Below are 115,343 nucleotides of genomic sequence, written 5' to 3' on the forward strand. Positions count from 1 at the left end.
CCCGTGGTGTAGTGGTTAACATGCCTGCCTGTCACGCAGGAGATCGCCGGTTCGACCCCGGTCGGGACCGCCATTTTTTTAATAAGGCTCGGTAGCTCAGTCGGTAGAGCAGAGGACTGAAAATCCTCGTGTCGGCGGTTCGATTCCGTCCCGAGCCACCATTTTTTTTATGCCGGCTTAGCTCAATTGGTAGAGCAACTGACTTGTAATCAGTAGGTTGGGGGTTCAAGTCCTCTAGCCGGCATCATTTAGGGGCATAGTTTAAAGGTAGAACTGAGGTCTCCAAAACCTCCAGTGTGGGTTCGATTCCTACTGCCCCTGTAAAGTATATGGGCCTATAGCTCAGCTGGTTAGAGCGCACGCCTGATAAGCGTGAGGTCGATGGTTCGAGTCCATTTAGGCCCACCATATATTTATTCCGCAGTAGCTCAGTGGTAGAGCTATCGGCTGTTAACCGATCGGTCGTAGGTTCGAGTCCTACCTGCGGAGCCATGGCCCGTTGGTCAAGTGGTTAAGACACCGCCCTTTCACGGCGGTAACACGGGTTCGAATCCCGTACGGGTCATAAAGAAAGAGTCAGCAATATGCTGGCTCTTTTTTATTGTGTATAATCCTCTTTTTTATCATCTTATTTTCCTCAAATAAATAAAGGGATTTAGGAAAAACTATGGTATGTATTAAAAGGAGGAGATAAAAAATGACGCAAGTTAGAGACTTTATGAGTACTCATATTGTACATTGTACACCGTTAGATAATGTATATGAGGCTGCTGTAAAAATGAAGGAAGAATCAGTTGGATTGATTCCTGTTCTTGAAAATGAACAAGTCGTTGGGCTTGTTACTGATCGAGATTTAGTTGTTCGAGGGATTGCTGAAAAACATCCTGGGTCTAATAAAATTACAAATGTAATGACGACAAACATTGTTTCGGTTTCTCCAGATGATTCTATTGAAAAAGCTACAGAATTAATGGCACAGTATCAAATTAGACGATTGCCAGTAGTTGAGGGCGGTCAACTTGTCGGGATGCTAGCATTAGGTGATTTAGCTATAAGAGAAGTGGCAGATGATCAGGCTGGGTTCGCTTTAAGTGAAATCTCGGAACGTACGGAATAAAGTTAAACTTTAATTAGTGAAAGTGTTATTGTCCGCAAATAGTGGGATAAATGATGGATAAAAATCAGATACATTATTCTAGTATATGTGGATTAAACTAATATATTAGCGTGATGTATCTGAGACATTATATAATAAGTACATAGTTAAGGTTTTCGACAGTTTATTTAAATTTTTCATTCCTAATTTTAAATAAGAGAAAAAGTGATATACTGATAGATATAAGTATTATGATAGGTTTTGAATATAACAATATTTATTTTTAGTGTTGTAATAATGAATTAATATTTCCTACGTAGATAAAGTGAAACTTTAATTATTGGGGGTTTTGTCCATCTGCCAATGATTATTCGTTGAACCAATCGGGCTTTTATCGGCAGTTTTATTTCCCACCTAACTTCCTCGCATTCACTGGATTTTGAGGTGGGCGTCTTACTGCCCGGCAAATAGCGGGATAAAAAGGGAAGGGGAATTATATGAGGGCTGTACAGGGCGATCCAAATTGGAATTTGGTTACAGATACATATATAGAACCAAATAATTTTGCTGAATTATTATCTTTACTTGTACCTTGTCACCCAAAAGGTGAAGGAAAAGAGCGAACTATATTAGCATGGAAAGAAAAAGAATTTTATAAAGAAGAAAATTTAGCAGCAGTTATCGTTTATGGTATGAATAGAGTAAAGAATTTACCACAGTTTCATAAAGATGAAATTCCAACCTTAGTACGTATTCTTCGTTTATGTCAAGAGATTGGTTGGTATGAAGAGGCAAATACTTTTATGGTAACACAAGGGCTAGCTGAATTTGTCCAAACTTCATTGGAATATGAAACATGGGATCTTTTGACACAAGCAGTTGCTTTAAACTATTTAGTTATTAAATATCGTGTCGGGGAATTAACAGATGGGGATGTAGAAATTTGGGATAGAGTTAAATTTAATGAGAAATGTATAACAAATTGTAAACATCTATTATCTCAAAAAGAAATATTAGAGTTTACATTCTTCTATATGTGTAAGAGGGCTAAAGCACAGTCAAAAGAGCAGCTGAATAGTGATATGATGAGTCTAGCGATGTATTGTAATACTTTTGTGTATGATTTATATACACATGACTTGTTGCGAAAGTATCGTAAGTGTACAGATTTTCTATCATATTATGGACCTAGTCAAGTAGTTTTAGCTTGTCAAAGAGCTGTACTTTCTCAAATTTCAGATCGATTAGATCCACTAAAGACAACTCATGTAGATGATTATTTATATGTGATGAAAGAAATGATGGAACATATGACAATAGGTATAATGGATCGATATAACCATTTTATCGGAAAGTTATTATCATACGTGCCATTTTTCGAAATGATTCAAGTTCCACAGCATGCATATTATTGTGAAGAATTACTGTATATTTGTAAGGGCATTGAATATAAAGAGGAAATACTACGCAATTATATATTTATACAATTACATGATTGTTTACCGTCATTCTTTAAACTATTTCTTAAAAATAAGCGTTATGCGACGATTCATGATATTCTTTTCTATTGGTGTGACGATGAACAAAGAATGGGTTTAGAGAAAAAATATAATCTTAGTTTTATTTATGAAAAATATGCTTGTGGCTAAACAGTATTTTACATATGAAAAATTAATATAAATTAAAAAGGATCTCAATGTTATGTGAGATCCTTTTTTGTTAGTAAAACAAGGAGAAAGTGATTAAGATGAGAAATAGCATTCCATATAGGAGAAGTTGTGCAGTATAACTTCCTTGTATACCAAAAAAAGTATTTAGTTTTCCGTATAAATTCAATATATATTTCATTGTGTTATCTTTGAAAGATTGGTACACAGTGTCTCCTCTTTCTAAGCTTCTTGTTCATGTTTTTTATTATTAGGGACATTAATGTATCTAGCTATGAATAATAAAACAGCCATAAAGAATACGGGAATTATAGTAGATAAATAAAAGCCATTACTAATAACATTTGTTATAAGGGCACTTAATAGAAAAATAGCATTATAAACATGGGCAACTTTTTGCCTTAGTCGCACTTGAAATGACTCCATCATAATTTCTAGAGCAACAAAAGCAATGATAATAGATAAAAATACAGTGTTTGTATTGTAAATTATTAAACAACAGATTAAACCTAAAAAGGCTAAGTATTCAATGAAGAGAGGTATATTGCGTGGCATACAATTTACCTAACTAAATACGGCAGTGGATTTACTGCATTTGTTTTTTCAAAATTCCATTCTCCATTATGTAATTCGAAATGGAGGTGTTGTCCGTATGAATGACCTGTGTTACCCATATGACCTAGTAATTGTCCAGTTTGTATTTGATCACCAGCTTGTACAGTGCGATCTTTCATATGAGCATAAACTGTTGTATATAATTTCCCGTTTATTTGATGGGCGATGAACACTACATTGCCATAACTAGCTGAATAATATGATTTAATAACTTTACCTGCAGCGGCAGCTTGAATGGAGACGTTACCTTGTGCTGCAATATCTATTCCATAATGCATTTGTTCCCAGCGTATATCAAAGGTTGAGCTGATTTTTCCTTGAGTAGGGAATTTGAAAACTGCTGGAATAGCTGAAGATTGAGCTGTTTGAGCTTGTGATTGCTGTTGATTTTGTACCACGTAGTGTTTGGCCACATACCCGTATCCTGTGCCAAAACGAATTTTATACCAAGTTCCTACTGTTTCTACTACTTGTACCTGTGTACCGTTTTGTAAAGAACCAAGTAGAGTGCCATTTGTGCTAGCATTGCTACGTACATTTAATTTAGGTGTTGCAACAGTATATTTCGTATCATTTTGAACTGTGATTCCTTTTACTAAGGGTTGCGAACCATTAGATACGAATGCTTTTTGTACATAACCTGTTTGACCGTTATGTGAAATTTTATACCATTCGCCTTGTTCTCCTTGAATAGTCACGAACTTACCATTTGGTAATACATCTAAAATGGAAGATTCTAAATTAGGTTCAGAGCGAACGTTCAATGCATTAGCATTGACGATGTATTGATTAGTAGATTGAAGTTTGTTTTTTTGCAGAATAGCATCTTTTTGTACATAGCCTACTTTATTATTAACAGATACTTTATACCAATCCTTCGTTGTTTTAAGTATGTTAACTTTCGTATTAAAGCGAATTGTATCAAGTGATGTGCTATTTGTATTATCTTCTTTATGTAAGGCTACTTGATCGACTTTGACATATCCAGTTTTGACATTAGATAATTGTTCAGCGTTTGCTTTTTGTACATTTGTTTCGCCCATAGAAGGAAGTAATGAGGCGATTGCGACAGTAGTTGCTGTTAGAGCTGTAGCTTTCATATTCATATAATAGAGACCTCCTCTAGTTGTATAGTTAGTTGTAATTTTATTATAGTATAAAGATATAATATAGTGGGTGTATTCACATAAATGTAATATGAAATCAATATAAAAATAAATTTTTTCAGGATAATGATTCCTTTTTATAGAATTAATTAGGATTTTATTTTACGAAATAGAATAATAAGTATTATATAACTCTGTAATTTTGTTGACAATTGAGAAAATTAAAACAGTTGATGATGTCTTATTAGGGTGTTATACTGACAGTGATAATTTTATAGTTTGCTAGGAGAGCTGGTGTTGCCAGCTGAGAGTAAGACCTTAAGTCTTTGATCCTTTTCATTACCTGATCTAGATTATGCTAGCGTAGGGAAGCAATTCGGACACTAATGATGAGTCCCCGTTTCTTTGCGTATAGAAACGGGGCTTTTTTATTTGAAAATTTTATATTGAAACCACTAGGGGTGCTTTTCGTGCTGAGAGAGGAATAATCCTTAACCCTTACAACACCTGATCTAGGTAATACTAGCGAAGGGAAGTGGAACAACGAATAAACTATAATTTTATTTGTTGTAACCACTTCTGATTATAGAAGTGGTTTTTTATTTAGATACATATATTGAAGGGGGAAATAGAAATGAAATTTTGCAATAGATTGTTAGAAACTGTACAACCAGTTTGGGAGATGAGTCATAATCATCCATTTGTAGTAGGGATGGGGGATGGCACGTTAGAAAAAGATAAGTTTCAGTATTACATTATTCAAGATTATTTATATTTGTTAGATTATGCAAAGCTATATGCCATCGGTGTTGTAAAGGCAACGAATCCACAAGTAATGGGAAAATTTGCTGAACAAATTGATGGAATATTAAATGGAGAAATGACGATCCATAAACAGTATGCAAAAAGACTTGGAATTTCTATAGAGGAGATAGAATCAGCAAAACCATCTGCTAAAAATTTAGCTTATACAAATTACATGATGTCTGTATCTCAAAATGGCACACTTGCGGAATTAATAGCAGCACTTCTTCCATGTATGTGGAGTTATTGGGAAATTGGAAAGCGTTTAAATGATATTCCTGGAGCGAGAGATCATGAGTTCTTTGGTGAGTGGATTCAAGGATATAGTTCTGAAGAATACGGTAACCTTTGTATTTGGTTAATAGATTTATTAGATGAAATGGCAATTGGAAAGTCAGAGCGAGAGCTAGAAAGATTAGAGGAGATTTTCTTATATTCCAGTCGATTTGAATATTTATTCTGGGATATGTCCTATCGTAAGGAGATGTGGGGATTTGAGGAGCAAGAACATACTACAGTTTCATAATGTTTCTTTTCATTATGATGAGAAGCCAATCATCGATGAATTAAATGCTTCTATACAAGAGAAAGAGTTTGTAAGCATTATTGGGCCAAGTGGCTGCGGGAAAAGTACTCTATTTCGTCTTATTACAGGCTTAGAAGAAGTCAGTACTGGACGGATAGAGCTGACAGAAACAAAAAGTCACCCTGTAGGGTATATGCCTCAAAAAGATATGCTCCTGCCGTGGAGAACAATTATTGAGAATGCTGCTTTGCCACTAGAATGTCAGGGTGTACAGAAGAAAGAAGCACAAGTAAAGGCAAAGGAACTGTTACATAAATTTGGTTTACAAGGATACGAGGGAAAATACCCGAAAAATTTATCTGGCGGTATGAGGCAGCGCGTATCTTTTATCCGAACATTATTAACAGGAGGAGAGATATTATTGCTAGATGAACCGTTTAGCGCATTGGACGCTTTAACGAAGGCATCTTTGCAAGAATGGTTGTTTGAACAATGGAAAGAGTGGGAAAAAACAATTTTATTTATCACTCATGATGTGGAAGAAGCGTTGTTTCTTTCGAATCGAATTTTAGTGGTGAAACAGCAGCCGATAACTACTTTGACTGAACGGATTGTGCCGCTTGATCATAACAGAACACGAAAAGATTTATATAAACCGGATGTGTTAGCGCTGAAAGATGAGCTTCTTAGTATGTTACAAAGGCAGGTACTCGTATGATGAACCGATTGAAAGAATTAGTTCCTGCCATTACACTTTCTAGCATTTTACTCGTTATGTGGGAAATAGGAGCAAGAATTGTAGATGAAATGTACATTTTACCGTCACCGTCAGCAATTGTAATGAAGATATGGAAACTAAAAGACATATTATTTACGGTTCATTTACCGGCAACGTTATACGTCGTTTTAATAGGTGTTGTTATTTCTATTGTATTAGGTGTAGGGCTAGCGATGTTAATGAATGCGAGTACATGGATGGAAAGGGCATTTTATCCATTATTAGTTGCCTCACAAACGATTCCCATTACAGCGCTTGCTCCGCTTTTCGTTTTATGGTTTGGATATACCATCTGGAGTAAGGTTGTTGTTACAGTTTTAATTACGTTTTTCCCTATTGCGGTCAATACGTATGACGGACTGCGTAGTACGAAAAAAGAATGGGAGGAGCTCTTAGTTACATATGGAGCAACGAAGAAAGATGTTTTTCTTAAGTTAAAGTTACCGTCTGCTCTTCCTTATTTTTTTTCAGCTTTAAAAATTGCAGTTCCGCTTAGTGTAATTGGGGCAGCAATCGGTGAATGGCTCGGTGCACAAGCTGGGCTTGGTTATTTCAGTAAGAGAATGATGACACAGTTAGATGGAGCTGGTGTATTTGCACCCATTGTATTGTTATCATTATTAGCTATTTTCTTCGTCATACTTATTTCCATATTAGAAAAGAAATTCATTAGTTGGAGGAAGCATTCATGAAATTTTTAAAACGCATCTTTGTGTTTACATTATTAGTTGCAATGATTGCAGGATGTTCGAGTAATTCAGCATCAGATAAAAGTAAAAAAGAGAAAGAAATAACGGTTATGCTCGATTGGTACCCAAATGCGGTACATAGCTTTATTTATGCAGCAATTGAAAAAGGCTACTTTAAAGAAGAAGGAATAAAGGTAAATATAAAATTCCCTTCTAATCCAACTGATCCATTAACTTTAGCTGCAGCAGGGAAAGTGACAGTTGGTTTGTATTATCAGCCAGATGTTGTTATGGCCAGAGCAAATGAACAAATTCCAGTGAAATCAATTGGAGCTGTCGTACGTTCACCGTTAAATCATGTCGTATCGCTGAAATCAGCAGGTATTCAATCACCGAAAGATTTAGAAGGAAAAACAGTAGGATATTCTGGAACTCCTTTAAGTGAAGCATATTTAAAAACGATGATAAAAGAAGCTGGTGGTAATCCTGATACGGTGAAAGTAGTTGATGTTGGCTTTGATTTAGTACCAGCGTTAATTACGAAGAAAGTGGATGCTGTAACAGGAGCATACATTAATCATGAAGTACCTGTTATGCGTCATGAAGGCCATGAACCAGCGTACTTTAATCCAGCAGAATATGGTGTGCCGAATTATCATGAACTTGTTTTCGTAACAGGTGATAAAACGTTGAAAAAAGATAAAGAAGCATTGCAAGCCTTTTTACGTGGGGCAAAAAAAGGGTATGATTTTATGAAGAAAAGCCCTGATGAAGCATTAAATATTTTATTAGATCATCAAGAAAAAGAAAACTTCCCGCTTGTACCAGAAGTTGAAAAAGAAAGCATGAAAATTTTATTAGAGAAGATGGAAACGAAAGATGAGCCATTTTTATCAGATTCAAAAGAGTCATGGGAGAAACAAAACAAATGGTTGAAAGACAAAGGAATGACGAAAGAAATTGTTCCTGCCGATGAATTATTCGAAAACATTTTAAAGTAGGCGAATGAATATGAAAAATGAGCTCCATGTAATCTCAAATGGCCATATGCCATTCGAAGAGTTAGTGAATGTAGCGATGCAAATTGAGAGTGAGATTGATTATTTGCATATTCGTGAGCGTGAGAAAAGTACGAAGGAATTATATGAAGGGGTGGAAAGTCTTTTGAAAAAAGGCTTTCCAGCATCTAAGCTTGTTATAAATGATCGAATTGATATCGCTATTTTATTAAACATTCCGCGTGTTCAACTAGGATACCGAAGCGCAGATGTAAGGTTAGTGAAAGAAAAGTTTTCTTATTTGCATGTCGGTTATTCAGTACACTCGTTAGAGGAAGCGATAGTAGCATTTAAAAATGGAGCGGATTCACTCGTTTATGGTCATGTATTTCCGACAGATTGTAAAAAAGGTGTGCCAGCGAGAGGACTTGAAGAAATTTCAGACATTGCAAGCTGTTTATCTATACCGATTACAGCGATTGGAGGAATTACCCCAGAAAACACAGTAGATGTTCTTACTAACGGTGTAAGCGGTATAGCAGTTATGTCCGGAATTGTAAGTAGTAGTAACCCATATAGCAAAGCGAAATCTTATAAGGAATCAATAAGAAAGTGGGCGGAAAAACATGTGTGAGAAGTATGATGTGGCGATTATTGGCGGTGGTGTAATTGGTAGCTCAGTTGCACATTTTCTAGCAGAAAGAGGACATAAAGTAGCAATTATAGAGAAGCAAAAAATTGCATCGGAAGCTTCTAAAGCAGCTGCTGGCCTGCTTGGTGTTCAAGCAGAATGGGATGCGTATGACCCGCTATTTGAACTTGCTAGAGAAAGCCGAGCTATATTTCCACAACTTGCAACAGTTTTACGTGAAAAGACGGGTATTGATATTGGATATGAGGAGAAAGGGATATATCGTATTGCACAAAACGAAGATGAGAAGGAAAGAATTCTTCACATTATGGATTGGCAACAGAAAACAGGTGAAGATTCATATTTTCTAACGGGAGACCATTTACGGGAAAAAGAGCCATTTCTATCCGAATCCATTATAGGAGCGGTATATTATCCGAAAGATGGTCACGTTATTGCACCAGAGCTTACGAAAGCATTCGCGCATTCTGCATCAATTTCCGGTGCGGATATATATGAACAGACAGAAGTGTTTGATATTCGTATTGAAAATAATAAAGTGACTGGTATTGTTACGAGCGAAGGTATAATCACATGCGAAAAAGTGGTGATTGCCGGTGGCTCATGGAGCACGAAGTTACTAGGTCACTTTCACCGCGAATGGGGTACATATCCAGTTAAAGGAGAAGTAGTAGCGGTAAGAAGTAGAAAACCACTTTTAAAGGCACCTATTTTCCAAGAAAGATTTTATATTGCTCCAAAGCGCGGCGGACGTTACGTAATTGGAGCAACGATGAAGCCGCATACGTTTAATAAAACTGTACAATCGGAAAGCATTACTTCTATATTAGAGCGTGCTTATACAATATTGCCAGCTTTAAAAGAAGCAGAGTGGGAAAGCGCATGGGCAGGATTAAGACCACAATCGAATCACGAAGCTCCTTATATGGGAGAACATGAAGAAATAAAAGGTTTATATGCTTGTACGGGCCATTATCGAAACGGCATTTTATTAAGCCCTGTTTCTGGTCAATATATGGCGGATTTAATAGAAGGAAAGCAGGAGAATCACTTGCTAGATTCGTTGCTTTCTAAAACGGTTTAGAAAGGGGATGGAAGTTTGAATTTAAAAATTAATGGTAACCAAATTGAAGTACCAGAGAGTGTAAAAACAGTAGCTGAGTTACTTACACATTTAGAGTTAGATAACAGAATTGTTGTAGTAGAGCGTAATAAAGATATTTTACAAAAAGATGATCATACAGATACATCTGTTTTTGATGGAGACCAAATTGAGATTGTAACTTTCGTAGGAGGCGGTTGATTATGTTAAACATTGGACCATTGTCATTTCAGTCTAGACTTTTATTAGGAACAGGGAAATTCCCTGATTTTGACGTACAGCAAAAAGCAATTGACGTTTCTGAAGCTGAAATTTTAACGTTTGCAGTACGTCGTATGGATATATTTGATGCAAAGCAACCTAATTTATTAGAGAAGCTTGATGTGAAAAAATATACGTTATTACCAAATACAGCTGGAGCAAAAAATGCTGAAGAAGCTGTTCGTATTGCAAAATTAGCAAAAGCTTCAGGGCTTTGTGACATGATCAAAGTTGAAGTTATTGGTGATGATAGAACGTTGTTACCTGATCCAGTAGAAACGTTAAAGGCATCTGAAATGTTACTAGAAGAAGGGTTTATCGTACTTCCGTACACATCTGATGATGTTGTATTAGCACGTAAATTACAAGAACTAGGTGTGCATGCAATTATGCCAGGAGCATCACCAATCGGTTCAGGGCTTGGTATTGTAAATCCGTTAAATTTAAGCTTCATTATTGAACTAGCGACAGTACCGGTTATCGTTGATGCAGGTATTGGTAGCCCAGCTGATGCAGCGTTTGCGATGGAATTAGGAGCAGATGGTGTGTTATTAAATACGGCTGTATCAGGAGCAAAAGATCCTATTAAGATGGCATACGCAATGAAGTTAGGTATTGAGGCAGGTCGCATAGGCTTTGAAGCGGGGCGTATTGCACGTAAACGTTGTGCAACTGCAAGCAGTCCTTTAGAAGGAATGAGTGTAGTTGAATAATCGATATTCTCGCCAAGAACTATTTTCTCCAATTGGGGAAGAAGGACAGCAAAAGATAAGAGAAAAGCATGTGCTTATTATCGGCGCAGGCGCACTTGGTAGTGCAAATGCAGAAATGTTTGTAAGAGCTGGTGTTGGGAAGATAACAATCGTTGACCGTGATTATGTCGATTGGAGTAATTTACAAAGACAACAATTGTATGCAGAGAGCGACGTGAAAAATAATCTTCCGAAGGCTATAGCGGCTAAAAAGCGTTTAGAAGAGATTAATAGTGATGTAACAATAGAGGCCCTCGTTCAAGATGTAACAGCTGAGGAGCTAGAAGAACTTGTTACAAACGTTGATGTAATGATTGATGCGACTGATAATTTTGAAACACGTTTTATTGTGAATGATATAGCACAAAAATATTCTATTCCATGGATTTATGGTGCATGTGTAGGCAGTTACGGTCTTTCTTACACAATTCTTCCTAGTAAAACACCATGTTTATCATGTTTATTACAATCGATTCCGCTTGGCGGGGCGACATGTGATACAGCGGGTATTATATCACCTGCTGTATCTCTTGTCGTTTCTCATCAAGTAACAGAAGCTCTTAAACTGTTAGTAGAAGATTATAAATCACTTCGAGATGGACTTGTATCGTTTGATATGTGGAAGAATGAGTATTCATGTATGAATGTGCAAAAACTTCGCAAACATAATTGTCCTTCGTGCGGAGAGAATGCATTATATCCGTATTTAAATAAAGAGAACACATCGAAAACAGCAGTTTTATGCGGGAGAAATACAGTTCAAATTAGACCACCTCATAAAGAAGAAATGGATTTTGAACAATATAAACAGCTACTAGAAGGCCGTGTGAATGATTTAAATGTAAATCCATATTTACTATCTTTCTCTGTTGAAGAAAAGAGGTTAGTTGCCTTCAAAGATGGCCGTGTACTTGTACATGGAACGAAAGATATAAGCGAAGCAAAGACGATTTATCATCGTTATTTTGGATAGAAAAGGATGAGTGAGATGGAAGTGAATAAAGCTTTAACAATTGCAGGATCTGATAGCGGCGGTGGTGCTGGTATTCAAGCGGATTTAAAAACATTCCAAGAGCTTGGTGTGTATGGGATGACGGCTATTACGGCAATTACTGCTCAAAATACGCTTGGCGTTCAAGGGGTATATCCTGTTCCATTAGAAGGTATTACGGAACAGCTGAATTCAATTGGTACGGATTTAACACCAGATGCAGTGAAACTAGGAATGTTATTTAGTAGTGAAATTATTCAAATTGTGGCAGAACAGATTAAGAAATTTGGTTGGAATAATATTGTGCTAGATCCTGTTATGATTGCAAAGGGAGGAGCATCATTATTACAGCAAGAAGCAGTTCAAGCATTAAAGGAATATTTATTACCAGTAGCAACAGTTATTACACCGAATGTTCCAGAAGCTGAAGTGTTAACTGGGATGGAGATTCATAATATAGAAGATAGTAAGAAAGCTGCGAAAGTATTGCACGAATTAGGTGCTAAATATGTGCTTATGAAGGGCGGACATGCGGAATATCAAGGTAATGAAGTAATTGATTTACTCTTTGATGGAGAAGAGTTTATTGAATTTAGAAGTGAACGAATTCCTTCGAAACAAACGCACGGAAGTGGCTGTACATTTGCTTCAGCAGTTACAGCTGGACTTGCGAAAGGATACTCAATGGAAGAGGCAGTTCAAGAGGCAAAACGATTTATTAGTATAGCAATTGAAGAGCCATTGAATATTGGTAGTGGTCATGGACCGACGAATCATTTTGCGTATAAATTGAATAAAGCATAAGCATGAAGAATGAAAAGGCCAGTTTTACAACTGGCTTTTTTTGTTTACTTTTTCCAAATACAAGAGTAATATATCAGCCAGAATACATTTTTTGTAATACGCTGAGTCCAAATATATGGAGCGGAGGAACCAATTTTGTGTATCGTCACTTGGGGTGAATCTTTCATTTTGAAAGTAGGGCTACTCTCAAAGCCCGAATCCGACAGCTAACTTCGTAAGCGTCTTGAGAGAGGACGGTGCCATGATGGATACATCACTTCATCGATCCGATTAGTATAGGGGAATATCAATCTACGTTTGAATTCTTTTATGCTAAGGAGGATGAGGTACATGGAACTAACACTTATTTGTGTTGGAGAAAAAAACAAAGTAAAGAGTTTAAGAGAGCTAGTAGCATTTCAGCATGAGTTAATTATTTTTACAGCCAATGAAGAGATAGCGGCTGAAGTTAGAGATTATGGGTTTGAATCAGCTTATAGCTGTAATAAGGAGAAGGATTTTACTAGTATTTGCACACGAATTAAGAAGGTGATTTTACTAGGGGATGAGCTTCCAATAGTTAGTTTCTTCACAGAACACATTCGTTTTTCTTTTCAAGCGCCTATTACTGTTGTTACAAGGAATAAACGATATCCAGCGCGGCTCTATGAAACAATTGGAGCTAAATTTGTCGTGTTTACGAACTGTGATAATATTTCGTTTTTATTTTTTGAATAGGGCGGGGGAAGAAATGATGAAGGTACTACTATTTGGAGATATAGCAAATCGTTGGGCGGTATCGATCGAGAGGGTTCAAAAATTGGCACAGATTGATCCTATTTTTCCAGGGCCATATATTTTATTACCATCAAAAGATGCTTTGTATTTAGAGGCGGATATTATCGAATATGAGCAGTTACATGCAGAATTATCACAAGTTTATATCCGTGGGAGAAATTTACTTGCTTTTTTACGTGGTAAATAAATTCTGAATGAAAACGAGAGCGAATGTTAAGTGTGCCTAAGTGGGGTGCTTATATACATTCGCTCTTTTTATATATATATAAGGTCATTTCTATGAAAAAGAAAGAAAAGACAAGAAAACAGATGAAAGAATATTAATAATACGTAATGTAAGCGTTTAAATAGCGTAATATTTTCTTATTTTAAGTAATTTACCTCTTTACAAGTGAAATATAGAGGAGTATATTTACTCTCATAAATCATTTATCAAATTTCCAAAAAAAACCTAAAATCGCTGAGTTCCAGAAATGGAGCGGGGGAACCAATTTTGTGCATCGTCACTTGGGGTGAATCTTTCAGTTTTGAAAGTAGGGCTACTCTTTAGGCCCGAATCCGACAGCTAACCTCGTAAGCGTTTAGAGAGGAGGTTTACTTTTTGTTGTTCATTTTTTGAACACTGAGTAGAGCTCAGTGTTCTTTTTTAATATTTTAATGGTAAATTTTAACATTTGAAGTGAGGGATTGTTATGTTAGATGTTGTGATGATCGGAATTTTTGTTGTATTAGTAGCATCGATGGCAAGTCTTGCAAGTTGGTCAGATAAAGTTGTGAAAGAAGGGAAGCAATCATGATGATTGCCTTATCGGTTATTGTTGCAGCGATTACGGTGTACTTAGTATACGCATTATTAAATCCAGAAAAGTTTTAATTAGGGGGAATCATTCATTATGATTTGGGTTGCAGTCATTATTACAATGCTCTTGTTTATTTTAGTAGCAAAGCCAACAGGGATTTATTTAGAGAAAGCCTTTCAAGGTAGCAAAATGCTAGATAAAGTATTCGGCCCTTTTGAGAAGCTTATTTTTAAAATTACAGGTGTAAAAGGATACAATCAAACGTGGAAACAGTATGCATTATCATTAGTTCTACTCAACGGATTTATGATTGTCGTTGTATATTTCATTTTTAGATTACAAGGTGTATTGCCATTAAATCCAGCGCATATTGAAGGGATGGAGCCTACGCTCGCTTTTAATACAGCGATTAGTTTTATGGCTGATACAAACTTACAACATTACAGCGGTGAAAATGGTTTATCTTATTTATCACAATTAATCGGGATTACATTTTTAATGTTTGCGGCACCAGCAACGACGTTAGCGATTGTTATGGCTTTTATAAGAGGACTTGCTGGAAAAGAACTTGGTAACTTTTTCGTTGATTTTACGAGGGCGTTAACGAGAGTGTTTCTTCCTATCGCATTTATTGCAGCGTTAGTCTTTGTCGCACTTGGTGTACCACAAACGTTAGATGGGGCGGTTACAGCACAAACGATTGATGGAGCAAAACAAAGTATTTTACGCGGGCCTGTTGCATCATTCGTTTCTATTAAGGAACTTGGGAATAACGGCGGTGGATTTTTCGGGGCAAACTCTACACACCCTTTTGAAAATCCAGGACAAATGAGTAATATTTTGCAAATGATGCTTATGATGTTATTACCAACAGCACTTCCATTTACGTACGGACGAATGGTAGGAAATAAAAAACAAGGGCGTATCCTTTTCGTTTCACTATTCATGGTGTTTTTACTAGGATTTATAACGATTACGACATCTGAACTAAACGGGAATCCGGCATTAAATGGAATGGGTATCGAACATGTACAAGGAAGTACAGAAGGGAAAGAAGTACGATTTGGAACAGTATTTTCTTCACTATACGCAACAGTAACGACAGCTGCTGAAACAGGGGCCGTTAATACGATGCATGATACGTTAACGCCAATTGGCGGTTTAGTTCCACTCGTAAATATGATGTTGAATACAGTATACGGCGGTGTTGGAGCGGGCTTTATTAATATTATTATGTATGCAATTATTGCAGTTTTTATATCTGGGTTAATGGTCGGAAGAACACCGGAATTTTTAGGTAAAAAGATTGAAGGTAAGGAAATGAAATTAATTGCAGTAACGATTTTATTTCATCCATTACTTATCTTAGGATTTTCTGCATTAGCTCTTTCAACAAGTTTAGGAACGGATGCGATTTCTCATTCCGGTTTTCACGGTTTAACGCAAGTTGTATATGAATACACATCGTCAGCTGCGAATAATGGATCTGGATTTGAAGGATTAGCAGATAATACACCGTTTTGGAATATTACGACTGGTTTAGTTATGTTTTTAGGACGCTATTTCAGTTTAATTACGATGCTAGCTGTAGCAGCTTCATTGAAAGAGAAGACGGTAGTACCAGAAACAGTCGGAACGTTCCGTACGGATAATGGTTTATTTGGAGGAATCTTTATTGGAACGATTGTAATTGTTGGTGCATTAACATTTTTCCCGATGTTAGTACTTGGCCCAATTGCAGAATTTCTTACATTGAAGTAATGGAGGGTAAATAATGAGACCGGTAGTAGTAAAAGAAAAACAATTGAACGATTCACAAATACATGCTGTAGAAGATGAAGTTAGACAAGCGAAAACGTTGGATCGTGATATCGTGACGCATGCGATGAAACAATCCTTTGCGAAATTGAATCCGAAAGTAATGATAAAGAATCCGATTATGTTCATTGTGGAAATTGGGTTTATCATTACGTTCATTTTATCTTTTCTCCCAAGCAGTTCTAGTAGTGTACCAGGATGGTTTAATATAACAGTTTCTCTCATTCTATTATTTACAGTTTTATTTGCTAACTTTGCAGAAGCGTTAGCTGAAGGCCGTGGTAAAGCGCAAGCCGATTCTTTAAAACAATCGAGGAAAGATGTATTTGCAAATGTCGTAAAAGAAAATGGAGACATTGTTCAAGTTTCAGCCACTGATCTGAGAAAAGGTGACGTTGTTATCGTAAAACAAGGGGAAATGATTCCAAATGATGGCGAAGTAATCAAAGGATTAGCATCTGTAGATGAATCTGCAATTACAGGAGAATCAGCCCCTGTTATAAAAGAAGCCGGTGGCGATTTTTGTTCCGTAACAGGCGGAACGATGGTCGTAAGTGATGAGATTACAATTGTTATTACAAGTAATCCTGGAGAATCATTTATTGATAAAATGATTTCATTAGTAGAAGGAGCTGCTCGTCAAAAAACGCCGAATGAGATTGCTTTAAATACAGTATTAACGAGTTTAACGCTTATTTTCTTAATCGTTGTTGTGACGTTGCCAATTTTCACGAATTATTTAGGGTTTCAAATTGATACAGCTGTACTTGTAGCATTGTTAGTTTGTTTAATTCCAACGACAATTGGTGGGTTATTATCGGCAATTGGTATAGCTGGGATGGACCGCGTGACAAAGTTTAACGTGTTAGCAATGTCAGGGAAAGCAGTGGAAGCTGCGGGCGATATTAATACAATTATTTTAGATAAAACAGGTACGATTACTTTCGGGAACCGAATGGCACATACACTGCTTCCAGTAGGAAATGAAACGATTGAGCAAGTTGGAAAGTGGGCTGCTATTAGTTCTGTTTTAGATGAAACACCAGAAGGTCGATCTGTTATAGAATATGTGCAAACGAAATCTATATCATATAATCGAGAACTTGCAGAACAAGGGGAGTTCGTTCCGTTTAAAGCAGAAACAAGAATGAGTGGTGTCGATTTACAGGACGGAACGAAAGTGAGAAAAGGTGCTGTAGGTAGCGTGATTGAATGGGTTCGATCACAAGGTGGAAAGATTCCAAAAGATGTGAATCAAAAAGCAGATTTCATTTCAAAAGAGGGTGGAACACCACTTGTAGTGGCAGTAGATGATCGTATTTACGGTTTAATTTATTTAAAGGATACGGTAAAACCCGGTATGCGTGAGCGTTTTGAACAATTACGTCAGATGGGGATTAAAACGGTTATGTGTACAGGGGATAACCCATTAACAGCAGCAACAATTGCAAAAGAAGCAGGTGTAGATGAATTCGTTGCCGAGTGTAAACCAGAAGATAAAATTGCAGTTATTAAAGCAGAGCAAGATAAAGGGAAGCTTGTAGCGATGACAGGTGATGGTACAAATGATGCGCCGGCGTTAGCGCAAGCCGACGTTGGATTAGCGATGAATAGCGGTACGACAGCTGCAAAAGAAGCAGCAAATATGATTGATTTAGACTCGAATCCCACGAAAATTATTGAGGTTGTAGGAATTGGTAAGCAATTGTTAATGACGCGCGGGGCGTTAACAACGTTTAGTATTGCGAATGATATAGCAAAATATTTTGCAATTATTCCAGCGATGTTCACACTTGCGATTCCGCAAATGGAAGCATTGAACATTATGAAATTAACGTCACCACTGTCAGCAATTTTATCAGCATTAATATTTAACGCTGTTATTATTCCATTACTTATTCCATTAGCGATGAAAGGAATCGCATATAAACCGATGAGCTCTAATGCATTGCTTAGCAGAAACTTACTCATTTACGGGCTTGGCGGGGTTATCGTTCCGTTCATTGGAATTAAGGTAATTGATATGATTGTCGGCTTGTTCATATAAGGAAGAGGGGAAAAAGATGGCGAAGAAACAAAGTATACTATCACCAATTATTCGTATTACTTTTACATTTTTAGTTTTGTGCGGCCTCGTATACCCGCTTATTGTAACTGGTATTGCACAAGCGGTAATGAAGGATAATGCGGATGGAAGTCTTATATATAATGATAAGGATGAAATAGTTGGTTCGAAATTAATCGGTCAAAATTTCACAGATCCACGTTATTTTCATGGACGTGTCTCTAGTATAGAATATAAAGCAGAAGCATCTGGTTCAAATAACTATGCACCGTCTAATCCAGATTTAGAGAAACGAGTAGAGAAAAGTATGGAAGACTGGAAGAAACAAAATCCAACCGTTCCAGTTACAGAAGTACCGATAGACTTAGTGACGAATTCAGGTTCAGGGCTTGATCCTGACATTAGTCCAAAGGCAGCGTCTGTGCAGGTAGATCGTATCTCTAAATTAACGAATATTCCGAAAGAAAAGTTAAATCAATTGATTAAGGAACAAACAGAAGGTGCTGCCCTCGGTTTATTTGGAGAAGATCGCGTAAACGTCTTAAAGTTAAACTTAGAATTACAGAAATTAATGAAATAGTAACAGTACTACCTCAATCTAACGGATTGAGGTAGTGTTGTTTCGCAAGAAGGGTTGTGAGTGTTTTGTATGCGGATGATTATAAACCGACGTTTCAAAGGCGAACGCCAGAGGAATATTTAGAATACATTCGTCAACAAAATCGTGGAAAATTAAAGCTATACGTAGGGGCTGCCCCAGGCGTAGGGAAAAGTTATAAAATGCTTTTTGATGCACGAGAGATGAAAAAAGACGGCATTGATATTGTAATTGGTTTAATTGAAACACATGGTAGAAAAGAGACGGAAGAAGCAATTGCTGATTTAGAAAAAGTTCCTTTAAAAGAAATAGAGTATAAAGGAAAAGTATTTTATGAACTTGATGTAGAAGGAATTATAAAGCGTGGCCCGCAAGTAGTTGTAGTGGATGAACTTGCACATAGTAACATTCCTGGGTCTAAAAATAAGAAGCGTTACATGGATGTGCAAGAATTGTTAGATGCCGGTATATCTGTATTATCTGCGTTTAATATTCAACATTTAGAAAGCGTTCATGACATTGTAGCTCAAATTACGAATGTAAAAGTACGGGAACGTATTCCAGACTTTATTTTACAAAAAGCAAATGAAATTCAGCTCGTTGATGCAACACCCGAGATATTAAGGAAGAGATTAATGGATGGAAAGATATATAAGGAAGAAAAAATTCAGCAAAGCTTACAAAATTTCTTTACGCTTAATAATCTAGGGGCACTCAGAGAGTTATCGCTTCGTGAAGTTGCCGATGATATGGACGAGAAAATTAGCCAAACATTAATAGAACCGATTGGCGTAAAAGAAAAAATTCTCGTTTGTGTACAATACAGTTCAACAGCAGAGAAATTAATAAGACGGGGATGGCGCATGGCTGATCGGTTAAACGCTGAATTGTATGTGTTAAACGTTGAGAGGGAAAATGTAGATTCTCTTTCAGCAAGGAAAAAGCAAACAATTGAAGAGTGGAAGTTGCTAACGAATCAATTTGATGCGAGTTTTGTATTAGAAGAAGCAAAAGGAAGAAAACCAGCTGATGTTATTATCGAAGTTGCCCAGAGACTACAAGTAACACAAGTTTTACTCGGACAATCAGCGAGAACAAGATGGGAAGAAATACGAAAAGGGTCTATTGTAAATGAAATTATGAGACAAACGAAGCATATTGATATTCATATTGTTGCGGATCAAAGAGCTTAAATAGAGCCCACCTTTCAGGGGCTCTATTTTGCCTTTTGTGCGGTAGAGAAACGTAACATTTTTATTGCGTATAAAACTATAAGTAGAAATGTAATTGCTCCTATAAAGAAAATCCAAAAGTAATTTTGATTAAATAAAAGAAACCCACCTACAATAGGTCCTGTACCCATGCCAAAATAGCGAATGAAGTTGTACATACCGATAGCTGTTGCGCGTTCTTGTACGAATTCTTCCGTTAATAAAGTAGTGTGAGTTGGCATAGAAAGTCCCATGCTAAAACCGTATAAAGAGGTAACGATAATGACGGTTGGGATATTGTTGCTATATGCGAAAGAGAATAAAGTGATACATATAATATTGAAGAAACTAGTGATGAATAAAGCTTGCTTTGTTGTGAACTGTTTTTGCAAAAATTTGTAGCAATAACTTCCTAACATAATAGAAAGGGACATTGGTACAAACATAAGACCAATTTCACTTGCGTGTAGATGATATATATTTGTTAATATGCTAGGCAAAAAAAACAGGAAACAGAAATACATACAAAATTGAATAAAGCCAATAAGTGTAATAGAAAATCCAGTTTTATTTTTTAAGATAAGCCAGTAATTCTTTTTTACTTTAGGTTGTTTAATTACATTTGGTTTTGTCTCTGGAAGTAGTGAAATGTTTATAATTAATAAGATGATGCCAATTGTAGATAAAAACAGAAATACAGATAAGTGGCCGTGTATACTGCCGAGATAACCACCTATAAGAGGGCCGATCGCAGGTGCGAGAGCAAGTAACATTTGATAAAGGCTCATCGCTTCTCCACGTTCTTTTCCTTCAAATAAATCACCGATAATCGTTGCTGCAACTACAGGTATAGCCGCTATTCCTATAGCTTGAACAGCTCTAAAAAATAGAAATAAGTAAATGTTTGGTGAGAAAGCACAACCAATTGAGCCGATTGTACTAATAATTAAACTAGGGATAAGGACAGATTTTCTTCCTTTTGTATCAATTAAAGGTCCGTATATGAGCTGCATAATCGCAAGAATGAATGTGAAAAGTGAAACGGTTAAACTTACAAGATAAAGAGAAGTATGAAACGAATTTTGAATCATCGGTAAGATCGGTGTGTAAATATTTTGAGCGAAGGAACTGAGTAAGGCACTCATACAGACAACATATAAAATGAAATTCAGTTTGGTTTTTTCCATAATGCTAACCTCCTTATTTTTAGTTTCTTAGGAAACTAAATTTATTTTAACATGATTTTCTCACTTGTAAAGATGGAGAAATGATTTTAAAATGGTATATAGTTAAATTGTTTCTTTGGAAACTTAGGAGGCGAATGGATTGGAACGTACAGCGAAACAAATGGAAATAATTTCGGATATTCGTACACTTTTTCATAAAAAAGAAGAGCATTTGAAAGAAAATAATGAGAAGTTTCTTCGTGAAACAGGTGTAAGTGGTATGTCTTTATCTGAGTTACATGTTATCGAGTGTATCGGACAAAATGGTCTCATGAATGTAACGGCTATTACGACAGAAATGGGAATGACGAAGGGCGCGATCTCTAAAATTTGTACAAAGTTATTTCAAAAGCAGTTCGTTGAGAAGATGCAAATGTTAGATAATCAAAAAGAAATTTTCTTCCGCTTAACGGAAAGAGGAAATGAAATATATAAAGCTCATGAAAAGTTGCATAAACAAGCGGAAGAAAAGTGGCTGTTACTTTTAGATGGATATACGAAAGAAGAGCAAGATTTTATTCAAAGGTTTATAAAGGATGTCTCTGATCATTTGGAAATATAATTGGAGGAAAAAATACTTTTTTCTCAAGCCTTTTGAATATAATTTCTGAAAGAACTCATATATAATAGAAAAAGATACTTAACATAGTGAATAATTAAAGAGTCAATATATATAGAGGAGAGAGTAACATGCTTGAAAATACGGGGTTAGTATTAGAAGGTGGCGGTATGCGTGGTGTATATACGGGCGGGATATTAGAATATTTTATGGAACAAGATTTATATTTTCCATATGTGATTGGTGTCTCGGCTGGTGCTTGTCATGCAGCGTCGTATCTTTCCAGACAAAGAAATAGAAATAAAACAGTCAATATTGATTATGCATCACATCCACAATATTTATCGTATAAAAACTTGTGGAAAAAACGTCAACTATTCGATATGGATTTCATTTTTCATGAAATTCCAGAAAAGCATGTGCCGTTTGATTTTGAAACATACTTCAATAGTCCAGAGCGTTTCCTTGTAGGGACAACAGATTGTGAAACAGGACAATCTATTTACTTTGAAAAAGAGGGAACGAATGATGATGCGCTAAATTTATTACAAGCATCTAGTTCATTACCTTTCATTGCACCAGTAGTAAATTACCGTGGTAAGCAATTGTTAGATGGCGGGATTTCTGATCCGATTCCAGTTCGTAAAGCGCAAGAAGACGGATTTAAAAAATCAGTCGTTATTTTAACGAGAAATCATGGTTACGCAAAGAAAAAATCAAAATTTGGTTGGGTTGCTGCGAAAGCTTATAAAAAATATCCGAACCTTGTTAACACGATGCTGAATCGTTATGAGGTGTATAACGAAACGCTGCACTACATTGAAAAAGAAGAGCAAGCGGGTAATTTATTTGTGATCCGCCCAGAAGCGCCGCTTCAAGTAGATCGTATGGAAAAAGATACAGCAAAACTACAAAATTTATATGAGCAAGGCTATGAGGATGCAAAGAGACAATTTGCAGATTTACAGGCGTTCTTGCAAAAATAATCAAAAGGCTGTGGAGAAGAATTTCTCCGCAGTCTTTTTTATTATTGATTTCAATACCGAATGTTGGTTATACACATTTTGGGGAATATGGAAAAACGTGTAGAGAGGTGATACATATGGAAAATGTATATAAAGGACTTAGACATACTGGATTTACTATGTTGCTTATTTTTGGTGGTGTATTTTTACTTCGTTTGGTTATTCATGATGAAATATTACTGGATCAGCTTATTGGTTTTAGTGTAGGGATAGTAATGATTATTTCATCAATTTTCATTCAAAAGTACAGTAAAGAATTACAGGTAAATGAAAAATATTAAAGGATTCTAACCTCTTTTAAGTAGTTTGGTCGTAGAGGAGGCTTTCATATGATTTTTTTATTTGCGGTATATTTTGTTTTTATTATGACATTGTTAATGACGTCTTTTCTTTCTAAAAGATCATATGAGAAGCCGTTTATTAAATATATACCAGCGTTCATATTGTTTATTTTGGCTTTCATTTCTTCTATTACGTTTGTATTTAATAACGGCATGGGAGAATTGATGATAGCGATGTTTTTAGGAGTTACAGCAATAGCAAACTTGCTCTTACTGCTTGTGCTAAAAGTAGTTCGTGTGATTGTTGCAAAAGGAAAGTAGCGCATCGGAATTCGATGCGCTACTTTTTTATCCCGCTATTTGCCGGGCAGTAAGACCCCACCTCAAAATTCGGCGAAAGCAAAGAAGTTAGGTGGGGGATCAACTGCCCGTAAATGCCCGATTGGTGAAGGCTAATAATCAGTGGGGGGAAGAAAACCCCCACTGATTAAAGTTTCACTTTATTTACGTTTCTTTTTAATAAATGAAAAGGCTAAAGCAGCAATTAAAATACTGCCTTTAATGATATCTTGTGCATAATAAGGAACATTCATCATTGTAAGGCCGTTTAATATGATCCCGATTAATACGGAACCAAGAAATGTTCCGATGACATTTGGTTTCTTAGCACCGAACATTGCATAACCGATATAGGCAGCTGCAACTGCATCCATTAATAATGGGGCGCCAGCTGAAACTTGTCCTGTGCCAACACGGCTACATAGAATAATACCGCCAATAGAGGCAAGTAAACCGCTAATCATATAAGCATATACACGGTAACGATCAGTAGGAATACCAGCTAGTCTAGCAGCTTCTCGATTCCCACCTGTCATATAAAAGAAACGACCGTACGTTGTTTTTTCTAAAAATACATATGCAATCAAAACGACAATAAGCATGATAATGACAGGGACTGGAATTCCTAAGACAGAACCTTGACCGATAAATAAAAAGGATGGAATAAAATGTCCTTTGGCACTAGACATTCCTTCATAAATAGAAGATCCTTTTGAAAATGTTAAGTGTAGTCCATTCACGATATACATAATACTTAATGTAGCTAGTAAATCTGGTAGTTTAATTCGGATAACGAGTAGTGCATTTAATAATCCAACTAATAGCCCACAAAGAATAGGAACAAGGAGTGTGACTAATAGTTCTTGTCGATATAAAACGAGACAGGAAGCAGCGGCAATGGTTGCTAAACTAGCGGTAGAGCCGACTGATAAATCAAACCCATCTACAATTAATGTAAAGGTAACACCAATTGCAAGTAACGTTACGATAGAAATGGAGCGTAAAATATCACTAATATTGTTGTATGTTAAAAAAGAATCGTTGACGATAGAGAAGAAAATTGTAACACCTATAATGATAGCAATCGTACTAAATTGATAAAAAAGATGAGTAGGTAAATATAGTTTCTTAGTTTTTGTTTTATGAACGAGATTCAATGGAATAACTCCCTTCAGATAAATGTAAAAGCTGTTCAGGAGATAGTTCGTTTGGTAAGTATTCACCTACAAATTCTCCGTTTGCCAGTATAAGAATGCGATCAGCGATATGTAGTGCTTCATCTTGTTCTCCTGTGAAGTAAATTACGGAACTTCCGTTTTCAGTAATGTTACGAATGAATTGAAAAATGTCTTGTTTTGCAGCTATGTCTACACCTTTAGTTGGCTCGTCTAAAAGAAATAGATTCGGTTTGAATCCATGCCACTTTGCAATCGAGACTTTTTGTTGATTTCCACCGCTAAGTGAATGAATAAAGGCTTTTGGGTCATTCGGTGAAATGCTGAAAGAAGAAATTGCCGTAGTAGCATTATTTAATTCGGTTTGTTTTCGTCTCCAACCTGATTGGTGTAAATTCGTGTGGCTTATAATATCTTCAGAAAGAAATACGCCTTGTTTTCTTCTTTCTTCTGGTACAAGTGCGATTTTCGCTTTAATCGCATCTCGCGGTGTTTTAATCGTTATATTTTGACCGTTTATTTCTGCGTGATAAGTATGATAAGCACCAAATAACGTTTCAGCAAGTGTTGTTTTGCCACTGCCAATTAATCCGTATATCACAACAGTTTCACCTTTTCGTACGGTGAGAGAAAGGGGAGAATGATTTTTGTGTAATGGAAGTTCTTGTACTTTAAATAATTCTTCGTTCCCTCGTTTTGGTGCTGCATTAATAGGAAGTGTAAGTTGTTTTCCAGTCATCGATTCCACAATTTGTTGATCCGTAACCTTTGTAATTGCTTCAGAAAGTGCGACTTTACCGTTATGTAATACAGTTACATCATCCGCGAAATTTCGAATCTCTGATAAACGATGAGAAATTAAGATGATGCCAATTCCTTTTGATGTTAAATCTTTTAATAGTTGTCCGAAGGTTTCAACTTCTTTCGGTCCAAGAGAAGAAGTAGGCTCATCTAATAAAAGATAATTTGTATTGTTGGATAAAGCTCTTGCGATAAGAAGTAATTGTTTTTCATGTAATGAGCAGTTTGAAACATCTTCCGAAACATTTAAATCTACCTGTACAGTTTGCAAATGTTGTTTAGCGAGTGCGACTAATTTTGACTTTGAAAATAGTACTTTATTTTGCATTGCTAAATGATCGATAAGTACATTTTCTAATACAGATAATCCCGGAATAAGTCCGTGATCTACTTCTTGTGTTACGAAAGAAATACCGTGCTTTTTTGCATCGCGTGGCGAAGTAAAGGAAACAGACTGATTATCAATTTTTATATCGCCAGCAACTGGCTGAATTTCACCAGTTGCTATTTTCAGTAGAGTACTTTTCCCAGCACCGTTCATTCCTAGTAGGGCATGAACTTTTCCTTTTTGAATATGGATAGAAACATCTTCTAGAACAGGTGTAGCGGCATGATAAGAATGTGTAATGTTTTGAAGAGAGAATGTCATCATTTTTTCTCCTTCTCTAATTTTTTCATCCAAGGAGAATACGCATCTTTCGAGTCTCCCCAACCGTTTATATGTTTTGATAATTGATCCATTGTTATATTTTCTTTTGGTAAACTATTTTTCTTTACTAAATAAGGTTCTAGTGAATAAATATCTGGCGTTTGTTCACCGGCAATTTTTTTGTATAAGAATCGTACTTGAACTTTCCCTACTTCAGCTGGATCCGTTGCAGCCGTAGCAGACCAAGGTGAGTTTTCTTTTTGCATAAGTTGTAAATCTTCATTACTTAAGTCAATGCTGTATACTTTTATATCTGTACGACCAGCTTGTTCAAGTGCTTTAACAGCTCCTTTAGCAAACTCATCCCACGAAGCGAAAATGGCTTGTAAATCTCCTTCTTTCGGATATTTTTTTAGTAAAGCTTCTACTTGTGTTTGTGTATCAAGTGGTGTGTTATTACTAGCAGTACCGAATCGCGCAACTTCTTTTATATTTGGATACCGTTTATAAAAAGCATCAATGATAACGTTACGACGTTCCATTGGAGCAAATCCGCCAACCCATACGACTGCGATATTTCCTTGTCCATTCAAATCTTCTGCTAACGTTTTTAATGATTTCCATGCAAGACTATAGTCATCTTGATCAATAATCGTTACACCTGGTAAGCGTAGATCGTTATCAAACGCGACTACGGGAATGTTCGCCTGTAACGCTTTTTCTACCCCAGGTTTTAATGCTTCAGATCGGCCATGATCAATTAGAATACCATCCACTTTTGAATTAATAGCAGTATCTAAATTTGCAGCCATTTTTGCTAAATCGTTATCAGAATTGTAGACTTGTACACTACCGCCAAATAGCTCGACTTGTTTTTTGACGCCCTCAATATATTGAGAGGAAAAAGTTCCGATAGACATTTGCATAATTAATGCGATTTTTAATGGCTTTTTTATTTGCTTTGGAATTTCTGTTTGTAAATGATTTTCAACTGTTGTAGTTACTTTTTTCACCGTTTGTTGCTTTTGTGAAGAGATAGCATCTTGCTCATTTGTACAAGCCGTTAATGTAAGTAATAGAAAAATAAGTACGATGGAACACAATTTTTTCATAAAAAAATCCCTCCTAAACTAAGAAGAGAGGGGAGGGAGTGAAAATAAAAAACGCCTTTTCATATAGAAAAGACGTCTTATCATATTACTCTTATCTTTCAACACAACGTGTTGTAAGAATTAGCACCGTGCCCATAAATGGGTCGGTTGCCGGGCTTCGTAGGGCTCATCCCTCCACCTGCTCTTGATAAGACATCGAATATTTAACTATTTTGAATTATTCCATGATTATGTACAGTTGTCAAATGTTTTTTGAAAATAAAAAACCCCTCAGAAAGAGGGATTTTAATGTGGTAAGAATATCAATTGATAAGCGAACAAGATTCCGAATACATACACAAGTGGGTGAACAGAACGGAATTTACCTTTTGCCACTTTCATAAGTGGGTATGAAATAAATCCAAGTGCGATACCTGTTGCGATACTTGATGTAAGTGGCATGCTTAAGATTACTAAGAATGCTGGGAATGCTTCATCAAATGAATCCCAATCGATGTGGCGAACTGAACCCATCATAAGACTACCAACGATAATTAGTGATGGTGCAGTAATAGCTGATACACCAGATACAGCGCTCACTAATGGTCCAAAGAAAGCTGCTAATGCGAATAGAACAGCTACTGTAAATGTTGTTAAACCAGTACGGCCACCAGCTGCAACACCAGCAGAAGATTCAATGTATGCTGTTGATGGTGTTGTTCCGAACATAGAACCGATTGTTGCTGAAAATGAGTCAGATAGAAGAGCTCGTCCTGCTTTTGGAAGCTTTCCGTCTTTCATAAATCCACCTTGTTGCGCAACGCCAAGTAGTGTGCCTGTTGTATCGAATAGTGTAACAAGGAAGAATGAGAATACAACGCCGTATAATCCGTAGTTAATTACATCAGATACAGCAGTAATTGGATTTGATACGATAATTCCTTCTGGTAATCCAGGCATTGATGTAACACCGTTTGAGAACGTTAATTGTCCTGTGAAGAAAGCGATAAGACCAGTTAATAGCATGCCGATAAATAGCGCACCATTTACATTTAAAGACATAAGGACAATTGTAATTCCAAGTCCAGCTAATGCTAGTAGAACTGGAGCAGAGTGAAGATCACCAAGTCCAACTAAGTTTGCATCGTTTTTTGTAACGATACCTGTTAAACGTAAACCGATAAAGGCGATAAATAGTCCGATACCAGCAGTAATTGCGTGTTTTAAGTTTTCAGGAATGGCTTCCATTAATTTTGTACGGAAAGATGTGAATGATAACAAAATTAAAATCATACCTGCTACGAATACAGCAGAGAATGCAATTGCGAAAGTCATGCCTTCATGAGCTTTTACAACAGAGTAAGAGAAGTAAGCATTTAATCCCATACCTGGTGCAATTGCGATTGGTAAGTTTGTAAAGATCGCCATAAATAATGTTCCGACAACAGCAGCGATAATTGTTGCTGTAAATGCTTGTTCAAATGGAACACCTGCATCCCCAAGGATGACAGGGTTTACGACAATGATATATGCCATTGTTAAGAAGGTAATAATACCTGCCATAATTTCAGTTTTAATAGAAGTTTTATGTTTTGAAAGGTTAAACATATAAACATCCTTTCTGTTTACGAATAATTTTCACAACAGTTATATATAATATTCGTTTTTTAACTATTTTGCAATAGTTTTGTATAAAAAGTTTACAACAATTCATATTTTGTGTCTTAAATTCGAATATTAATCGTAAAACTATGTGTGAATTGTAGTTTTTTATTGTGCACATGATAAGGAAAAGGAGCTGAAGGAAGTTATGCCACAGCAAAAAAGCTTTTTAACAATGCCAGCCCAACATCAAAATAAACAGCCTGGTATTGAATCATTAATGAATCCACTTCCGCAGTTTGAAGATCCCAATTATAAGGGAAGTGAAAAGTTAAAGGGGAAGAATGTGTTAATTACAGGGGGAGATAGCGGGATTGGACGAGCTGTTTCCATCGCTTTTGCAAAAGAGGGTGCAAATATTGCAATTGCTTATTTAGATGAGGATGAGGATGCAAATGAGACGAAGCAACATGTTGAAAAAGAAGGCGTGAATTGTGTATTACTACCGGGAGATTTAAGTAATGAACAACATTGTAAAGATATTGTGGAAGAGACTGTTTCACAGTTAGGCGGTTTAAATATTGTTGTGAATAACGTCGCACAGCAATATCCGCAGCAAGGACTAGAATATATTACAGCAGAACAGCTAGAAAAAACATTCCGTATTAATATTTTTTCTTATTTTCACGTTACGAAAGCAGCACTTTCTCACTTCAAACAAGGGGATGTTATTATAAATACGGCGTCTATCGTTGCATATGAAGGAAATGAAACTTTAATTGATTATTCTGCGACGAAAGGAGCTATCGTTGCTTTTACAAGATCTCTCTCTCAATCGTTAGTGCAAAAAGGAATTCGTGTAAATGGTGTTGCGCCAGGCCCGATTTGGACACCTCTTATTCCATCGAGCTTTGATGAGAAGAAAGTGTCACAGTTTGGAAGCAATGTTCCGATGCAAAGACCTGGTCAGCCATATGAATTAGCGCCAGCATACGTATACTTAGCATCTGACGATTCATCTTATGTTACGGGACAAATGATACATGTAAACGGAGGCGTTATCGTAAATGGATAGTTTTCATTTATAAGAGCAAAGTAAAGCTAATTGCATTTATTATGATGTTAGTGCTAGGGAGGATTTAGATGAAAAAAGTATTGTTTATCGTAATCCTATTTTTCTGCCTACCAGCTAGCGTTTTTGCTAATACAGATCATTTAATATTAGTTAATCTTACGACGAATCAGCTGTCTTTCTTTGAAGAAGGAAACTATACGAGAACGTTTCCGATAACGACTGGAAGAGATCGTACACCTACGCCAGAAGGTAATTTTTGTATTATAACTAAATATAAAAATAAAGAATACCATCGAAAAAAGATACGTGGTGGTGCACCAAACAACCCTCTCGGTACGAGGTGGCTTGGACTAGATAAAAAGGAATATGCGATTCACGGGACAAATCGGGAATGGACGATTGGAAGTAGGGAATCAAATGGTTGTATTCGCATGCATGACAAGGATATACAATGGTTATATGACCGAGTACAATTACAAACAAAAGTAATCATTTCTCGTTTTCATACGAGTCCGGAATATGAGGCAAATACACTTGGTTATCGTGTTGTGAGCTGGAATGGTCGTAAAGTAGAAGAAGAGCAAATTGGAATACTTACGTTAGTAGACCGCGCGGATATATATTGGCAAGAACCGAATGGGCAGTTAACAAAAGTGAAAACGGTATTGCCGAATGAAAGATATACGGTGTACTCAAAACGAAAAAATGGAATATATTATATAGGAAACAATTTGTATATTGTAGATGAAACAGGAGAAAAAATTCGTTACGAGCAAATTCCTACTTCGACTTTAAGTAATATATATAAACGGAAATACAATGTTCCGTAATAGCTACCGTTTTATAGGCGGTAGCTTATTTCTACTTGGAGTTTAACTGCAACTATTGTATTTTGCTGAATATAATACAATACAGATAGGGGGCGGTTACATTATGAAAAGTGAATTTGCATTTAAAGTTTTCTTAGTAACGACCTGTTTATTCATTGTGTATTTGTATGCGTTTCTCGTCTTTTCTTTTTATGTTCCATATGTTGATTTAATATTGTTCTTCGGATTTATTTGGGCTTTTGTAAAAGCAAGGGAAGGAGAAAAGAGTATATATAGGCGCATTACCCTATGCGGGACGGTCGTCCTCGTTATTTTGTACTTTTTTATCATGCATGATTTTTGGAGGGGAATGTAAAAAAGCATACGATTCATCGTATGCTTTTTATGTTTAATATTTTGGTTTAAATGTATGGCAACAAGTTTCTACACTCGTTGCTACAGAGCTTTCTAGTGTCTCGTTTGTGAAAGTTGCGCTGGTATACGAATTATTTTCAGATTGACCAGCTTCTTGTGCATCCGGTTGAACAACGATTGAACTTGCTTGACAAAAGTTACCTTGTCCCCAAAATGAGCAATTGGAAACAGAGCATTTTACTTCTGGCATAAAACCCCCTCCTTATACATTAGTGTGAGGTTTTATGCCCATTTCATGTATAGAAGGAGTTTCCTTTTCTCGTTATTTCTTCGTTTGCTCAAGCCATTCTTTTAATTTGTCTTTCGATTGTTCGCCGCTAATACGGCTCACTTCTTTACCATCTTTAAAATGAATGATTGTTGGAGTGCCTTGAATTTTATATTCATCCCAAGGAGCATCTAATTTTTCAATATCCATAACTTTCATATCAATATTCAAGTCTTTAGCCATCGGTACTACGACAGGAGATAATTTTTGGCAATGAACACAAGATGTTTGATAAAAGTATACTGTTTCTTCTTTTTTCTCTTTTAAATTCTTTTGGAGATCTGAAAGAGAGATTTTATTTGTGTAGTAGTCAGAACCATCTGTTTGACTACCAGTAGCATTATCAATTTTTTGGCTAGTTGAAGCATTTTTTTCTTCCATTTGTGTGACAGCGAAAATTGCTGCAAACAAGGCGATAATAATACCGCCAAATATAAGCATTTTTTTCATTCTTTCATCTCCTTATTTGTTTTTGATTACGATAAAGCTACAAACAGCGATTGTGATAAAGCCGATAAGTGCTAAAAACGGGATTGTCACAAAGCCGAACCAGTTTATGTATTCTCCCGTACAAGGTACGCGGCCGCAAGCTGCCCCAGCCGCTGAAAATGCTGCGATTTTTTGAATTGCATAGTGATATAAAGAAATACAAGCACCAATACTTGCGATTGGTAAAGAATAACTTGCAATGCGATAGTCTTTCTTTACTACAGCGATACCAAGCCATAAAACGAATGGATACATAAAAATACGCTGATACCAACAAAGGACACAAGGCTCAAATTTCATGATTTCGGAAAAGTATAGACTTCCTAATGTAGCAATAAATGAAGCTCCCCATGCAGTAAGTAAAGCATATTCTTGCTTTTTTTCTCGTCCCATATTTTATACCTCACTTATAATAGTTACATACTAAATTATAGTATGAAGTAGTAGGGAAAAGAAAGAAAAAATATGTTTATCAATAAAAGTTTTATAAGGAGAAACATTTATTGATATCAACATTTTAAAAAGCGCCATTCTCATAAAGAGAATAGCGCTATATTTTACATTTGAATTTGCTCTACTTCTTCTACATGTGACTTTTGAGATGCGTGGTCAATATATTGAAATAGGAGCTGCAATTGTTTATCAACTTCTGGTAGTTCTTTACTGTATTGATAAGCATGTAAAAAATGCTCAATACGCTTAGAAAATAATTGATCGTTCGTCTGAACCATGAGAACGAGTAATTTATCCCAATTACAGCAATACGTGTAATAGAGAGCTTTATCATAGTCGTTATATGTTTGCACTGTGTACCCTCCTTACCGAGAGTTATATATAGTGTGTGATAAGTAAGGAGAAATACACTTGAAAGAATTTGTTAAGAAAAAAAGTGAATGAAAAAAACGAGGTATTTCCTCGTTTTTTAAGCTTTTGGCATTGGCGTAGGTGTTGGTTTGCCGTAGCCTTCTTTGTATTTATTGTCAATATAGTTACGAATTTCAAGCGTTGATTTTCCTTTTTGTTTCATCGCAGCCGATTCAACTGCGATTTCTAGGCAATTGACGCAAGTCGTTGCATGGGAATCCCAAACAACTTCACCATTCTTCTTAATTTCACGAATAAAGCAATTTTTATTGTTTTTATGTCCTACACTTTCACCGCAACCGCAGTAACATGGGATCCAATCTAATAGCTCTGCATTTTGTCCAGCGACAGTGTAAATGTCTTTCATTTGTGGATCAAGCTTGTCTAGGAAGGCCGGAAGCGTGTCGACGCCCTTTGTTTTTTCTTGAATGTCAGCTTGCTGCGTGTGCGATGCATGGTCATGCTCTTCTTTTGATTCAGATGACTTTTTTTCATTTGTACTAGTAGCTCCGCATCCAGCAAGAATTAAGCTCAGTACTGCAAGTAAAGAAAATACATATTTCTTCATACGCTTGTCCCCTTTACACATGTATTAATCAAATTGTATCAAATATCATGGTGTGTCGGGTGAAGATTCTTTCGACTTATTTTTGAAGCGCCACCGCAATGAATGGAATAGAAATAAGATTGGGATATAAGCGTATACAATATATAAACCAGCTTGAGACAGTACTGTATTCAATGTATTGATACTTTCGCGGTTTGTGAAATACAAGGATGAAATAAATATAGTTGCGATAAAAAATGGCAGTGTAATGTTAAATGGTATGCGAAAAGATTTCTTAGTAATGCAACAAGAAGACCAAATCGTTAAACAAAGATTAGGTAAAATAATAAGATACCATAAGAAAATAATAATGTACTCAAACCTTTGGATAAAAGGAACCTTAATGATTTTTAGCATCGTTAATGTTGGCCAAATTGTATGATGTAGTTGTCCTTGGCTATAGTACATAAGGGACACAATCGCTAATATTACGTATAGAATGGTTGTAAAAGCAATACCGCTATGTGCCCATTTATTTAACGATTTTCCTTTTTTTATAAATGGATAAAAGATAAGGATTGCTTCAAATCCAAGAAATTCTAATGCAGATGCTTTCGCTGAAGTTAAAATGTCTAAAGGTGAATGAGCGAGAATTGGGAAAATGTTACGGACATGTGCGTATTTCATTGGGAAAACTAAGAAAAGTAGTACGAAAATCGGTATTATGACACCCCAAAAACATATTCCTGTTACAGAACGAAAGCCGCCTCTAATTATGTAATAAGCTACAAGTAAAAATAGTAAAGTTAATTTCCACGGTTTAATTGTAGGAAAGACCCAAACTTGAATGACTTCAATATATGTACGAAGAACAGTAAGACAAAATAATAGAAGGTATGCGGCAAAACATACGGAAAAAAATGTTCCAATCCACTTTCCGAAACATGTCGTATGAATATTCATTAAATCATTATCTTTTTCTAACATTTTAAGCATACAAAATAAAACGATATGAGTTGCAATACCCGCGATAATAAGGGAAATCCAAGAATCATAACCGGCATATTGCGCAATAATTCTTTGGTATCCTAACACACCTACTCCGATTTGAAGGGAGTGTAATAGAAGGAATGTGAAATAAGGGGAAACAGTATGTGTTTTATCTTGTTCAGCCATTATAGCACCTCACTATTCTCCGATACCAGATTGCACGACATTGATTTGCACATGAACAGCAACGTCTACATTAGGGTACATTTCTTGAATTTGTTTTATAGTCCATTTTCTTGAATGACTACGAATTTCTTCTCGTATACCTATTGGATCAACTTCTTTTTCTTGGAATTGTTTTATTAATTCGTTTAAATGTTTCTCAAGCGTTTTTTCTACATGTTTTTTTACGTAAGTTACATTTTCGTTCTTAGATAAATCAAGCCAGTCGGGAGCATTTTTTATGAGTCCATTTAATTTTAAGTGAATGTTAACTTTCGGAATATTACCGTTTTGTGAAAGGGAACAAACACTTTTTCCAGATAAGTTTTGAGTAGCGATCAATCCTTTATGCTTACCTTGACGTATTGGAACTTCGTAGCGACCATTTTTCGTTGGATTAATAAGTAATTTTAATAAAAAAGATCCTTTTTTATCGGTGTACATAACCACTTTATCTTTTTTTAAAAAAGCGAGTCCTTTAATGGAAGCGGACTTGTCTTCATCAACTTTAATATAAGGAAGAAATGGATCACATCCTGATGAATAAAAGTTATATAAAAAAATATTTAAAGCTGTCCGCGGGATTGTCTCGTTTTTTATATTTTGCTCCAGTAAATCAGATAGATAAAGTGATCCATTTGTTTTGACATGTTTCAGTAATTCTTCTGCTGAACCATCTACAAGTGCTAGCTGCACATCACGGCCAATGTTAGGATCACGTTGTAAGTTGTTAATAACATCTCCAAGTCCATGTTCACCAAATGCTTTTCCAAATAGGACAACACGCATTTGACCTACAGCGATCGTATGTGGAGATTTGGCGTTTAGAAGGGAAGAAATTGTTTCAATTGTACCTGCATGAGTTGATTGAGTTTCTGGTTTAGATTGTACGCCCTTTGTGTAATCGGGATATAAAATGGTTCCGCGAAATTTTTTATCTTTCATTATATCGAATCCACCTACGTGAATCATTCGCTGTGTATCAACTATATGTGCTTCTGTACAACCAGATTGAACAATTAAAATGATAATGGAAAAGCATAATAAAATATTTTTCATTTCTCTTCACCGTCACGTTTTTCTTTCGCTTTGTTTGGGTCATAGCGCCATTTCTTTTTTGGTCTCAGAAAAGAGGCACGTCCAGCAGTTTGACTAAACGGCAAACGAAGGAGTCCTTCTGCTGTCCCTAAACCGCGAAATGGATATAGAGGTAATAAATAAGGTGATCCAAGTGATTTTAAGCGAATTAAATGAGCTAATATGAGTACGAATCCTACAATGAGACCTAAGCCCCCAAATGCACCAGCTAAAAGGATAAGTGGAAATCGTAGTATCCGGATAGTAGAAGACATTTTTACAGTTGGTGTTGTAAAAGAAGCGAGTGCTGATAAAGCAACTGCAATTAATAAAATGTTACTCGTTAAAGCAGCTTGAACAGATGCTTGGCCAATTACAATCCCGCCAACGATGCCGATTGTTTGTCCAACTTTTGTAGGTAAGCGTGCTCCAGCTTCACGGAGCAATTCGATTGTGATTTCTAAAAAAAGTGCTTCTAAAATGGGCGGAAAGGGTACATTAGCTCTTGAAAAAATAATCGGACCTAGTAAATCCGCAGGAATCATTTGATAGTGATACGTTAATACAGCTGTATAAATAGCTGATGAAAATAGCGAGAATGCTGCTCCGAAAAAGCGAACCATTCGAAGAAATGAGCCTGCTATCCATGGTAAATAATAATCTTCTGGCGAGACGAAGAAATCAAGTAACGTCGCTGGTCCAGCTAATGCGTAAGGTGAACCGTCTGTTAAAATAACAACGCCTCCATTCAGTAATGCGTACACAGAGCGGTCTAGCCGCTCTGTAGGTAGTAAAACAGGGAAGGGGGAGTTACTATTATCGCTAATAAACTGTTCAATCATAGTTGCATCAAAAGGAACATCAAAGTCAACATCTTGTAAGCGCTGCATTGCAGTATTGATGTGTTGTTCATTTGTAATGCCTTCGATGTAAGCAACTATAACCTTTGTTTTTGATATAGAGCCAACTATAACTTCTTTGAAAACCAATTGCTCCGTTACTATATTTCGGCGAAGTAAGTGTGTATTTGTATCAATATTTTCAACAAATCCGACTTTTGGACCGATTACACTATATTCATTTTCGGTATCGTTATATAATCGTGTACCTAAAACTGAACTTTCAGCACGAATAAGTGCATATTCTGCTGCTTCAGCATCGTTTTTTATCTGTATGAGTACATACCCAACTAATAATTTTTCACGAATATCATCAATAGAAGGATTGGTAATGATCCCTTCGAGTGTGACGATATTTGCTATGTCACTTATATTTTCAATGCGATCTAATTCTCTTTTTATAGGTGTTAAAATGAATCGATTAATGAGGAGTGATTCAGCTGTAGATTTATAATAAAACAAACATAGTGTCGCATCTTCTACGATGTTATAAGAAACGAAATCACTAGATTCTTTCATAGTGAGGATAAACTCTGGAATGGAACAGATTGTTTTTTTCTTCTTTTTAGACGATAAACGAAACATTTTCTCACCCCTTACTACATCATTTGCTTATGTTAGTTTTTGGGAAAGACGGGAATTTATACTTCAAAGTTGAAAGTTCGTAAAGAAAAGGAAGAGCAGTGAATACCTCTTCCTTTTTTGCGTATTAATTTGTTTGCTTCTCTTTAATAGACTTCACTAATTTAATCATCTCTGCTCGTATATCTTCTCTTTTAACATTTAATTTTTCCGCGATTTGTTTAATATCCATCCCATCTTTTTTCATTTTTAGTACATCATCAAGAGGGGTATTACTTTTTTGAGAGATGATTGTTAATACCGTGAGCTGACGTAAGCCGATATTATATTCTTTCATTTTTTGTTTTAGTCCATCTGGTGTGGATTTTTGTATCGTTGCTAATTGTTGCAGTAATGCTTTTTTTGTTTCCTTATTCATATGATGCTTTTTAAGCTTACTTGGATCTACACCGAAATGTTGTGCGGTTTTCTCCCAAGATTTATTTTGCTTATAGTAAGCTAAAACGTCCTTAGTTTCTTTTTTGCTGATTCTTGCAATGTGGGCAGCTTTCCAAATTTCATGTTTGTTATAGCCGAGTTTTTCGAGCGACTGCATTTCTTCTTCTGAAATCGGTTTATGATGATGCATTGCAACTTCTTTTGGCGTGGCAGCAGAAGCAGGGAAGGTAGATACCCCGCATAATAATGCGGCCATAGTCATACTTACTGCGATTTTTTTGTACATGTAAACTCCTCCTAGATGGATAATGTAGAAAACTTTACACATATCATTTCCATAAAATGTGAAAAACTTGTGAACAAGCTAAGTTTTTTTATTCACAGTAGAAAAAGAAGTTTTTTATATGTTTTCCAACATAAAACATTGATTAATAGTGAAAAACTAGGTTATAATCGAAATTGAAAATCAATATCAATAACAAACTTATACATATAGATGAAAAATAAGGGAGAGAAAAATATGACTACATATACTTCCATCGCAAATGTTATTAAAGAAAGACGATCTGTTCGTACATTTACAGATAAAGCAGTAGACAAAGAATTATTAATTGAACTATTAAACGATGCAACGTGGGCACCAAATCATAAACACCGTGAGCCATGGAATTGTAAATTATACATTGGGGACGGCCGTAAGAAACTAGTAGATGCGGTATTAAACTCTTTCACAGAAGAAGAAAGAGCGAAACGCGGTAAAATTTTATCTGATCGTTTCTTAAGCACACCTGCACAAATCGTTGTATATATGAATGAAGATCCACGTCAAATTCAGCGTGACGAAGATTACGCTGCAACATGCGCATTTATGCAAAACTTCCAATTGCTTGCTTGGGAACGCGGCTTAGGCTGTGTTTGGAAATCAGGCGGATTAAACTACAATCCATTATTTATAGAAGGAATCGGTTTAACAAGAGGCCAACGTATCGTTGGAATTCTTCATATTGGTTATTTCGATAAAGCACTAGAAGGAAAAGCTCGTACACCGATTACGGAGAAGATGGAGATTATTGAAGGTTAATAGATGAGACATTCTCGTTTTTACGGGGGTGTCTTTTTATTATGCAATCAATCCTCATGAAAGCTTGTTCCCCATCATACACTTTCTTAAGGGAAAGTGTAAGGAGGGAAAATAATGAGAGCAAGTGACGATAAAGCACTGCAATATGCGATTGCGGAAATTACGGAAATTGCGACTGGATTTGGGCTTGATTTTTATCCGATGCGTTATGAAATATGTCCAGCGGAAATTATTTATACATTTGGTGCATATGGGATGCCGACAAGGTTTTCACATTGGAGTTTTGGAAAACAATTTTTCAGAATGAAATTACAATACGATTTAGGACTTAGTAAAATATACGAACTCGTTATTAACTCTGATCCATGTTACGCATTTTTATTGGATACGAACTCTTTAATCCAAAACAAATTAATCGTAGCGCATGTTTTAGCACACTGTGACTTCTTCAAAAATAATATTCGTTTTTCAAATACGAAGCGGGATATGGTAGAAAGTATGGCCGCAACAGCGGACCGTGTGAAAGCGTATGAGCATAAGTACGGAAAGGCAGAGGTAGAAACATTTTTAGATGCCGTACTTGCCATTCAAGAGCATATTGATCCGTCGCTTATGCGTCCGAAACTTGCATGGAGTATTGATGATTTAGAAGAGGAGGAAGTGGAAAAGAAAAAAGCATCACAATACGATGATTTATGGAATTTAGATGATCGAAATAAAAAGAGGGAACGATCGAATATACGCAAAAAGAAGAAGATTCCACCGCAACCAGAGAAAGATTTACTACTCTTTATTGAAGAATATAGCCGTGAGCTTGAAGATTGGCAGCGAGACATATTAACGATGATGCGTGAGGAAATGTTATATTTCTGGCCACAGCTTGAAACAAAGATCATGAACGAGGGCTGGGCTTCCTACTGGCATCAACGCATACTGCGTGAAATGGACTTAACATCTGATGAAGCAATCGAATTCGCAAAATTAAATGCAGGTGTCGTTCAGCCATCAAAAACAAGCATTAACCCATACTACCTCGGTATTAAAATGTTTGAAGATATTGAAGAACGCTACAACAACCCGACAGAAGAAATGAAAAGGCGTGGTGTGAAGCCTGGTTCTGGTCGAGAGAAAATGTTTGAAGTACGCGAAATTGAATGGGACGTATCATTCCTAAGAAACTACTTAAATAAAGAACTCGTAATGAGAGAAGATATGTACTTATTCCAGCGCCAAGGAAAAGAATATAAAGTAATTGATAAAGAATGGGAACATGTACGTGATCAGCTCGTAAATATGCGGACAAATGGTGGATTCCCGTACTTAGTAGTAGAAGATGGAGACTACTTAAAGAACGGAGAATTATACATTAAACATAGTTACGAAGGAATTGAGCTCGATTTAAAATACTTAGAAAAAGTATTACCTTATCTTCATCAGCTATGGGGAAGAACGGTGCATATGGAGTCCATTGTGGAGAGTAAGGGCGTTGTGTTTTCTTATGATGGGAAGATGGTGCATCGGAAGTATGTGTGATGGAAAGAACGGACATAGAATGCTATGTTCGTTCTTTTTTATTTGAAACAAGTTTAAATATGCTATTCTTGAAAAAAAGGGAGTTACATAGAGAAATGGAGCGATTCAAATGAGCAAAGTAGGGGTATGTAAGGTGGATATTACGCCACCTGTAGGTATTGATTTTGTCGGATATCATAGAGAGACAGGAATAAATAATATTGAAGAGCGTATTTATGGGACAGTTTTTGTATTTGAAAAAGATGAAATGAAAACTGTGTTTATAAGTATTGATAATATTGGAATGTTAGTAGAAGATACGAATTTTATTCGTGAGCAAGTAGCAAGTAGGCTTCATGTGCCATTTGAGCGAATAACGGTTGTTTATACTCATACGCATTCCGGTCCAGAAACGGTCGGTGATGATCCGCTAGTACAGTCGTATAAAACGCTTTTAGTAAATAATGTAGTACACGGTGCTGTTACTGCGAATAACAATTTGAAGCTATGTGAAGTTGGATGGAGTGTTACGACAGGTAATATTGGAGTAAACCGAAGAGAGAGAACACCTGATGGAAGAGCAAAGATGGGCACAAATATAGATGGTGTTGTAGATAAACGAATTGGCATGTTAGCAATAAAAGATGCTGAAACGAAGGAGTTATCTGGGATTTTAGTATTTTGTACTGCGCATCCGAATGTTTTAAAAGGAAATAGTGATGAATTATCCGCGGATTATCCTGGAATAACGAGGGAGATTCTTGAGAAGATTGTAAACTGTCCTGTTATTATTGTGCAAGGAGCTGCTGGTAATGTAAATGCGAAGTATCGCGGTTCAAGGGAAGCGTTAAAGCAAATGGCTTACACACTTAGTGGACATGTATTAACGATGTTGCCAACAGTTACATATAGCTCAATTGTAAATGTAAGGACAGTTTCAAGTACGATGCAAATGAAGTTGAAGGATATTCCTGAAATTGATGAGATACAAAAAATGGCCCAACTAGCTGAGAAGCAGTGGGGTGTGAATGCGGATGAATGGCTTGCTATCGTTTTAGAGAAATATGAGCAAGGTATGCGGCGGTTAAGTATTGATTTAGAAGTGCAACTGTTTCAAGTTAATGATGGGATTTTCTCTGGCATACCGATGGAACCTTTTTCAGAAACTGCCCTAGAAATGAAAGAGATCCTTCAAAATGAATTAGCTTTCTTTGGGGGATATAAGAATGGATATATTGGTTACTTACCAACGAAGGAAGAATTCGCATATGGTGGGTATGAAGTGGAATTAAGCCCTGTTGTGTATGGACCGGTTACGAATTTATTGATGCCACCGGAGGAGAATACTGAGGAGTTGGTTGTGAAGAGAGTTATGAAATTATATAACGCGTAAAAAATATATTCAGTAGAATAAAATTTAAAAAAATTCATGATTTTTAATACAGCTATAGAAAAACGAATCCATTTTGAAGAAGATGAATCAAAATGGATTCGTTTTTTGTTTACCAGACAGGTCGTATATTTGATGATAATTTCTCTGCATTTTCTTTAGTAACGAATGTTGTTAAATCTTCTTTAAGCATTTGCATTCGTTCCGCACCTATATTTTCAATCCATCGCTGTTCTATTTCAGCTACTATTTCTTCTTTTGCTTTCATTACTGACAAACCACGTTCGGTTAAAACGATGATTTTACCTCTTTTATCAGTAGGGTGCGTTTGGCGCGTGACATAACCACTGTTTTCAAGAGAATCCACCATTTTACTTACAGCTTGTTTGGAAACCCCTAAATATTCAGCTAGTTCTATACCTGTTGCTCCACTAGGAAGGATGCGTTTGAACATAAAACCGTGTGCTGGCCTAATATCTTCAAATCCTAATTCACTTAATTTGTCATGTAGCTCAGTAATTAATGTGCTAAATGATAATGATAAAAGCGATGTAAGATCTAACTCGTTAAATGTTTGATCCATATATAACCTCCGCATTTGTAGTCAATTAAGTTGACTATATGTAATACCTATTGTACTATACATAATATAGTCAATCAAATTGACTATATTATGTTGGTAGAACAAATAATGATTTATATAATATAGAATCGATGGAGGTTTCACATGGTTAATATCGTTAAAATTAGAGGGAGTGTATTTGCACCGTATGCTTCGCTGAAACCTATTCAGGATCCTGCAACGGGAAGAGTTTTTGAATATGCTGGAGATGCACGTGAGTTTACACCATACGCCGTGAATACAAAGCGTTCAAGATTAGAACAAGAAGTGAATATTGATTTTTATAAAAGAGAAATTTTCACATATGCAGATGCTTGTATCGTTACTGTGAAAATTACAAATCCAGATGGCGCAATTGAGTATCAAAAAGGAGAAACAAGTACAGAAAACATTGTATGTACAAATATTGTATGGAGTGAAGATGAGGTTTCATTTGAAATGAGAGCAAGTGCAAGTAATCCGTTAAATGCGGCAGCACCTGCAGCTGATTATTTTTTGACTATACGAGTTAATGAACGTGGCACTGTGCACGTTGAAGGTTTACATGATGGTTTCCCTTGCTATGAATTTTATAAGCAAATAGATTTTGGTTCATTTGAATTCATATATACACATGACTTCAGAGAAACGGATGATACCCCAGCAGCACTAGCTGGAGAAATGGAATATAGTTTTAAAACGACAATCTAAATATAAATATAGCGCTATTTTTCAGAAGGAAGTAGTAAACGTAAAAGAGAAAGCTATTTATTATGGGAGCGATATTGTGGTCTGTTTTACTCAATATTATGCAATATCTAAAATAAAATTATAGAGGTGTATCTTATGACTAATATCGTAAAAATTAGAGCGAGTGTATTTATTCCAATGCCTTGGACGGAAGCTAAGAAGGATATGGAAACAGGAAAAGTAATCCAATTTGAAGGTGATTCACGTGAATTTACACCACATGCGGTAAATACTATGCGCTTTAGAGTGGAGCAAGAGGTTGTAGTGGATTTTTATAAAGAAGAAGTGTTTTCATATGCAAATACGGGTATTACGACAGAGAAGGTTACTAATCCAGACGGTTCTGTGAATAAAAGAACAGGAAAAGCGAGTACTGAAAATATTGTGTGTACTCATATTGTATGGAGTTCTAACGGTGTGCAATTCAAAATGAGTGCAAGCGCTAGTAATCCGTTAAATGTGTATGCCCCTCCTGTGGACTATGTATTAACTGTATGTGTGAAAAGGGATGGTAGTATCGATATTCAAGGAGAACATGATGGATTCCCTTGTTATGAATTTTATAAACAAGTAGATTTCGGTTCATTTGAGAAAATTTATACACATGATTTTAGAGAAACTGGTGATACAGCTGCAGCGTTAGGTGGAGATATGGATTATAATTTTGCAAAGAGATTATAAGAATTATAACAATGGAAGGATAGGTTATTTCATTCGTAAATGAAATTCAGCCGCCAAAAATAAGTCAGAACTCATACTATGCTGCCTTTAGGCATTGATTTAATCATATAGAAAGGAACTTGGAGATATCTAGGTTCTTTTTTATTTGTTTCGAATTTGTGAAAGAAAGATATATGTATTGAAATTAAATTTTTTATATTTTATTATATACCCATACAGGTATAGGTTTTATGTGTGATGGATGAGGAAATTGAATAATAAATAATATGGAGGTTTGAAATATGTCTAGAAAAATTGTAGTAGTAGGCGGAGTTGCGGGCGGGGCATCAGTAGCTGCAAGGCTTCGTCGTTTAAGTGAAGAAGATGAAATTATTATGGTGGAGCGCGGTGAATATATTTCATTTGCAAATTGTGGATTACCGTACTATATTGGCGGTGTCATTACAGAAAGACAAAAATTATTAGTACAAACTGTTGAAAAGATGTCAAAGCGTTTTAATTTAGATATACGTGTATTGAGTGAAGTGGTAAAGATTAATAAAGAAGAGAAAACAATTACTATAAAGAATGTAACTACAAATGAAACATATAACGAGGAATATGATGTGTTAATCCTTTCACCAGGGGCGAAACCAATTGTTCCACCTATTCCGGGTATTGAAGAAGCAAAGGCGCTGTTTACGTTACGAAATGTACCTGATACAGATCGTATAAAAGCGTATATGGATGAGAAGAAACCACGTCATGCGACGGTGATTGGTGGCGGATTTATTGGCGTTGAAATGGTTGAAAACTTAAGAGAACGAGGGATTGATGTTACTCTTGTAGAGATGGCAAATCAAGTGATGCCACCGATCGATTATGAAATGGCAGCATATGTACATGAGCATATGAAAAATCACAATGTTGAGCTTGTTTTTGAAAATGGTGTAGATGCTTTAGAAGAGGGCGGGACTGTTGTACGTTTAAAAAGTGGTTCAATCATAAAGACAGATATGATTATTTTAGCAATTGGTGTGCAACCAGAGAGTAGTTTAGCAAAGGATGCAGAATTAGAACTAGGAGTTAGAGGAACGATAAAGGTAAATGAGAAATTCCAAACATCGGACCGCCATATATATGCAATTGGTGATGCAATTGAAGTGAAAGATTTTGTTACAGAAACAGAAACGATGATTCCTTTAGCGTGGCCAGCTAATCGTCAAGGTCGCATGTTAGCAGATATTATTCATGGTCATACGGATTCTTTATATAAAGGTACGATGGGAACTTCTGTAGCTAAAGTTTTTGATTTAACAGTTGCTTCGACTGGAGTAAATGAGAAAATATTAAAACGATTAAATATACCCTATGAGGTAGTACATGTACAGGCAAATTCTCATGCAGGGTACTATCCGAATGCTACGCCAGTGCTAATAAAATTAATCTTTAATGAAGAAAGCGGAAAAATTTATGGGGCACAGGCTTTAGGGCGTGATGGAGTAGATAAGCGTATAGATGTTATTGCAACGGCAATGAAGGCAAATTTAACTGTAATCGATTTACCAGATTTAGAATTATCATATGCTCCGCCCTATTCTTCTGCAAAAGACCCAGTAAACATGGTGGGGTATGCGGCAAGTAATATAGTAGATGGTTTTGTAGAAACGATTCAATGGTATGAAATAGATCGTATTGTTGAAAATGGTGGATATCTTATTGATGTTCGAGAGCCAAATGAACTAAAACAGGGAATGATTAAAGGCTCTATTAATATTTCATTAGATGAATTACGAGATCGTTTGGACGAAGTTCCGGTAGATAAAGATATATATATTACTTGTCAACTTGGTATGAGAGGGTATGTTGCAGCGCGCATGTTAATGGAAAAAGGATATAAGGTAAAGAATGTAGATGGTGGCTTTAAATTATACGGGACAGTATTACCAGACCGTATTGTATATTGAAATTTATCTTAATAGTTACAGGCAGTGAGTCTCCCATTTTAAAAATTGGTGGGAGATTGCTGCTCGTGAAATTCAGTTTTGTATAGGCTACAAAAAATAAGGATAGAAGTCTCACTTTATGTCTTTTTTCACATGTAGGTTAAAAATTTTAAATTAAGGGGTTTACAAGATACCCTGTAGGGTATAGTATATTGTTATAAGATATAAGTAGTGACATAATGGTAATGAGGTGATTATAGAATGGAATACAATCAAGATATGAAAAATAGATTAAAACGTATTGAAGGCCAAGTGCGCGGTGTGCTTCGTATGATGGAAGAAGGAAAAGATTGCCGAGAGGTTATTACACAGTTAACGGCATCTCGTTCTGCATTAGATCGTACAATTGGATTAGTTGTTGGAACAAATTTAGAGCAATGTTTACGTGAACAGTTTGAAAGTGGCAATGGTTCAAATGAAGAGTTAATTAAAGAAGCCGTTCAATTACTTGTAAAAAGCCGATAATCTGTCAAACATAAGTGTTGACAGATTATCAAAAACGTTTTAATATACCCCTACAGGTATATGTATATAAAATATGGAGGAATCGATAATGAGTATAAAAGTGGATATGAGTTTAGATTGTAAAGGTTTGGCTTGTCCGATGCCTATTGTAAAGACGAAGAAGGCGATGGAAGGATTGGCATCAGGGCAAGTGATTGAAATTGAGGCAACAGATAAAGGATCTACAGTAGATATACAAAGTTGGGCGAATAAAATAGGGCATCAATATATCGGGACGAAACACGAGGGTGCTATATTGATGCATTATGTGAGGAAAGCGCATGAACATGAAGTGAATGAAGTTGTGAAATATCCTCATACAATTACGAATGCGAAATTACAGGATATATTATCTCACGGAGAAGAGTGCATTGTATTAGATGTTCGTGAAGCAGCAGAATTTGCTTTTGGTCATATTCCATCTGCTATTTCGGTGCCACTAGGTGAACTAGACAGTACATCGTTAGATCAGACGAAGCAAATTTATGTTGTTTGCCGAACTGGTAACCGCAGTGATGTAGCTTGCCAAATGTTGAAAGAGAAAGGTTTTTCAAATGTGAAAAATGTCATTCCTGGTATGTTAGGGTGGCAAGGAAATGTGGAGAAATAAAATTTTTTAAACGAAAATATACCTATGGGGGTAATTAAATGGACATTAAGATGTTACAAGCAAAAGATGTTGCAGAGAAAGTTTTATTCGGAGAGTTGTTTATTTTAGATGTTCGTAATGAGACGGATTATGAAGATTGGAAAATTGAAGGGAAACAAGTTTCTTCTATTAATAAACCTTATTTTGACTTGTTAGATGGTGTAGACCATATTGTAGATGAATTACCGAGAGAGAAAGAGATTTTAGTCGTATGTGCGAAAGAAGGTTCTTCGCAGTTTGTCGCGGAGCAATTGTTGGATGCTGGCTTCAACGATGTTTCCTATTTAGCTGGTGGTATGAAAGCTTGGAGTGAATATGTAAAGCCGCTCAAAGTAGGAGATGTACAGGGCGGAGGGAGTATATATCAATTTAATCGTCTTGGAAAAGGCTGTTTATCTTATATGGTCGTTTCTAACGGTGAAGCAGCAGTTATTGATGCAGTAAGAACGATTGAATCATATGAGGAGTTTGCGAAAGAGCATGGAGTTACTATTACGAATGTAATGGATACACATTTACATGCAGACCATATTTCTGGCGGTCGTAAGTTAGCTGAAAAAGTAGGTGGTACGTATTGGTTACCTCCAAAAGATGCGGAGGAAGTCGTTTTCTCATACGAACCACTTGTAGAAGGATCTATTATTACGGTGGGGGGTACCAAAATTGAAATTGATGCGCTATACTCACCGGGGCATACGATTGGGAGTACATCATTTATTGTAGATAATTCCTATTTATTATCGGGCGATATTTTATTTGTAGATTCAATCGGGCGTCCAGATCTTGCTGGTAAGGCTGAAGATTGGGTGAGCGATTTACGAAATACATTATATAAGCGCTATAAGGAATTATCTCAAGAGTTAATTGTTTTACCAGCTCATTATTCAAAAATAAGTGAAATGGATGAAAATGGGGTTGTGAGTGCTAATTTAAAACAATTGTTTGAAGTGAATGCAGGATTAAATATGAAAGATGAGAATGAATTTCGCAAAATTGTAACGGAGAATCTACCACCTCAGCCGAATGCTTATCAAGAAATTCGTCAAACGAATATGGGGAAAATTCATCCGAGTGTGGAAGAAGAACGTGAAATGGAGATTGGTCCAAACCGCTGTGCAGTTCATAATTAATAACAAATTGGAGGAATAGATGATGAATATAAAACAAGTTTTAGATGCGAAAGATTTAGCATGTCCAATGCCAATTGTAAGAACGAAAAGAGCGATGGATACTTTACAATCGGGCGAAGTGTTAGAAGTACATGTAACGGATAAAGGGTCAATTAAGGATATTCCAGCGTGGGCAAACAAAACTGGTCATGACATCGTAAAGCATGCAGAAGAAAGCGATGTACTAAAGTTTTGGATTAAGAAGGCGTAGTAAAGAAATAATTTTATAAATGTAGAGGGGGAGTTATATGAACACAATAGTAAGTACGCTTTTCGTTGTATTGGCTGCATGGTTTGTTATTTCACGGTTCTTACCGGTGAAAGGTGTTCAAAATATAAATGGAAAAGAATTAAAAAGTATAGTGGGAAAACAGGGGAAGTACTTTATCGATGTTCGTACAGTAGGCGAATATAGAGGGAACCATATGAAGGGCTTTCAGAATATCCCGCTAAATGAGTTAGTTAGTAAGGCAAATCAATTAAATAAGAATAAGGAAGTAATCGTTATTTGTCAGAGCGGGATGAGAAGTAAGCAAGCAGCAAAAGTATTAAAGAAATTAGGATTTCAGCGCATTATAAATGTTTCAGGTGGTATGAACGCTTTGTAAGGAAAGGAATATTAAGATGAAAGAAATTACAGCGAGAGAAGTAGAGGAAAGATTGTTACGAAATGAAGAGATACATGTAATTGATGTTCGTGAAGTGGAAGAAGTGAGGGAAGGGAAAATTCCAGGCGTGCTTCATATTAGGTTAGGCTTACTAGGGTTTCGAATGCATGAGCTTGATAAGAATAATGAATACATTATCGTTTGTCGCTCGGGAGGAAGAAGTGCAAGAGCAGTTCAATTTTTAGAAGGTTACGGTTTTCAAGCGATCAATATGGTAGGTGGTATGTTAGCTTGGGAAGGTAAAGTCATATAGCATAGAGATAAAAGATTTGACCCTTTTTATAAACAGTTAAATACCCCTATAGGTAATTTAGAGGAGGAACAACATGGAACAACAGAAGAAAACGACAATCGTGTTATTTAGCGGAGATTATGATAAAGCGATGGCTGCCTATATTATTGCAAATGGTGCAGCGGCTTATGATCAAGAAGTGACTATATTTCATACTTTTTGGGGGTTGAATGCTCTTAGAAAAGATGAGCATGTGAAAGTAAAGAAGACTTTTATAGAGAAAGTATTTGGGAAGATGATGCCGCGCGGTGCCGATAAGATGGGATTATCCAAAATGAATTTTGCTGGCATGGGGCCGAAGATGATTAAAGGCATTATGAAAAAACATAACGCAATGCCTTTGCCGGATTTAATTGATTTGGCGAAAGAACAAGGAATTAAACTTGTAGCTTGTCAAATGACAGTAGATTTATTAGGGTTAAAAGAGGAAGAGATTATGGAAGGGATAGAGTTTGCTGGGGTAGGAGCATATTTAGCAGATGCTTCGGATGGGAATGTAAACTTATTCATTTAAATCACCTTCTTTTAAGAAGGCGGGGGATGTAAGGTGAGCTTAGTCGTATTACTTTTTATAATTGGGTTTATAGGATCGTTTATATCAGGAATGGTTGGGATTGGCGGCGCGATTATTAATTATCCGATGATCTTTTACATTCCAGTATTGCTAGGGTTTACTGGTTATACTGCACATGAGGTGAGCGGTATTACAGCGGTACAAGTATTCTTTGCAACTTTTGCAGGTGCGTGGGCATACCGAAAAAGTAATGACATGAATAAAACGTTAGTTATGTATATGGGAGCTAGTATATTAATAGGAAGCTTCATAGGGAGTTTCGGTGCTAACATATTAGAGGAACATACAGTGAATGTTGTTTATGCAGCATTAGCTACAATTGCAGCTATTATGATGTTTGTACCGAAACAAAATAATAGTGGAGACGTGAAGTATAATAAATGGTTAGCGAGCTTGTTAGCGTTCGTTGTAGGGGGAGCTTCAGGCATTATAGGAGCTGGAGGTTCGTTCCTTTTAGTTCCCATTATGCTAGTTATTTTAAAATTACCACTGCGCATGACGATCGCAACATCTATCGCTATTACGTTTATTTCCTCAATAGGGATTACTACAGGAAAAGTGATTACTGGGCAAGTAGTTATCATTCCAGCTCTAATTATTGCGGTTGCAAGTATATTTGCTGCGCCACTTGGAGCACGAGTCGGGAAGAGGCTAAATCAAAAAGTACTGCAATATGTATTGTCCACTTTAATTGTAGGAACTGCTGTTAAAATGTGGGTTGATATGATATCGAAGTAAAAGGATGGTGCTGCTTGCAGCCCATCCTTTTGTTTTGTGGGTAGTAAAACGTCACTGATTATAGTTTTACTTTATGCCCAAATAACTTTCATTAAGTTTTTATATTCGTCGTTCGCTAATTTATACAGCATTCTCGTATGCTCAAAAACAAGTGCTGGATTAAAGTTTGGTTCTGAGAATGCAAGAGATGTTGAAATATCAATTGCATTTTGCTTATTTAGTGTGAATTTTGCAAATCGGTAAGATGTGTTTAATTCATTGATGACATGTAAAATGTCATTTGTTGATGTTTCGTCAGGTACGTGAGCAACATTGAAGCAGTATATATCCACAGTCGGATTTTCATTCTCGAAAGCAGCGATAAGTTGAATTTTTGCGCCAGCTTCTGTTTCTAATCCTACTGAAAAATGCACCGAACCATCATTTTCATCTATATTTTCTTCCATGTATATATCGTTGGATTTTAAGTAGTCTTTAAAATCTGAAATGTTATGTTTTACTGCAGCTTTCATATGTATGAGCCCCCTGGTAATTGGAATAGATTACTATTATTTATTATAATTTAAAAATATTAAAAAAGATAGTTGGAAAGTTCTGATTTTTCATGTTTGAAAAAAGAAGCCGCACTCTACCTCCATAGAGTACGGTTTCTTTTTATTCATTGTTATTAGATGATGTTTTTATATCTTCATTGTTATTATCATTATGGTTGTTGTTACTTGACTCACGTTTGTTTGTATTTTCAGAGTCAGTGTCTTTTATTCTCTCAGAGTCAGTGTCTTTTGTTTTCTCAGAGTCAGTGTCTTTTGTTCTCTCAGAGTTAGTGTCTTTTGTTCTCTCAGAGTTAGTGTCTTTCGTTTTCTCTGAATCTGTTTTTTTCGAATCAAAGTCAGTTTTTGTATAGGCAGGTAGTCCAAGGTGAGTACGAAGTTCGTTCGTAACATTTGCTAGTGCTTTTTTATCTGGATTGTAGTAATATGTTCGACCGCCACCAGCAGATTTGCTACATGTGTCATCACCTTTTTCCATATAGCAGTCATCACCTTGAATTTGTAATTTTTCAACTGAAGAATCTGCGCCATATTTATAGAATGAAAGCATATCATCGAATGTTAAGTTTGTAACGAATTGTCCGTTAATATCATCAATGATGTTGCCAACTTTTGTTACAGATCCAACGTTTGTTATTTTCTTTAAAATAGCTTCAATAACGAGTTGTTGACGTTGCCCACGCATTGCATCACTATCGATGTGTCGCGTTCTAGCAAGAGCAAGAGCCTCTTCGCCATTTAACTTTTGGACACCTTTTTTCAGGTGAATTGCATCGGCATTATCATTACTATCTTGTTCTGAAAATTCAACAGGTACATCGACTTCAATGCCGCCTAAATCATCGACAATTTTTATAAATGATTTAAAGTTAAATTTTACAAAGTAATCGACAGGAACATTCATTAATTTTTCAACTGCATCGATACTTGCTTGTGGTCCACCCTTTTTACCGTTTTTAGCAGAACCGAATGCATGAGCGTGTGTAATTTTATCTTTTTTCTTTTCTACTGGAATATAAGTATATGTGTCACGTGGAATACTTAATAGTTTAACAGTTTTGCTGTCTTTATTAAAAGTTGCAAGCAACAGCGCATCTGTTCTTATAGCTTCACCATATTCTTTTCCTCGGACATCGCTTTCATCAACACCCATTATTAAGACAGAGACATTGTTCGTAATAGGTTTTACAGCTTTATCACGTAAATCAGATTTATCACCGCGTGCTAAATCGTGTGCGGCATTTCGAACAGCAGAAGATGCTTTATTTACTAAAAACCACGTATAACCGCCTCCTACTATTAAAAAGAATAGAATGACGCTTATAATAATTTTTGTTTTTTTCTTACTTTTTTTCGGTTTATTGCGTGTATTTTCTTGCAAAGATGGGTTTTGCTCCATTTCTTGTACTCCTTCATTTGGATTGAAATACGACACTCACATCCACTTATTATAATGAAATTTGACGAAAAAAAACATTACAAATCATTTACATTTCGTAAAAATTCAATTTATTTATAAAAAGTCAGATTTTCTATATGTTATTTTTCAGATGTAGAATAAGTATATGTTTTTTTAGTAGAAATGAAAATATATATTGTGAGAAAGTGAGAGAGAAGTAAGATTTGTTGAAATATAGCCAATAAGAAATTGGTAGTACTACTTATTTCTTCTATATAATAAAGAAGAATTTTACGGATGAAGGAGAGAGCATAATGGATCATACATCATTCCGAGCAATCGTCGTGAAAGAAAAAGAAAATAATCAATTTGAAAGAAAGCTTGTTGAGAGAGAAATCAATCGTTTACCTGAAGGAGATGTGCTAATACGAGTTCATTACTCTTCATTAAATTATAAAGATGCGCTTTCAGCTACTGGTAATAAAGGTGTAACGAGAACATATCCTCATACGCCAGGAATCGATGCTACAGGAGAAGTTGTGAGTAGTGAAGATGGTTCCTTTAAGGTAGGGGATCAAGTTATTGTAACGGGGTATGATTTAGGTATGAATACTTCTGGTGGATTCGGAGAATATATTCGCGTGCCATCATCTTGGATTGTTTCTTTACCAGAAGGAATGTCTTTGAAGGAAAGTATGATGTATGGGACAGCTGGTTTTACAGCTGCACTATCGGTATATAAGCTCATTGGAGCAGGAATTATGCCTAATATGGGAGATGTTTTAGTAACGGGTGCTACGGGCGGTGTAGGTAGTGTAGCGGTTAGTATTTTAAGTAAGTTAGGATATAACGTAGTCGGAGCAACAGGGAAATTGGAAGAAGAAGAGATGTTACTACGTTTAGGAGCAAAGAAGGTAATTCAGCGTGAAGAGTTGAGTGATGAATCAGGAAGGCCAATGCTTAAAGGAATATACGCCGGGGTTATCGATACTGTGGGCGGAAAGATGTTAGAAACAGCATTGAAATTGGTACGATATGCCGGTTGTGTAACGACATGTGGTAATGTGGCAGGGCATGAATTACACACAACAGTATATCCGTTTATTTTGCGAGGTATTAGCCTTGTAGGAATAGATTCCGTACAATGTCCAGTAGATATGAGAAGAGAAGTGTGGGCATTGTTAGCGACAGAGTGGAAAAACTTAGAACTATTATCTTATACAGAAGAATGTACATTAGAAAAATTAGATGAGAAGTTTTCGCTCATATTGCAAGGAAAGTTAAAAGGAAGAACAGTTGTAAATATGAAATAAAAAAGAGACGCTAACTTGAGCGTCTCTTTCCTATTATAATGATTGTTTTAAATTGATTTTTCCTTGTTCACCTAAAACACCGTCAGCGATATTTACAGCGTGATCACCGATACGCTCTAAGTTACTTACCATGTCAACGAAGATGATACTTGCATCGCCTGAACAGCTGCGTTCGTTTAGACGTATTACGTGACGTTTGCGAAGAACACGTTCCATTTGGTCGATTTTACGTTCTTTTGCAATAACAGTTTGAGCTAGTTCAGTGTCAAAGTTTGTTAAAGCATTGATTGCATCTTGTAATGTTGAAATTGTTAATTCAAGCATTTCATTTAATTCAGTTAGTGCGTCGTCTGATAGTGAAACGCGGTTTGAAATTTGGAAATCTACAAGTTCTACAAGGTTTTCTACATGATCACCGACACGTTCAATATCTCCAACAACACCAGCTAAAACAGAATGCTTCTCAGAATCTGCTGATGAAAGTGGTTTTTCTGATAGTAAAACTAAATACTCGGTAATTTTTTTATCTAAATTGTTAATAGCTCCTTCTAATTGAGTAGCCATATTAGCGTGTTTTTTGTCTTGTGTATTTAAAAATTGGTTTGCTTCTTTTAATCCATCTAATGAAAACTCCGCCATACGGATAATCTCTTTTTGAGCTTCTGTTAAAGCAATAGCTGGAGATTGTTCAATAAAGATTGGATTTAAATGTTGTGGTTTGAAGTTAATAGCTGCATCTTCACCACGAATAATTTTTGTTACAATCCAGGCTAATACTGCAATGAATGGGAACTGAATGATTGTATTCGTTACGTTAAATGTTCCGTGTGCAAATGCAATTGTCATTTCTGGATTCAAGTTTAATGACGTTTGGAAATATTGAATTAAATTTGTAAATGGTATCAATATAATCGTAAAGATAATGGTACCGATAATATTAAAGATAACGTGAACTAATGCTGCACGTCTTGCTGCAATTGAAGTACCGATTGCTGCTAATACTGCTGTAATTGTCGTACCGATGTTATCACCGAATAATACAGGAAGGGCAGCTTGTAAATCGATTGCACCTTGACCGAATAATTCTTGTAAAATACCGATTGTTGCGCTTGAGCTTTGGACAATTAAAGTGAAGACTGTACCGACAATAATTCCTAAAATTGGATTATCACTCATGCTAATCATTAAATCTTGGAATGCCTCTAATGAACGAAGAGGTTTCATACCTGCGCTCATTAATTCTAAACCGAAGAATAACATACCAAAACCGAATACAACTTGACCTACAGAATGTACTTTTTTATTTTTAAAGAAGAATAGTAAAATCGCTCCAACTGCCATAACTGGGAGAGCGTATTCTCCGATTTTAATCCCGATAATAAATGCAGTAACTGTCGTACCGATGTTCGCACCCATAATAACACCAATTGCTTGTCTTAATGTCATAAATCCGGCACTTACAAGTCCAACTGTTAAAGCGGTTGTTCCTGAACTTGATTGAATTAATACAGTAACTAACATACCTGCTAGTACACCCATAAGTGGGTTCGTTGTAAAACGATCTAAAATATCGCGAAGACGATCTCCAGCTGCTTGTTGCAGTCCATCGCCCATGTATTTAATCCCGAATAAGAAAATACCTAATCCACCAATGAATTGGAAGATCATTTCTTGAACATTATATTCCACGCATTCCACTCCTTAAATTTCATGTACGATGTAATTATTAACTAAACCTTGAGGCACTGTAAACGGTTTACTAGTAAAATTTACACTAAATTTACAAAGAGGTGAAAAGTTTACAATTCTTTAAAGAAACAGCTGTATTTTAATGGTTTTCGTCTTTTGTAAATAGTGTTTTTGTAAAGAAATCACACTTTTTAGAATAGTATTATTCAATTGTATATCAAAGAAATCTTCTACAAGTTCATTGTATATTTTTTGATGATAGTTAAAAAAATATGTAGGGAAATGCATGTAGTTTTATAAAGCCAACATGGGGTTTAATATTTATTAAGTAGTCTTTTTTTGCAAGAAAAAAAAGCCGCTAAATTATCCAGCAGCTTTTTCTGTATTTTTATCTCCGTGCTTTTGTTTTCTTATACTTGTAATGTAAATGAACAGAAAAGCAATAAGTAATAGGGAAGAATAACGATATACAGTCGCATAGTTTGTAAAATGTGCAATGAATCCGAAAATAATCGCTCCCGCACCAATTCCAAGGTCAAATGCTGAGAAGAATGTAGCTGTTGCGACTCCTCGTCGGTGCGGTGCTACTCGGTCGATCATCCATGCTTGTAGCGCAGGCTGAATCGCTCCGAAGCCACTTCCGTAACAGGCTGCCGCAATAACTAAGCTCGGAATTGTCGTTGTATACGACAATAAAATAATACCTGCGAACGTTATAATAACCCCTGGAATGATGACGAATGTATGGCCTTTCGCATCATATAACTTTCCGGAAAATGGACGAGTTACAGCGATTGCTAGCGCGTTACATAAAAAGAAGAGACTAATATCAGCAATGCCAACTTCGGTAGCAAATAGTGTGATAAAGCTGCCGATTCCTCCGTACATTAATGTAATACATAATATTAATAATGAAGGAAGTAAAGCTTTGCGCTCAATAAATCCATCGAGAAAAGTATCAGATGATTGTTTTGGTGGTTGTTTCGTTTTTTGGATTTGAAGTAGTTTCGTTAAAATTAATGAAACGATTGTGCATGAAAGTGCACATAAAAAAAGAACGTTGAAATTATATGCTTGCATAAGCCATAGTCCGATTAGTGGGCCGAGAGCCATTGCAATGGTTCCAGAAAGTCCGAAATATCCCATGCCTTCCCCGCGGCGAGCTGCTGGAATTAAATCAGAAACGACAGTTCCATATGTAGTCGTTGTAATACCGAAGCCAGCTCCGTGTAAAATACGAACGGCAAGCAAGAGAAAAATGGTAGAGGCGAAAAGGTAACTGCCCATAGCGAGTAAACAAATAGCAGTACCGATCATTAAAATGATTTTTTTATTAAATTTCTGTAAGGCGTTTCCAGTTAGCGGTCTAACAAAAAGTGCCGCAACGGTAAACATACCGACGACCAATCCGATATTTGAACTTGTGCCACCGATTTCTTTCACATAAACAGGTAAAGTTGGAATTAACATTTGAAACCCTAAAAACATACATAAGTTTGCAAAAATTAAAGCAACAAACTCTTTTGTCCATAACGGTTCTCGTTTTACGAGTATTGCCTCTCCCATATATTCATCCCCTATATACATTTTTTCCGCTATTTGCGGACAGTAAAATTCCCACCTCAAAATCTGGCTGGAGCAAAGACGTTAGGTGGAAGCCCTGCTGCCCGCAAACGCCCGATTGGTGAAGGCTAATAATCGGTGGGGGATGAACAAAACCCCCACTGATTAAAGTTTCACTTTATCTCTTTTCTTTTGAGTATATGTATTGGTCAATGTAGCAGTCAAGGAAGGTGTCTTGAAAGCGGATAACAATTTTTAAAATGAAAAACTGACAAATTTGTGTAAACGCTACACAACTATGAAAAAAAGATGTAAAGTATAGATGTATAGACTTGTAGTTGTTATGAATGATAGAAATTGTTTTTTCTTTAAAGAAAGCGGATTCAAAAGGTAGTGAATGAGAAGGGGATATATACTTTTTTACTACATATATTTGAAAAGGTTTACAAAACAATGAAGAAAGAGGCGTGTACATATGAGACGATTAGGTATTTCTATTTATCCAGAACATTCAACGGTAGAGAAAGATAAGGAATATGTAACATTAGCAAGTAAATACGGATTTACACGTGTGTTCACATGTTTACTATCTGTGGATGGAGAAAAAGAGAAAATTATTGAAGAATTTAAAGAAACGATCTCTCATGCGAATGCATTAGGGTTCCAAGTATTAGTTGATATTAGTCCATCTGTTTTTGAACAGCTTGGTATCTCATATAACGATTTATCGTTCTTCCATGAACTAGGTGCGTACGGTATTCGTTTAGATGTCGGGTTCTCAGGATTAGAAGAATCGATTATGACGTACAATCCGTACGGCTTAAAAATTGAAATCAATATGAGTAACGGCACAAAGTATGTAGATAACATTATGAGTCATAGACCAAATCGTGAAAATTTAATTGGCTGTCATAATTTTTATCCGCACCGCTATTCTGGGTTATCATACGATCATTTCATTACATGCTCGAAACAATTTAAAGATTACGGCATGAGAACAGCTGCATTTATTTCATCATTTGATGCAACATACGGACCTTGGCCAGTAACAGAAGGTTTATGTACGTTAGAAGAGCATCGTGAATTACCGATGACAACGCAAGCGAAGCATTTATTTGCGACAGAATTAATTGATGATGTTATCATTGCGAACGCTTATGCTTCAGAAGAAGAATTACAAGCACTAGGTGCGTTAAATAAAGAGAAACAAACATTTGATATAGAACTATACGATACAACGACAAATTTAGAAAGAATTATCATATTAGAAGAACCTCATTTTTATCGCGGGGATGTATCTGAATATATGATTCGTTCTACACAAAGTCGTGTGAAATATAAAAAAGAAGAGTTTAAACCTCATAATACGCGTGAAATTAAGCGTGGCGATCTTTTAATTGATAATGAGCAATATGGCCAGTATAAAGGTGAATTACAAATTGCATTAAAAGATATGGTAAATACAGGAAAAACAAATGTAGTTGGTCGAATTATAGAAGAAGAGATTTTCTTACTAGATTATTTACAAGCTTGGGATAAATTCGGATTTACATTAAAGAAATAGAGAGAATATAAAGGGGAAAAACTACTGATTTCAGCAGCTTTTCCCCCTTTATATATAAAGAGCGAGAGGAAGAGCTATGACAAAGGTGCATCAGCGATTAATTTCTATTTTAGAGGAGTTTTTAGAAGAGAAATCGATGTTAAATCGAGCTTTTTTAGCGAACCGATTACATGTATCAACGAAGACGATTCAAAAGGATATAAAATTATTAAATGATATATTGGAAGAAAACGGAGCGAAAATCGAATCGCAAAGAGGGACTGGATATGAACTAGAAATTATACAGACGAAGATATTTGAAGAGTTTTGTGTGAGTCTATTTCAAAAACAGACGGAAAAGATCCCAACTTCTTATGAAGAAAGAGTTGCGTATATTTTACAACGTGTTTTAACGACAGAAGGATATGTGAAGCTTTCGCAGTTAGCAGAAGAGATTTACGTGAGTAAATCAACTGTAAATTTAATTATGAAAGATGTTACAGATATATGCGGTCGCTATACATTGCAAATTGAAAAGAGACCGTATTATGGTATACGTATTGTGGGAGAGGAATTTAATATTCGTTCTTGTTTATCACAATATGGTTTACCACGTTATGAACATACTCCGTTTCATGAGCAATTTGAGCAGACGGATACATATGTATCGTTACCTCATATATCACTCATTCGTTCAATTATATTAAAGTATATTGAGGGTGGAACAATATATTTATCTGATATAGAAATTGATAATCTAGTTATTCATATTGCAATCGCATTAAAGCGTTGTCAAAGTCAACATTATATGACAGGACTGCATGTAGAGCAATCAGAACTTATAATAAAGAAAGAATATACAATTGCGAAGCAGATTTTAGGAGATTTAGAGAAAGAGTTAAAACTTTTATTTCCAGAAGAAGAAGTATTATATGTGACGGTGCATTTGTTAAGTACTGCTGTTACAGCGAGAGATCGCTATGAAAATGTAGAAGAGCTATTAGGAAAAGATATATATGCATTTATGCAACATATTCTTTTTAAAGTAGCGGAAGAACGGAATCTTATTTTTTATTATGATGAAGAATTATTATTTGGATTTGGTGTTCATTTAAAAACGTTATTAAATCGTTTGAAGTATAAGTTAAATACGAGAAATCCTCTTTTGGCAGAAGTGAAAAAGAATTATCCGTATGCTTTTGAAATTGCGGTTCTTGTTGGAGATATAATTGGTGAATATACGGGTGAAACGATTCCGGAAAGTGAAATTGGTTATATTGCTATTCATTTCGGCGGAGCGATGAGCCGTTTGCAGGAGCAGAATCAAAAGAAAAGATGTTTACTAGTTTGTGCGACTGGTCAAGGGAGTGCACAACTATTAAAATATAAAATTTTATCACAGTTTCGAGATAAATTAGAGATTGTAGGTATTACAGGTTATTATCAATTGAAAGTAGAAGACCTTTATAAAGATAAAATAGATTGTATTATTAGTACGATTCATATACCGAGTGGTTTGCCTGTACCAGTTATAAAGGTGAACTCAATATTTGATGATAAAGAGATTAAATCGATTGGTCAGCAATTGTTTACGCATGTGAATAATAGTGTGCAACAATATATAAAAGAAGATTTAATCTTTTTAAATCGTAGTGCTTCTACGAAAGAAGAAGTTATTCAATTTTTATGTGAGAAAGCCGCTGAGAAAAATTATGTGCCAGAAAATTTTTATGCTTCTGTTATGGAAAGAGAAAATACATCTCCGACAGCGGTTGGAAATTTAGTGGCGATTCCGCATCCGATGCAGTTATTAAGTGAGGAAACATTTTTGATATTTTGTACACTTGATAAGGCTGTTGAGTGGGGAGATAAAAAAGTACAATTGATTATTTTATTTAGTGTGAAGCGCAATAATAATGAAGATTTGCAACGGCTTTATGATTTTTTATATGATATTATGTCTAATCAGAATACGATAGAGAAATTAACTCAGGCTGAATTAATTGAAGGTTTTCAAGAGATTTTATTATCGTATTGAAAAAGTATATAAAAACTTCCGTTACATAACGGAAGTTTTTTATGTTTAATTGTATGCGTTTTCATAATAAGATGAACATATAGAAAAACAAAGCTTGGGGGAAGTTAAAATGAATGATATGCAAACTCCATTTGCGTTAATTTTACATGGTGGCAACGCGAGAAGCGCGGCGCTTGAAGCAATCGCTTTTGCAAGACAAGGAGATTTTGAGAATGCGAGTGAAAAGATGGAACTTGCTAGTGAAGAAATTTCAGCAGCTCATCGTATTCAGACGGATTTAATTCAAGAGGAAGCAAGAGGAAATCATGCAGAAATAAGTTTACTGTTAGTACATGCACAAGATCATTTAATGAATGCAATTACAGTGAAAGAACTTGCTGAAGAATTTATCGCTCTTCATAAACGTGTGGAAGAGAAAGTGACAGTATAATATGTATATTTTATTATGTTGTGCTGCAGGTATGTCAACGAGTATGGTTGTAAGAAAAATGCAAGAAGAGGCGAAGAAACAAGGGAAGGATTATAAAATTAAGGCAGTTGATTCAGAACTTGTGAAGCTTGAAATTAAGGAAGCAGATGTCGTTTTAATTGGTCCGCAAGTGAAATATTTATTTCCGGCCGTAGCGTTTCTTGCAAAGTCATACGATATACCAGTTGCTATTATAAACCAACGAGATTATGGCATGTGTGACGGTTTGAAAGTACTTAAGCAGGCAGAAAAATTAGTTTTAGCGTAATTATATTTTTTTAAACATAAACATTATAATGTTATAACTTTTGGTTATATTGAACAAAGGAGGGCTATTGATGAATGGGTTTATGAGTTTTATGGAACAGAAGATTATGCCAACAACGCAAAAGATTGCAGGACAGCGACATTTATTAGCAATTCGAAACGGGGTTATTTCTACATTACCATTAACGATCGTCGGATCATTTTTCGTTATCTTTTTAAACTTACCAATTGATGCATATATGGAGTGGATTGCACCGTTTCGTCATATTTTAGATATTCCATTCCGATTTACAGTAGGCTTAATGGCACTATACGCAGCTTTTGGGGTAGGGGCTTCGCTCGCTAATTTTTATCAGCTCAATCAATTAAGTGCAGGATTACTCTCTGTACTCGCCTTTTTATTAGCATCAGTTGAACCAATTCAAATTACGAAAGCTGTACCAGGTGTTATTGATGCGGGTAGATACATTTCAGTAGGAACATTAAGTGCCACGTCTTTATTCGGCGCAATTGTTACAGCATTAATTGCAGTAGAAATTTATCATTTTATGATTAAGCATAATATTTCGATTAAATTACCAGAAAGTGTACCACCAGCAGTTGCAAACTCGTTTGCAGCATTAATTCCAACTCTAGTAGTTATTCTTTTATTCTGGGGTATTCGTTACGGTTTAAAATTTGATGTAAATACAACGATCACATATTTAATTGCACCATTAAAGTCAGTATTAGTAGGAAACAATTTATTCGGCGGTTTATTAACAGTATTTTTAATCGTGTTCTTCTGGTCATTCGGTATTCATGGCCCAGCGATTTTAGGACCAATCATTCGTCCGATGTGGGATTCAGCAATTCTTGAAAATATGGAAGTGTTCACAGCTACAGGAAATGCACATCAGTTACCAAACTTATTTACAGAGCAATTTATTCAATGGTTCGTATGGATTGGTGGGTCGGGTTCAACGTTAGCTTTAGTCATTATGTTTATGTTCTCTAAATCTAAGTTCTTAAAAGAGTTAGGTAGATTATCATTCGTGCCAGGTTTATTCAATATTAACGAGCCAATTATTTTCGGGGCACCGATTGTAATGAACCCAATCTTAATTATTCCGTTCGTTATTACACCGTTAGTTACAACAACGGTATCATATTTCGCAGTTGTTTCAGGTATGATTCCACTTATGATGGCGAAGTTGCCATTTACGATGTTAGCGCCAATTGCAGCAGTGATTAGTACGGACTGGACAATTATGGCTGGCGTACTTGTAATTATTAACTTTGTAATCTCATTTATTATTTACTATCCATTCTTCAAAATGTATGAGAAACAACAAATAGCAGGAGAGGAGAAAACAGAATGCTCGGAGCAATTATCATCTTAATTACATTTGTGATCGGACAATGCATTGCTCATTATTCGAAATGGGTACAAAGTAAATCTTTATTAGTTTTACTACTCGTATCAGTTTTGTTTATCGGTTGTTCAATGGGTGCATATGTAATGCTAAGCTTACAATCACCTTACGTAATTATTATACCGACCATTTTATGTGCAACATGTTTATCTGCAAAATATAGATTTACGAGCATGGCATTAATACAACGTGTGAAGGAGATGCAAAAGCATGGAGCGTAAATTAGGAATTTCACTTTATCCAGAGCATTCAACGAAAGAAAAAGATATGGCATATATTTCGGCAGCGGCACGCCACGGTTTTTCAAGAATATTCACATGTCTATTATCTGTGAATCGTCCGAAAGAAGAAATTGTAGCTGAATTTAAAGAGATTATTAATCATGCAAAAGATAACAATATGGAAGTTATTTTAGATGTAGCTCCAGCTGTGTTTGATCAGCTCGGTATTAGTTATAGTGATCTATCATTCTTTGCGGAGTTAGGCGCAGATGGCATTCGTTTAGATGTAGGCTTTGACGGTTTAACAGAAGCGAAAATGACGAATAATCCATATGGTTTGAAAATTGAGCTGAATGTAAGTAACGATATTGCGTACTTAGAAAATATTCTTTCGCATCAGGCGAATAAATCAGCTTTAATCGGTTGTCATAATTTTTATCCGCAAAAATTTACTGGCCTTCCGTACGACTATTTCATTCGCTGTAGTGAACGTTTTAAAAAGAACGGAATTCGCAGTGCAGCCTTTATTACATCACATGCCGCAAACATCGGTCCATGGGATATTAACGACGGTTTATGTACGTTAGAAGAGCATCGTAATTTACCAATTGAAGTACAAGCGAAACATTTATGGGCGACAGAGCTTATTGATGATGTGATTATCGGAAATGCTTATGCGAGTGAAGAAGAGTTAGAGAAATTAGGAAACTTAAATCGTTACATTTTACAGCTAAAGGTACACTTTGTAGACGAAGCAACGGAAGTAGAGAAGAAAGCGACGCTGCAAGAATTACACGTAAGACGCGGCGACATAACAGAATATATGGTACGTTCTACAGAAGTGCGTAAAAAGTACAAAGACTATGACTTCCCGGTGCGCGAAAGTGTATTACAGGAAAGAGGGCAAGTTGTAATTGGTAACAACTCATTCGGAAAGTACAAAGGTGAACTGCAAATCATCTTGAAAGAGATGCCGATAGATGAACGAAAAAATATTGTCGGTACAATTGCTGAAGAGGAGTTATTCTTACTAGATTATGTAGGGGCTTGGACACAGTTTACTTGTGTAGAATAGGGAAGATAGGGGGCGTTCTAAATTTTGGAACGCCTTTTTAATAGTAAAGTGCTTTTAATGTGAAAATTTGTCGATAAATCGATATTTCTTGTCGAATCGTTGATATATTATAAGTTACGATAGATATATTCGAAAAATCGTTGATATATTGTAGGTTACGATAGATATATTCGAAAAATCGTTGATATAATTTCATTTACTGTGACATTTTTCAGTAGTTTAATAGAGTAAAAAAAGAGTCAGCCTCAACAATGAGACTGACTCTTTTTTTTATAGTAATTAGTTTAAAATTTTCACTGTAACTGTTTTACGTCCCCAGTTACTTGAAGTGCCTTTATCTGGCATTAAAACGTCGATTTTATTTCCTTTAATAGCTCCACCAGTATCACCAGCGATTGCTACTCCGTAACCTTCAACCCATACTTTTGAACCTAATGGAATGACACTTGGATCAACTGCAATTAGTTTCATGTTTGGATTTGCTGTTAAGTTGTGACCTAAAGCTGATTTTACTTGGTCGCCTGCTTTATAACCATTTTCAAGTGGATCTGCTGTGTAAGCTGTTGCTACAACTCTTAACTCACGAGAAGATGATGGTGTGCTTGTTTCAGTTTCTTTTGCAACAGGTTGTTGTGTAGCTGGTTTTTGAGCTTTAGCCGCTTCACGAGCTTTAGCTGCCTCTTGAGCTTTAGCCGCTTCACGAGCTTCAGCATCTGCCTGAGCTTTAGCTTCTTCACGAGCCTTAGCCGCTGCTTGAGCTTTAGCTTCTGCTTGAGCTTCAGCTGCTGCCTGAGCTTTAGCTTCTTCACGAGCTTTAGCTGCTTCCTCTGCTTTAGCTTCTGCTTGAGCTTTAGCATCTGCCTGAGCTTTAGCTTCTGCTTGAGCCTTAGCTTCTTCACGAGCTTTAGCTGCTTCCTGAGCTTTAACTTCTGCTTGAGCTTCAGCTTCTTCACGAGCTTTAGTTGCTGCCTCTGCTTTAGCTTTTGCTTGAGTTTCAGCTACTTCACCAGCTTTAACTGCTTCACGAACTTTAGCTGTGTCTTGAACTTTAGTTGTTTTTTCAACTTTAATAGCTGGTTGAACTTTAACTGGTGCTTTACCTGTTAAGTAGGGAACATGAACATAAGCTGTTTTTCCGTTATATTCAAATTGAATCCAGTCATTTTGTACTTGATGTGTTGTTTCGATTACATCATCTTGTTTTAACTTACCAATAATCTCTGAATCTGTATTTGCTCCAGCACGTACGTTTAATACGTTTGCTGTTACGTAGTAAGTATCTTTCGTATAGTCAGCGCTTATGAAAGCTTCTTTACCGCTATTCAATTTAACTTTTGACCATCCGTTTTCTGTATGTAAAACATTTACTTTATATCCATCTAATAATTTTCCTACAACTTTTGATTCAGTAGTTGGGTTTTCTCGTACGTTTAGTACGTCAGTCGTTACGATTGTTTCTGCTTTAGCAGATGTTGTGAAAATCCCAAGACCAAAAACCGCTGCTGTTGCTATACCCATAAATTTTTTCATAATAGCCTCCATTGCATTTGTTTTCGTTGACCTCATTATAGCAACCATTATTTTCTTATTTGCGAAAAACATAAAATTACAAAGCTTTCGTAACGGGGCATTAATATTCTGTAATAATTCCATAAATAACCTGATAGCGCTTCCTTATTGTTTTTTGGAGGATTAGAGCGTGTGAAACATAAAATGAGTGGTATTTCAATTTCTATAACGTTAATAGTGTTACAGTAATATTTCTAATTGTTTTCTGTAGTATTACAAAAATGGTGTGTTTTACTGTTGAAACGAAAATTTAGTTATAAAATAATAATATTTTTGGCTGTGGAAATATATAAATGAGGTGAAATTTAATGAAATATCGATAGAATTGTTACAAAATAAGTCGATGTATGGAAAAAATTACGCCTTGTATTTTGTCTATTACATATTATTTTTGCAATAATAGGATTCGATAATAGTCCGAGTATCTATAAAGAATGAAGAGTATTAGAAAGATAGTTGTAACGTGAAACATATATAATAGAAGAAACACAATTTGATAGGTAAATAAAAAACGTAGGAGTGTACACTCCTACGTTTTTTATTTACTCATATCGTAAACATTCAATTGGATCAAGTTTTGCAGCTTTGTTAGCTGGTAGTAGTCCGAATGCAATACCGATTAGCATTGAAATACCTACTGAAAGAAGTCCAAGTTCTTTTGAGATAACAAGTGGCCATCCGGCAAAGATTGAGACGATCCAAGCGAAGAAGATACCGAGCATGAATCCGATAAAACCACCTAGTCCTGTTAAAATACAAGATTCGATTAAGAATTGCGTTAATACTTTACCGCGTGTTGCACCAAGTGCTTTACGAATACCGATCTCACGTGTACGTTCTGTTACAGATACAAGCATGATGTTCATTACACCAATACCACCAACAAGTAATGAAATAGCAGCAATACCACCGAATACCATTTTCATCATACCGATTGATTCATCTAGTTGCTTCGTAAATTCACCCATATCTTGAGCTTCAAATTTATGCTCAAATTTAGGAGCTTTCATATCGTTTAAAACAGAAGCGGCTTGTTTTTCTACACTCTTACGTTCTGCTGGTGAAGTTAATATTAATCTTACAGAGTCATACTCAGTTACTCCTGAGATTACAGGAGCGTTTTCAAGTGATGTGTAACCTTCTGACATAGCCATTCCGAAATCGTTTTTCGTTTCATACACACCGACTACTTTATATGGCTTTCCTTTTATATCAGTGTATAAATTTGATTCCCAGCCGTTAAATAATTTATTGAAAGCTTCTTCATTTAAAATAACAGCAGGAATCGCTTGCTTTAATTCACTATCATTTAATTCACGACCGTGAACTAATTTTATTTTCGCATCTGTCATGAAGGCGCCTGTTCCACCTCTTAAATCAAGAGAGACATCTTTTGAACCAGAAGATGCTTTTACTTTCATACTTACATCTGGATAAACATCTTTAACGCCTGGCACAGTTTGAAGACGTTTTAACATATCAGCTGTAATTTTGGCACTATCAGTTCCGTAATCAGGGTTGTTGTAGTAAATCGTTACTTCTGTATCTTTTCCTTGGCCTAACTCTTTTTTAAACTTTGCATTTGTACCATCACCCATTGAAATGATAGTAATAATGGCGCTAATACCAATAATAATACCTAGCATTGTTAATATAGAACGCATTTTATGAGCAAAGATAGAGGAAAGGGCCATGCGTATATTTTCACTCGTGTTCAAAATTAACCTCTCCAATCTTGGACGATATTTCCGTCACGAATTACAATTTGACGTGCTGCAGCTTCCCCGATTTCACGATCATGGGTAATCATAATGATTGTTGAGCCTTGTTTGTTTAATTCGTAAAAGAGGTCCATAATTTGTGTACTCGTTTTCGTATCAAGTGCACCCGTTGGTTCATCAGCTAAAATGAATTTTGGGTTATTTACAATTGCACGGGCAACGGCAACACGCTGCTTTTGACCACCGGATAATTCGTTCGGTAAGTGAGTAGCTCGATCCGCTAAACCAACTTTTGTTAAAGCGGCTAATGAGCGTTCACGTCTTTCTTTTTTATCGACTCCAGCGTAAATAAGAGGTAGTTCTACATTTTGAAGTGCTGTAAGTCTCGGTAATAACATGAAGTTTTGAAATACAAACCCGATCTCTTTATTACGAACGCGTGCAAGTTCGGTTTCAGACATGTTTGAAATATTTTGTCCCGCTAATTCATACGCACCTGTCGTTGGTTTATCTAAGCAACCGATAATGTTCATTAAAGTTGATTTACCAGAACCAGAAGGTCCCATTATAGAAGTGAATTCTCCTTGGTTTAGTGTTACGTCAATTCCGTGTAATATTTGAACGGACTCTGCACCATTTTGGAAGGATTTCGTGATGCCTTTTAAGTTAATCACTGGGCGACAACCTCCATACCATCTTTTAAATCTTTTTCAGGTTTAGAGATAATTTGCTCTCCTTTTTTCACTCCAGAAACTTTTGCTTCGCTATCTGTCTCGAATTCAACAGTAATCGCTTGTTCTTTCGCTTTACCATCTTTTACAACGAAGACAACATTTTTGTCACCTTTTTTCACGATGCTGCTTTTCGGAACAATTGTACCAGTTGCTTCGCCAGATTTACTTGTTACGTAAACGTGGAAGCCGTTTTGTAATTCTTCACTATTATCTAATGTGACAGTGAATTGATAGTTAGAAACAGTTTTATTTTCGTCCATGCTCTTTAATGGTGTAGAACCGATTTCCGTTACTTTTCCTGTCCAAGTTTTACCAGCAACTGTTTTTGATGAAACAGTTACTTCTTGCCCAACTTTCATACTAGCAAGCTCATATTCAGAAAGTTGACCTTTTACTTTAAATTGACCAGCATGACGAAGAGTAATGCCACTCATACCTGTTTTTTCATCAGCAGTTTTCACGATATCATCAATTACACCATCAACAGGACTTGTTACAGAAAGATTGTTTACTTTCTCTTTTGCTGCTTTAATCATTTCATCAGATTTTTCAACTTCAAACTTTTTCATTTCAAGTTGCGATTCTAATTGTTGCACTTCGACTTCCGATGCTTTTAATGCTTCCTGAGGAAGACCTGCATTTTTATCTTTTTGTAATTTTTGTTTCGCTGCATCGATTTGTTTTTGGAACAATGTTACTTCTTTTTGTGCGATTTTCTTTTGCATTTCTGCTTCCGTTACACCTTGTTTAGCAGTAGGGTCATTATATTTAAACAGAAGCTGCCCTTTTTTCACTTCATCGCCTTTTTTAACCGCTAATTCATACGTGCCTTTTGTTGGATCAAATGAAATAGTTTCAATTCCGTTTGGAATAACTTCACCGCCAAATTTTTGCGCGTTTTCGATTTGTTTTTCTGTTACTTTATAACTGCTATATGCCATTGCAACATCTGAACCACCACCACCAGCAAATGCAAAGTATGATCCAGCTGCAATTCCGATTGCTACTACACTAGTAATTAACACTTTATTTTTCTTCTTCATCTATTTATCACCTTTTCGTTCGTTTTAGTATCTACATTAAGTATAGAAGAGGTGAAGAATCTGACAAATCGTTTTAGCTTACAATAACCTTACAGTTTTGTAAGGTATGAATATGTAAATGTAAGGTAGAGGTTGTCCTAGCCTAAGCAAATGAATTGACTCCTCCTTTCCTACCTACAATAATATTGTAGGTAGGAAAGGAGGAAGGAAGATGGAAGCATATTTTAGTGCGCATCCATTAAAACCATTTATTCCATACTCAAGGCAACATGCCATTATATTATTTATTATGTTGGTGGGGATCTTTTTTCTATATCAATACCAAGATGTATTACGTCAAATTAAGTGGAATATAACGGTTCGATATGCGATTGCATTTCTATTTATAGGAAGTGAAATTGGGCTTCATATGTGGGAATGGAAAGCCGGAATTTTTGACCTAGGCACTTCATTACCATTTGAGTTATGTACGATTAGTTTATTGTTAGCGTCAATTATGATTGTAACGAAAAGTTATCGCATATATGAGATTGTGTTTTTCACAGGAATTATCGGTGCATCACAAGCCATTTTAACGCCAAACTTGCAGTATGCTTTTCCGCATTTTCGTTTCATTGAATATTTCATTGCGCATGTATTGCTCATTTGGGCACCGCTCTTTATGACTTGGGTAGAAGGATATCGTCCGACAGTACAATCTATTAAACGCACAATGATATTTTTAAACATATTGATTCCAATTGTTTCGTTTGTGAATTACAAAACGGGTGGAAATTATATGTTTTTAGCTCATAAGCCAGAAACTGCCTCATTACTCGATATGTTCGGGCCACATCCTTACTATATTATTTCATTAGAACTCGCAGCGCTTATTGGATGTTTTATTGTGTATATACCGTTTGCGAAAAGAGAAAAACATGTACATAAAGAATCACTAGGATCATAACCTAGTGATTTTTTGTGTTTGAATATTTACAATTCAGAAAATTAAGAATAAAATTAAAGGGTAAATCATAGAGAGAGAAGGGGAAAAATGGTCAAAAAAGTATTTTTGAATGGGATGGAAATGACGATTCAATTTATTATTTCGATTTTGGGGATTATTTGTTTAGGAGCACTGCCGAAATTATTTTATGGATTTGAGCTGCATGTATCAGAGTACATAAAGAGTTTAAAAGAAGTATTTTTGAACTTAATGGATCTCTCCAATTTGCAATATGTGAGAGATAAATTTTTATTCCCACAGTTGTTTGTCCATTATAAAGAGACGATTGTTATTTTTTTGGCCGCTTTTTTCATTTCATTATTTGTAGCATTTTGTATCGTTTATATGATTATGAGTAGTTCACCGCGTATACAACATCGAATTAAATCATTTCTTATCTTCCTAGAATCCATTCCAGACATTCTTCTTATTTTAGTATCACAAATTTTAGTTATATGGTTTTTTAAACAAACAGGTTTTTTACCTTTTCAAATTGCGTCAATTGGAGGCGAGTCGATTAGAGGATTGCCAATATTATGTTTGAGTATACCGACAACGATTATGTTTGTAAAAATGTTAGTGCTTCGTTTTGAAAATGAGCTAGAAAAAGATTATGTACTATTTGCTAAAGCGAAAGGTCTGAATCGCTTTCATATTTTAAATCGTCATATTTTACGAAATGTGTTGCTTAGTACACTTTTCTTTGCGAAAACGAATGTTTTTTTTATGCTATCTAATTTATATATTATAGAATGGATTTTTAATACGAGTGGTATTTTTATGTTTTTGAAATCGTATATGGGTATTAGGGTTGAGGTTTTCATCGTTAGTGTGCTGCTTATTTATATTCCGATTTTTATTATATTTAAATTGTTTCATTATCTCATTCCAGCTGCGATGAAGGAGAGATTATAATATGTGGACGTATATAAAACGCGATAAAAGATTTTGGATAAGCATTGGTTTTCTTCTCCTATTAGTTCTTTTGAGCATCGGAAATACGATATGGAATGATGGACAGATTAAAAAAGTTACACTGCAATATGATGCGGATGGAAATCCAGAAGTGCCACCGTTTTCACCTTCATTACAATTTTTACTTGGGACAGACTTGAAAGGATATGACCTTTTACATTTAGTAATTGAAGGTGCGAAGTGGACGATTGGTATATCTATTTTAATTGCGGCACTTAGAATGGTAATAGGTGTGTTTTTCGGTGTTATACTCGGAACATATATAAAAAGAGGCTTTTCGAAGATTGAGGCTTTTTTTGATAGTTTCACAGTTATTCCGACAGTTATGATTGCGTATTTCTTTCTTCAAGCTGTGAATAGATTTGGAAGTGGAGAGGAAACAACAACTTTTTTTGAAAGGGCTTCGTTCCAAGTTGTATTACTTGTACTGCTTGTGATGCCAGTTATTGCACTTTATGTGGCGAAGGAAGTTCGTAAATTACAAACGGAAGAATTTATTGATGCTGCGCGCATATTAGGTGGATCAAGAAGACATATTGTTATAAAGCACCTTTTTCCGCATCTCAATATGACGTTTATACTCGTATTTCTTCAGCAGTTTACTCAAACCTTGACTATTTTACTTCATTTAGGGTTACTTGAGGTGTTTTTTGGAGGGACAGTCCAGTTTGGTGGACCGATAGGGATAAAAGAAATAGACTCTTACACACATGAATGGTCAGGGTTAATAGGAGTCTATTTTAGGTCATTAACAGTGCATCCATGGATTCCTCTCGTCCCAATTACATTTTTCGGGCTTACTATTTTTTCAGGAAATATGATTGTAAAAAGTATAGAAGAGGCGATGTTAAAAGTAAGGTTAGGCGGAGAGATAAAGAAGCCAGTTGTAGAAGAAGAACAATCTGTTGTGCAGTCAAAAGAAGAGTTATTTACTTTTAAACATACGATGTGAAAGTAAAGAAGAAGCAAGCATAATCAATGCTTGCTTCTTTTTTTATTTCGTAGAAACTTCACCTTCAGCTTCTGTTTGCGGAATAAAGTATCCGATTATACCACCGATAATTGCCGGAACAATCCAGCCGATTCCTAAGTTATAAAAAGGAATTGTGTGTACGATATTAGCGATAAAGTTTGGAATCATTTCCACATTATCAAGTGCATGAATACAGCTAATAAGGAATGCAGCGATCATTGCTCCGATATAGACAGAAGGTTTACGTTTCGTATATTTATCAATAAATGATACGAAAATTAAAATGATTGTAATTGGATATAAAATAATTAATACAGGTAATGTAATTTTAATTAATAAGCTTAAGCCTAGGTTTGAAATGATGAAGCTAAATATACAAACGTATAGTACCAGTTTCTTGTATGAAACATTCGTTAACACTGTTGCGAAATAGTTTGCGAATGCACTTACAACACCGATTGCAGTCGTTAAACAAGCGAAAATAATTGCGATACTTAATAAAACGTTACCGCTTGTCCCAAAGAATTGATACATAATCGTAGCTAATAGCTGACCACCGTTTTCGAATTGTCCTAAGTTTCCGTTTGAAGCTCCGATATAACCGAGTAAGAAATAAACAATTGTTAAGAAAAGGGCAGCAATGCTTCCGCAAATAATTGTATATTTTGCAATGGATTTTTTATCTTGTATACCGTTTTGGCGAATTGCATTTACAACAATCGTTGATAATACGAGTGCCCCAATTGCATCTAAAGTTAAAAATCCTTCAAGAAATCCTTTGAAAAATGGGATGTCTTTATAGTCACCGATAGGTTCTGTGAATGATCCTGGTGAAAGAATTGCTTTTGTTGCCATAATTGCAATAATTACAAGTAAAATTGGCGTTAATATTTTACCGATATGATCTACTAATTTGGATGGATTTAATGATAGGAAGTAAACGACTGTAAAGAAAATAGCGCTAAAAACTAACATAGAATACCATTGATCTGGGAAAAGTGGTGCGATCCCAATTTCGTAAGATACAGATCCAGTTCGTGGAATAACAAATAGTGGGCCGATTGAAAGATAAATAATGATAGCGAATACTGCTGCGAATTTTGGATGAACACGGCTTGCTAAAGTGTTAAAACTACCACCGGCAAGGGCAACAGCGACGATAGCTAGTAAAGATAAACCGACGTCTGTAATAATAAACCCTGTAATGGAAACCCACATGTTCTCTCCGGAAGAAAGACCGAGAAGGGGCGGGAAAATCATATTACCAGCACCGAAGAAAACTGCGAATAGTAGTAAACTAATCGAAAGTATTTGCGCTGGTTTTAAAGTTGTACGCATATAAAGAAAATCCTCCTAATGAGTGTTTTTGTCGAAAATTCAAATAATTTGTCGAGTAACTGTTATTATTTTAAAGGTCTGATGACTAGAAAGCAAGAGGGAATTTTATAAAAATTAAAAAATAATGCATTAAATTGAATAAATATACTATTTATATGTTAATTAGGAAGGATTTAACTTTACATATAAAAAAACACACATATCGTTACGATATGTGTGTTAAAAGAAAATCTTTTTATCACGTTCTTCTTTTAAAATTTCAACTGCTTCTCGGAAGCGTTGTGAATGCACAATTTCTCGTTCACGTAAAAAGCGTAAGCTGTCATTTATATCTGGATCATCGGATAAGTTAATGAGCCATTGATATGTTGCGCGCGCTTTTTCTTCAGCGGCAATATCTTCATATAAATCTGCGATAGGGTCTCCTTTTGCCTGAATATAAGTAGCAGTAAAGGGAACACCACCTGCATTATGATAAAATAACGCACTATCATGATTAGCGTATTGCGCATCTAATCCGGAAGCTTTCATTTGTTCTGGTGTCGCATCTTTTGTTAATTTATAAATCATTGTAGCGATCATTTCTAGGTGTGCGAATTCTTCGGTGCCGATATCGGTTAGCAAGCCAACGACTTTGTCAGGAATAGTATAACGCTGATTTAAGTAGCGAAGGGCAGCAGCCAATTCACCATCTGCACCACCGTACTGTTCAACTAATAATTTTGCGAGTGCTGGATTACAAGTACTTACTTTAACAGGGTATTGTAATTTCTTCTCATAAATCCACATAGTTTCTCTCCTTCATATTTGCCATGGCCAAGGACCTTTGCTCCATTCCCATGGAGCGTTAGAATAACTATTTCCAAACTGCTGAAGTGGTCCGTATTTTTCTTCCATCTTTTGTTTTAATACCCTTCGTTTATAGGAGAAGTCATTAAATTGATTAATCGCAGCAGTGTCATCTGGATGTGTATCTAAATAAAGAGTTAGTTCAACTAGTACAAAGTCTAGTTCTTGAAGCTCCAGTAAAAGTTGATAATATTCTTCTGGTAGCGATTGAGTCACGTCAGTAGTCACCGCCCTTTTTTATAAGGATTTTCATAATAGTCATAAAAAACAGGCCATAAAGTCCCTTTTTGTAATGCCTCTTTTGGTGTGAATTGCGGTAAATTTGGCGGTTGAAAACCTAAAAATAAATTAGGAGGAGTAGAATAATATTTTTTTCCGATAGGAGGACAAGGATCTTGAGGGCTATGGTATGGCACGAATGATCTCATATATTTATTCATGAATAAACCTCCTTAAATCTTCATCACTACGTATTGTATTCAGACATAATAGGCATTTATGACACATATAAAAAAGTAATAAGTACAGGGGGAATGAATGTGGAGAATGTAAAGAATTTCATTGTGCTAGAAGTAAATAACTTAAAGGAAACGCTGTATTTTTACGAAGGGATTTTAGGAATAATCCCCAGTTCAGAGAGACCTCAATTAGATATAACAGGGGTTTGGTATGATGCTAATTCAATGAGAATTAGTTTTGTTATGAATCGAAGTTTAGGTGGACGTGAGAAGAGTATTACAGCTTTGTGTGATGTACTAAAATTCTCAATTTCTAACATAGAGAAGTTAAAGAAGAAATTAGAGTTTTATGAAATTGTATATACAGAAAATGAGTGTACGAAGAGTATTGTAGTACAAGACCCAGATGGATATAAAGTTCAAGTGATAGAAAGAAATGAACATAGCGAGGCGATTTGATGGAGAGAAATTACGAAGAAAGTGCGTTGTTTGAGCATAAGTTTTGGCTAAAGGTACTTAGTGATCATGCGCAATTTTTACTTGATGCGTTAGCTCCAAAGGAGAAGGAAGATATAAAGAAAGCTACTTATTTTGTTGAGACGTTTACAGGCTTTTTAAATAAAATTCATACTGTCAATCTTATTGCATTCTCAAAAGAGGCAGAGCGAGCTGCTAAGGAAATACGAACGTTTAAATTAAATATTATACAGAAACAGTTGGAGGGGAAAATTACTATTCATTTTACGCCAACTTTTATTAATCATATGGTAAATGAAGTAGAAGAGTATATAACGGTGTTAGAGTTTTTAAAGAAAGGAGAAGTTCCGCCTGTTTTTCATGAACTGCATTACCATCTCGTTTGGTTAACGGATGCGGCCGGTCATGCGGGCTCTATTTCTGGTGGGTTAGATCTTGTTGAAAAAAAATTAAAAGAGAAAAGTGAAGAATTCACGAAGCACTTTGAACAATTTTATTTAAAAGCGGTTGAAATGACCGGATATTTACGGACAGAGCTTCATCATTTTCCGGCGTTAAAGAAGTTTACAAAAGATGTTTCACTTGAACTCAAACTATTTTCGCATTTTCTACATGAAGTAGAAGAGTTAGAATTATCGAATGAAATATTAAGTGCATTATCAGCGAGAATGGCAGATCATATGGCAAGAGAGGAATGTTATTATTTATTAAAGTTAGCACAATCATCTGGACTTGAGATGCCAAAATGTAATCCACTTTAAAGAACAAGAGGTCGATTTCAGTTGGCCTCTTCTTCTTTTTTATTATCTCTTTTTATTTTTGCTTGCTCAATACTTGCCTGTAATGTCTCCATAATATTGATGATGTTTGGAGCTGGGGAGATTGTTTCAGTTTTTTCTTGTTGTTCAATTTTGTTTTCGATTAATTCGGTAAGAGCTTCTTTATACTCGTCTGTAAATAGCTCTTGTTCGAAAGGATTTGTAAGATGATGAATTAAATTGATTGCCGCGGTGAGTTCTTGTTTTTGAATAGGATGATCTTCGTTACTTGGTAAATTAGGTGTAGTTGTTATATTGCGAATTTCATTAGGGTAATGAATGGTTTGTAACATAAGCCCATCTTCAAAGCTACGGATAATAGCTAAGTGTTGTTTTTTTCTGATAGAAATATGAATAAGACCAAGTTTATTCGTACGTTCAAGAGCTTCTTTTAATAATAAATATGACTTTTCGTGTCCCGGCGTAGGGCCTATAAAATAAGAACGGTCATAGAGAACAGAATCAATTTCGCTATTTTGGACAAAAGATATAATACGAATGGACCGTGGCTCATGAACTTTTTGCAGCTCAGCTAATTCTTTTTCATCAATAATGATGTATTTATGAGGTGCATATTCATAGGCTTTTACAATATCTTTATCATCGATTTCTTCATCCGTACAATCAGGAGCAAACTTTTTATATTTAATAGGTGTTAGGCATTCTTTATGGAGACTTAAAAATTTTATATCGTTTTCTTCTACGGCACTATATAGTTTGATTCCTATATTTAATAGCCCAAGTGAAAGTGCACCTTTCCATACGGTATGCATATGAAATTTCTCCTTTCATTTAAAAAAATAAGTATGTTTATTATGAGATAGTAAGAAATTTCATATACGTTTTTTATTTTTAGTCAAGGGTAAGCTAGATAGTTCGAGTCATAAAATGTATTGACAAGCCCTCTAAAATATTTTAATGTGATTGTATAAAATTGTGTATATAAAGGGGAGTAACTTATTACAGTAAAGTCGTCATTACAGGGAGAAACCCTCGGCTTTATTGGCAACGTTTCGTTGTTAGTGAGACCTTTACCAGCAATGGTACAGGCCCCTTATTGTCTTTTTTAGGACCCTTACCATATTTGGTAGGGGCCTTTTTGTATACAAAGAGAGGAGATAAAAAATGAAAAAACTTATTAGTAGATTAAGAGTTGTATTTCATGTCCGCAAGTTTGTTCCATTCCTATTTGACTTTTTCACTTCAAAAGAGGTTTCAATAAAGAAGAAAATTTTATCTGTTGCTTTTTTAGTTGGTTATGTGGCGATGCCGCTTGATTTAATTCCAGACTTCCTGCCGTTTATCGGTATTTTAGATGATATTGGAATTGTTTTATTCATTTTGAATCGAATTGTAAAAATGGCGCCAGTGCAATTACAAGAAAAGCATAATGTAAATATTGGATAGGAGTTAAAAGAATGGAGCAAATTATTTTAGATATAATCGAGTTTTTAAAGCAGTTTTCTTATTTTGGAGTTGTGTTAGCATTAACGTTTGAATTTATTCCAGCAGAAGTAGTTTTGCCTATGGTTGGATATTGGGTGTACGAGGGAGATATGAATTTTTGGCTAGCTGTATTAGCCGGAACGCTTGGTGGAACGACAGGACCATTAACGTTATATGCACTCGGTTATTACGGTGGTCGTCCTCTATTAATAAAATACGGAAAATACTTCTTCATTAAAGAAGAACAAATTCAAAAGGCAGATGATTTCTTTGAGAAATATGGACCGGTTGTAGCATTTGTTGGACGCTTCGTTCCAGGAGTTCGAACACTTATTTCCGTTCCATGTGGTATGGCGAAAATGAACATATGGAAATTTAGCATATATACATTTGTAGCGATGTTCCCGTTAACGGCTTTGTATATATATGTAGGAATGAAATTAGGTCCGCATTGGGAAAAAGCAGCGGATGTTGTTGGACAATATATGCTACCGATATTAGGAGGCGTTCTTCTTATCGTGGCTAGTATCTTTATCTATAAATTTATGAAAAAACGAAACAAAACGGAATCTATCTAGTTATTAGCATTGAGTTTTGATTAATTTTTGAAAATGGATGAATAGTACAGGCAAAAGACTCTAAAGGACATACACATATAGGGAATATAAAAGAGAGAGGGGAAACAACTATGTCTTGTGAGTGCTCAGGGTCAGCGTTAACTTGCTGTCCAGATAAAAATTATGTGCAAGATAAAGTGTGTAGTCCGTGGTCTGCTACTGTAGTTGCAACAGCAATTGATAATGTTCTCTATACAAATAATATTAATCAAAATGTAATTGGTACTGGCTTTGTGAAATATGATGTTGGACCAGGCCCAATCACTGTAGAAGCACTTGATTCTGCTGGGGCTACAATTGATACACAAACATTAAACCCAGGAACGAGTATTGCTTTTACGTATCGCCGCTTTGATAGTATACAAGTTGTGTTACCGGCAACACCTGCTGGAACGTATCAGGGAGAGTTTTGTATTACAACACGTTATCCACTTTCATAACAGAATAGGAGAGGATCAAAATGGGAATGAGAAGTTCCAGTTTGTCTTGTTGTTCTAATAAAACGCTTGTACAAGATCAAGTATGTACAGACTGGTCTATTACAGGTGCTGGTACTCAAATTGTATATACGAATAATATTACGCAAGAAGTGTATGGTTCGGGTTATGTGAAATATGATGTAGGCGCAAATCCAATTACTGTTGATTTTTTAGTAGGTGCTACAGTAGTTGATACGATTACTGTTCAACCGCAAAGTAGCGGTACTTTCACTATACGATATTTTACTACAATTCGAATTACTACGACAGGAACAACTGTTAATCAAGGAGAGTTTTGTATTACAGTACGTTATCCGATTTCATAAAAAAGCATACCGTAAAGGGTATGTTTTTTTTATTGAGGAAGTAATGAAATTGGTATTCTATAAGCAACATGTAAATTGGCAACAATACTTGCCTTCTAAATATAGTGAAGGATTACTTTGTATATTAATAATACTAACGGATATTAAACCTTTACCTGTGTAAGATATTGTATTGCCAGGAAACACAGTGAAAATATTAGTTACTGCTCCAGCGATTTGTATTGTAATTGCTTCAGTGCTGCTAGTACTATTGTAAACCGAGACAGTACCTGATATAAGGAGTATCCCATCACTTTGCCATAGTATCATTGATTGTAATGCATCTTTGGCAGAGGGAATGGTGTTATTAGTTATGAGGAAATTCCCTGCAAATTCATTTGTTACTAGCTCGCAACTTGGATTTGGAGGAGGGGGCGGTGGACAAGGGTCTGGACAAATGATAGATAAAGGAGCGAAACAGCCAATATTTTTTTTATTCTTCAATACAACCCCTCCTTTTTAAGTTGTCTTTTACTACTATTAAATGTAGAAGCATGGCCGATGTGTTAAGAAAAGAAGAAAATGTTAAAAATTAAGATTGTCTAATAGGCTTACATCTTAACTTATCATTCATGTTATAGAAAAGAGTATATGTGAATAGACATGGGAAAAGAATGATCAGACTCTTTTAGACAAAAGGTGGTTGTATACAATAGTACGAGGAATGTGGGACTTAATTTATAATTAACTGTATATTTACAAAAATCTAATAAAATCCATTTGTTATTTAAACGACATTAATATGCTTTAGATAAAATAGCCCTTGTAATGAATCAATTATTATGAGGAGGATTCACGTGGACAGAACTGCTTTAAGAAAAGTAAAAGGCCTTATTGGATTATTAATGATTTTTGTATTGGCGTTTGTATCATTTCCGTGTAGTACATCAGTCAAAGCGGAAGAGAAGAAACAAGAAAAGGTGCAGAGTGAGAAGAAGTTAGTTTTTCCAGTTGTAAGTGATGTACATATTAAAAACAGTGGAACGGATGATACGTTTCGTTGGAAAAGAGCGATTGAACAGTTTAATACACTTGCTCCAAAACAAGATGCATTTGTAATTGTAGGAGATTTTACTGATTCAGGATCGGTACAACAATATGATCGCTTCATGCAAGTGTATAATGAAAATGCAAATAAAAATGCGGTACGAATGAATTCTCTCGGTAATCATGATTATTGGAACGGCTTATCTGTAGAGGGAGCGCAGAAGCGTTTCTTAGAAAAAACAGGAATGGAATCGATTTATTATCATAAAGTGGTGAAAGGGTATCACTTCCTTGTTATGTCTCCGGAAGATGGGACAACTCATGGATATTATTCAGACAAGCAAATTAACTGGTTAAAAGAAGAAATGGCAAAAGCGCAAAAGGATGATCCAGAAAAGCCGATTTTCGTATTTTTACATCAACATATTAAAGATACAGTATACGGTAGCCAAGAGTGGGGAACGAAAGATAGTACGAAAATAAATGCAGTATTAAAAGAATACCCACAAGTCATTACGTTTTCAGGTCATTCTCATTATCCGTTAGATGATCCAAGATCAATTCATCAAAAAGACTTTACGTCTGTTGGTACATCTTCTGTAAGTTATATGGAAGTTGAAGGCGGTAAAGTACAAGGAAATATCCCGCCAGGAGCTAGTACGTTAAGCCAAGGTTTATTAGTAGAAGTAGATGATGAAGAAGTAACGATTAACCGTCGTGATTTCCATACGAATGCTTGGACAGGTGAGCCTTGGAAAATTAAATTGCCAGCAAAGAAAGAAACATTTACACATGTAGAAAATCGTGATAAAGAAAAGCCATACTTCGCTAAGGATGCAAAGTTTGCTGTATCAAATGTAACAGAAAACGCAGTAACAGTAACATTCCCGCAAGCATTGGACAACCTTCTTGTTCATTCTTATCGTGTACAAGCGAAGGATAAACAAACAGGTGAGATTAAAAATAAGTTATTAGCATTCTCAGAGTTTTACCGTGACCCAGTGCCGAAAGACCTTACATTTACGCTTGCAGGGTTAGATGGTGGGAAAACATACCTACTTGAAGTCGTTGCAATTGATTCATTTGGCAATGAAAGTGTGCAGCCGTTAACGGCAGAAATTACTACGAAAAAAGATAATATCGATCCGAATGTAAAAGTGCCAAAGGCTGATGTTTTCGATGTGAACTTTGCAGATGGTACATTTAAAGACAATTCACCATTTGTTACAAAAGGTGATGTGAAGGGCAATGTGACTATTGAATATGATAAAGCTTTGAAAAAGAATGTTATGAAGTTAAACGGGAAAGCAAATACATTTGGGTATCTGCCGTTTTCAGCAGCCCAAAAAGAAAAAGTAGCAAATGCATTTACGTTAGAAACTGTATTTTCAATGAATGAAATTCGTGGACAAGGTATTTTGCAAAATACAGAGAGTGGTGGAATTGGTTTTGAGTCTACAGGAAGTGGAAATGTTGAATTGTGGGCTCATATTGGTGGTAGTTATAAACGTGTTGGCGTGCAGTTAGAAGCGAACAAAACATATCATTTAACAGGAACGTATAACGGAAGTGAAATAGCAATTTATGTAGATGGTAAAAAAATAAATAGCCAACCAGCTCAAGGGAAAGTGTATCACCCGAACGTACCGTTTGCATTTGGAGCTGATCCAGATAGCAATGGAAATGGTGGCATTCCGTTAAATGGTCAAATTGCGCTAGCAAAATTATATAGTAAAGCATTAAGTTCTTCAGAAGTATTAGCAGCGTACAATGAGTTTTTTAATCGTACGAAGTTAGAGCAAGTAAACGCGTTATATGAAGAGCTAGGAAAAGTAAAAGCAGTGTTAGCCGGTACGTATGAATTTGGTGATAAGCCAGGTCAGTACTCAAAGGAAGCATTTCAAGAACTAGAGAAAGGCTATAACACTGCAAAGCAAGCGTTTGAAAATATCGGAAGTACTGGGGAACAAATTATTCAAACGTATAACGAATTAAAAACAGCTAATGTAACCTTTGTACAATCTAAAGTAGCAGAAGAGCAACCAAAAACACCGAAAGAAAAATTACAAATCAATATTGAATCTGCAAAAGTTGTAGTACAGAAAGCGCAAGCTGCGAATGTAACGGACGGTTCAGTGAAATCATTACAACAAAAAATTACAGTTGCAGAAGCTGTATTAAAAGATGCGAAAGTGAAAGACGAACAGGTAGAAACGATGAATCGTACGATAGAGCATGCGATTTCACTCGTTGAAAAAAGCATGAACAAATAAGAGAGAAGAAAAAGAAGCTTATCATGATAGGCTTCTTTTTTGTTATACTAAAAGTAGTATAGAAAGAGGGAGCGAATAATTTGGAACAGAAAAAGCTAAAAAGAATTCTTGAATATGTATGGATCGCGGTTGTGCTCCTTGTAGGATATTATTTATTAAAAGATAAAAGTATATGGATTCTATTTTTAATGACTTTCTTATTAGCGGGTTTAGGCACGTTATTTATTAATTTCTTCTTTGATAGTGTAAATGCGTGGAAGAAAAAGAAGGAGACGAAGTAAAGGGGGAATCTATGCAAAAGTGGAAGCTTATATATCAGGTGATTATTTTCTTATTGCTTGTAAGTATTGGAGTTTTTAAATACGCTACACCAATAGGGAATTGGGCATCGCTTACAGCTTGCATCGGCATATTCATCATTTTACAATCGTTAACGAGAAAACATAATAAAACAGGAAAATAGCTCGCCGTTTCATCGGCGAGCTATTTTATTATGCTTCTTTCGTCTCATCATTTGTTTTTTCAGTAGCTAAATGACTATGCTTTCTAGAGTAGAAGAAATAGAAGCATAAGCCGACTATAAGCCAAACTGCAAAGCTAATCCATGTCGTTTTAGACAAATTGATCATTAAATATAAACAGCAAAGAATTGCGACAACTGGTAGTACAGGTACGAAAGGAGTACGGAATCCGCGTTTTAAGTCAGGGTGTGTTTTTCGTAAAATAAGTACAGCACAGCAAACGAATGTGAAGGCTGTTAACGTACCGATGTTTACTAAATTCGCGAGTAAATGTAGGTCTAAAAGTCCTGCTAATAAAGCGGCAACAACGCCAGTAATCCACGTATTTAATAAAGGGATTTTCACTTTTTTATTTACACGTGCTAACGCTTTTGGAAGTAAACCGTCGCGGCTCATCGCATATGAAACACGAACTTGTCCATACATAACGACTAAGAGAACGGTTGTCATTCCAGTCATCGCACCAACAGCGAGTAACCCTGCAATTGTATCTTCACCAACGAAATGCAATGCAAATGCAACTGGATCAGAAACGTCTAATTGTGTATAAGGAACCATGCCTGTTAAAACGAAAGATACGATCATGTATAAAACAGTACAAATAAGAAGGGAACCGATAATGCCTATTGGTAAATCACGCTGTGGTTTTTTCGTTTCTTCTGCAGCGGTTGCGATTGCATCAAACCCTAAAAAGGCGAAAAATACAGTGGCAGCTCCAGTAATAATACCGTCGTATCCGAATGGAATGAACGGTGTCCAATTTTCAGGCTTTACATATTTTGCGCCTGCAACGATAAAGGCAATGATAACAGCTAGTTTAATAAGAACCATAATATTATTAATACGTGCACTTTCACGTATACCGAAACTTAAAAGGCCAGTAATAAGAAGTAAAATACAGACAGCTGGTAAATCAATGATACCACCTTTTCCAACACCGGGGGCCGAGGCGATTATGGCGGGAAGGTGTATGTTAAATCCTTGTAGTAAAGATTGTAAATAACCAGACCACCCAACAGCTACAGCTGCAACGGCAAGTAAATATTCGAGCATTAAACACCATCCGACGATGAAGGCGACGACTTCTCCGACTGTCATATATGCGTAAGTATACACACTTCCTGAGACAGGTATAGAAGAAGCAAATTCAGCATAACAAAAGGCTACACAAGCACAAGTAAATGCAGCGATAAGAAATGATAGCATAATACCAGGACCAGAATGTTTTGCTGCAACAATCCCCGTTAATACAAAGATTCCTGTCCCAATTACGGCGCCGATTCCTAAAAACGTTAAATCGAGTGCAGTTAATGTTCTATCTAGTTGCTTTGGTGATTCAGTACTGAGCGCTTTTTTTCGTAATAATGACTTCATTTTGGACTCTCCCCCCGTTTTTCATTTCCATAACTGCGAATATAGTATGAGCCCATTAGAAAAGAGTACGTAAGTAAATGGAGGTACAGTTATGGTATGTAGTTTTTTTAAGTTTCTGGATTAACTTTATTATAATTCAGAATATTTTGTCAAATAAAACTTTAACAAATAAAATGCGGATGAATAGGGGAAACTATGTGCGAAAATGGATGCGGGTTAACAAATAGATTTATTTTATATAGTAGGAGAAGATGCTATGTTATTTTATTTTGAACTTGTCGTCATTTTACTTTGTACGAAATTAGCTGGTGATATTAGCGTTAGACTCGGTCAGCCTTCTGTACTTGGTAAATTACTTGTTGGTATTATTATCGGTCCTGCGGTGCTAGGTATTATTAATAGTTCAGAACTTATTGATGAGCTTAGTGAAATTGGTGTTTTGCTACTTATGTTTATGGCGGGACTTGAAACAGATTTAGAAGAGTTAAATCGGAATTTGAAATCGTCGTTTGCAGTAGCGGCTGGTGGAATTATTTTTCCTTTCATCGGTGGATATGTGACAGGACTGTTGTTTGGATTAATGCAATCTCATGCCATTTTTTTAGGATTATTACTTTGTGCAACATCGGTTAGTATTACAGTGCAAACGCTAAGAGATTTAGGGAAGATGAATACGAGAGAAAGTACAACGATTTTAGGTGCTGCTGTATTTGATGATGTAATTGTCGTTATTTTATTAGCGTTTGTTATGAGCTTTTTAGGAACGAAAGATGTGAATATAACACTTGTCATTGTAAAGAAAATCGTTTTCTTTGTAAGTATTGTTTTTATCGCATGGAAAGTCGTTCCTTGGATTATGAAAATGCTTGTGCCGCTTCGCGTAACAGAAGCTTTAATTAGCGCAGCTCTTATTATTTGTTTCTCTTTTTCGTATTACAGTGAAATGATGGGAATTGCAGGTATTATTGGAGCATTTGCAGCAGGAATTGCCATTTCTCAAACGGAGTATAAGCATGAAGTGGAACATAAAATTGAACCGATTGCTTATGCGATATTTGTACCAGTGTTCTTCGTAAGTATCGGAATGGAAATTACATTTCAAGGAATCGGGAGTCAGCTTTGGTTCATTATCATTATGACGCTCGTTGCGATTTTCACAAAGTTAATCGGATCAGGTTTAGGAGCAAGACTGACAGGATTCAACCTCCAATCTTCTATTAGTGTTGGTGCAGGGATGGTGTCACGCGGAGAAGTAGCGCTGATTATCGCAGCAAATGGACTTACGGCGAATTTATTAGCGAAAGAAAATTTCACAGCGATTGTTATTGTTGTTATATTGACGACGATTATTACACCGCCACTTTTAAAGAAGTATTTTGTATAGAGGGAAAGAGCTTATCTAACGTAGGTAAGCTTTTTTTATTTCAAAAAGCAATGGGCATGTAGCATGAGTGGTTTGTAATTATGGTAAAATCTATGTATATGATGTGGACGAGGAGAGGGATGTTTGAAGATTACGAAGGGGAAGGTTATAGGCGTAATCATACTTATTGCACTATGTATACCATTTACCGCATGGAGAGAATCAAAAGTGAAATATTTTCCAGTTTCTATTTTTTCTTCCTATGTAGAAGATGAAAAACCGAAAGACTATAAGTACACTGCTTTTGTACCTGACTTTGCAGTTTGGATACATGGATGGGAAAAACAGAGATCTGAAGGTGAAATAACGTCATATAAAAAAGGGGATCGAACTGTAATTGTTCATCATCCACATGGTAATGATGGTTTTTATCTATATGATACAAATGATATTAGAGAATATACGCAACCGTAAGAAGTGGAGGTTAAATAGTGAAAGCTTCAACATTACTATTTAAAATTGAAAATAATATGGATCAATTTTCACCAGCTGAAAAGAAGGTTGCCATGTACATAATGGAGAACGCAGAGATTGTTCCAAATTTAACGACAAAAGAAGTGTCTACAAATGCGGGATCGAGTGAGGCGAGTGTTGTACGTTTTTGTAAAACAATCGGTATTGGAAGCTTTAAAGCATTTAAGATAGCGCTTGTTCGTGAATTAACGATTGCTGATTATAATATTAACGATTTTTCAGTGATGAATACAGAAGATGGACCGTACGATTTGTTTAATAAAGTTACGTATGTGAATAAAGCTGCAATTGAGGCAAGTGTTACGGTGATAGATAAGAAGGAACTTGAGAAAGCTGCAGATCGTATTGTAAATGCGGATAAGATTTTATTTTACGGCGTAGGTGGGTCAGCGACACCGGCGATGGATGGGGCGTATAAATTTACACGGCTCGGATTTACAGCGATGATGCTATCTGATTTTCATATGATGTTGCCGCTTGTGACGAATTTAAAAGAAGGCGATATATTTGTGGCGATTTCAACATCTGGGCGAACGAAAGATGTGCTTGAAATGGCGCAATATGCAAAGAGACAAGGTGCAACTGTTATCGGAATTACGAAACTTGACCAATCATCACCTTTATATAAAGAAGCGGACATTCGCCTTTGTATGCCGGATGTAGAGCAAGATCATCGTATTGCGAGTATTGCTTCGAGAATGACGCAACTGAATATGATTGATGCTTTATATGTGATTACTTTTAATCGAATTGGCAATAAAGTGCTGGATCAATTTATGGAGACGCGAGAAGAGGCTTTGCGGTTACGGAAGTTAAAGTAGAAGAAAAGATGAGGGGACTCATCTTTTTTTATTAACTTTGACACAAATATGTCATGTTGTGAAATTTTATTTCATAAAATAAGAAAGAGTTATTGATTTTTAGTTTCTTAAAGTTATAATAAAAGTGTGAAATATAATTTCGAAGAGGGTGGCAATATGTTAGAAAATTTATCGACAGAACACCGTAATGAGAAAACGACGAATCTAGATGAGATGAGTATAAAAGAAGTGTTACAAAGTATGAATGAAGAAGATAGAACTGTTGCGTTAGCAGTTGAAAAAGAAATAGAACACATTGAAAAGGTCGTACAGACTGTTATTAAATCTTTTGAAGAAGAGGGCCGATTAATTTATATTGGGGCTGGTACGAGTGGTCGTTTAGGTATTCTAGATGCGGTTGAATGCCCACCAACATTTGGAACAGATGATAAAATGGTGCAAGGATTTATAGCAGGTGGATTGAAAGCGTTTACTAAGGCGGTGGAAGGTGCCGAAGATCGCGAAGAGTTAGCAGAAGAAGATTTGAAAAGTATTGGATTAAACGAGAAAGATACAGTGATTGGTATTGCCGCAAGTGGAAGAACCCCTTACGTAATTGGCGGATTGAAATACGCACATAGTGTGGGAGCAAGTACGGCGAGTATTTCTTGTAATAAAAATGCTGAAATAAGTAAGTATGCAAAACTCAATGTAGAAGTGGAGACAGGTGCAGAAATATTAACAGGCTCAACACGTTTGAAGGCTGGTACAGCGCAAAAATTAGTGCTTAATATGATTTCAACAGCGTCAATGATTGGTGTAGGAAAAGTATATAAAAACTTAATGGTAGATGTTCAATCTACGAATGAAAAGTTAGTAGAACGATCAAAACGAATTATTGTGGAAGCAACAGGAGTTAGTTATGAAGTAGCGGCAAAGTATTACGAAAAAGCAAATCGTAACGTGAAAGTTGCTATCGTTATGGTATTACTACAGTGTGAGTATGGGGAAGCACTAGAAAAACTAAAAGAAGCGAAAGGCTTTGTGAAGAAAGCATTATAAAGTGAAACGATAAGAATAGGGAGGGGGATTCTATTATGAAGAAAGAAGAGAGAATGGCCAAAGAAATTTCAGAGCAACTTGGGGGAATAAAAAATATTCGTGGCATTGCTCATTGTATGACGAGACTGAGGTTAACGCTTCATGATGAAAGTAAAGTGAATATGGATCTTTTGAAAAAGGTTGAAGGCGTTATGGGCGTCATTGAAGATGAAACACTTCAAGTTGTTGTTGGTCCAGGAACTGTAAATAAAGTAGCAGCTGCAATGGAAGTTTTAACAGGATTACGAATTGGTGAGGTTGCAGATCATCATCTTGAAGATATTGGTCAAGAGATTAAATCAGAGATGAAGAAGAAAAATAATACACCAGTGAAGAACTTTTTACGAAAAATAGGTAACATTTTTATTCCGTTAATACCTGGTCTTGTTGCATCAGGAATTATAAACGGAGTTGCTAACTTTGCGAAAAACGCCGGTGCTGATCCGAATGCTACATGGCTACAAATGTTACTACTTATTGGCGGCGGTATCTTTACATTTTTAGGGATTTTAGTCGGTTGGAATACAGCGAAAGAATTTGGCGGGACACCAGTTCTTGGGGCGATTGCGGGTATTTTAATTTTCAATCCGGCGATGGCAAATGTGAAATTATTTGGTGAGGCAATGGTACCTGGGCGGGGCGGATTGTTTGCAGTTATTTTTGCAGCGTGGCTTATGGTAGTAGTTGAGAGAAGAGTACGAAAAGCAGTGCCGAATGCAGTAGATATTATTGTAACACCGCTTATTACTGTATTAGCTGTAAGTATAGTAACGATGTTAGTGATTCAGCCAGCAGCGGGATTTTTATCTGATGGTATTACGAGCGGTATTAACGCAATTTTAAATGTTGGTGGGGCATTTGCTGGAGCAGTGCTAGCCGGAACGTTTTTACCACTCGTTATGGTCGGATTACACCACGGTTTAACACCGATTCATATGGAATTTATTAATCAAACGCACGTAACACCTTTATTACCAGTACTCGCAATGGCTGGTGCCGGTCAAGTGGGCGCAGCGATTGCAATTTATGTAAAAACAAAAAATAAACGACTTCGTAACGTAATTAAAGGTGGATTGCCAGTTGGGTTTTTAGGGATTGGTGAGCCGTTATTATACGGGGTTACATTACCACTTGGAAAACCTTTTATCACTGCTTGTTTAGGAGCGGCTGTCGGTGGTGCATTCCAAGCAGTTATGAAAACGGCTTCACTCGGAATTGGCGTATCAGGATTATCTTTAATCCCGTTAATTGCTGATAATAAATATTTACTATATTTCTTAGGTTTAGTCATTGCATATACTTTCGGGTTTATCTTTACGTACTTCTTCGGATTTAAAGAAGAAATGGCAGAAAACATATAGAGAAAGGGATTCCTTTCTCTTTTTCTATTCATAGAAAGGGAGATTCATATGATAGGAGTTTCAATTTATCTTTCAAAAGGGCAAGCAGACAAACAAAAAGAGTGGCTAAAAATAGCGAAGGAAAACGGATTTTCATCTATTTTTACATCACTTCATATTCCGGAAGATGATCCAGATACGTATAAAGAGTTAATTCAAACATTAGGTAAACAGGCTCTCGAAAATGAAATGGAATTAATGGTGGATATATCTCCAAAATCGTTAAATCATTTAGGAATAACGTATGAAAATGTGGAAGTGTTATTGGGCTTTGGTATTACTGGTTTACGAATGGATTATGGCATTGCGCCGAAGGAAATTGCGCGTGTATCTCATAAGATGAAAGTAGCTTTAAATGCGAGTACGATTACAGAATCTTTCTGGGAAGAGTTACTTGCGGAAAATATACGGGTAGAGAATGTAGAAGCGTGGCATAATTTTTATCCGCGTCCAGAAACAGGACTAGCAAGGTCCTTCTTACAAAAGCAAAATCAATATTTACATGCGTGTGGAATAACAACGATGGCATTTATTCCGGGAGATGAGGATAAACGTGGCCCGTTATATGAAGGGTTACCAACGTTAGAAAAGCACCGCAATATGCGCCCGCTTGAAGCGTTTTTAGAACTTGTTCAAGATTGTGATGTCGATAAAGTGTTGATTGGAGATATAAGTGCTAGTTTAGAAAGTGTACAAGAAATTGCGAGCGCGAGTAGAGGGATTATTCCGCTGCGATATGAGTCATTTATAAATGAAAATGAAGTATTAAAAGTAGTAGAGCAAGTGCATACAAATAGATTAGACCCAGCACGTGATGTCATTCGCTCCGTAGAATCAAGGGAAGGAAATAAAGTGATTTTACAGCCGATGCATGCAATCGCAAGAAAGAAAGGCAGTATCACAATCGATAATGAATTGTACGGTAGATATGCCGGGGAGATGCAAGTTGTTATAAATGATTTGCCTACAGATGAGAAGGTGAATGTTGTCGGAATGGTTGTGGAAGAGGACGTGCTGTTATTGCCTTATATTGGTGCTGGAAAAAAGTTTCAACTTTTTCTGTGCGATTGAGTAAAAGCTTGAATTAGCGCTATTTTATAAAAGACATTATTCGTAAAACGGATAATGTTTTTTGTTTTCTTTAAAAAAAGCATTTGACGAATGAAACGAAATACCGTATTGTTTTGTCTTGTGAATATATGTTCACCATAACAAAACAAAAAAGGAGAGTTCAAAATGAATCAATATATTGGGAATTTAATTATTCGTATCGTGTTAGGAGTTACGTTCTTTGCACACGGTTTAGCAAAGTTTCAATCAGGTATAGATAACGTAGCAGGATGGTTTACAAGTATCGGTTTACCAGGTGGTCTTGCGTATGGCGTAGCGACAGTTGAATTAGTTGGTGGTATATTATTAATTATCGGTTTAGGTGTTCGATATGTAGGATTGTTATTCGCTCTTATTTTAGCTGGAGCTATCATAAAGGTAAATGGAGCAGCAGGATTATTAGGAGATGGTAAGAATCCAGGATATGAATTAGATCTTGCATTATTATCAATGGGTGCGTATTTATTCGTTGTAAAAGCAGAAGGATATGTAGATCGTTTCTTAAAAGAGAAAGTAATGAAAACGAAGTAAATTTTATTTATAAATTGTTGACTTAAAGATTTATTGTAACTATAATGGTTACAATAACTAAGTTAAGAATGAAGTTAATTAGAATATTTTTTTACACAAGTTGTAACTAAAGTAGTTACGACTTGTGTAAAGAATAAATAAACGTGGGAGGAATTACTATGCTTAAATCAAATTTAGAAATTATTCAAAGCACGTATGAAGGATCAGCTTCTTCGAATGCAAGACATTTAGCAGAAGCCCTCTCTGAAAAAATAGAATGGACAGAGGCAAAAGGTTTCCCGTACGGCGGAACGTATATAGGTACAGAGGCTATAATGGAAAATGTATTTAGTCGTTTAGGATCAGAATGGGATGATTATACAGCGAGTGTAAATATGTACCATGAAGTAAACGGAAAAGATGTAATTATTGCTGAAGGTGTTTATTCAGGAGTTTATAAAGAAACGGGAAAATTGTTTGAAGCAGAATTTGTTCATATATGGCAGCTTGAAAATGGGAAAATTATAAAATTTAAGCAATATGTGGATAGTTTTATTGTGCGAGAAGCGATGAAGGTTTAAAATAGAATAAGGAAACAAATGGAATCGGGAATACATAATATGAAAAAATGGATTATAGGGACAATTACAATGATTGTAATTGCGATAGGAGCTGTATTCGGTGTTACGAAACTTCTTAATTATATAGAAGAAGAGGAGAAGAGTCTGAAAGCACAAAATGTAACGGGGCAACAAGGGAAGAAAGAAAAGGAAGAGAAGCAACAAGCTAGTGAAGATGAAATTATTTCTACCATGCATAGGATGGTACATCAAAAAGTGAAATCCTCTGAAAAATGGGGATTTATTGAAATGACAAATAAGGAAATTCGTAGTGCGAAGGAAGCGGTAGAAAGCAGTACAAATTTTAAAAATAAATCAAAGTTACTTGCTACTTTGGAGCGCTGGGAGAAAGGGGATTTTTCACAAACGGTTGAGGAGCATAACTTTTTGTGGGAAATTCAAGGTGGTGATACTGGAAAGGCAACAGAACGTTTATCGCCAGAAGAAGAAAAGAAGTATGTGAAAGAAATGAAAGGTAAATAAAAACATCGCCACTTTGGTGGCGATGTTTTTTTGATTAAGAATGTTTGCGCAGTAAAGCTCTAGTTGGCTGAACAGCAACTGTTTTGAAATGAGAAAATAAATAACATCCTGTCACGACGACAATTGTACCTAAAATTTGTATCCATGATAATTCTTCTCCTAGGAAAAGGAATGCTAAAATAGCTGTGAAAATCGGATTGAAGTTTAGAAAAATTCCTGATGTTGTAGCTCCTAATTTTTGTACACCAATGTTCCAAAATACCATACAAAGTACTGTTGAAATGATTCCTGTATATAAAAGCGATGTAATGAATGATGTATTTATATTTGAAACAGTGAAGTTACCGATGTTAAATGGCAGTAATAAAATAATGCCGAAAATACCAGAATATAACGTCGCCATTAGCGGTGTAGTTGTTTTTGTTGCCCATTTGCTGCACACAGAATATATCCCCCAAATACAAACTGCCGCAATCATCCATAAATCTCCGCTATTAAAATGTAGTGAAAATAAAAGTGAGAAATCACCTTTTAATAGAACGAGGATAACCCCGAAGAATGAAAGGGTCATGGATAAAATTTGAAGTGTATTTACTTTTTCTTTTAGAAATAATACCGAAAATAGTGCAATTGAAATTGCATTTAATGTAGAGATGAGACCTACATTCGTTGCGGATGTTTTTTCTAATGCTAAAAATTGAAAGATGTTAAAGAGAGCAACTCCTGAAATCCCCATCAGTATTAAAGGTAGTATCGCAGCACGTGGTGGCAGGATTTTCTTTTCTTTAAACCATACCATAGGTAATAAACAAACGATCGCAATGATCCATCTTAAACTTGTCAGTGTCATCGGTGAGGCATGATCGACGAGAGATTTCCCAACGACAAAATTCCCTCCCCATAATAAGCTCGTTAATAATAGTAAAAAGACATAAAAATAAGGCATATTAAAATCCCCTTTGTTATAATCAATACGAATTGTAAATAATTTTAGCATTTTTCTTTATTGTGTAATATATTCTTTTGTATAATAGTTAAAAATCAATAAAACATTTCGTTTGGTTTGTATCTTAAAGAATAATATTTAGTTTTGTTTGAATTAAGGGATGTTTTTTCGAATAATCATCGGTAAGAAAAAAGGGGGAATTATAATGGAGTCATCTGTTATTAAAGTGTTAGATGATTTGGATGTACAAATTTTAGATATATTGCAGAAAGAATCACAAGTAAGTAATGCAGAGCTTGCACGCCGTGTTAATTTATCTCCAGCTGCGATGCATGCAAGAATAAAAAGGTTAGATGGAGAAGGTTTTATTGATAAGCAAGTAGCAATTTTAAATCAAGAAAAGCTCGGTTTTGATTTACTATGCTTCATTTTTATGAGCACGAATATTCATCAGTATGAAAAGCTTGAAGTGCTAGAACGAGAATTAAAATCGATGCCTGAAGTGTTAGAATGTCATTGTTTAACAGGGGAATATGATTATTTATTAAAAGTTGCAAATCGTGATCGTAAAGAACTGGAGCAGTTTATTAGAAAGTTGAACAAGCTTGGTATTACACGGATACAGACAAGTTTAGCACTGCGTGAAATTAAATATTCGACGGTATTGCCGATACGAAATGAGGAACCGAGCATCGATTAGATTGCTTGGTTTTTTGTTTGTATAAAGTGATTGACGAGGAGAAAAGAGAGATGTATTTTTATATAAAATTATGTATTAAAATTCATTTAAAGTTATAAATATTAATATTGGGGCAAGGGGATATAATATGAAAATCTGTAATGCGGTTACGAGTGATGTGAAAGAAATTTATAGTCTCATTGAAGTTTATGCAAAAGAGGGGGTTGTTTTACCGCGTTCTCTTTTGTCTCTCTATCAATATTTGCAATGTTTATATGTTATGAAAGAAGGGGAGGAAGTCGTTGGAGTTGCTGGCTTACATGTGTTAGGAGAGGATCTTGCAGAAGTACGATCTTTAGTAGTATCGCATACATATGCAGGGAAAGGGATAGGGCGTATGTTAGTGAACCATGTAATAAATGAGGCAGCGAAAATAAAAGTGAGTAGAGTCATTTCTTTAACATATGAAACGGAATTTTTTCAAAAGTGCGGGTTTGATTTTGTGAATAAGGAAGTGTTGCCAGAGAAAGTGTGGATTGATTGCAGGCATTGTCCAAAAGTTGATTATTGTGATGAAGTGGCGATGATTAGGTATGTTGGGTGAAATGTTTAGAGAGAAAAAAGCCCACTATTATTTAAGAAATAGTGGGTATCTATATTTTAGGCAGAAATGAGATGTTGTTAAGAATTTGAATTTGTTTTTCTTACTGCAAAATTAAAAATGGGATTTTTAAGCTCATAGTTATAAGTAGAACCATCGACAAGCCCTATAACTTTATCGCTATCATAAAGGTCGAGCATAAATTGTGCCATTTGTTTTGCAGTGTGGAATTTTGGTACAACATTATCGTATTGGAATTCATCAATATCAAATGATCGTTTCGCAAATTCTGTTTCAGTTGCAGCAGGAGCTAAAACTTTCGCTTGCAGTTTTGCGCCTTGCTCTTTCAATTCGTGAGACAGCCCTTCTGTAAATGCACTTACATAGAATTTCGTAGCGCAATACGTAACAGCATTAGCGACAATCGTATATCCACCGCCTGATGAAACGTTAATAAGCTGTGTTCCATCAATCATTGAATAATCTCGAACGAAAAGGGAAGAGAGTATTGTTAGTGCTTCTATATTTACATGCAACATCGTTTCTATTTTATTTAAATTTTGTTCAGCAATTGAGGCAAAATTACCAAAACCTGCGTTGTTAATCCACGTTTCAATCTGGAAACTTTGGAGACTTTCATAAAGTTTATAAACATTTTCCGTGACGGATAAATCAGTTCTTCGAATGACAACATCTAACTCCGGATACATTTCGTTAATTTTCAATTTTAATCCATCTAATTCTTCTTTTCTTCGAGCTACAAGTATTATATTTTTTCCACGAGATGCAAAGGCTAAAGCCGATTCATAGCCAATTCCAGAACTAGCACCAGTAATAACAGTATATTTCATATAAAATCCCCCTAAGTTCAAATTCATTTATGGTTAGATTGTATTTGTTAGAGTATACTCTAAGTCAAATGTTTTTTATAAATTTGATAAGAACGCAAAATATATGAGGGCAAATGGCATGCGGAGGGAGTATGAGTATGTACACAATTAGTGAGGTAGCTACATTATTAGGAGTGAGCACACATACATTACGTTATTATGAAAAAGAGAACATACTAATTGCAAATCGCGATACAAATGGAAATCGACTGTATGAAGAATCACATATAAAGTGGTTGCAGTTTGTAATGAAGTTAAAACAAACGCAAATGCCAATAGCGAAAATAAGAGAATACGCTAGATTATATTTAGAAGGGGAGCATACAACTGAAGCTCGTTTACAGCTCCTAGAAGATCACAGGAAATCTATTCAAATACAAAGAGAAAATTTAGCAATTACAGAGAAGCTGCTTGAAAATAAGATTATTGCATATAAAGATTTGCTGAAAAATAAATGTTGAATGGATATTCTAATTATAATGTGAAGGTGAATTAAAAAAGCAGTTAGCAAAAGCTAACTGCTTAGTGTAAGCAATCTCCAAGGGGGACTGGAGAAAGTATCGTATTATCAATATTATTGACAGAACATTTAATTTATTAAACTAGATTAAAAATTTGAAAGACTATTTTGTTAACTAAAATTATAACAGTATTAAAAAATTCATGTATACGTTCAAAGTTTTGACTACTATGAAATCCATACTTTTCATCTTTTTGATATTTGGTACGAATGAATTACTTGAAAAAATGGATGATTAATTATAACGATTATGTAATTATAATTACATTAAAAACTCATATATTTCTAATTTATAAAAAATATTACAATTACATTACAAAAACCGTTGACTATATTTAACTAACGTAATACAATTCTGTTTGTGGAAATAAAAACTAAAAATATTCATTAATTGGGGGATTTGGAAAATGAAGAAAGTTATTTTGCCGATTTTAATGTCTTCAATGTTTATCATACCAGCAGTGTCTCATGCAGAAGAAAATGTAGTTTCTCAAAAGAAAGCGGATACAATTGAGCAAGTTCAAGAAAAACGTGGTTGGTTTCAAGGGACGGGATACTGGTTGTACTATAATGAAGATGGTTCTTTGGCTATAGGTTGGAAAAATATTAATGGAAAATGGTATCACTTTGATGAAACAGGCATGATGGCTACATATATGAAAAATATTCAAGGAAAAACATATTATTTTAATGAAGATGGTTCAATGCAAATAGGATGGAAGAAAGTTCGAGTTTGGCATTATTTTAACGAAGATGGCTCTATGGCTAAAGATTGGAAAAAAATCAATGGTTCATGGTATCACTTTGACAAAGATGGTTACATGTCTGATGGCCGTAGGACTATAGGAGGAAAAACATACACTTTTAATGCAGATGGAACTATGGTTACAGGTTGGCAAGAGATTAAAAGTGGGCCTTATACAGGGAAATGGTTTTACTATAATGCAGATGGCGCTATGGCAACAGGTTGGGCACAAGTGAAAGGGAAATGGTATTATTTTGATGCATCTGGTGTCATGCAAACAGGCTGGTTAAAAAATAATAACGTATGGTATTACTTAAATACAGATGGATCAATGAAAAGCACAGAAAATAACTGGAACGAGGGCTGGTTAGAAGAAAACGGAAAGCGTTATGTTTTTGATGACACTGGTGCTATGCGAAAAGGGAAACTAGCTGAAGGCGGTACGGTTTGGTACTTTAATGAAGATGGTTCAATGCTAACAGGATGGAAACAGCTAGAAGAAGGATGGTATTACTTTAATGATCAATCTGGTGCAAGTGAACAAGGTTGGTTTAGCAATAAAGGGAAATGGTATTACTTTGAAGATGGCCCAATGAAAACAGGTTGGTTACAAGAAAATAAAAATTGGTATTATTTACAGTCTAGCGGTGACATGGCAGTTGGAAAACATTTAATTAATGGAAAATGGTATACGTTCAAACATAACGGTATTATGATGTAACAAAAGGTTTTTAAATAGAAATGTATTTTAAGAGATTTCCATAATGAAAAGGACACCTGTGAGGGTGTCTTTTTTACGCTAGCCCCCTATTAATAAAGAAAGAATAACATTTTTAACAATAATGAGTACCGATTTTTATTAAGTTGATTGATGGAGGAAGAGACATTGTTGCCATCAAGTTAAGCAATTTACGGTTTCTAAAAATGTAAAGTATTACAAGTAGTTAAATTGTTTATGGGATGTTGGTATTGACATTTTATAAATTATTCGTGTAAAATAATTTATGAATGACATTCAGTCATTTGTTATGAAAGGGTGTAGATAAGTAATTTTTAATAACTGAACAAATATAAGGATAAATGAGGCTGATATTGTTTTTTAAAATAGTAGTTTGCGTGAGATTATATTTTTTAAATTAAAAATGACTGACAGTCAGTCATATAATAATAGAAGGTGAGAGATATGAAAAATAAAGCTTGGTTATATGTGATATTAACATGTATCTTTGAAATATTTTGGGTGTTCGGTTTTAATACAGCCCATACTTGGTGGCATTGGGTTGTTATTGTAGGAGTTATTGCTGTTGATTTTCATTTTCTTTCTAAAGCGTGCGAACATCTTGCAACAGGGACTGTATATGCTGTGTTTGCCGGAGCTGGTACGGTAGGTACTTTCCTAATGGATGTATTCCTTTTCGGCGGCAGTTTCAGTGTAGGGAAACTATTCTTTATCGTGATGGTCGTAGCGGGTGTTATCGGTTTAAAACTGGCTGATAATAAAGAAGAAACCGCGGAAGAAATTGTGAAAGGAGCTGCTTAAAAATGGGTTGGATTTTCGTATTTTGTGCCGCAATTAGTGAAATAGTCGGTGTGATAGGTCTTAAAATGTATAGTAAAGATAAGACGTTAGCAAATGGAGCGATTTATATAGGTGGATTTGCAACTTCCTTCGCATTCTTATACACTTCTTTCTTGTTTTTACAAGTAAGTGTGGCTTATGCGGTTTGGATTGGTATTGGAACAGCAGGCGCAGTTTTATTAAATATGTTTCTGTTTGGTGAATCGAAAAGTAAGGCACGTTTGATTAGCGTAGCTCTTATCGTATGTGGAGTTACAGGATTAAAGGCCCTTTCATAAGAAAAGGATAGTAAAGCTAAATCTCCTAACGATCTGTTGGGAGATTTTTATTATGAAAGTACATGATGATTGACAGTACAGCTAGTTATTTTATAAAATGAGTGACAGTCATTCAATATGCGTTTGAAAGGGTTTAGATGATGAATAAAAAAGAAAAAATTGTCTATGCAGCTATTGAAGTGTTTCAGGAAAAGGGTGTTGAAAAAACGAAGATTTCTGATATCGTGAAATTGGCTGGCATTGCACAAGGAACTTTCTATTTATATTTTCCTTCTAAGCTATCTGTTATGCCTGCAATAGCAGAAGTGATGGTTGAGAAGATGATACTTGCAGTGAAAGAAAAAGTACAGAACGATGCATCTTTTTCAAGTAAAGTTGAGCAAGTAATAGATGCAGTGTTTAACTTTATAGCTGAATATCGTGAAATACAAGCATTAATGTATGCGGGTCTTGCATCTACTGAACATATAAAAGAATGGGAAGCTGTATATGAGCCTCTTTATATGTGGCTAAGCGAATTTTTAAGCGAGGCAAAAGAAGCTGGTGAAATTCGTGATTCGGTTCACGCAGAGCGAACAGCCAAGTTATTTATCGCTCTTGTTGAATCAGCAGCGGAACAAGTTTATTTATACGATCATAAAGATGATGAGCAAGTGGAGCTTCAAAAGGCAGAAGTACTAGATTTTTTAATACATGCACTACATATAAAGAAATAAAGGGAAACTTTAATTGGTAGGGTATTCCCTGCTGATTATTAGCCCGCATTAATGGGGACAAAACAGTTAGGTGAACCTATCTTAAGAAGGTAGGTTCATTTCTACGAAAAACTGAATGATAGTCATTCACCCTGTATTTATGTATGTGTGGAAGGATAAAGTGAAACTTTAATGAGTGGGGGTATCTCCACTCATTATTAGCCCACAAATAGCAGGATAAAGAAAAAGTTTCTTGGGCATTATTTTTGAGAGGAACTTATGGGAAGAGGTGTTAAAAAGTGAAGAAACCGATAAAAGAACAAAAGATGGTATTGGTCATTCTTTTAAGCAATATATTTATCGCTTTTTTAGGGATTGGGTTAATCATTCCGGTTATGCCGTCCTTTATGAATGATATGAATTTAACAGGTAAAACGATGGGCTATCTCGTTGCAGTGTTTGCAATGGCTCAGCTCATAACTTCACCAATTACAGGTCGTTGGGTCGATCTTTACGGTAGGAAGAAAATGATAATCATTGGATTATTTATTTTTGGTGTTTCAGAGCTGCTTTTTGGATTAGGAAAAGATGTGTGGATGCTTTATGTAGCGAGGGTGTTAGGCGGAATTAGTGCTGCGTTTATTATGCCGGGAGTTACAGCATATGTTGCGGATATTACATCAATTCAGGAACGACCAAAGGCGATGGGTTATCTTTCAGCAGCTATTAGCACTGGATTTATTATAGGGCCTGGAATCGGCGGGTTTATTGCAGAATACGGAATACGTGTGCCGTTCTTTGTGGCAGCAGTGATTGCCTTTATAGCATGTGTGATTTCGATCTTTATTTTAAAAGAACCGTTAACGAAAGAAGAGCTTGCAGAAATTTCTTCTAATACGAAAGAATCAAGCTTTATTGGAGATTTAAAGAAATCATTAAACCCAATGTATGCAATCGCATTTATTATCGTATTTGTACTTGCATTCGGTTTATCGGCATATGAAACTGTGTTTAGTCTGTTTTCTGATCATAAATTTGGTTTCACGCCGAAAGATATTGCTGCAATTATTACAATTAGTTCAATCTTTGGGGTAGTTGTGCAAGTATTTATGTTTGGAAAATTAGTTGACATGTTTGGTGAAAAAGTGTTAATTCAAATATGTTTAATTGTAGGCGCAGTGTTAGCGTTTGTATCCACTGTAGTCTTTAATTATTGGATTGTACTTCTCGTTACTTGCTTCATTTTCTTAGCATTTGATTTACTTCGTCCGGCTTTAACGACGTTTTTATCAAAAGCAGCTGGAAAAGAGCAAGGATTTGTTGCTGGTATGAACTCAACGTATACGAGTTTAGGAAATATCGCAGGACCTGCTATGGGCGGAATATTATTTGATATGAATATTCATTATCCATATGCATTTTCAGGAGTTGTTTTAATCGTTGGTCTCGGCATTACATTTATGTGGAGAGAGAAACAGCTAGCTGAAAGTTTTGCGAAGTAATGTAGTGAATAACGAAAAGCCTCTTACTATTTTTATGGTAAGGGGCTTTTTGTTTATAAACTTAATCCAAACCGCTTTAATTCAATGAAAATTCCCTCTAATTGCTTTCCTTTATCCGTTAACGTGTACTCTACGCGGGGCGGAACTTCTGGATATACTTTTCGCGTTATAATCTCTTGTGCTTCCAATTCTTTTAGGCGAAGCGATAATGTTTTTGGGCTAATGCCGTCCATTGATTTTTGTAAATCACTAAAACGTAAAGTTCCTTCGATAAGAAGGTCACGAATGATTAAGAACGTCCATTTTGTACGAATTACGTCAAGCGTTTTAGCGATAGGACAAGGTATGCCAGGTAAACCTTTCGTTAATTCAACTGAATCTATATTGTTCATGGAACTAGCCTCCATAAAATTTTTTTGGATGAATTTGCTTTATAGTATCACAAAACTATACTTTTGGTAACTATATGAAAAAAATATCACTACTTTCATAAAGGAAGTTAATGCATATACAATAGCAATATGAAATAAAAAGGGTTTAGATGAAGAGGAGGTGATTTCCATGAGTATGAAAAAATTGTTTATGTTCCTTAGTTTGTTTGTTGTTTGTATTGTACTTGTAGCATGCGGCGTGGAAGAAAAAACTGAAATTCAGTTATTAAAAGAAATGCCAAAGCCAAAAGCAATGACAATTGATCCTTCATTAAGTAAAAAGGAAGCGACAGAAATCGTGCATGCAGCGCAGCGTTTTTACGCATTTTGGGATACAGGTAAAGAGGAGCTTATTCCGCAGACTGTTACGGAAAATTTCTTTGATAATACATTACCGAAAGGTCGTCCGCAAGGCACTGAAGGATTAAAGGTTGCGGCGCAAAATTTTCGTAAAGTCGTTCCAAATATACATTGTGAGATTGAAGACTTATTAGTTGTTGGGGATAAAGTAACAGCTCGTCTTTCTTTTACAGGAACGCATAATGATAAGAAAATCAATTTTTTTGCAATTGATATTTTGCATGTGAAAGACGGAAAGATAACGGAAGATTGGCATTTAGAAGATAATCTTACGCTGAAGCAGCAACTAGGCTTAATAGCTGAAGAGTAGATCATATAGGGGAGAGAAAAGCGATGAAGAATATTTTTATTATAAATGGACATGAAAAATACGGTACAAAAGAAGGGCGATTAAATAGAACGTTAGTTGATTATATGGTAACGGTATTAAGCGAGAATCATCATGTGAAAACAACAACGATTCAAGATGGCTATAGTATTAAAGAAGAGCAAGAGAAGTTTTTATGGGCGGATGTTGTGATTTATCAAACACCAATTTATTGGTTTAGTGTACCGGGACTATTTAAAACATATATGGATGAAGTGTATGAATACGGTTTGTTCTTTAAAGGTGCTGATGAATATGGAACAGGTGGTTTACTAAAAGAGAAGCAATATATGTTTTCTACAACTTGGAATGCACCTGAAAAAGCATTTGGAGATAAGACGAAGTTTTTTGAAGGAGAAAGTTTAGAATCTACGCTTAGTCATTTACACCGTGTGCAGAAATTTCTCGGTATGAGTCCGTTAAAGAGTTTTGCTTGTTATGATGTGGTGAAGAATCCGGATATTGAGCAGTTTTTATTAAACTTGAAAGATCACTTAGATGAAGTAATTAAATAATAGTTTATATTTGTATGTGAAGAAGGTACTACTAAGGATGTAGTACCTTCTCTTTTATGAAATACGTTGAAAATCTTTACTTATACAGGACTGCTTTAGTTTTTTTGATTTGATTAAATGTTTCATATCAGAGATGTTATCGTATGAAAGCTGAGTATGATAATAGTTAATGTACTCAAGTAATGCAAAAATATAAATAAATAGGGTGAATGATAGCCCACCTAAAGGTAAGTGGGGATACCAAATTACAAAATCAATAGTAAACGTAATAAATCCCGTGATAATGAATGCTATATTTATCTTTTTAAGTATTTTTAAATATTGAATCATCCTAATGGGCGTAACAGATGTCTTCTCTTTTTGTAGTCGTTTCCACTTTACGTACCAGTAAATTACTCCTTGTAGTAAGATAAACTCTAAAAGAAGAAATGAGACCCAAAAAGAATATAGGGAATATAAATGTAATGTAGGATAAGCATAATTAAGTAAGTAACTTGTGAAGATAAAAGTAATGACTGAAAATAACTCACCTGTGTATAGATAGGAAAGTCTTTTTTCTAGGTTGCGTTTCATAGTTCCTCTCCTTTTATAATGACTCACATTTTAAGACATGGATGGCTGTATCCATAAATTTGCAAAATTTGCCCAACCAAATGAATCAATCGTTACATTTTTTAAAGAAGAAGGGTATGTTTTTCTTTTTAAAACGTGATAGTTAAATAAAATGATGTGTTCTGTTTGTAAAAATTCTTCGATTTCATACATGAGCTCGTAGCGCTTCTCCTTATTTCCTTCTAATAAAAATGTATCTAGCAAACAGTTAATTTGTTTTTCATAGTGCGGGTCCATGAACCGGTTTACGAAGCAACTTTTATTTTTAAATACATTTAAGAATGCAAGTTCATGATCGGCAGCAAATACTTCTCCCATAAAAATAATATCAGCATGTTGATCAATAGAACGATTCATATAATCTGAAACGAGAAATGGGTGAAGCTCTACTTGTATACCTAAACTTTCACATCGTGCTTTTAGGAAATGTGCATCATTTGCACTATCTTTAAATGCGAAGAAATAAATGTGTATCGTTTCTCCATTATAGGTGCTCTTTTTTAAATACTCTTTCGCTTTTTCTAAAGAGTAGGATCTTTTAGAAGCTTGACGGCTTCTTTCAGGGAAAAAACTTGATGCAGCAATTGTTCGTCTACCTTCTATGCTACGAATTATCGTTTCAACATCATATAGTTCTCTCCAAGCCTTTCGAAAGTACATGTCATGATGAGGACCAGGTTTTGTAAAGTTGAAGCCAGCATAAATACAACCTATTTCTTCTATTTGTATATCATGCGTTTCATTTTCTTCTTCATTTGGTAGTTCATAATCAGCATCGATTTGTACATGATCAGGAATACCCCAAAATTCAATACGGTCTAATAACGCGCGCTCTTTAAAATAATGAGTGAACGCTTCGAGCACGATATTATCTTCAGAGTAATAAGCAAGTTTGAAAGGTCCAGTACCTATGTAATGATGATTTTGGATACTCACATCACGCGGTAAAATTGCTAGTTGTATGGAACTTACATAGTGTAAGAAAAATAAATTTGGTTTTGCTAAATGAAATCGAATTTGCAGTGGTGATGGCGTTTCAATTTGAACAATTTCTTCTGTTAACCATTCGAAAGGAGAGTAAATTTCTTTTAGTCTTTCAAATGAAAATCGTACATCTTTAGAAGTTAAAACTGTTTCGTTATGAAAATATACATCCTTTCGTAAATAAAAAGTCCACGTAAGCCCGTCTTCACTTAATTCCCACGTATGCGCAATGTGTGGTTCCATTTTTTCAGTAACATCGTTATAAACGACTAACGTATCAAAAATTTGACTCGTAAGATGGCTCTCTGTAGTTACAGCCACAAAAGCCGGATCTAATGGAAATATCTTTCTCGATATAGGAATCTTTAATATGTCGTACATATCATTTGAAGGTTTGTATCCAAAATGATGATGTAGTTTATTTTCTATCTTTTTTTGAAGTGCAAGGGGTAGGGGTTCTTTTAAAAGAAGAAAGATATCTTTTAATTTTTCTTGCGCTAACAGTTCATCTGTATAGGACTCAATCGCTTCTACGAAATTATGTATAAATAGAATTTCCGTTTTATTCCCGCGGCCTCGCCCTGGAGTCCAGTTAATTAATTGCTCCTCGCTCATTTTCTTTAATAAAATCTTTACGTTTTTCGTACTGCAATATAAAACATCCGCTAATTCTTGTAAGCTATTTCGCATATGTTGTTGATCTTGTGCATGTAGTCTTAGTCTAATGTAATAGTCCATAATTTTCATATATACACTTCCTTCTATCATAAAAGGGGAAACTCTTTAGAATATTCTAACCTTTTTCTTCCTTTTTTTCAAAGTAAAATAAGTAAGCATAAGGAGGGGGAAACAATGGGGTTTTGGAGTATGCATCGAAATATAAAAATTAGAATTATAACTTCGTTTTTAACACGTACTGTATCCACGATGATTTTTCCATTTATGGCGATTTATTTTTCAATAAAATTAGGTAGTGCAATTGCTGGTGCGTTACTACTTATTAATGTAATAGCTTCATTAGTAATTGGTTTATACGGTGGATATGTTGGGGATCGACTTGGTCGTAAAAAAGTAATGATTATCGGTCAAAGTATACAAGTCATTTCAATCGCTTGTATGGGGATTGCAAACTCAGATTATGTAGATTCACCGTGGCTAACATTTATCTTTATGTTAGTGAATAGTTTAGGGTCTGGTCTTATGAATCCTGCGACAGAGGCGATGTTAATTGATGTGAGTACACCGGAAAATCGAAAAGTGATGTACAGCATTAACTACTGGGCGATTAATTTATCCATTGCAATTGGAGCGATATTTGGAGGACTACTATTTGAAAACTATAGATTACAATTGTTTATCGTATTAACGCTTGTTGCCATTATTACTTTATATGTGATGGCTGTATATATGGAAGAGGTGTATGTAGCGAGAAAAACAGTAGAGAAGAAAAATGTCTTAAAAGATATGGCAGATAGTTATAAAGTTGTAATGAAAGATAAAGCGTTTTTAATTTTTTGTGCAGCAAGTATATGTACATTATCTTTAGAGTTTCAGGTTAATAATTATTTAGGAGTACGTTTGCAGCAGGAATTTGAAACGGTGCACTTTTTCTTTAGGAATGGTGTGACGTTTGATTTAACAGGTATTCGAATGATGAGCTGGATTTCAGCAGAGAATACAATTTTAGTTGTGTTATGTTCGGCACTCCTTATTAAAATGCTGAAAAGCTTCAACGATTTGAAAATCTTATATGTAGGTTTATTCATTTATACAATTGGATTTACAATACTCGGAACGAGCAATAGTTTATGGATTTTATTAATTGCAGGGCTTTTCCAAACGGTAGGCGAGATGATGTATGTGCCAGTGCGTCAATCTATTATGGCAGATATGGTGCCGGATGAGGCAAGAGGTTCTTATATGGCGATTAACGGGATGGTCTTTCAAATGGCTAAAATGAACGGGGCATTAGGTGTTATGTTAGGTTCATTTATTGCATCTTGGGGCATGAGTGCTCTGTACTTTATTGTTGGTATGAGCAGTATTTTATTATTTATGAAGGCGATAGGGAAAGAGAAATATCAAGATGAAGGGAAGGTTTCTCAGATCGGATAAAGTGAAACGATATAAAAAGCGAACCAGTTATAATGAGGAGCGCTTTTTATACCATTTTTAAAACGGATCAACTTCAGCTAAATTTGGAGTAGTACTAGGCTGTAGTAAAAGATTTTTTAACGTTCCTACTTCAGAAAGTGCTACTAATATGTAGCCACTAATCAGTACAACAAGCCCAATGACGCGTAACGTTTGTAAGCTCACTTCATTATTATTCGTTTCCGTTGGATTTGGGGGCGTTGAAGGTGGATTATTGTTCATAGTTAGGCTCCCATCTTTTGTATTTATATATGTGTAAAATCATGATTTAACTTATGGATAGGAATTATATAGTCATTTTCACTATATGAGAACTGCCTATGAATAGTGATTGGGAATTTTAGAGTGAGATAAGAGGTGTATTTGTGGGAGTCGGGTTGCCCATAAACACGCGATTAGTGTGAACTAATAATCAGTGGGGGATGAAAAAAATCCCCCACTGATTACATTTTGTTTTTCATACAAATAAAAGAGGTTAACCAAAGTAGCTATCCTAATATACGCAACGATTCTTCAATAAAAGCGGGGATATCTTCCGGTTGTCTACTTGTGACTAGCTGATTTTGGCATACGACTACTTCTTTATCATGAAAGTTTCCGCCAGCATTTTTCAAATCGACCTCAATGGATTTATATCCAGTCACATCGCGTCCTTCAAGTGTTTGTGCAGTGATGAGTAGCTGAGGTCCGTGACAAATAGCGAAAACGGGTTTTTCCGCATCCATAAATGTTTTGCTAAAGCGAACAAAACGTTCATCTGCACGAAGTATATCTGGGGAAAATCCGCCCGGTATGAAGAGGGCATCAAAGTTCTCTGGAGAAACATCATCAATACTTTTATCAATTACGACTTCACTTTTTCCTTGCTTACCATGTACCGTTTTACCTTTTTCCATTTCAATAGTTGTTAATTCATATCCCTTTTGCTTAAAAGCTTCTACTGGCTCTGTGTATTCTGTATCCTCGAAATAATCCGTTATTAAAATAGCAATTTTTTTACTCATTGCAAACAGCTCCTTATATTATCGGTTCCAGAATCTTCTTTGAACAATGCGTCGTAGTGTCTGTTTACTTTTAAATTTCTAATCCCCCCAGTTCGTTTACCTTGTTAATTTAATACATACCCTGTTTATTAGGACGTAAACATGTATTATCGTTTTTGTATGTAAAATCATAAAGTATCGGTTGTGTCGGTGATTCTTGTTTGAGGAAGAAAAATAAAAAAGCCGAGGAGATAATTTATTTTGTCCTTGGCTTTTAAGATAATTCTTTTCGTTAAAATGCGGAAATTCGTTGCTTCGTTTTTGGTACAATAATAAATTTAATCCAAAGTAACCCAATAATCATAATGAGAAGGCTATGTAAAAATTGACCTGTAGCAATGAGTATAACACTCGAAAATACAATGAGTTGAATGCTTAGCAATATAAAGATTAAGCGAAGAAATTGATTCATTCGTTTTTCAGTATCAATCGGATACAATGCTACAATAATATTTCCCGAAAAATATTTCCAAAGGGAACGAAGCTGCATAGAAATCATATATAGGACGATATATGCGATAGCGCCTTTTACGTATGTGTTTGGTATAAAATATAAGGCGAAGGCACCAATCAGCCCTAAGCGAATATATATACCGAAATAATCATTCCCGCGTAAAAATGCTAGTGTATGTAAATAGAAGAAAGTTTCTCGTTTTTTATGTAATAAAGGTTCAATCCAATTTGTAAGCCATTTTCTTTTATTTACTTGCTTATTAAGTTGCGGAACATCAGTAAAGATGCTAGCAAATTGATAGAAACGAACGTTCATTTTTTCTTCTTGTTCAATTATGTAATCCCACGGTATTCGTTTTGTAGGCTGTTTTTTCGTATATAGAAGTAGGAAAGCAAGTAGTAAGAGCAATCCACCTAATATGAGAACATGTGCCGAGTAAAATAGCATGTAAATGATTAGGGCGTTACAAGCAATACGAATAATGAACCATATGTTTTTTTCATGGCTATCACGCCACATCCAATATATGTACATGTTCCAAGCTTTCGTAATCATTAAAACGATAAAGATTGTACATAAGAACGGTACAGTTAATTGTAATGATTGCATAGCAAGCGGAACGAGAATAAGGAACGTAAATAATAATGGGAAAATCTGAATGATGTAATTATATAGAAGAGATTTTTTAAAATAAGATGTTAGTTTCTCTTCTAATGTAAGCAAATAGACAGCATCAGGTTTTTGAATAAAGGTGCGAATGGGACATCTCATTATAATAAATGTAAGAACGGTCGTTATGAGTATGAGAGATATTCCTTTAGAAGGAGATGCTTTTAGAAACTGAGCATAATAATATGCGCCAACGCATGAAATAAAGATAAAGCTATATAATAAACCGTTAATCATACGTGCAAAGTATGTAATGATGTTTTGCATATGTTGTTGGAAGCGACTGCTCCATAGTGATTCGATTGACATGTTTTTCACCTCTTTGTTCTATTATATATGTTTTACAAAAGAAAAAACGAGCAAATTGCGTTATGCAACTTGCCCGTTTTTCTTTTCGTTATTTTTTTTCTGATCACGATTCATTAATGGATAGAAAGCAAATCCAATTACGAATAAACCAATTCCGAGAAGGAACGTTTTTATATCGGATGCACCGGTTTTAATAACCCATAGTGCGTAGCAAAGTGCGATCACTGCGACTATACCATCTGTAATTCTTGCCCGCATTTCATTTTTATATGTTTCACCAGTTGCGACTAATTTTAACTGGAAGATCGGTGAAACGAGATATGGAATGAGGTAGGCCAGTGTTGATACGGTAATAACGAATGTATAAGCTTCCGCAATAGTTCCTGATAATGTTGAGAATAAGAATACTTGCGACATAATGTTTGTTAATCGTAATGAGTAAATTGGACTTCCTTTTTTATTTGTTTTTGTGAAGAAGGAAGGGAAGAAACCTTCTTTTGCTGCTTGATACGGTACTTCTGAGCTTAATAAAATCCAGCCTAAGATAGAACCGAATAGGGAAGTAAGAGCAAGTAATGCCATCAGTTTCCCGCCGCCATGACCCATTGCAGCATTTAGTGCATCTGCTAACGGACGTTCAGAAGCTTGTAATGTATCAACGTGAAGGACACCCATCGTTAAAATTGTAATTCCTAAGTAAATTGCAACTGTAATAAGTAATCCCGCAACTGTTGCCCGTTTTACCGTTTTTGGAGAAACAGCCCGGTTTGATAAAAGAACGGCTGATTCAATTCCGATAAACGCCCAAAGCGTTGTAAGAGCGGCTAAATTTACTTGTGAAAGAAGACCGTGTGATACACCTGATTTATCGATCATCGGTGTGTACCATTGTCCAAACTTAGAAGCTTCGAATGCAAATAACGTAACGACGATAAATAAAAGGAATCCAGTCACTTTCGTTGTTGTTGCTAAGAAGTTTAGCTTTCCAGCTCCGCTTACACCATTAGTTAATATAATATGAGTTCCCCAAAGTAAGATGGAACAAATCGTAAATGTAATTAGTTTTCCGACTTCTATGTTAAACGAACCGATTGAAAATAGTAGTCGCGTATCTTTCATAATTGGGAAGAAAAGTGATAAATATCCCGCGAAAGATGTAATGATGGCAACGTTACTTGCCCAGTTTGCAACCCAATATCCCCATACCATACTGAAACCAGCCATTTTTTTCTTTTTTGGTGTTGAGAATAAAGCATATGCATGACTTTGTGGTCCTGTCGTTAAATCAGGACGACGAATTGCTAAATTACCAAAAACAAGAGCTAGCATTAAAACACCAAACCCTGTTGTTAACCAAGCTAAAGTGACACCGAGTGGGCTTGCTGTTTGTGCCAACGTACTTGGCACCATGAAAATCCCAGCGCCAACCATATTACCGACAACGAAAGCTGTTAGTACCCAAAAGCCCCATTTTTTTTGTTGCATAGAAAATACCTCCAAAGTTAGTATAACCAAGTCAAGCGAGGAGATATGTATGTCTTCCGATTAGAGAAGAGAAGTCCCAAACAAAACAAAAAAAGCACGTAATCTGCCGCTACATGCTTTCTATCTTATAAGAAACCCACGACATACCTCTCGATAGCTCTCCACAAACGAAACGTTTGTGACAGTTCTGCACTTATTAAATGCAGACCCAGCAAGTGTGCATGGTGGACACGACTTACTTCGGCAATCATTCCTTTCTCATTTCTTCATCAATGCCACTACATCTCCTGAAATGATACTCTTAATGACTGCAACCTCTACCTCACCGAGATACGAATGAGGATTTAAATATTAAATTAACGTATTTAAGAGTAACAAATGTATTTTTATACGTCAATGGATATAGTAATAATCAGATTATAGAGAAGAGTTTGTGATTAAAAGAGAGAGGGATTATTATGTAATATTGAATTTTCATAATATAATAAATGTTATTGACGCTAGAAGATTGAGAAGGGGATGAAGTATATGTCTGTATGTCATAAACATTCAGTAATAGGTGTGCTAGATTCGGGAGTTGGGGGATTAACAGTTGCGAGTGAAATTATAAGACAATTGCCTAAAGAGAGCATTTATTATATTGGTGATAATGAGCGTTGTCCGTATGGGCCAAGAAGTGTAGAAGAGGTACAATCTTTCGTATTTGAAATGGTTGAGTTCCTCAAACAGTTTCCGTTAAAAGCGCTAGTGGTAGCATGTAATACTGCTGCAGCTGCTGCATTGACTGCGCTGCAAGAAGCACTGTCTATTCCGGTTATTGGCGTTATACATCCGGGAGCAAGAGCGGCAATTAAAGTGACAAAGAAAGGGGAAATCGGAGTAATTGGAACTGTAGGTACGATACAGTCTAATATGTACGAAAAAGCATTACACGAGCTTGATACATATTTGGAAGTGCATAGTCACGCGTGCCCGACTTTAGCTACAGTTGTAGAAAATCAATTAGAAGATACAGCATATGTAACGCAGCAAGTGAAACAAGCTTTACTGCCATTAACGAAAGAAGATATAGATACGTTAATTCTTGGGTGTACGCATTATCCACTTTTAGAGTCCTATATAAAAAAGGAACTAGGAGAAGATGTAACGATTATTAGTTCTGCAGAAGAAACAGCGATAGAATTAAGCACAATTTTACAGCACAAAGGAATCCTGTCTGACAATTTGAATCCGAAGCATCGATTTTTTACAACAGGCTCTGTTTTATCATTTGAACATATTGCTGAGCGTTGGCTAGGATATGAAATTTCTGTAGAATGTGTACATTTACCTATAAAAAATGCGCGTGTGTATAATTAGGAATTATGAAATTACGTTCGGTTTAATAAATTAGGTTAGTTGCATAAGAAGGAAAGAACAAGCTTTTAATTGAAAGGATTAAGGTCATTTCAATTAAAGGAGAGGTTTGATTATGGAATTATCAAGGTCTCAATTATTTGCTTTAGAGTATATTTCAAAATATGCAGAGAACGAAAAACGTGGGGCTAAAGCAACAATTAATCATATACTTAATATGTCTAATATTACAGATGAAATGTTTGAAGAAGCTGTCGTTAATTTAAAATCAAACGCGAGGATTGCTTTACACTTTCATCCAGACAGACTAGATTCGAATATGAAAAGTATTGCTGAAGCACTGTTTGAGCAAGGAATATATAAAAGTCAATTTGAAACATTGCTATCTAATGGAAGTGTGTCTGCTTATCCGGGTGGTGAACGTGACCTTTGGGAACAGAGAATATTTGGAGGCGCATATCAATTGGAAGGCGTAACGAATAATCAACGGCCAAAGTATGGAGCGCTAAATTTAATGTTACATCCAGATGGGCCTGCTCCGCGTTTTGGGTCCTGTTATTTTCTCTTATCTCCAAAAGTTTCTTATCGCTCTACATATACGTATTTAGATTCGCATCAAGATCCAAAAGAAAAGGGGACTTATGAAGAGTTTGATATGATTTTAGCTGCTCTTTTGGAAGAGGCATTCGTAAGAGAGTGTGCAATTGGTAAGGAGAATTTGACTCCAACAAGATTAGTTAATCATTTACTGGCTAATCTGGAAAGGCCGTTGATAGATTTAATAAACAAAGAGTCAGCCCGTAATCTTAACCATTATATTGAAGCACAAGTTCATGGAGATATTTCTCTTAAAGAAGACGTGGAGGCGCTTGTTGTAGATCCTTCATTTAAGGGTACGGATGTAGGAAGAACTTTAGAAGAAATTTGCCTGAAGTATGCTATTGATTTGTATTGGCACATGGGTTTTGTACTTGCGATAGACGAAGTTCCAATGGATTTTAGAGGTTCAAAAATGCCATCTTTAGCAAGGCGCATTGCACAGAATCATTGTATCGATGCAAATATAATTGGTTCTGCTGTAGTGGATTTGAAACGCAATCCATTATCTTGGAGTGATCGTGGAACTTATGAAGAAGTGCTTCAGGAATTAAAATTATTATGGCATGTTTTAGTTCGATTTGGAAAACCAAATCGAAAGCAAAACTAAATGCCCGTTTTTTGGAAGTATCCATATAAAAAGAAGCTGATCTAAAACTAGATCAGCTTCTATATAAGATTAAACTAAGTTCAATACAGTTACTTTTTCACGTGTCATAGACTCAAGGCTCTTACGAATACCTTGTGCGCCCATACCTGAACCTTTTACACCGATGAATGGGAAGTGGTCAGGGCCGCGCTCTGTGCGTCCGTTAATTTGAACAGAACCAGTTTCGATTTTGTTAGCAATTGCAAATGCTTTGTTAATGTCTTTTGTGAAGACACTTGCTTGTAAGCCGAACTCTGATTTGTTAGCAATTTCAATTGCTTGCTCATCTGAAGAAACACGGATGATTGGAAGGATTGGGCCGAATGGCTCTTCCCAAGCAATTTTCATTTCTTCTGTTACGTGGTCGATTAATGTTGGGTAAATTAAGTTACGCTCACGTTTGTTACCGATAACGATTGTTGCACCTTTTTCAACAGCGTCGTCAACTAAACCTTGAACGAAGTCAGCAGACTTGTCGTCGATTAATGGAACGATTGTGCTGTCTTGTTCTGGAGATCCAACTGATAGCTCAGCTACTTGCGCTTTTAATAAGCCAACAAGCTCGTCCGCTACGTTTTCGTGTACAAGTACACGTTTAATAGCTGTACAACGTTGACCAGAGTAAGAGAATGCACCGCTTACGATATGGTTTGCAGCATCTTGTAAGTCAGCATCTTCACGAACGATACCAGGGTCTTTACCACCAAGTTCTAATACAAGTGGAATCATTGCAGCTTTTTTCGCTAAATGTTTACCTGTGTTTGTACCACCTGTGAACGATACCATATTGATGCCTTCGTGTTCTACTAAGTAGTCACCAATTACAGAACCGCGTCCTGTCGCTACGTTTACAAGACCTTTTGGAAGACCAGCTTTATGAAGTGCTTCAACCATTTTAATACCACTAATTGCACCTTGAGTTGCTGGTTTGAAAATAACAGCGTTACCCATAATTAATGCTGGTGCAAGTTTTGCAGCAGATAAGTTTACTGGATAGTTAAATGGTGCGATTGCTAATACAACACCAAGTGGTGCGCGTTGGATAATCGCAAGTTTAGATTTCGTTCCGCCAGGGAAGCTATCGCCCATCATGCTTTCTCCGTGCATATGTAAAGCTTCTTCGATAGTATAACGAATGAAGTCAGCTGTACGTACAACTTCTTTTTTCGCATCTTTATAACCTTTACCGACTTCTTTCATAATGATATCGGCAATTTCATCTTGCATATTTACGAGCTCATCAGCCCATTTATATAAATATTTTGCGCGATCTTGTAGAGAAGCTTCAGCCCATGATTTTTGAGCTTCTTTTGCAGATGCAATTGCTTCATCTACTTCTCCGCGAGTAATTGCTTGTACTTGACCAATTACTTCGTGTAAGTATGGAGATGGAATGTCGATTGTTTGTCCTGAAGAGCTTTCTCTCCATTCTCCGTTTAAATAAAATTTGTACGTATTGCTAGTTGTCATGATTAGTCCTCCTAAAATAGCAACTTGTAAGAGTGAGTATAAGGTGATTGTAGGGGGTTTGATAATATTTTTCAAATGAAATGTTTGTGAAAACGATTTCTTATTCTTTTTTTATTTTGTATGCCCTTTCTTACAGAAGATTCCCTTATTTCAAACTGCTTTATCTCGTCATAAATCCTCTTCATTTTATCGTGATTGGTATCTATTTTCTTCAATTTGCAAAAAAATAATTGACAGAATACTCAAAGAAGTTATAAGATTATAAATGGAAAATAAATGAAAGGGGTGTGCGTAATGATTGTAATCGTAAATGTAATGGGCTTAGCTCTGTTAAATAACGGAAAACATTCATATCATTACGCAACCCGTACGGATATATAGGGCATTTTTGTCTTATAAAAAGCGTACGTTGCGTATATCGTAACGTACGCTTTTATGCATTTTTGTGCATATCGTCAAGCGACGGTATGCTTTTTTTTGTCCAATTTGCTTGTTTCCATACTTTGTATGGTTACTATAAAACTGAAATTTGGAAGGTGGAAAAATGTGATGAGATTGTATGGGTTACGAAATGTAAATGTGATTGGTTTGGATAGCGGATAAAGAAATGAGAGTGAAACGAAAACGAGAAGGGAGAGGTTACATTGTTTTCAGTATTACTAAAGTTAAGATGGTTTTTTAAAGAGCATTGGAAGAGATATAGTATCGCAATTGGTGCGCTTTTAATTGTAAATATAGTTGAAGTTATTCCCCCAAAAGTACTAGGGGTTACGATTGATAACATAAAAACAGGAACGTTAACGAATGCAGCAATTATGGAGTCTATTCTTATTTTAATAGGAGTTACGATAGTTGGATATGGCCTTACTTTTGTTTGGCAGCATCAATTGTTTGGAGGTGCGTTCGTACTTGAGAAGACGATGCGCTCGAAATTTATGGGGCATTTACTCAAGATGACACCGACGTTTTATCAAAAAAATCGTACTGGCGATTTAATGGCGAGAGCAACAAACGATTTAAAAGCAATCGCTATGACAGCTGGTTTTGGTATATTAACGCTTGTAGATTCTAGTTTATATATGCTTACAATCGTTTTTATGATGGGATTTACAATAAGTTGGGAGCTTACATTAGCGGCCCTTATACCGCTGCCAATTATGGCATATGCGATGAATATATATGGAAAGAAATTGCATGAAAGGTTTACAGTTGCGCAAGATGCGTTCGGTGATATGAATGATAAAGTACTTGAATCAATTGCTGGCGTGCGCGTGATTCGTGCATACGTACAAGAGAACGCAGATCAGGAAAGATTTCATCATTTAGGAGATGACGTCTACGAAAAGAATATGAAGGTAGCAAGAATCGATGCGTTATTCCAACCAACTGTGAAAATGCTTGTCGGTCTTAGTTATTTAATTGGTTTAGTGTACGGTGCATACCTTGTATTTCAATCAAAGGTGACACTTGGCGAACTCGTTTCCTTTAACGTGTATTTAGGGATGATGATTTGGCCGATGTTTGCAATTGGCGAATTAATTAATGTTATGCAAAGAGGAAATGCTTCGTTAGATCGTGTGAATGAAACGTTAGCATATGAACCAGATGTAAAGAATCCGAAAAATCCAAAGCTTGTACACGAGCCTGATTATATTCAGTTTGATGAAGTTTCTTTTTCCTATCCTTCATCATCTGAAGAAAATTTAAAAAAGGTTTCTTTTACATTAAAACAAGGAGAAACGCTAGGGGTTGTCGGAAAAACAGGAAGCGGAAAAACGACGCTTGTACGTCAGCTTCTTCGTCAATATCCGCTTGGAGAAGGGGATATTGCAGTTTCTGA

The 115,343-nt window shown here is 35.7% G+C and carries 126 protein-coding genes, 6 tRNA genes and 6 riboswitches (1 of these 138 running past the window's edge); of the genes, 90 read left to right on the plus strand and 42 right to left on the minus strand.

Features of this window, described 5'->3' with window-relative positions; genetic code table 11:
- Positions 1-85 precede the first annotated feature (85 nt).
- From JDS95_RS20425 to JDS95_RS20460, 8 genes are all read left to right on the plus strand, one after another.
- Positions 86-161, plus strand: a tRNA-Phe gene (locus tag JDS95_RS20425).
- Positions 162-171: 10 nt separating this feature from the next.
- Positions 172-244: transfer RNA gene (locus tag JDS95_RS20430), tRNA-Thr, on the plus strand.
- Positions 245-250: 6 nt separating this feature from the next.
- Positions 251-321 (plus strand) — tRNA-Trp (locus tag JDS95_RS20435).
- Positions 322-331: 10 nt separating this feature from the next.
- Positions 332-408 (plus strand) — tRNA-Ile (locus tag JDS95_RS20440).
- Between the two features lie 9 nt (positions 409-417).
- Positions 418-492: transfer RNA gene (locus JDS95_RS20445), tRNA-Asn, on the plus strand.
- 1 nt (position 493) lies between these two features.
- A tRNA-Glu gene (locus tag JDS95_RS20450) sits at positions 494-565 on the plus strand.
- 132 nt (positions 566-697) lie between these two features.
- A complete protein-coding gene (locus JDS95_RS20455) occupies positions 698-1,117 on the plus strand; it encodes a CBS domain-containing protein (protein WP_000195541.1) in 420 nt (139 codons plus the stop codon).
- Positions 1,118-1,593: 476 nt separating this feature from the next.
- The gene (locus JDS95_RS20460; RefSeq protein WP_001203043.1) at positions 1,594-2,745 is read left to right on the plus strand and encodes a DUF3965 domain-containing protein; all 1,152 of its coding nucleotides are present in this window, start codon (positions 1,594-1,596) and stop codon (positions 2,743-2,745) included.
- A gap of 240 nt (positions 2,746-2,985) precedes the next feature.
- Here the strand turns inward: JDS95_RS20460 and JDS95_RS20465 are convergent, their stop codons facing one another.
- Positions 2,986-3,318, minus strand: coding sequence for a hypothetical protein (locus tag JDS95_RS20465; protein WP_001137816.1), 333 nt, complete (start codon positions 3,316-3,318; stop codon positions 2,986-2,988).
- Positions 3,319-3,323: 5 nt separating this feature from the next.
- Positions 3,324-4,484, minus strand: coding sequence for an SH3 domain-containing protein (locus JDS95_RS20470; RefSeq protein ID WP_001056044.1), 1,161 nt, complete (start codon positions 4,482-4,484; stop codon positions 3,324-3,326).
- Between the two features lie 274 nt (positions 4,485-4,758).
- Positions 4,759-4,871: riboswitch (TPP riboswitch) on the plus strand.
- A 60-nt stretch (positions 4,872-4,931) separates the two neighbouring features.
- Positions 4,932-5,035: riboswitch (TPP riboswitch) on the plus strand.
- Between the two features lie 83 nt (positions 5,036-5,118).
- Between JDS95_RS20470 and tenA the strand changes: the two genes are divergently transcribed.
- The 18 genes from tenA (at position 5,119) to kdpDN (ending at position 20,092) form a co-directional block, all read left to right on the plus strand.
- On the plus strand, positions 5,119-5,814 hold the full coding sequence (gene tenA, locus JDS95_RS20475; protein ID WP_000666918.1) for a thiaminase II: 696 nt from the start codon (positions 5,119-5,121) through the stop codon (positions 5,812-5,814).
- Positions 5,783-6,532 carry an ABC transporter ATP-binding protein gene (locus JDS95_RS20480; protein WP_199690755.1) on the plus strand — a complete coding sequence of 250 codons (750 nt, stop codon included), beginning with the start codon at positions 5,783-5,785 and terminating at the stop codon, positions 6,530-6,532. The genes tenA and JDS95_RS20480 overlap by 32 nt, the downstream gene beginning before the upstream one ends.
- The gene (locus JDS95_RS20485; protein WP_002059286.1) at positions 6,532-7,284 is read left to right on the plus strand and encodes an ABC transporter permease; all 753 of its coding nucleotides are present in this window, start codon (positions 6,532-6,534) and stop codon (positions 7,282-7,284) included. The genes JDS95_RS20480 and JDS95_RS20485 overlap by 1 nt, the downstream gene beginning before the upstream one ends.
- Positions 7,281-8,282: an ABC transporter substrate-binding protein gene (locus JDS95_RS20490; RefSeq protein WP_000670425.1), complete on the plus strand. Its 1,002-nt coding sequence runs from the start codon at positions 7,281-7,283 to the stop codon at positions 8,280-8,282. Before JDS95_RS20485 ends, JDS95_RS20490 begins: the two co-directional genes overlap by 4 nt.
- A gap of 10 nt (positions 8,283-8,292) precedes the next feature.
- Positions 8,293-8,913: a thiazole tautomerase TenI gene (gene tenI / locus JDS95_RS20495; RefSeq protein WP_000787162.1), complete on the plus strand. Its 621-nt coding sequence runs from the start codon at positions 8,293-8,295 to the stop codon at positions 8,911-8,913.
- Positions 8,906-10,015, plus strand: a complete 1,110-nt coding sequence (gene thiO, locus JDS95_RS20500; protein ID WP_085450166.1) for a glycine oxidase ThiO — start codon at positions 8,906-8,908, stop codon at positions 10,013-10,015. Before tenI ends, thiO begins: the two co-directional genes overlap by 8 nt.
- A 15-nt stretch (positions 10,016-10,030) precedes the next feature.
- Positions 10,031-10,234: a sulfur carrier protein ThiS gene (gene thiS, locus JDS95_RS20505; protein WP_001049505.1), complete on the plus strand. Its 204-nt coding sequence runs from the start codon at positions 10,031-10,033 to the stop codon at positions 10,232-10,234.
- A gap of 2 nt (positions 10,235-10,236) precedes the next feature.
- Positions 10,237-11,007 (plus strand): thiazole synthase, encoded by a 771-nt coding sequence (thiG, locus tag JDS95_RS20510; RefSeq protein ID WP_085450165.1) that lies wholly within the window; start codon positions 10,237-10,239, stop codon positions 11,005-11,007.
- Positions 11,000-12,019, plus strand: a complete 1,020-nt coding sequence (thiF, locus tag JDS95_RS20515) for a thiazole biosynthesis adenylyltransferase ThiF (RefSeq protein ID WP_001065429.1) — start codon at positions 11,000-11,002, stop codon at positions 12,017-12,019. The genes thiG and thiF overlap by 8 nt, the downstream gene beginning before the upstream one ends.
- A 15-nt stretch (positions 12,020-12,034) precedes the next feature.
- Positions 12,035-12,841, plus strand: a complete 807-nt coding sequence (gene thiD, locus JDS95_RS20520) for a bifunctional hydroxymethylpyrimidine kinase/phosphomethylpyrimidine kinase (RefSeq protein WP_085450164.1) — start codon at positions 12,035-12,037, stop codon at positions 12,839-12,841.
- 89 nt (positions 12,842-12,930) lie between these two features.
- Positions 12,931-13,078: riboswitch (cyclic di-AMP (ydaO/yuaA leader) on the plus strand.
- Between the two features lie 93 nt (positions 13,079-13,171).
- Positions 13,172-13,558 carry a hypothetical protein gene (locus tag JDS95_RS20525; protein ID WP_139823476.1) on the plus strand — a complete coding sequence of 129 codons (387 nt, stop codon included), beginning with the start codon at positions 13,172-13,174 and terminating at the stop codon, positions 13,556-13,558.
- Positions 13,559-13,571: 13 nt separating this feature from the next.
- A complete protein-coding gene (locus JDS95_RS20530) occupies positions 13,572-13,805 on the plus strand; it encodes a hypothetical protein (RefSeq protein WP_199690756.1) in 234 nt (77 codons plus the stop codon).
- A gap of 261 nt (positions 13,806-14,066) precedes the next feature.
- Positions 14,067-14,212, plus strand: a riboswitch (cyclic di-AMP (ydaO/yuaA leader).
- Positions 14,213-14,310: 98 nt separating this feature from the next.
- On the plus strand, positions 14,311-14,415 hold the full coding sequence (locus JDS95_RS20535) for a SipW-dependent-type signal peptide-containing protein (RefSeq protein WP_000887889.1): 105 nt from the start codon (positions 14,311-14,313) through the stop codon (positions 14,413-14,415).
- A complete protein-coding gene (kdpF, locus tag JDS95_RS20540) occupies positions 14,412-14,492 on the plus strand; it encodes a K(+)-transporting ATPase subunit F (RefSeq protein ID WP_000972378.1) in 81 nt (26 codons plus the stop codon). Before JDS95_RS20535 ends, kdpF begins: the two co-directional genes overlap by 4 nt.
- A gap of 19 nt (positions 14,493-14,511) precedes the next feature.
- On the plus strand, positions 14,512-16,179 hold the full coding sequence (gene kdpA / locus JDS95_RS20545; RefSeq protein ID WP_000638325.1) for a potassium-transporting ATPase subunit KdpA: 1,668 nt from the start codon (positions 14,512-14,514) through the stop codon (positions 16,177-16,179).
- A 13-nt stretch (positions 16,180-16,192) separates the two neighbouring features.
- Complete coding sequence (kdpB, locus tag JDS95_RS20550) at positions 16,193-18,283, plus strand: potassium-transporting ATPase subunit KdpB (protein WP_001247985.1); 2,091 nt, start codon at positions 16,193-16,195, stop codon at positions 18,281-18,283.
- 16 nt (positions 18,284-18,299) lie between these two features.
- Positions 18,300-18,881 (plus strand): K(+)-transporting ATPase subunit C, encoded by a 582-nt coding sequence (kdpC, locus tag JDS95_RS20555; RefSeq protein ID WP_001085547.1) that lies wholly within the window; start codon positions 18,300-18,302, stop codon positions 18,879-18,881.
- A 56-nt stretch (positions 18,882-18,937) separates the two neighbouring features.
- Positions 18,938-20,092 carry a KdpD-like non-kinase potassium sensor gene (gene kdpDN / locus JDS95_RS20560; RefSeq protein WP_002042697.1) on the plus strand — a complete coding sequence of 385 codons (1,155 nt, stop codon included), beginning with the start codon at positions 18,938-18,940 and terminating at the stop codon, positions 20,090-20,092.
- 23 nt (positions 20,093-20,115) lie between these two features.
- Here kdpDN and JDS95_RS20565 read toward each other — a convergent pair whose 3' ends face one another.
- The gene (locus JDS95_RS20565) at positions 20,116-21,297 is read right to left on the minus strand and encodes an MFS transporter (protein WP_199690757.1); all 1,182 of its coding nucleotides are present in this window, start codon (positions 21,295-21,297) and stop codon (positions 20,116-20,118) included.
- Positions 21,298-21,436: 139 nt separating this feature from the next.
- Between JDS95_RS20565 and JDS95_RS20570 the strand changes: the two genes are divergently transcribed.
- The 4 genes from JDS95_RS20570 to JDS95_RS20585 all read left to right on the plus strand — a co-directional run bounded on the left by JDS95_RS20570 (position 21,437) and on the right by JDS95_RS20585 (position 23,522).
- The gene (locus JDS95_RS20570) at positions 21,437-21,898 is read left to right on the plus strand and encodes a MarR family transcriptional regulator (RefSeq protein WP_000442447.1); all 462 of its coding nucleotides are present in this window, start codon (positions 21,437-21,439) and stop codon (positions 21,896-21,898) included.
- Between the two features lie 128 nt (positions 21,899-22,026).
- A complete protein-coding gene (locus tag JDS95_RS20575; RefSeq protein ID WP_000892696.1) occupies positions 22,027-22,881 on the plus strand; it encodes a patatin-like phospholipase family protein in 855 nt (284 codons plus the stop codon).
- A 116-nt stretch (positions 22,882-22,997) separates the two neighbouring features.
- Complete coding sequence (locus tag JDS95_RS20580) at positions 22,998-23,201, plus strand: hypothetical protein (RefSeq protein ID WP_000432817.1); 204 nt, start codon at positions 22,998-23,000, stop codon at positions 23,199-23,201.
- A 48-nt stretch (positions 23,202-23,249) separates the two neighbouring features.
- Positions 23,250-23,522 carry a hypothetical protein gene (locus tag JDS95_RS20585; protein WP_000576473.1) on the plus strand — a complete coding sequence of 91 codons (273 nt, stop codon included), beginning with the start codon at positions 23,250-23,252 and terminating at the stop codon, positions 23,520-23,522.
- A gap of 179 nt (positions 23,523-23,701) precedes the next feature.
- Here JDS95_RS20585 and JDS95_RS20590 read toward each other — a convergent pair whose 3' ends face one another.
- The 4 genes from JDS95_RS20590 to JDS95_RS20605 form a co-directional block, all read right to left on the minus strand.
- A complete protein-coding gene (locus JDS95_RS20590; protein WP_085450157.1) occupies positions 23,702-24,697 on the minus strand; it encodes an ABC transporter permease in 996 nt (331 codons plus the stop codon).
- Positions 24,681-26,168: a sugar ABC transporter ATP-binding protein gene (locus JDS95_RS20595; RefSeq protein ID WP_199690758.1), complete on the minus strand. Its 1,488-nt coding sequence runs from the start codon at positions 26,166-26,168 to the stop codon at positions 24,681-24,683. The genes JDS95_RS20590 and JDS95_RS20595 overlap by 17 nt, the downstream gene beginning before the upstream one ends.
- The gene (locus JDS95_RS20600; protein ID WP_000732072.1) at positions 26,165-27,277 is read right to left on the minus strand and encodes a sugar ABC transporter substrate-binding protein; all 1,113 of its coding nucleotides are present in this window, start codon (positions 27,275-27,277) and stop codon (positions 26,165-26,167) included. Before JDS95_RS20600 ends, JDS95_RS20595 begins: the two co-directional genes overlap by 4 nt.
- Positions 27,278-27,365: 88 nt before the next feature.
- A riboswitch (SAM riboswitch) is annotated at positions 27,366-27,471 on the minus strand.
- A gap of 91 nt (positions 27,472-27,562) precedes the next feature.
- Positions 27,563-28,864, minus strand: a complete 1,302-nt coding sequence (locus JDS95_RS20605) for an NCS2 family permease (RefSeq protein ID WP_000482719.1) — start codon at positions 28,862-28,864, stop codon at positions 27,563-27,565.
- A gap of 202 nt (positions 28,865-29,066) precedes the next feature.
- Here JDS95_RS20605 and JDS95_RS20610 point away from each other — a divergent pair, with 202 nt between their 5' ends.
- The 3 genes from JDS95_RS20610 (at position 29,067) to JDS95_RS20620 (ending at position 31,118) form a co-directional block, all read left to right on the plus strand.
- The gene (locus tag JDS95_RS20610) at positions 29,067-29,933 is read left to right on the plus strand and encodes an SDR family oxidoreductase (RefSeq protein ID WP_085450156.1); all 867 of its coding nucleotides are present in this window, start codon (positions 29,067-29,069) and stop codon (positions 29,931-29,933) included.
- 68 nt (positions 29,934-30,001) lie between these two features.
- Positions 30,002-30,763: a L,D-transpeptidase gene (locus JDS95_RS20615; RefSeq protein WP_000756372.1), complete on the plus strand. Its 762-nt coding sequence runs from the start codon at positions 30,002-30,004 to the stop codon at positions 30,761-30,763.
- 103 nt (positions 30,764-30,866) lie between these two features.
- Entirely contained in the window at positions 30,867-31,118 is a 252-nt protein-coding gene (locus tag JDS95_RS20620) for a hypothetical protein (RefSeq protein ID WP_000834196.1), read from the plus strand.
- A gap of 33 nt (positions 31,119-31,151) precedes the next feature.
- Here JDS95_RS20620 and JDS95_RS20625 read toward each other — a convergent pair whose 3' ends face one another.
- From JDS95_RS20625 to JDS95_RS20665, 9 genes are all read right to left on the minus strand, one after another.
- Positions 31,152-31,367: a DUF1540 domain-containing protein gene (locus tag JDS95_RS20625; RefSeq protein WP_085450155.1), complete on the minus strand. Its 216-nt coding sequence runs from the start codon at positions 31,365-31,367 to the stop codon at positions 31,152-31,154.
- Between the two features lie 72 nt (positions 31,368-31,439).
- A complete protein-coding gene (locus tag JDS95_RS20630) occupies positions 31,440-31,895 on the minus strand; it encodes a thioredoxin family protein (RefSeq protein WP_000738438.1) in 456 nt (151 codons plus the stop codon).
- 12 nt (positions 31,896-31,907) lie between these two features.
- Complete coding sequence (locus JDS95_RS20635; protein ID WP_000532269.1) at positions 31,908-32,327, minus strand: disulfide formation protein C; 420 nt, start codon at positions 32,325-32,327, stop codon at positions 31,908-31,910.
- A gap of 164 nt (positions 32,328-32,491) precedes the next feature.
- Positions 32,492-32,740 carry a YhdB family protein gene (locus JDS95_RS20640; RefSeq protein WP_001195459.1) on the minus strand — a complete coding sequence of 83 codons (249 nt, stop codon included), beginning with the start codon at positions 32,738-32,740 and terminating at the stop codon, positions 32,492-32,494.
- A gap of 116 nt (positions 32,741-32,856) precedes the next feature.
- Positions 32,857-33,366: a PCYCGC domain-containing protein gene (locus JDS95_RS20645; protein WP_000761015.1), complete on the minus strand. Its 510-nt coding sequence runs from the start codon at positions 33,364-33,366 to the stop codon at positions 32,857-32,859.
- Positions 33,367-33,411: 45 nt separating this feature from the next.
- Entirely contained in the window at positions 33,412-34,521 is a 1,110-nt protein-coding gene (locus JDS95_RS20650) for a GerAB/ArcD/ProY family transporter (RefSeq protein WP_000840375.1), read from the minus strand.
- A 12-nt stretch (positions 34,522-34,533) separates the two neighbouring features.
- A complete protein-coding gene (gene gerYC / locus JDS95_RS20655; RefSeq protein WP_085450154.1) occupies positions 34,534-35,616 on the minus strand; it encodes a spore germination protein GerYC in 1,083 nt (360 codons plus the stop codon).
- The gene (locus JDS95_RS20660) at positions 35,613-37,118 is read right to left on the minus strand and encodes a spore germination protein (protein WP_144466906.1); all 1,506 of its coding nucleotides are present in this window, start codon (positions 37,116-37,118) and stop codon (positions 35,613-35,615) included. Before JDS95_RS20660 ends, gerYC begins: the two co-directional genes overlap by 4 nt.
- A 124-nt stretch (positions 37,119-37,242) precedes the next feature.
- Positions 37,243-37,839: a hypothetical protein gene (locus JDS95_RS20665; RefSeq protein ID WP_000276985.1), complete on the minus strand. Its 597-nt coding sequence runs from the start codon at positions 37,837-37,839 to the stop codon at positions 37,243-37,245.
- A gap of 234 nt (positions 37,840-38,073) precedes the next feature.
- On the opposite strand from JDS95_RS20665, the gene JDS95_RS20670 reads away from it, so the two are divergent.
- The 3 genes from JDS95_RS20670 to JDS95_RS20680 all read left to right on the plus strand — a co-directional run bounded on the left by JDS95_RS20670 (position 38,074) and on the right by JDS95_RS20680 (position 41,539).
- Positions 38,074-38,634, plus strand: coding sequence for a nitroreductase family protein (locus tag JDS95_RS20670; protein WP_144466907.1), 561 nt, complete (start codon positions 38,074-38,076; stop codon positions 38,632-38,634).
- A 114-nt stretch (positions 38,635-38,748) separates the two neighbouring features.
- Positions 38,749-40,167 (plus strand): stage V sporulation protein SpoVR, encoded by a 1,419-nt coding sequence (gene spoVR, locus JDS95_RS20675; protein ID WP_001202697.1) that lies wholly within the window; start codon positions 38,749-38,751, stop codon positions 40,165-40,167.
- A gap of 109 nt (positions 40,168-40,276) precedes the next feature.
- Positions 40,277-41,539 carry a neutral/alkaline non-lysosomal ceramidase N-terminal domain-containing protein gene (locus tag JDS95_RS20680; RefSeq protein ID WP_199690759.1) on the plus strand — a complete coding sequence of 421 codons (1,263 nt, stop codon included), beginning with the start codon at positions 40,277-40,279 and terminating at the stop codon, positions 41,537-41,539.
- Positions 41,540-41,648: 109 nt separating this feature from the next.
- On the opposite strand, the gene JDS95_RS20685 is transcribed toward JDS95_RS20680, so the two are convergent.
- Entirely contained in the window at positions 41,649-42,119 is a 471-nt protein-coding gene (locus JDS95_RS20685; RefSeq protein ID WP_000372895.1) for a MarR family winged helix-turn-helix transcriptional regulator, read from the minus strand.
- 144 nt (positions 42,120-42,263) lie between these two features.
- Here JDS95_RS20685 and JDS95_RS20690 point away from each other — a divergent pair, with 144 nt between their 5' ends.
- From JDS95_RS20690 to JDS95_RS20740, 11 genes are all read left to right on the plus strand, one after another.
- A complete protein-coding gene (locus JDS95_RS20690) occupies positions 42,264-42,848 on the plus strand; it encodes a DUF3238 domain-containing protein (RefSeq protein WP_199690760.1) in 585 nt (194 codons plus the stop codon).
- A gap of 135 nt (positions 42,849-42,983) precedes the next feature.
- Positions 42,984-43,568 (plus strand): DUF3238 domain-containing protein, encoded by a 585-nt coding sequence (locus tag JDS95_RS20695; protein WP_199690761.1) that lies wholly within the window; start codon positions 42,984-42,986, stop codon positions 43,566-43,568.
- Between the two features lie 281 nt (positions 43,569-43,849).
- The gene (cdr, locus tag JDS95_RS20700; protein WP_199690762.1) at positions 43,850-45,514 is read left to right on the plus strand and encodes a CoA-disulfide reductase; all 1,665 of its coding nucleotides are present in this window, start codon (positions 43,850-43,852) and stop codon (positions 45,512-45,514) included.
- Positions 45,515-45,754: 240 nt separating this feature from the next.
- Complete coding sequence (locus JDS95_RS20705; protein ID WP_000456206.1) at positions 45,755-46,018, plus strand: metal-sensitive transcriptional regulator; 264 nt, start codon at positions 45,755-45,757, stop codon at positions 46,016-46,018.
- Positions 46,019-46,091: 73 nt separating this feature from the next.
- The gene (locus tag JDS95_RS20710) at positions 46,092-46,667 is read left to right on the plus strand and encodes a sulfurtransferase TusA family protein (RefSeq protein ID WP_199690763.1); all 576 of its coding nucleotides are present in this window, start codon (positions 46,092-46,094) and stop codon (positions 46,665-46,667) included.
- 38 nt (positions 46,668-46,705) lie between these two features.
- A complete protein-coding gene (locus JDS95_RS20715; RefSeq protein WP_185777252.1) occupies positions 46,706-47,836 on the plus strand; it encodes an MBL fold metallo-hydrolase in 1,131 nt (376 codons plus the stop codon).
- Between the two features lie 19 nt (positions 47,837-47,855).
- A complete protein-coding gene (locus tag JDS95_RS20720) occupies positions 47,856-48,086 on the plus strand; it encodes a sulfurtransferase TusA family protein (RefSeq protein WP_002038023.1) in 231 nt (76 codons plus the stop codon).
- 37 nt (positions 48,087-48,123) lie between these two features.
- Complete coding sequence (locus JDS95_RS20725; RefSeq protein WP_001092541.1) at positions 48,124-48,483, plus strand: rhodanese-like domain-containing protein; 360 nt, start codon at positions 48,124-48,126, stop codon at positions 48,481-48,483.
- A gap of 16 nt (positions 48,484-48,499) precedes the next feature.
- Positions 48,500-48,796: a rhodanese-like domain-containing protein gene (locus JDS95_RS20730; RefSeq protein ID WP_199690764.1), complete on the plus strand. Its 297-nt coding sequence runs from the start codon at positions 48,500-48,502 to the stop codon at positions 48,794-48,796.
- Between the two features lie 73 nt (positions 48,797-48,869).
- Positions 48,870-49,349 (plus strand): DsrE/DsrF/DrsH-like family protein, encoded by a 480-nt coding sequence (locus JDS95_RS20735; RefSeq protein WP_016716529.1) that lies wholly within the window; start codon positions 48,870-48,872, stop codon positions 49,347-49,349.
- Positions 49,350-49,382: 33 nt separating this feature from the next.
- On the plus strand, positions 49,383-50,147 hold the full coding sequence (locus JDS95_RS20740) for a sulfite exporter TauE/SafE family protein (RefSeq protein ID WP_000060711.1): 765 nt from the start codon (positions 49,383-49,385) through the stop codon (positions 50,145-50,147).
- A 71-nt stretch (positions 50,148-50,218) separates the two neighbouring features.
- Here JDS95_RS20740 and JDS95_RS20745 read toward each other — a convergent pair whose 3' ends face one another.
- On the minus strand, positions 50,219-50,659 hold the full coding sequence (locus JDS95_RS20745; RefSeq protein ID WP_000642358.1) for a hypothetical protein: 441 nt from the start codon (positions 50,657-50,659) through the stop codon (positions 50,219-50,221).
- 142 nt (positions 50,660-50,801) lie between these two features.
- Complete coding sequence (locus JDS95_RS20750; RefSeq protein WP_199690765.1) at positions 50,802-52,097, minus strand: LCP family protein; 1,296 nt, start codon at positions 52,095-52,097, stop codon at positions 50,802-50,804.
- Between the two features lie 248 nt (positions 52,098-52,345).
- Here JDS95_RS20750 and JDS95_RS20755 point away from each other — a divergent pair, with 248 nt between their 5' ends.
- Positions 52,346-53,410 (plus strand): YhdH/YhfP family quinone oxidoreductase, encoded by a 1,065-nt coding sequence (locus tag JDS95_RS20755; protein WP_303393717.1) that lies wholly within the window; start codon positions 52,346-52,348, stop codon positions 53,408-53,410.
- Between the two features lie 33 nt (positions 53,411-53,443).
- Here JDS95_RS20755 and JDS95_RS20760 read toward each other — a convergent pair whose 3' ends face one another.
- Both JDS95_RS20760 and JDS95_RS20765 read right to left on the minus strand, forming a co-directional pair.
- Positions 53,444-55,099, minus strand: a complete 1,656-nt coding sequence (locus JDS95_RS20760) for a Na/Pi cotransporter family protein (RefSeq protein ID WP_199690766.1) — start codon at positions 55,097-55,099, stop codon at positions 53,444-53,446.
- A 363-nt stretch (positions 55,100-55,462) separates the two neighbouring features.
- Positions 55,463-56,665, minus strand: coding sequence for an MFS transporter (locus JDS95_RS20765; protein WP_000503249.1), 1,203 nt, complete (start codon positions 56,663-56,665; stop codon positions 55,463-55,465).
- A gap of 472 nt (positions 56,666-57,137) precedes the next feature.
- Here JDS95_RS20765 and JDS95_RS20770 point away from each other — a divergent pair, with 472 nt between their 5' ends.
- The 7 genes from JDS95_RS20770 to JDS95_RS20800 all read left to right on the plus strand — a co-directional run bounded on the left by JDS95_RS20770 (position 57,138) and on the right by JDS95_RS20800 (position 63,690).
- A complete protein-coding gene (locus JDS95_RS20770; RefSeq protein ID WP_001253370.1) occupies positions 57,138-58,226 on the plus strand; it encodes a DUF871 domain-containing protein in 1,089 nt (362 codons plus the stop codon).
- A 76-nt stretch (positions 58,227-58,302) separates the two neighbouring features.
- A complete protein-coding gene (locus tag JDS95_RS20775) occupies positions 58,303-60,243 on the plus strand; it encodes a BglG family transcription antiterminator (RefSeq protein ID WP_000169810.1) in 1,941 nt (646 codons plus the stop codon).
- Positions 60,244-60,352: 109 nt separating this feature from the next.
- On the plus strand, positions 60,353-60,673 hold the full coding sequence (locus JDS95_RS20780; RefSeq protein WP_000999234.1) for a PTS lactose/cellobiose transporter subunit IIA: 321 nt from the start codon (positions 60,353-60,355) through the stop codon (positions 60,671-60,673).
- A 1-nt stretch (position 60,674) separates the two neighbouring features.
- Complete coding sequence (locus tag JDS95_RS20785; RefSeq protein ID WP_000275636.1) at positions 60,675-60,980, plus strand: PTS sugar transporter subunit IIB; 306 nt, start codon at positions 60,675-60,677, stop codon at positions 60,978-60,980.
- Positions 60,981-61,050: 70 nt separating this feature from the next.
- Positions 61,051-62,361, plus strand: coding sequence for a PTS sugar transporter subunit IIC (locus JDS95_RS20790; protein ID WP_001013063.1), 1,311 nt, complete (start codon positions 61,051-61,053; stop codon positions 62,359-62,361).
- Positions 62,337-62,615 carry a hypothetical protein gene (locus JDS95_RS20795; RefSeq protein WP_000900041.1) on the plus strand — a complete coding sequence of 93 codons (279 nt, stop codon included), beginning with the start codon at positions 62,337-62,339 and terminating at the stop codon, positions 62,613-62,615. The genes JDS95_RS20790 and JDS95_RS20795 overlap by 25 nt, the downstream gene beginning before the upstream one ends.
- Positions 62,605-63,690: a DUF871 domain-containing protein gene (locus JDS95_RS20800; RefSeq protein WP_144466910.1), complete on the plus strand. Its 1,086-nt coding sequence runs from the start codon at positions 62,605-62,607 to the stop codon at positions 63,688-63,690. Before JDS95_RS20795 ends, JDS95_RS20800 begins: the two co-directional genes overlap by 11 nt.
- Positions 63,691-63,969: 279 nt before the next feature.
- Here the strand turns inward: JDS95_RS20800 and entC are convergent, their stop codons facing one another.
- The 4 genes from entC to JDS95_RS20820 form a co-directional block, all read right to left on the minus strand.
- Entirely contained in the window at positions 63,970-65,343 is a 1,374-nt protein-coding gene (gene entC / locus JDS95_RS20805; protein WP_000421951.1) for a cell wall-binding protein EntC, read from the minus strand.
- 458 nt (positions 65,344-65,801) lie between these two features.
- On the minus strand, positions 65,802-66,953 hold the full coding sequence (locus JDS95_RS20810) for an ABC transporter permease (protein WP_002038017.1): 1,152 nt from the start codon (positions 66,951-66,953) through the stop codon (positions 65,802-65,804).
- Between the two features lie 26 nt (positions 66,954-66,979).
- Positions 66,980-67,654 (minus strand): ABC transporter ATP-binding protein, encoded by a 675-nt coding sequence (locus tag JDS95_RS20815; protein WP_000609098.1) that lies wholly within the window; start codon positions 67,652-67,654, stop codon positions 66,980-66,982.
- Positions 67,651-68,757, minus strand: coding sequence for an efflux RND transporter periplasmic adaptor subunit (locus JDS95_RS20820; protein WP_000728793.1), 1,107 nt, complete (start codon positions 68,755-68,757; stop codon positions 67,651-67,653). Before JDS95_RS20820 ends, JDS95_RS20815 begins: the two co-directional genes overlap by 4 nt.
- A 211-nt stretch (positions 68,758-68,968) precedes the next feature.
- Between JDS95_RS20820 and JDS95_RS20825 the strand changes: the two genes are divergently transcribed.
- From JDS95_RS20825 to JDS95_RS20835, 3 genes are all read left to right on the plus strand, one after another.
- On the plus strand, positions 68,969-69,703 hold the full coding sequence (locus JDS95_RS20825; protein WP_000388682.1) for a YwaF family protein: 735 nt from the start codon (positions 68,969-68,971) through the stop codon (positions 69,701-69,703).
- An 87-nt stretch (positions 69,704-69,790) separates the two neighbouring features.
- Positions 69,791-70,657 (plus strand): ABC transporter permease subunit, encoded by an 867-nt coding sequence (locus JDS95_RS20830; RefSeq protein ID WP_000239653.1) that lies wholly within the window; start codon positions 69,791-69,793, stop codon positions 70,655-70,657.
- A 1-nt stretch (position 70,658) separates the two neighbouring features.
- The gene (locus tag JDS95_RS20835; RefSeq protein ID WP_000269942.1) at positions 70,659-71,669 is read left to right on the plus strand and encodes an ABC transporter permease subunit; all 1,011 of its coding nucleotides are present in this window, start codon (positions 70,659-70,661) and stop codon (positions 71,667-71,669) included.
- A 42-nt stretch (positions 71,670-71,711) separates the two neighbouring features.
- On the opposite strand, the gene brnQ2 is transcribed toward JDS95_RS20835, so the two are convergent.
- The 4 genes from brnQ2 to JDS95_RS20855 all read right to left on the minus strand — a co-directional run bounded on the left by brnQ2 (position 71,712) and on the right by JDS95_RS20855 (position 74,317).
- Positions 71,712-73,028 carry a branched-chain amino acid transport system II carrier protein BrnQ2 gene (gene brnQ2, locus JDS95_RS20840; RefSeq protein ID WP_001260927.1) on the minus strand — a complete coding sequence of 439 codons (1,317 nt, stop codon included), beginning with the start codon at positions 73,026-73,028 and terminating at the stop codon, positions 71,712-71,714.
- A gap of 219 nt (positions 73,029-73,247) precedes the next feature.
- Positions 73,248-73,817 carry a spore coat protein CotJC gene (cotJC, locus tag JDS95_RS20845; RefSeq protein WP_000265287.1) on the minus strand — a complete coding sequence of 190 codons (570 nt, stop codon included), beginning with the start codon at positions 73,815-73,817 and terminating at the stop codon, positions 73,248-73,250.
- Positions 73,818-73,829: 12 nt separating this feature from the next.
- Entirely contained in the window at positions 73,830-74,093 is a 264-nt protein-coding gene (locus JDS95_RS20850; RefSeq protein ID WP_000194492.1) for a spore coat protein CotJB, read from the minus strand.
- Positions 74,094-74,101: 8 nt separating this feature from the next.
- Positions 74,102-74,317: a spore coat associated protein CotJA gene (locus tag JDS95_RS20855; RefSeq protein ID WP_001046260.1), complete on the minus strand. Its 216-nt coding sequence runs from the start codon at positions 74,315-74,317 to the stop codon at positions 74,102-74,104.
- Positions 74,318-74,350: 33 nt separating this feature from the next.
- Here JDS95_RS20855 and JDS95_RS20860 point away from each other — a divergent pair, with 33 nt between their 5' ends.
- Positions 74,351-74,794, plus strand: a complete 444-nt coding sequence (locus tag JDS95_RS20860; RefSeq protein WP_002042736.1) for a VOC family protein — start codon at positions 74,351-74,353, stop codon at positions 74,792-74,794.
- Positions 74,794-75,573, plus strand: a complete 780-nt coding sequence (locus tag JDS95_RS20865; protein ID WP_000440953.1) for a DUF2935 domain-containing protein — start codon at positions 74,794-74,796, stop codon at positions 75,571-75,573. Before JDS95_RS20860 ends, JDS95_RS20865 begins: the two co-directional genes overlap by 1 nt.
- Positions 75,574-75,590: 17 nt before the next feature.
- Here JDS95_RS20865 and ku read toward each other — a convergent pair whose 3' ends face one another.
- Positions 75,591-76,403 (minus strand): non-homologous end joining protein Ku, encoded by an 813-nt coding sequence (gene ku / locus JDS95_RS20870; RefSeq protein ID WP_000557728.1) that lies wholly within the window; start codon positions 76,401-76,403, stop codon positions 75,591-75,593.
- Positions 76,404-76,755: 352 nt separating this feature from the next.
- On the opposite strand from ku, the gene JDS95_RS20875 reads away from it, so the two are divergent.
- The 4 genes from JDS95_RS20875 (at position 76,756) to JDS95_RS20890 (ending at position 78,498) form a co-directional block, all read left to right on the plus strand.
- Positions 76,756-77,037, plus strand: a complete 282-nt coding sequence (locus JDS95_RS20875) for a YkvA family protein (RefSeq protein WP_000733839.1) — start codon at positions 76,756-76,758, stop codon at positions 77,035-77,037.
- An 11-nt stretch (positions 77,038-77,048) separates the two neighbouring features.
- Positions 77,049-77,654, plus strand: a complete 606-nt coding sequence (locus JDS95_RS20880; RefSeq protein ID WP_000435006.1) for a DedA family protein — start codon at positions 77,049-77,051, stop codon at positions 77,652-77,654.
- Between the two features lie 110 nt (positions 77,655-77,764).
- Positions 77,765-78,133, plus strand: coding sequence for a DUF3992 domain-containing protein (locus JDS95_RS20885; protein ID WP_001277536.1), 369 nt, complete (start codon positions 77,765-77,767; stop codon positions 78,131-78,133).
- Between the two features lie 20 nt (positions 78,134-78,153).
- Complete coding sequence (locus JDS95_RS20890) at positions 78,154-78,498, plus strand: DUF3992 domain-containing protein (protein ID WP_000525815.1); 345 nt, start codon at positions 78,154-78,156, stop codon at positions 78,496-78,498.
- Positions 78,499-78,555: 57 nt separating this feature from the next.
- On the opposite strand, the gene JDS95_RS20895 is transcribed toward JDS95_RS20890, so the two are convergent.
- The gene (locus JDS95_RS20895) at positions 78,556-78,981 is read right to left on the minus strand and encodes an S-Ena type endospore appendage (RefSeq protein ID WP_000791320.1); all 426 of its coding nucleotides are present in this window, start codon (positions 78,979-78,981) and stop codon (positions 78,556-78,558) included.
- Between the two features lie 353 nt (positions 78,982-79,334).
- Between JDS95_RS20895 and JDS95_RS20900 the strand changes: the two genes are divergently transcribed.
- From JDS95_RS20900 to JDS95_RS20910, 3 genes are all read left to right on the plus strand, one after another.
- Entirely contained in the window at positions 79,335-81,797 is a 2,463-nt protein-coding gene (locus JDS95_RS20900) for a LamG-like jellyroll fold domain-containing protein (protein WP_000376176.1), read from the plus strand.
- A gap of 80 nt (positions 81,798-81,877) precedes the next feature.
- Positions 81,878-82,078, plus strand: coding sequence for a hypothetical protein (locus JDS95_RS20905; protein WP_000435798.1), 201 nt, complete (start codon positions 81,878-81,880; stop codon positions 82,076-82,078).
- An 11-nt stretch (positions 82,079-82,089) separates the two neighbouring features.
- Positions 82,090-82,260 (plus strand): hypothetical protein, encoded by a 171-nt coding sequence (locus JDS95_RS20910; protein WP_001174846.1) that lies wholly within the window; start codon positions 82,090-82,092, stop codon positions 82,258-82,260.
- Between the two features lie 28 nt (positions 82,261-82,288).
- Here the strand turns inward: JDS95_RS20910 and JDS95_RS20915 are convergent, their stop codons facing one another.
- Complete coding sequence (locus tag JDS95_RS20915) at positions 82,289-83,692, minus strand: branched-chain amino acid transporter BcaP (protein ID WP_000838706.1); 1,404 nt, start codon at positions 83,690-83,692, stop codon at positions 82,289-82,291.
- 256 nt (positions 83,693-83,948) lie between these two features.
- On the opposite strand from JDS95_RS20915, the gene JDS95_RS20920 reads away from it, so the two are divergent.
- From JDS95_RS20920 to JDS95_RS20960, 9 genes are all read left to right on the plus strand, one after another.
- Positions 83,949-85,076: a cation:proton antiporter gene (locus JDS95_RS20920; RefSeq protein ID WP_000899810.1), complete on the plus strand. Its 1,128-nt coding sequence runs from the start codon at positions 83,949-83,951 to the stop codon at positions 85,074-85,076.
- Between the two features lie 123 nt (positions 85,077-85,199).
- Complete coding sequence (locus JDS95_RS20925) at positions 85,200-85,529, plus strand: outer surface protein (RefSeq protein WP_199690767.1); 330 nt, start codon at positions 85,200-85,202, stop codon at positions 85,527-85,529.
- A gap of 17 nt (positions 85,530-85,546) precedes the next feature.
- Positions 85,547-86,410 carry a MurR/RpiR family transcriptional regulator gene (locus JDS95_RS20930; protein WP_000648152.1) on the plus strand — a complete coding sequence of 288 codons (864 nt, stop codon included), beginning with the start codon at positions 85,547-85,549 and terminating at the stop codon, positions 86,408-86,410.
- Between the two features lie 156 nt (positions 86,411-86,566).
- Positions 86,567-87,451 (plus strand): N-acetylmuramic acid 6-phosphate etherase, encoded by an 885-nt coding sequence (gene murQ / locus JDS95_RS20935; RefSeq protein ID WP_085450140.1) that lies wholly within the window; start codon positions 86,567-86,569, stop codon positions 87,449-87,451.
- A 35-nt stretch (positions 87,452-87,486) separates the two neighbouring features.
- Positions 87,487-88,851: a PTS transporter subunit EIIC gene (locus JDS95_RS20940; protein ID WP_000711283.1), complete on the plus strand. Its 1,365-nt coding sequence runs from the start codon at positions 87,487-87,489 to the stop codon at positions 88,849-88,851.
- 48 nt (positions 88,852-88,899) lie between these two features.
- A complete protein-coding gene (locus tag JDS95_RS20945) occupies positions 88,900-89,961 on the plus strand; it encodes a DUF871 domain-containing protein (protein WP_000580648.1) in 1,062 nt (353 codons plus the stop codon).
- A 165-nt stretch (positions 89,962-90,126) separates the two neighbouring features.
- Positions 90,127-90,531 (plus strand): DoxX family protein, encoded by a 405-nt coding sequence (locus tag JDS95_RS20950; RefSeq protein WP_001077747.1) that lies wholly within the window; start codon positions 90,127-90,129, stop codon positions 90,529-90,531.
- 158 nt (positions 90,532-90,689) lie between these two features.
- The gene (locus JDS95_RS20955; RefSeq protein WP_000920285.1) at positions 90,690-91,091 is read left to right on the plus strand and encodes a nuclear transport factor 2 family protein; all 402 of its coding nucleotides are present in this window, start codon (positions 90,690-90,692) and stop codon (positions 91,089-91,091) included.
- A gap of 39 nt (positions 91,092-91,130) precedes the next feature.
- A complete protein-coding gene (locus tag JDS95_RS20960; protein ID WP_033660331.1) occupies positions 91,131-91,613 on the plus strand; it encodes a PRK06770 family protein in 483 nt (160 codons plus the stop codon).
- 34 nt (positions 91,614-91,647) lie between these two features.
- On the opposite strand, the gene JDS95_RS20965 is transcribed toward JDS95_RS20960, so the two are convergent.
- Entirely contained in the window at positions 91,648-92,559 is a 912-nt protein-coding gene (locus JDS95_RS20965) for a DMT family transporter (protein ID WP_001146258.1), read from the minus strand.
- 205 nt (positions 92,560-92,764) lie between these two features.
- On the opposite strand from JDS95_RS20965, the gene JDS95_RS20970 reads away from it, so the two are divergent.
- Both JDS95_RS20970 and JDS95_RS20975 read left to right on the plus strand, forming a co-directional pair.
- Positions 92,765-93,259, plus strand: a complete 495-nt coding sequence (locus JDS95_RS20970) for an Lrp/AsnC family transcriptional regulator (RefSeq protein ID WP_000446111.1) — start codon at positions 92,765-92,767, stop codon at positions 93,257-93,259.
- A gap of 127 nt (positions 93,260-93,386) precedes the next feature.
- On the plus strand, positions 93,387-93,842 hold the full coding sequence (locus JDS95_RS20975; protein WP_000686676.1) for an N-acetyltransferase: 456 nt from the start codon (positions 93,387-93,389) through the stop codon (positions 93,840-93,842).
- A gap of 77 nt (positions 93,843-93,919) precedes the next feature.
- Here the strand turns inward: JDS95_RS20975 and JDS95_RS20980 are convergent, their stop codons facing one another.
- The gene (locus tag JDS95_RS20980) at positions 93,920-94,690 is read right to left on the minus strand and encodes an SDR family NAD(P)-dependent oxidoreductase (RefSeq protein WP_000878090.1); all 771 of its coding nucleotides are present in this window, start codon (positions 94,688-94,690) and stop codon (positions 93,920-93,922) included.
- A gap of 137 nt (positions 94,691-94,827) precedes the next feature.
- Between JDS95_RS20980 and JDS95_RS20985 the strand changes: the two genes are divergently transcribed.
- The 6 genes from JDS95_RS20985 to JDS95_RS21010 all read left to right on the plus strand — a co-directional run bounded on the left by JDS95_RS20985 (position 94,828) and on the right by JDS95_RS21010 (position 100,048).
- Positions 94,828-95,190 carry a MerR family transcriptional regulator gene (locus JDS95_RS20985; RefSeq protein ID WP_000288078.1) on the plus strand — a complete coding sequence of 121 codons (363 nt, stop codon included), beginning with the start codon at positions 94,828-94,830 and terminating at the stop codon, positions 95,188-95,190.
- 466 nt (positions 95,191-95,656) lie between these two features.
- Positions 95,657-96,715 (plus strand): glucan-binding protein, encoded by a 1,059-nt coding sequence (locus JDS95_RS20990; RefSeq protein WP_000755815.1) that lies wholly within the window; start codon positions 95,657-95,659, stop codon positions 96,713-96,715.
- A gap of 462 nt (positions 96,716-97,177) precedes the next feature.
- Positions 97,178-97,534 (plus strand): DMT family transporter, encoded by a 357-nt coding sequence (locus JDS95_RS20995; RefSeq protein WP_000790623.1) that lies wholly within the window; start codon positions 97,178-97,180, stop codon positions 97,532-97,534.
- Between the two features lie 2 nt (positions 97,535-97,536).
- Positions 97,537-97,851, plus strand: coding sequence for a DMT family transporter (locus tag JDS95_RS21000; protein ID WP_000539702.1), 315 nt, complete (start codon positions 97,537-97,539; stop codon positions 97,849-97,851).
- 137 nt (positions 97,852-97,988) lie between these two features.
- Positions 97,989-98,567, plus strand: a complete 579-nt coding sequence (locus tag JDS95_RS21005) for a TetR/AcrR family transcriptional regulator (protein WP_002038002.1) — start codon at positions 97,989-97,991, stop codon at positions 98,565-98,567.
- A gap of 278 nt (positions 98,568-98,845) precedes the next feature.
- Entirely contained in the window at positions 98,846-100,048 is a 1,203-nt protein-coding gene (locus tag JDS95_RS21010; RefSeq protein ID WP_000742963.1) for an MFS transporter, read from the plus strand.
- A 53-nt stretch (positions 100,049-100,101) separates the two neighbouring features.
- Here the strand turns inward: JDS95_RS21010 and JDS95_RS21015 are convergent, their stop codons facing one another.
- The gene (locus tag JDS95_RS21015; protein WP_001059475.1) at positions 100,102-100,440 is read right to left on the minus strand and encodes a winged helix-turn-helix transcriptional regulator; all 339 of its coding nucleotides are present in this window, start codon (positions 100,438-100,440) and stop codon (positions 100,102-100,104) included.
- A gap of 169 nt (positions 100,441-100,609) precedes the next feature.
- On the opposite strand from JDS95_RS21015, the gene JDS95_RS21020 reads away from it, so the two are divergent.
- On the plus strand, positions 100,610-101,149 hold the full coding sequence (locus JDS95_RS21020) for an ester cyclase (RefSeq protein WP_000061963.1): 540 nt from the start codon (positions 100,610-100,612) through the stop codon (positions 101,147-101,149).
- A 23-nt stretch (positions 101,150-101,172) separates the two neighbouring features.
- Entirely contained in the window at positions 101,173-101,721 is a 549-nt protein-coding gene (locus JDS95_RS21025) for an NAD(P)H-dependent oxidoreductase (protein WP_016107891.1), read from the plus strand.
- A gap of 54 nt (positions 101,722-101,775) precedes the next feature.
- Here JDS95_RS21025 and JDS95_RS21030 read toward each other — a convergent pair whose 3' ends face one another.
- Entirely contained in the window at positions 101,776-102,294 is a 519-nt protein-coding gene (locus tag JDS95_RS21030; RefSeq protein WP_000827931.1) for a hypothetical protein, read from the minus strand.
- A 30-nt stretch (positions 102,295-102,324) separates the two neighbouring features.
- Positions 102,325-104,085: an SgrR family transcriptional regulator gene (locus JDS95_RS21035; RefSeq protein WP_000569509.1), complete on the minus strand. Its 1,761-nt coding sequence runs from the start codon at positions 104,083-104,085 to the stop codon at positions 102,325-102,327.
- 84 nt (positions 104,086-104,169) lie between these two features.
- On the opposite strand from JDS95_RS21035, the gene JDS95_RS21040 reads away from it, so the two are divergent.
- The gene (locus tag JDS95_RS21040; RefSeq protein ID WP_000508191.1) at positions 104,170-105,432 is read left to right on the plus strand and encodes an MDR family MFS transporter; all 1,263 of its coding nucleotides are present in this window, start codon (positions 104,170-104,172) and stop codon (positions 105,430-105,432) included.
- 57 nt (positions 105,433-105,489) lie between these two features.
- Here JDS95_RS21040 and JDS95_RS21045 read toward each other — a convergent pair whose 3' ends face one another.
- The 4 genes from JDS95_RS21045 to JDS95_RS21060 all read right to left on the minus strand — a co-directional run bounded on the left by JDS95_RS21045 (position 105,490) and on the right by JDS95_RS21060 (position 109,431).
- Positions 105,490-105,693 (minus strand): hypothetical protein, encoded by a 204-nt coding sequence (locus JDS95_RS21045; protein ID WP_001063867.1) that lies wholly within the window; start codon positions 105,691-105,693, stop codon positions 105,490-105,492.
- A 266-nt stretch (positions 105,694-105,959) separates the two neighbouring features.
- Complete coding sequence (locus JDS95_RS21050; RefSeq protein ID WP_000037538.1) at positions 105,960-106,475, minus strand: type 1 glutamine amidotransferase domain-containing protein; 516 nt, start codon at positions 106,473-106,475, stop codon at positions 105,960-105,962.
- Between the two features lie 271 nt (positions 106,476-106,746).
- The gene (locus JDS95_RS21055) at positions 106,747-107,946 is read right to left on the minus strand and encodes an ABC transporter permease (RefSeq protein ID WP_199690768.1); all 1,200 of its coding nucleotides are present in this window, start codon (positions 107,944-107,946) and stop codon (positions 106,747-106,749) included.
- A gap of 60 nt (positions 107,947-108,006) precedes the next feature.
- Complete coding sequence (locus JDS95_RS21060; protein WP_001186296.1) at positions 108,007-109,431, minus strand: amino acid permease; 1,425 nt, start codon at positions 109,429-109,431, stop codon at positions 108,007-108,009.
- 146 nt (positions 109,432-109,577) lie between these two features.
- Positions 109,578-109,759, minus strand: a riboswitch (Lysine riboswitch).
- A gap of 200 nt (positions 109,760-109,959) precedes the next feature.
- On the opposite strand from JDS95_RS21060, the gene racE reads away from it, so the two are divergent.
- The gene (gene racE, locus JDS95_RS21070) at positions 109,960-110,790 is read left to right on the plus strand and encodes a glutamate racemase (protein WP_199690769.1); all 831 of its coding nucleotides are present in this window, start codon (positions 109,960-109,962) and stop codon (positions 110,788-110,790) included.
- A 112-nt stretch (positions 110,791-110,902) separates the two neighbouring features.
- Positions 110,903-111,994: a DUF3626 domain-containing protein gene (locus JDS95_RS21075; RefSeq protein WP_085450136.1), complete on the plus strand. Its 1,092-nt coding sequence runs from the start codon at positions 110,903-110,905 to the stop codon at positions 111,992-111,994.
- Between the two features lie 69 nt (positions 111,995-112,063).
- On the opposite strand, the gene gapN is transcribed toward JDS95_RS21075, so the two are convergent.
- On the minus strand, positions 112,064-113,503 hold the full coding sequence (gene gapN / locus JDS95_RS21080; RefSeq protein ID WP_085450135.1) for an NADP-dependent glyceraldehyde-3-phosphate dehydrogenase: 1,440 nt from the start codon (positions 113,501-113,503) through the stop codon (positions 112,064-112,066).
- Between the two features lie 644 nt (positions 113,504-114,147).
- On the opposite strand from gapN, the gene JDS95_RS21085 reads away from it, so the two are divergent.
- Positions 114,148-115,343, plus strand: the 5' portion of a protein-coding gene (locus tag JDS95_RS21085; protein ID WP_000493208.1) for an ABC transporter ATP-binding protein. The gene runs 565 nt beyond the window's last position; 1,196 of the gene's 1,761 nt are visible here — the first part of the coding sequence; its start codon is at positions 114,148-114,150; its stop codon lies beyond the right edge, outside the window.

This window comes from Bacillus cereus group sp. N24, assembly GCF_016483345.1.
In the GTDB taxonomy this organism is placed as follows: domain Bacteria; phylum Bacillota; class Bacilli; order Bacillales; family Bacillaceae_G; genus Bacillus_A; species Bacillus_A toyonensis.

Coding starts and splice junctions, on each gene's coding strand:
- JDS95_RS20885 (WP_001277536.1), top strand. CDS start 77,765: ATGTCTTGTGAGTGCTCAGGGTCAGCGTTAACTTGCTGTCCAGATAAA.
- JDS95_RS21030 (WP_000827931.1), bottom strand. CDS start 102,294: ATGAAACGCAACCTAGAAAAAAGACTTTCCTATCTATACACAGGTGAG.
- gerYC (WP_085450154.1), bottom strand. CDS start 35,616: ATGAAAAATATTTTATTATGCTTTTCCATTATCATTTTAATTGTTCAA.
- JDS95_RS20940 (WP_000711283.1), top strand. CDS start 87,487: ATGAAGAAAGAAGAGAGAATGGCCAAAGAAATTTCAGAGCAACTTGGG.
- JDS95_RS20820 (WP_000728793.1), bottom strand. CDS start 68,757: ATGAAGAAGAAAAATAAAGTGTTAATTACTAGTGTAGTAGCAATCGGA.
- JDS95_RS20530 (WP_199690756.1), top strand. CDS start 13,572: ATGATGAAGGTACTACTATTTGGAGATATAGCAAATCGTTGGGCGGTA.
- cdr (WP_199690762.1), top strand. CDS start 43,850: ATGTCTAGAAAAATTGTAGTAGTAGGCGGAGTTGCGGGCGGGGCATCA.
- JDS95_RS20960 (WP_033660331.1), top strand. CDS start 91,131: ATGAAAAAATGGATTATAGGGACAATTACAATGATTGTAATTGCGATA.
- JDS95_RS20690 (WP_199690760.1), top strand. CDS start 42,264: ATGGTTAATATCGTTAAAATTAGAGGGAGTGTATTTGCACCGTATGCT.
- JDS95_RS20830 (WP_000239653.1), top strand. CDS start 69,791: ATGGTCAAAAAAGTATTTTTGAATGGGATGGAAATGACGATTCAATTT.
- JDS95_RS20535 (WP_000887889.1), top strand. CDS start 14,311: ATGTTAGATGTTGTGATGATCGGAATTTTTGTTGTATTAGTAGCATCG.
- JDS95_RS20975 (WP_000686676.1), top strand. CDS start 93,387: ATGAAAATCTGTAATGCGGTTACGAGTGATGTGAAAGAAATTTATAGT.
- JDS95_RS20615 (WP_000756372.1), top strand. CDS start 30,002: ATGAAAAAAGTATTGTTTATCGTAATCCTATTTTTCTGCCTACCAGCT.
- JDS95_RS20600 (WP_000732072.1), bottom strand. CDS start 27,277: ATGAAAAAATTGTGTTCCATCGTACTTATTTTTCTATTACTTACATTA.
- JDS95_RS20605 (WP_000482719.1), bottom strand. CDS start 28,864: ATGTTTAACCTTTCAAAACATAAAACTTCTATTAAAACTGAAATTATG.
- JDS95_RS20780 (WP_000999234.1), top strand. CDS start 60,353: ATGAATGATATGCAAACTCCATTTGCGTTAATTTTACATGGTGGCAAC.
- JDS95_RS20635 (WP_000532269.1), bottom strand. CDS start 32,327: ATGGGACGAGAAAAAAAGCAAGAATATGCTTTACTTACTGCATGGGGA.
- JDS95_RS20695 (WP_199690761.1), top strand. CDS start 42,984: ATGACTAATATCGTAAAAATTAGAGCGAGTGTATTTATTCCAATGCCT.
- JDS95_RS20950 (WP_001077747.1), top strand. CDS start 90,127: ATGAATCAATATATTGGGAATTTAATTATTCGTATCGTGTTAGGAGTT.
- JDS95_RS20745 (WP_000642358.1), bottom strand. CDS start 50,659: ATGAAAGCTGCAGTAAAACATAACATTTCAGATTTTAAAGACTACTTA.
- JDS95_RS20715 (WP_185777252.1), top strand. CDS start 46,706: ATGGACATTAAGATGTTACAAGCAAAAGATGTTGCAGAGAAAGTTTTA.
- racE (WP_199690769.1), top strand. CDS start 109,960: ATGTCTGTATGTCATAAACATTCAGTAATAGGTGTGCTAGATTCGGGA.
- JDS95_RS20470 (WP_001056044.1), bottom strand. CDS start 4,484: ATGAATATGAAAGCTACAGCTCTAACAGCAACTACTGTCGCAATCGCC.
- JDS95_RS20625 (WP_085450155.1), bottom strand. CDS start 31,367: ATGCCAGAAGTAAAATGCTCTGTTTCCAATTGCTCATTTTGGGGACAA.
- JDS95_RS20485 (WP_002059286.1), top strand. CDS start 6,532: ATGAACCGATTGAAAGAATTAGTTCCTGCCATTACACTTTCTAGCATT.
- kdpA (WP_000638325.1), top strand. CDS start 14,512: ATGATTTGGGTTGCAGTCATTATTACAATGCTCTTGTTTATTTTAGTA.
- JDS95_RS20670 (WP_144466907.1), top strand. CDS start 38,074: ATGACTACATATACTTCCATCGCAAATGTTATTAAAGAAAGACGATCT.
- JDS95_RS20620 (WP_000834196.1), top strand. CDS start 30,867: ATGAAAAGTGAATTTGCATTTAAAGTTTTCTTAGTAACGACCTGTTTA.
- JDS95_RS20855 (WP_001046260.1), bottom strand. CDS start 74,317: ATGAATAAATATATGAGATCATTCGTGCCATACCATAGCCCTCAAGAT.
- murQ (WP_085450140.1), top strand. CDS start 86,567: ATGTTAGAAAATTTATCGACAGAACACCGTAATGAGAAAACGACGAAT.
- JDS95_RS20875 (WP_000733839.1), top strand. CDS start 76,756: ATGAAAAAACTTATTAGTAGATTAAGAGTTGTATTTCATGTCCGCAAG.
- JDS95_RS20835 (WP_000269942.1), top strand. CDS start 70,659: ATGTGGACGTATATAAAACGCGATAAAAGATTTTGGATAAGCATTGGT.
- tenI (WP_000787162.1), top strand. CDS start 8,293: ATGAAAAATGAGCTCCATGTAATCTCAAATGGCCATATGCCATTCGAA.
- JDS95_RS21015 (WP_001059475.1), bottom strand. CDS start 100,440: ATGAACAATATAGATTCAGTTGAATTAACGAAAGGTTTACCTGGCATA.
- JDS95_RS21050 (WP_000037538.1), bottom strand. CDS start 106,475: ATGAGTAAAAAAATTGCTATTTTAATAACGGATTATTTCGAGGATACA.
- JDS95_RS20585 (WP_000576473.1), top strand. CDS start 23,250: ATGATTTTTTTATTTGCGGTATATTTTGTTTTTATTATGACATTGTTA.
- JDS95_RS20490 (WP_000670425.1), top strand. CDS start 7,281: ATGAAATTTTTAAAACGCATCTTTGTGTTTACATTATTAGTTGCAATG.
- thiD (WP_085450164.1), top strand. CDS start 12,035: ATGGAAGTGAATAAAGCTTTAACAATTGCAGGATCTGATAGCGGCGGT.
- JDS95_RS20730 (WP_199690764.1), top strand. CDS start 48,500: ATGAAAGAAATTACAGCGAGAGAAGTAGAGGAAAGATTGTTACGAAAT.
- JDS95_RS20610 (WP_085450156.1), top strand. CDS start 29,067: ATGCCACAGCAAAAAAGCTTTTTAACAATGCCAGCCCAACATCAAAAT.
- JDS95_RS20460 (WP_001203043.1), top strand. CDS start 1,594: ATGAGGGCTGTACAGGGCGATCCAAATTGGAATTTGGTTACAGATACA.
- JDS95_RS20720 (WP_002038023.1), top strand. CDS start 47,856: ATGATGAATATAAAACAAGTTTTAGATGCGAAAGATTTAGCATGTCCA.
- JDS95_RS20990 (WP_000755815.1), top strand. CDS start 95,657: ATGAAGAAAGTTATTTTGCCGATTTTAATGTCTTCAATGTTTATCATA.
- JDS95_RS20765 (WP_000503249.1), bottom strand. CDS start 56,665: ATGGGAGAGGCAATACTCGTAAAACGAGAACCGTTATGGACAAAAGAG.
- JDS95_RS20910 (WP_001174846.1), top strand. CDS start 82,090: ATGCAAAAGTGGAAGCTTATATATCAGGTGATTATTTTCTTATTGCTT.
- JDS95_RS21060 (WP_001186296.1), bottom strand. CDS start 109,431: ATGCAACAAAAAAAATGGGGCTTTTGGGTACTAACAGCTTTCGTTGTC.
- entC (WP_000421951.1), bottom strand. CDS start 65,343: ATGGAATTATTACAGAATATTAATGCCCCGTTACGAAAGCTTTGTAAT.
- JDS95_RS21000 (WP_000539702.1), top strand. CDS start 97,537: ATGGGTTGGATTTTCGTATTTTGTGCCGCAATTAGTGAAATAGTCGGT.
- JDS95_RS20825 (WP_000388682.1), top strand. CDS start 68,969: ATGGAAGCATATTTTAGTGCGCATCCATTAAAACCATTTATTCCATAC.
- JDS95_RS20890 (WP_000525815.1), top strand. CDS start 78,154: ATGGGAATGAGAAGTTCCAGTTTGTCTTGTTGTTCTAATAAAACGCTT.
- JDS95_RS20465 (WP_001137816.1), bottom strand. CDS start 3,318: ATGCCACGCAATATACCTCTCTTCATTGAATACTTAGCCTTTTTAGGT.
- JDS95_RS20580 (WP_000432817.1), top strand. CDS start 22,998: ATGGAAAATGTATATAAAGGACTTAGACATACTGGATTTACTATGTTG.
- JDS95_RS20685 (WP_000372895.1), bottom strand. CDS start 42,119: ATGGATCAAACATTTAACGAGTTAGATCTTACATCGCTTTTATCATTA.
- JDS95_RS20915 (WP_000838706.1), bottom strand. CDS start 83,692: ATGAAGTCATTATTACGAAAAAAAGCGCTCAGTACTGAATCACCAAAG.
- thiG (WP_085450165.1), top strand. CDS start 10,237: ATGTTAAACATTGGACCATTGTCATTTCAGTCTAGACTTTTATTAGGA.
- JDS95_RS20660 (WP_144466906.1), bottom strand. CDS start 37,118: ATGTTTCGTTTATCGTCTAAAAAGAAGAAAAAAACAATCTGTTCCATT.
- JDS95_RS20970 (WP_000446111.1), top strand. CDS start 92,765: ATGGAGTCATCTGTTATTAAAGTGTTAGATGATTTGGATGTACAAATT.
- JDS95_RS20735 (WP_016716529.1), top strand. CDS start 48,870: ATGGAACAACAGAAGAAAACGACAATCGTGTTATTTAGCGGAGATTAT.
- JDS95_RS20565 (WP_199690757.1), bottom strand. CDS start 21,297: ATGGAAAAAACCAAACTGAATTTCATTTTATATGTTGTCTGTATGAGT.
- cotJC (WP_000265287.1), bottom strand. CDS start 73,817: ATGTGGATTTATGAGAAGAAATTACAATACCCTGTTAAAGTAAGTACT.
- JDS95_RS20680 (WP_199690759.1), top strand. CDS start 40,277: ATGAGCAAAGTAGGGGTATGTAAGGTGGATATTACGCCACCTGTAGGT.
- JDS95_RS20705 (WP_000456206.1), top strand. CDS start 45,755: ATGGAATACAATCAAGATATGAAAAATAGATTAAAACGTATTGAAGGC.
- JDS95_RS21055 (WP_199690768.1), bottom strand. CDS start 107,946: ATGTCAATCGAATCACTATGGAGCAGTCGCTTCCAACAACATATGCAA.
- JDS95_RS21035 (WP_000569509.1), bottom strand. CDS start 104,085: ATGATAGAAGGAAGTGTATATATGAAAATTATGGACTATTACATTAGA.
- JDS95_RS20775 (WP_000169810.1), top strand. CDS start 58,303: ATGACAAAGGTGCATCAGCGATTAATTTCTATTTTAGAGGAGTTTTTA.
- JDS95_RS20595 (WP_199690758.1), bottom strand. CDS start 26,168: ATGATGACATTCTCTCTTCAAAACATTACACATTCTTATCATGCCGCT.
- JDS95_RS20725 (WP_001092541.1), top strand. CDS start 48,124: ATGAACACAATAGTAAGTACGCTTTTCGTTGTATTGGCTGCATGGTTT.
- JDS95_RS20965 (WP_001146258.1), bottom strand. CDS start 92,559: ATGCCTTATTTTTATGTCTTTTTACTATTATTAACGAGCTTATTATGG.
- JDS95_RS20790 (WP_001013063.1), top strand. CDS start 61,051: ATGAATGGGTTTATGAGTTTTATGGAACAGAAGATTATGCCAACAACG.
- JDS95_RS21005 (WP_002038002.1), top strand. CDS start 97,989: ATGATGAATAAAAAAGAAAAAATTGTCTATGCAGCTATTGAAGTGTTT.
- thiO (WP_085450166.1), top strand. CDS start 8,906: ATGTGTGAGAAGTATGATGTGGCGATTATTGGCGGTGGTGTAATTGGT.
- JDS95_RS20865 (WP_000440953.1), top strand. CDS start 74,794: ATGGAGAGAAATTACGAAGAAAGTGCGTTGTTTGAGCATAAGTTTTGG.
- JDS95_RS20880 (WP_000435006.1), top strand. CDS start 77,049: ATGGAGCAAATTATTTTAGATATAATCGAGTTTTTAAAGCAGTTTTCT.
- JDS95_RS21075 (WP_085450136.1), top strand. CDS start 110,903: ATGGAATTATCAAGGTCTCAATTATTTGCTTTAGAGTATATTTCAAAA.
- JDS95_RS21040 (WP_000508191.1), top strand. CDS start 104,170: ATGGGGTTTTGGAGTATGCATCGAAATATAAAAATTAGAATTATAACT.
- tenA (WP_000666918.1), top strand. CDS start 5,119: ATGAAATTTTGCAATAGATTGTTAGAAACTGTACAACCAGTTTGGGAG.
- JDS95_RS20645 (WP_000761015.1), bottom strand. CDS start 33,366: ATGAAGAAATATGTATTTTCTTTACTTGCAGTACTGAGCTTAATTCTT.
- JDS95_RS20795 (WP_000900041.1), top strand. CDS start 62,337: ATGCTCGGAGCAATTATCATCTTAATTACATTTGTGATCGGACAATGC.
- JDS95_RS20785 (WP_000275636.1), top strand. CDS start 60,675: ATGTATATTTTATTATGTTGTGCTGCAGGTATGTCAACGAGTATGGTT.
- JDS95_RS20665 (WP_000276985.1), bottom strand. CDS start 37,839: ATGTACAAAAAAATCGCAGTAAGTATGACTATGGCCGCATTATTATGC.
- JDS95_RS20455 (WP_000195541.1), top strand. CDS start 698: ATGACGCAAGTTAGAGACTTTATGAGTACTCATATTGTACATTGTACA.
- kdpF (WP_000972378.1), top strand. CDS start 14,412: ATGATGATTGCCTTATCGGTTATTGTTGCAGCGATTACGGTGTACTTA.
- JDS95_RS20650 (WP_000840375.1), bottom strand. CDS start 34,521: ATGGCTGAACAAGATAAAACACATACTGTTTCCCCTTATTTCACATTC.
- spoVR (WP_001202697.1), top strand. CDS start 38,749: ATGAGAGCAAGTGACGATAAAGCACTGCAATATGCGATTGCGGAAATT.
- ku (WP_000557728.1), bottom strand. CDS start 76,403: ATGCATACCGTATGGAAAGGTGCACTTTCACTTGGGCTATTAAATATA.
- JDS95_RS20955 (WP_000920285.1), top strand. CDS start 90,690: ATGCTTAAATCAAATTTAGAAATTATTCAAAGCACGTATGAAGGATCA.
- JDS95_RS20575 (WP_000892696.1), top strand. CDS start 22,027: ATGCTTGAAAATACGGGGTTAGTATTAGAAGGTGGCGGTATGCGTGGT.
- kdpC (WP_001085547.1), top strand. CDS start 18,300: ATGGCGAAGAAACAAAGTATACTATCACCAATTATTCGTATTACTTTT.
- kdpB (WP_001247985.1), top strand. CDS start 16,193: ATGAGACCGGTAGTAGTAAAAGAAAAACAATTGAACGATTCACAAATA.
- JDS95_RS20750 (WP_199690765.1), bottom strand. CDS start 52,097: ATGGAGCAAAACCCATCTTTGCAAGAAAATACACGCAATAAACCGAAA.
- JDS95_RS20995 (WP_000790623.1), top strand. CDS start 97,178: ATGAAAAATAAAGCTTGGTTATATGTGATATTAACATGTATCTTTGAA.
- JDS95_RS20810 (WP_002038017.1), bottom strand. CDS start 66,953: ATGGCCCTTTCCTCTATCTTTGCTCATAAAATGCGTTCTATATTAACA.
- JDS95_RS20770 (WP_001253370.1), top strand. CDS start 57,138: ATGAGACGATTAGGTATTTCTATTTATCCAGAACATTCAACGGTAGAG.
- JDS95_RS21025 (WP_016107891.1), top strand. CDS start 101,173: ATGAAGAATATTTTTATTATAAATGGACATGAAAAATACGGTACAAAA.
- JDS95_RS20980 (WP_000878090.1), bottom strand. CDS start 94,690: ATGAAATATACTGTTATTACTGGTGCTAGTTCTGGAATTGGCTATGAA.
- JDS95_RS20920 (WP_000899810.1), top strand. CDS start 83,949: ATGTTATTTTATTTTGAACTTGTCGTCATTTTACTTTGTACGAAATTA.
- JDS95_RS21045 (WP_001063867.1), bottom strand. CDS start 105,693: ATGAACAATAATCCACCTTCAACGCCCCCAAATCCAACGGAAACGAAT.
- gapN (WP_085450135.1), bottom strand. CDS start 113,503: ATGACAACTAGCAATACGTACAAATTTTATTTAAACGGAGAATGGAGA.
- JDS95_RS21020 (WP_000061963.1), top strand. CDS start 100,610: ATGAGTATGAAAAAATTGTTTATGTTCCTTAGTTTGTTTGTTGTTTGT.
- JDS95_RS20525 (WP_139823476.1), top strand. CDS start 13,172: ATGGAACTAACACTTATTTGTGTTGGAGAAAAAAACAAAGTAAAGAGT.
- JDS95_RS20800 (WP_144466910.1), top strand. CDS start 62,605: ATGGAGCGTAAATTAGGAATTTCACTTTATCCAGAGCATTCAACGAAA.
- JDS95_RS20710 (WP_199690763.1), top strand. CDS start 46,092: ATGGAGGAATCGATAATGAGTATAAAAGTGGATATGAGTTTAGATTGT.
- brnQ2 (WP_001260927.1), bottom strand. CDS start 73,028: ATGCGTACAACTTTAAAACCAGCGCAAATACTTTCGATTAGTTTACTA.
- JDS95_RS20985 (WP_000288078.1), top strand. CDS start 94,828: ATGTACACAATTAGTGAGGTAGCTACATTATTAGGAGTGAGCACACAT.
- JDS95_RS20945 (WP_000580648.1), top strand. CDS start 88,900: ATGATAGGAGTTTCAATTTATCTTTCAAAAGGGCAAGCAGACAAACAA.
- JDS95_RS20630 (WP_000738438.1), bottom strand. CDS start 31,895: ATGAAAAAAATGCTTATATTTGGCGGTATTATTATCGCCTTGTTTGCA.